Source organism: Arthrobacter sp. M2012083 (genome assembly GCF_000281065.1).
GTDB lineage: Bacteria > Actinomycetota > Actinomycetes > Actinomycetales > Micrococcaceae > Arthrobacter.
In genome coordinates this window covers 1-85743 of record NZ_AKKK01000032.1, presented here as the reverse complement: position 1 = coordinate 85743, position 85743 = coordinate 1, and the positions used below count along the sequence as shown (strand labels likewise).

Annotated in this window: 79 protein-coding genes and 3 tRNA genes; 44 read left to right on the top strand and 38 right to left on the bottom strand. The window is 61.3% G+C overall.

Annotated elements, in window-relative coordinates:
- The 4 genes from A477_RS0115235 to A477_RS0115220 all read left to right on the top strand — a co-directional run.
- Positions 1-1140 (top strand): putative toxin (locus tag A477_RS0115235; protein WP_026005661.1); only part of this gene is annotated, 1140 nt, incomplete at its 5' end.
- 29 nt (positions 1141-1169) lie between these two features.
- Positions 1170-2372: a hypothetical protein gene (locus A477_RS0115230; RefSeq protein WP_083848050.1), complete on the top strand. Its 1203-nt coding sequence runs from the start codon at positions 1170-1172 to the stop codon at positions 2370-2372.
- A gap of 61 nt (positions 2373-2433) precedes the next feature.
- Positions 2434-3630, top strand: a complete 1197-nt coding sequence (locus A477_RS0115225; RefSeq protein ID WP_017199813.1) for a hypothetical protein — start codon at positions 2434-2436, stop codon at positions 3628-3630.
- A gap of 408 nt (positions 3631-4038) precedes the next feature.
- Positions 4039-4365, top strand: a complete 327-nt coding sequence (locus tag A477_RS0115220) for a hypothetical protein (RefSeq protein ID WP_017199812.1) — start codon at positions 4039-4041, stop codon at positions 4363-4365.
- A 31-nt stretch (positions 4366-4396) separates the two neighbouring features.
- Here A477_RS0115220 and A477_RS0115215 read toward each other — a convergent pair whose 3' ends face one another.
- On the bottom strand, positions 4397-5350 hold the full coding sequence (locus tag A477_RS0115215) for an ArsR/SmtB family transcription factor (protein WP_017199811.1): 954 nt from the start codon (positions 5348-5350) through the stop codon (positions 4397-4399).
- A 50-nt stretch (positions 5351-5400) separates the two neighbouring features.
- Here A477_RS0115215 and A477_RS0115210 point away from each other — a divergent pair, with 50 nt between their 5' ends.
- Entirely contained in the window at positions 5401-6687 is a 1287-nt protein-coding gene (locus A477_RS0115210; protein ID WP_017199810.1) for an MFS transporter, read from the top strand.
- 330 nt (positions 6688-7017) lie between these two features.
- On the opposite strand, the gene A477_RS0115205 is transcribed toward A477_RS0115210, so the two are convergent.
- Positions 7018-7461, bottom strand: a complete 444-nt coding sequence (locus tag A477_RS0115205) for a YdeI/OmpD-associated family protein (RefSeq protein WP_017199809.1) — start codon at positions 7459-7461, stop codon at positions 7018-7020.
- A gap of 96 nt (positions 7462-7557) precedes the next feature.
- On the opposite strand from A477_RS0115205, the gene A477_RS0115200 reads away from it, so the two are divergent.
- Positions 7558-7800: a DUF2630 family protein gene (locus tag A477_RS0115200; protein WP_017199808.1), complete on the top strand. Its 243-nt coding sequence runs from the start codon at positions 7558-7560 to the stop codon at positions 7798-7800.
- Between the two features lie 11 nt (positions 7801-7811).
- Here the strand turns inward: A477_RS0115200 and A477_RS0115195 are convergent, their stop codons facing one another.
- Both A477_RS0115195 and A477_RS0115190 read right to left on the bottom strand, forming a co-directional pair.
- A complete protein-coding gene (locus A477_RS0115195; RefSeq protein WP_026005660.1) occupies positions 7812-8954 on the bottom strand; it encodes a glycerate kinase in 1143 nt (380 codons plus the stop codon).
- 49 nt (positions 8955-9003) lie between these two features.
- Complete coding sequence (locus tag A477_RS0115190; RefSeq protein WP_017199806.1) at positions 9004-9975, bottom strand: D-2-hydroxyacid dehydrogenase family protein; 972 nt, start codon at positions 9973-9975, stop codon at positions 9004-9006.
- 65 nt (positions 9976-10040) lie between these two features.
- Here A477_RS0115190 and A477_RS0115185 point away from each other — a divergent pair, with 65 nt between their 5' ends.
- Positions 10041-11861 carry a glycoside hydrolase family 2 protein gene (locus A477_RS0115185; protein WP_017199805.1) on the top strand — a complete coding sequence of 607 codons (1821 nt, stop codon included), beginning with the start codon at positions 10041-10043 and terminating at the stop codon, positions 11859-11861.
- Positions 11862-11922: 61 nt separating this feature from the next.
- Here the strand turns inward: A477_RS0115185 and A477_RS0115180 are convergent, their stop codons facing one another.
- Together A477_RS0115180 and A477_RS0115175 are read right to left on the bottom strand one after the other, a co-directional pair.
- Positions 11923-12720, bottom strand: a complete 798-nt coding sequence (locus tag A477_RS0115180; RefSeq protein ID WP_017199804.1) for a glycerophosphodiester phosphodiesterase family protein — start codon at positions 12718-12720, stop codon at positions 11923-11925.
- Positions 12721-12733: 13 nt separating this feature from the next.
- Positions 12734-13006: a hypothetical protein gene (locus tag A477_RS0115175; RefSeq protein WP_017199803.1), complete on the bottom strand. Its 273-nt coding sequence runs from the start codon at positions 13004-13006 to the stop codon at positions 12734-12736.
- Positions 13007-13094: 88 nt separating this feature from the next.
- On the opposite strand from A477_RS0115175, the gene A477_RS0115170 reads away from it, so the two are divergent.
- Both A477_RS0115170 and A477_RS0115165 read left to right on the top strand, forming a co-directional pair.
- Entirely contained in the window at positions 13095-14009 is a 915-nt protein-coding gene (locus tag A477_RS0115170) for an SDR family oxidoreductase (protein ID WP_017199802.1), read from the top strand.
- Positions 14006-14935 (top strand): methyltransferase family protein, encoded by a 930-nt coding sequence (locus tag A477_RS0115165; RefSeq protein WP_017199801.1) that lies wholly within the window; start codon positions 14006-14008, stop codon positions 14933-14935. The genes A477_RS0115170 and A477_RS0115165 overlap by 4 nt, the downstream gene beginning before the upstream one ends.
- On the opposite strand, the gene A477_RS0115160 is transcribed toward A477_RS0115165, so the two are convergent.
- Positions 14932-15741 carry a Cof-type HAD-IIB family hydrolase gene (locus A477_RS0115160; protein ID WP_017199800.1) on the bottom strand — a complete coding sequence of 270 codons (810 nt, stop codon included), beginning with the start codon at positions 15739-15741 and terminating at the stop codon, positions 14932-14934. The two genes, A477_RS0115165 and A477_RS0115160, sit on opposite strands and share 4 nt — an antisense overlap.
- A gap of 70 nt (positions 15742-15811) precedes the next feature.
- Here A477_RS0115160 and A477_RS0115155 point away from each other — a divergent pair, with 70 nt between their 5' ends.
- Positions 15812-16873, top strand: coding sequence for a glutathione S-transferase family protein (locus A477_RS0115155; protein ID WP_017199799.1), 1062 nt, complete (start codon positions 15812-15814; stop codon positions 16871-16873).
- Positions 16874-16882: 9 nt separating this feature from the next.
- Here A477_RS0115155 and A477_RS0115150 read toward each other — a convergent pair whose 3' ends face one another.
- Positions 16883-17818 (bottom strand): carbohydrate kinase family protein, encoded by a 936-nt coding sequence (locus A477_RS0115150; RefSeq protein ID WP_017199798.1) that lies wholly within the window; start codon positions 17816-17818, stop codon positions 16883-16885.
- Positions 17819-17857: 39 nt separating this feature from the next.
- Positions 17858-18679, bottom strand: a complete 822-nt coding sequence (locus A477_RS0115145; protein ID WP_017199797.1) for an alpha/beta hydrolase — start codon at positions 18677-18679, stop codon at positions 17858-17860.
- Between the two features lie 110 nt (positions 18680-18789).
- Between A477_RS0115145 and A477_RS0115140 the strand changes: the two genes are divergently transcribed.
- The 3 genes from A477_RS0115140 to A477_RS0115130 all read left to right on the top strand — a co-directional run bounded on the left by A477_RS0115140 (position 18790) and on the right by A477_RS0115130 (position 22517).
- Positions 18790-19896, top strand: coding sequence for a GTP pyrophosphokinase (locus A477_RS0115140; protein ID WP_011772837.1), 1107 nt, complete (start codon positions 18790-18792; stop codon positions 19894-19896).
- Positions 19897-19918: 22 nt separating this feature from the next.
- Positions 19919-21415 (top strand): SulP family inorganic anion transporter, encoded by a 1497-nt coding sequence (locus tag A477_RS0115135; protein ID WP_017199796.1) that lies wholly within the window; start codon positions 19919-19921, stop codon positions 21413-21415.
- 106 nt (positions 21416-21521) lie between these two features.
- Complete coding sequence (locus A477_RS0115130) at positions 21522-22517, top strand: bile acid:sodium symporter family protein (RefSeq protein WP_017199795.1); 996 nt, start codon at positions 21522-21524, stop codon at positions 22515-22517.
- Here A477_RS0115130 and A477_RS22375 read toward each other — a convergent pair whose 3' ends face one another.
- Complete coding sequence (locus tag A477_RS22375; RefSeq protein ID WP_017199794.1) at positions 22518-23522, bottom strand: LacI family DNA-binding transcriptional regulator; 1005 nt, start codon at positions 23520-23522, stop codon at positions 22518-22520.
- Positions 23523-23650: 128 nt separating this feature from the next.
- On the opposite strand from A477_RS22375, the gene A477_RS0115120 reads away from it, so the two are divergent.
- A complete protein-coding gene (locus A477_RS0115120; protein ID WP_017199793.1) occupies positions 23651-24898 on the top strand; it encodes a D-arabinono-1,4-lactone oxidase in 1248 nt (415 codons plus the stop codon).
- Here A477_RS0115120 and A477_RS0115115 read toward each other — a convergent pair whose 3' ends face one another.
- Genes A477_RS0115115 through A477_RS0115100 form a run of 4 tightly spaced genes read right to left on the bottom strand, consistent with a single transcriptional unit; the run spans position 24899 to position 30516 of the window.
- Positions 24899-26662 carry an acetyl/propionyl/methylcrotonyl-CoA carboxylase subunit alpha gene (locus tag A477_RS0115115; RefSeq protein WP_017199792.1) on the bottom strand — a complete coding sequence of 588 codons (1764 nt, stop codon included), beginning with the start codon at positions 26660-26662 and terminating at the stop codon, positions 24899-24901. It abuts the gene before it with no gap.
- Positions 26663-26669: 7 nt separating this feature from the next.
- Positions 26670-28355, bottom strand: a complete 1686-nt coding sequence (locus tag A477_RS0115110) for a 5-oxoprolinase subunit B/C family protein (protein ID WP_017199791.1) — start codon at positions 28353-28355, stop codon at positions 26670-26672.
- Between the two features lie 6 nt (positions 28356-28361).
- Complete coding sequence (locus A477_RS0115105; RefSeq protein ID WP_017199790.1) at positions 28362-29711, bottom strand: MFS transporter; 1350 nt, start codon at positions 29709-29711, stop codon at positions 28362-28364.
- A 46-nt stretch (positions 29712-29757) separates the two neighbouring features.
- Positions 29758-30516, bottom strand: coding sequence for a LamB/YcsF family protein (locus A477_RS0115100; protein WP_017199789.1), 759 nt, complete (start codon positions 30514-30516; stop codon positions 29758-29760).
- Positions 30517-30625: 109 nt separating this feature from the next.
- On the opposite strand from A477_RS0115100, the gene A477_RS0115095 reads away from it, so the two are divergent.
- Positions 30626-31324, top strand: coding sequence for a GntR family transcriptional regulator (locus A477_RS0115095; RefSeq protein WP_017199788.1), 699 nt, complete (start codon positions 30626-30628; stop codon positions 31322-31324).
- Here A477_RS0115095 and A477_RS0115090 read toward each other — a convergent pair whose 3' ends face one another.
- Entirely contained in the window at positions 31325-32050 is a 726-nt protein-coding gene (locus tag A477_RS0115090; RefSeq protein WP_017199787.1) for a LysR family substrate-binding domain-containing protein, read from the bottom strand.
- A 33-nt stretch (positions 32051-32083) separates the two neighbouring features.
- On the opposite strand from A477_RS0115090, the gene A477_RS0115085 reads away from it, so the two are divergent.
- Complete coding sequence (locus A477_RS0115085; protein ID WP_017199786.1) at positions 32084-32533, top strand: DUF5997 family protein; 450 nt, start codon at positions 32084-32086, stop codon at positions 32531-32533.
- A 50-nt stretch (positions 32534-32583) separates the two neighbouring features.
- Here the strand turns inward: A477_RS0115085 and A477_RS0115080 are convergent, their stop codons facing one another.
- Positions 32584-32967, bottom strand: coding sequence for a VOC family protein (locus tag A477_RS0115080; protein ID WP_026005658.1), 384 nt, complete (start codon positions 32965-32967; stop codon positions 32584-32586).
- 153 nt (positions 32968-33120) lie between these two features.
- Between A477_RS0115080 and A477_RS0115075 the strand changes: the two genes are divergently transcribed.
- Entirely contained in the window at positions 33121-33675 is a 555-nt protein-coding gene (locus tag A477_RS0115075; RefSeq protein WP_017199785.1) for a hypothetical protein, read from the top strand.
- A 2-nt stretch (positions 33676-33677) separates the two neighbouring features.
- Here A477_RS0115075 and A477_RS0115070 read toward each other — a convergent pair whose 3' ends face one another.
- From A477_RS0115070 to A477_RS0115060, 3 genes are all read right to left on the bottom strand, one after another.
- The gene (locus A477_RS0115070; protein ID WP_017199784.1) at positions 33678-35183 is read right to left on the bottom strand and encodes an APC family permease; all 1506 of its coding nucleotides are present in this window, start codon (positions 35181-35183) and stop codon (positions 33678-33680) included.
- Positions 35184-35206: 23 nt separating this feature from the next.
- The gene (locus A477_RS0115065; RefSeq protein ID WP_017199783.1) at positions 35207-36067 is read right to left on the bottom strand and encodes a universal stress protein; all 861 of its coding nucleotides are present in this window, start codon (positions 36065-36067) and stop codon (positions 35207-35209) included.
- A gap of 85 nt (positions 36068-36152) precedes the next feature.
- Positions 36153-37577: a flavin monoamine oxidase family protein gene (locus A477_RS0115060; RefSeq protein ID WP_017199782.1), complete on the bottom strand. Its 1425-nt coding sequence runs from the start codon at positions 37575-37577 to the stop codon at positions 36153-36155.
- Positions 37578-37632: 55 nt separating this feature from the next.
- On the opposite strand from A477_RS0115060, the gene A477_RS0115055 reads away from it, so the two are divergent.
- The gene (locus tag A477_RS0115055) at positions 37633-38349 is read left to right on the top strand and encodes a TetR/AcrR family transcriptional regulator (protein WP_017199781.1); all 717 of its coding nucleotides are present in this window, start codon (positions 37633-37635) and stop codon (positions 38347-38349) included.
- A gap of 24 nt (positions 38350-38373) precedes the next feature.
- On the opposite strand, the gene A477_RS22370 is transcribed toward A477_RS0115055, so the two are convergent.
- Positions 38374-39084, bottom strand: a complete 711-nt coding sequence (locus A477_RS22370) for a hypothetical protein (protein ID WP_157367101.1) — start codon at positions 39082-39084, stop codon at positions 38374-38376.
- 146 nt (positions 39085-39230) lie between these two features.
- Between A477_RS22370 and A477_RS0115045 the strand changes: the two genes are divergently transcribed.
- Both A477_RS0115045 and A477_RS0115040 read left to right on the top strand, forming a co-directional pair.
- Positions 39231-40358: an L-talarate/galactarate dehydratase gene (locus A477_RS0115045; protein ID WP_017199779.1), complete on the top strand. Its 1128-nt coding sequence runs from the start codon at positions 39231-39233 to the stop codon at positions 40356-40358.
- Between the two features lie 10 nt (positions 40359-40368).
- Positions 40369-41067: a FadR/GntR family transcriptional regulator gene (locus A477_RS0115040; protein ID WP_017199778.1), complete on the top strand. Its 699-nt coding sequence runs from the start codon at positions 40369-40371 to the stop codon at positions 41065-41067.
- 76 nt (positions 41068-41143) lie between these two features.
- Here A477_RS0115040 and A477_RS0115035 read toward each other — a convergent pair.
- A tRNA-Leu gene (locus A477_RS0115035) sits at positions 41144-41226 on the bottom strand.
- Between the two features lie 375 nt (positions 41227-41601).
- On the opposite strand from A477_RS0115035, the gene A477_RS0115030 reads away from it, so the two are divergent.
- From A477_RS0115030 to pknB, 7 genes are read left to right on the top strand one after another with little or no spacing between them, the layout of a single operon-like run.
- Complete coding sequence (locus A477_RS0115030) at positions 41602-42351, top strand: FHA domain-containing protein (RefSeq protein WP_017199777.1); 750 nt, start codon at positions 41602-41604, stop codon at positions 42349-42351.
- 5 nt (positions 42352-42356) lie between these two features.
- Positions 42357-42836: an FHA domain-containing protein FhaB/FipA gene (locus A477_RS0115025; protein WP_024818875.1), complete on the top strand. Its 480-nt coding sequence runs from the start codon at positions 42357-42359 to the stop codon at positions 42834-42836.
- Between the two features lie 3 nt (positions 42837-42839).
- The gene (locus tag A477_RS0115020) at positions 42840-44543 is read left to right on the top strand and encodes a protein phosphatase 2C domain-containing protein (RefSeq protein WP_017199776.1); all 1704 of its coding nucleotides are present in this window, start codon (positions 42840-42842) and stop codon (positions 44541-44543) included.
- Positions 44540-45970 carry an FtsW/RodA/SpoVE family cell cycle protein gene (locus A477_RS0115015; RefSeq protein WP_017199775.1) on the top strand — a complete coding sequence of 477 codons (1431 nt, stop codon included), beginning with the start codon at positions 44540-44542 and terminating at the stop codon, positions 45968-45970. The genes A477_RS0115020 and A477_RS0115015 overlap by 4 nt, the downstream gene beginning before the upstream one ends.
- Positions 45967-47424 (top strand): penicillin-binding transpeptidase domain-containing protein, encoded by a 1458-nt coding sequence (locus A477_RS0115010; RefSeq protein ID WP_017199774.1) that lies wholly within the window; start codon positions 45967-45969, stop codon positions 47422-47424. The genes A477_RS0115015 and A477_RS0115010 overlap by 4 nt, the downstream gene beginning before the upstream one ends.
- Complete coding sequence (locus A477_RS0115005) at positions 47421-49262, top strand: protein kinase domain-containing protein (protein WP_017199773.1); 1842 nt, start codon at positions 47421-47423, stop codon at positions 49260-49262. Before A477_RS0115010 ends, A477_RS0115005 begins: the two co-directional genes overlap by 4 nt.
- 10 nt (positions 49263-49272) lie before the next feature.
- Positions 49273-51180 carry a Stk1 family PASTA domain-containing Ser/Thr kinase gene (gene pknB / locus A477_RS0115000; RefSeq protein WP_017199772.1) on the top strand — a complete coding sequence of 636 codons (1908 nt, stop codon included), beginning with the start codon at positions 49273-49275 and terminating at the stop codon, positions 51178-51180.
- A gap of 106 nt (positions 51181-51286) precedes the next feature.
- Here pknB and A477_RS0114995 read toward each other — a convergent pair whose 3' ends face one another.
- Genes A477_RS0114995 through A477_RS0114985 form a run of 3 tightly spaced genes read right to left on the bottom strand, consistent with a single transcriptional unit; the run spans position 51287 to position 52926 of the window.
- Positions 51287-51928, bottom strand: coding sequence for an aminodeoxychorismate/anthranilate synthase component II (locus tag A477_RS0114995; RefSeq protein ID WP_017199771.1), 642 nt, complete (start codon positions 51926-51928; stop codon positions 51287-51289).
- A complete protein-coding gene (locus A477_RS23530; RefSeq protein ID WP_017199770.1) occupies positions 51925-52095 on the bottom strand; it encodes a hypothetical protein in 171 nt (56 codons plus the stop codon). Before A477_RS23530 ends, A477_RS0114995 begins: the two co-directional genes overlap by 4 nt.
- Positions 52096-52098: 3 nt before the next feature.
- A complete protein-coding gene (locus tag A477_RS0114985) occupies positions 52099-52926 on the bottom strand; it encodes a class E sortase (RefSeq protein WP_017199769.1) in 828 nt (275 codons plus the stop codon).
- 155 nt (positions 52927-53081) lie between these two features.
- On the opposite strand from A477_RS0114985, the gene A477_RS0114980 reads away from it, so the two are divergent.
- From A477_RS0114980 to A477_RS0114950, 7 genes are all read left to right on the top strand, one after another.
- Positions 53082-53336, top strand: a complete 255-nt coding sequence (locus tag A477_RS0114980) for a cell division protein CrgA (protein WP_017199768.1) — start codon at positions 53082-53084, stop codon at positions 53334-53336.
- A gap of 45 nt (positions 53337-53381) precedes the next feature.
- On the top strand, positions 53382-53891 hold the full coding sequence (locus A477_RS0114975; protein WP_017199767.1) for a methylated-DNA--[protein]-cysteine S-methyltransferase: 510 nt from the start codon (positions 53382-53384) through the stop codon (positions 53889-53891).
- Positions 53891-54418 (top strand): RNA polymerase sigma factor, encoded by a 528-nt coding sequence (locus A477_RS0114970; RefSeq protein WP_017199766.1) that lies wholly within the window; start codon positions 53891-53893, stop codon positions 54416-54418. Before A477_RS0114975 ends, A477_RS0114970 begins: the two co-directional genes overlap by 1 nt.
- Positions 54418-55047 carry a methylated-DNA--[protein]-cysteine S-methyltransferase gene (locus A477_RS0114965; RefSeq protein WP_017199765.1) on the top strand — a complete coding sequence of 210 codons (630 nt, stop codon included), beginning with the start codon at positions 54418-54420 and terminating at the stop codon, positions 55045-55047. The genes A477_RS0114970 and A477_RS0114965 overlap by 1 nt, the downstream gene beginning before the upstream one ends.
- Positions 55044-55760, top strand: a complete 717-nt coding sequence (locus tag A477_RS0114960) for an alpha-ketoglutarate-dependent dioxygenase AlkB family protein (RefSeq protein WP_017199764.1) — start codon at positions 55044-55046, stop codon at positions 55758-55760. Before A477_RS0114965 ends, A477_RS0114960 begins: the two co-directional genes overlap by 4 nt.
- Positions 55761-55864: 104 nt before the next feature.
- Complete coding sequence (locus tag A477_RS0114955) at positions 55865-56464, top strand: DNA-3-methyladenine glycosylase I (RefSeq protein WP_017199763.1); 600 nt, start codon at positions 55865-55867, stop codon at positions 56462-56464.
- A 731-nt stretch (positions 56465-57195) separates the two neighbouring features.
- Positions 57196-57807 (top strand): GyrI-like domain-containing protein, encoded by a 612-nt coding sequence (locus A477_RS0114950; RefSeq protein WP_044568936.1) that lies wholly within the window; start codon positions 57196-57198, stop codon positions 57805-57807.
- A 15-nt stretch (positions 57808-57822) separates the two neighbouring features.
- On the opposite strand, the gene A477_RS0114945 is transcribed toward A477_RS0114950, so the two are convergent.
- Positions 57823-58680: a rhomboid family intramembrane serine protease gene (locus A477_RS0114945; protein WP_017199761.1), complete on the bottom strand. Its 858-nt coding sequence runs from the start codon at positions 58678-58680 to the stop codon at positions 57823-57825.
- A gap of 21 nt (positions 58681-58701) precedes the next feature.
- Entirely contained in the window at positions 58702-59244 is a 543-nt protein-coding gene (locus A477_RS0114940) for a peptidylprolyl isomerase (protein ID WP_017199760.1), read from the bottom strand.
- A 154-nt stretch (positions 59245-59398) separates the two neighbouring features.
- On the opposite strand from A477_RS0114940, the gene A477_RS0114935 reads away from it, so the two are divergent.
- Positions 59399-60367 carry a hypothetical protein gene (locus tag A477_RS0114935; protein ID WP_017199759.1) on the top strand — a complete coding sequence of 323 codons (969 nt, stop codon included), beginning with the start codon at positions 59399-59401 and terminating at the stop codon, positions 60365-60367.
- Positions 60368-60508: 141 nt separating this feature from the next.
- Positions 60509-61384, top strand: a complete 876-nt coding sequence (locus A477_RS0114930; protein WP_017199758.1) for a glycosyltransferase family 2 protein — start codon at positions 60509-60511, stop codon at positions 61382-61384.
- Positions 61385-61402: 18 nt separating this feature from the next.
- On the opposite strand, the gene A477_RS0114925 is transcribed toward A477_RS0114930, so the two are convergent.
- The 12 genes from A477_RS0114925 to dnaA form a co-directional block, all read right to left on the bottom strand.
- Positions 61403-62311 carry a DMT family transporter gene (locus A477_RS0114925; protein ID WP_017199757.1) on the bottom strand — a complete coding sequence of 303 codons (909 nt, stop codon included), beginning with the start codon at positions 62309-62311 and terminating at the stop codon, positions 61403-61405.
- Between the two features lie 133 nt (positions 62312-62444).
- Positions 62445-62520 (bottom strand) — tRNA-Ala (locus tag A477_RS0114920).
- A 70-nt stretch (positions 62521-62590) separates the two neighbouring features.
- Positions 62591-62710, bottom strand: coding sequence for a DLW-39 family protein (locus A477_RS23745; protein WP_017199756.1), 120 nt, complete (start codon positions 62708-62710; stop codon positions 62591-62593).
- Positions 62711-62757: 47 nt separating this feature from the next.
- A tRNA-Ile gene (locus A477_RS0114910) sits at positions 62758-62831 on the bottom strand.
- Positions 62832-62944: 113 nt separating this feature from the next.
- Complete coding sequence (locus A477_RS0114905) at positions 62945-63649, bottom strand: DUF3566 domain-containing protein (RefSeq protein ID WP_017199755.1); 705 nt, start codon at positions 63647-63649, stop codon at positions 62945-62947.
- Positions 63646-66315 (bottom strand): DNA gyrase subunit A, encoded by a 2670-nt coding sequence (gene gyrA, locus A477_RS0114900; protein ID WP_017199754.1) that lies wholly within the window; start codon positions 66313-66315, stop codon positions 63646-63648. Before gyrA ends, A477_RS0114905 begins: the two co-directional genes overlap by 4 nt.
- A gap of 62 nt (positions 66316-66377) precedes the next feature.
- Positions 66378-68456, bottom strand: a complete 2079-nt coding sequence (gene gyrB / locus A477_RS0114895; RefSeq protein ID WP_017199753.1) for a DNA topoisomerase (ATP-hydrolyzing) subunit B — start codon at positions 68454-68456, stop codon at positions 66378-66380.
- A 336-nt stretch (positions 68457-68792) separates the two neighbouring features.
- Positions 68793-69347: a DciA family protein gene (locus A477_RS0114890; protein ID WP_017199752.1), complete on the bottom strand. Its 555-nt coding sequence runs from the start codon at positions 69345-69347 to the stop codon at positions 68793-68795.
- On the bottom strand, positions 69334-70527 hold the full coding sequence (gene recF / locus A477_RS0114885) for a DNA replication/repair protein RecF (RefSeq protein WP_017199751.1): 1194 nt from the start codon (positions 70525-70527) through the stop codon (positions 69334-69336). The genes A477_RS0114890 and recF overlap by 14 nt, the downstream gene beginning before the upstream one ends.
- Before the next feature lie 23 nt (positions 70528-70550).
- Entirely contained in the window at positions 70551-71435 is an 885-nt protein-coding gene (gene gnd / locus A477_RS0114880; RefSeq protein WP_017199750.1) for a phosphogluconate dehydrogenase (NAD(+)-dependent, decarboxylating), read from the bottom strand.
- Positions 71436-71500: 65 nt separating this feature from the next.
- A complete protein-coding gene (dnaN, locus tag A477_RS0114875; RefSeq protein WP_011772783.1) occupies positions 71501-72625 on the bottom strand; it encodes a DNA polymerase III subunit beta in 1125 nt (374 codons plus the stop codon).
- A 575-nt stretch (positions 72626-73200) separates the two neighbouring features.
- A complete protein-coding gene (gene dnaA / locus A477_RS0114870) occupies positions 73201-74619 on the bottom strand; it encodes a chromosomal replication initiator protein DnaA (protein WP_017199749.1) in 1419 nt (472 codons plus the stop codon).
- A gap of 465 nt (positions 74620-75084) precedes the next feature.
- Between dnaA and rpmH the strand changes: the two genes are divergently transcribed.
- From rpmH to A477_RS0114835, 8 genes are all read left to right on the top strand, one after another.
- Complete coding sequence (gene rpmH, locus A477_RS0114865) at positions 75085-75222, top strand: 50S ribosomal protein L34 (RefSeq protein WP_011776797.1); 138 nt, start codon at positions 75085-75087, stop codon at positions 75220-75222.
- A 41-nt stretch (positions 75223-75263) separates the two neighbouring features.
- Entirely contained in the window at positions 75264-75674 is a 411-nt protein-coding gene (gene rnpA, locus A477_RS23015) for a ribonuclease P protein component (RefSeq protein WP_043470913.1), read from the top strand.
- Positions 75604-76089: a membrane protein insertion efficiency factor YidD gene (yidD, locus tag A477_RS0114860; RefSeq protein ID WP_017199748.1), complete on the top strand. Its 486-nt coding sequence runs from the start codon at positions 75604-75606 to the stop codon at positions 76087-76089. Before rnpA ends, yidD begins: the two co-directional genes overlap by 71 nt.
- Before the next feature lie 16 nt (positions 76090-76105).
- Entirely contained in the window at positions 76106-77089 is a 984-nt protein-coding gene (gene yidC / locus A477_RS0114855; RefSeq protein ID WP_017199747.1) for a membrane protein insertase YidC, read from the top strand.
- The gene (locus A477_RS0114850) at positions 77089-77640 is read left to right on the top strand and encodes a Jag family protein (protein WP_017199746.1); all 552 of its coding nucleotides are present in this window, start codon (positions 77089-77091) and stop codon (positions 77638-77640) included. Before yidC ends, A477_RS0114850 begins: the two co-directional genes overlap by 1 nt.
- 6 nt (positions 77641-77646) lie before the next feature.
- A complete protein-coding gene (rsmG, locus tag A477_RS0114845) occupies positions 77647-78297 on the top strand; it encodes a 16S rRNA (guanine(527)-N(7))-methyltransferase RsmG (RefSeq protein WP_011776793.1) in 651 nt (216 codons plus the stop codon).
- A gap of 87 nt (positions 78298-78384) precedes the next feature.
- Entirely contained in the window at positions 78385-79440 is a 1056-nt protein-coding gene (locus A477_RS0114840; protein ID WP_157367099.1) for a ParA family protein, read from the top strand.
- A gap of 67 nt (positions 79441-79507) precedes the next feature.
- A complete protein-coding gene (locus A477_RS0114835; protein WP_017199744.1) occupies positions 79508-80719 on the top strand; it encodes a ParB/RepB/Spo0J family partition protein in 1212 nt (403 codons plus the stop codon).
- Positions 80720-85743: the final 5024 nt, after the last annotated feature.

The window sequence follows — 85743 nt, the reverse complement described above, 5'->3', positions numbered from 1 at the left end:
GCGAACAACGCAGCAGCAGCAGCCGCCACAGCAAGCCAGGCCGCAGCGAACGCGCAGCAGTCAGCCGTCAACGCAGGCAAGGACGCTGAAGCAGCCGCAGCAGCAGCCACCGAGGCCGTCACCATCGCCACCAACATGCAACGCGAAGAGGAAGCCGCCGCGAACCTGGCAAGAGCGGCCGCGAACACCAGCGGTAACGTCACTGACGAGGAACTCGCAGCAGCCGAAGCAGCCGGCGGACCGGAAAATGCCGAGAAACTACGCCAAGCACATGAAACCCTCGCCGAAGGTGACATCACCGACTTCATTATCAGAGAAGGCGGCCAGCTCCTCCTGGACTTCTTCGGAGTCACCGACATCATCAACTGCTTCACCAAGGGCGACATCGGAGCCTGCGGTATGGCACTCATCGGGGTGCTGCCCATCGGCAAACTCTTCAAAGCCGCCGAAGCCATCGCACTCGTCGGCAGGATCCTTCCCAAAGCAGCAGCGTTCTTCACCCGACACCAAGACGCCATCAAATGGATCGAAAAGAACGCCAACAACCCCGCCGTCTGCACGATCGGCGGCGCAGGCAGGGTCAGTGCCCTCTCCGGATCATCCACCCTCCTCGTCACCGCAGGTGTGTACAAGGAGAACTCAACGGGAACCGGCCAGCCCCTCATGCAAAGAGTATCCGCCAACAGCTGTAGCTTCGATAACTTCAATCCTGCCTACGCCAAACCGCCGAAGGGCATCTCACTCATCGGTAAATGGGGTGAACATGCCGTCGAACAATTGCTCGGTGTCAGCCCGACTGGAAAGACAGGCGTCAAGATCCAGGGCATGACAAGAATGCGGTTCCCAGACCTCATGGAAAAAGTAGGCGGAAACCTCACCGGCAACGTCATCGAAGTCAAAAATGTCAAGACCTTCAGGATGACCAGCCAAATTAAGGACTTCATCCAATACGCCAGACACACAGACGCTAGCAAGCCGACAGGCAAGCTAATCATCTACAAACGGGGAGACACGATCTTGCCGCTCGATCCAGGAAAGCCCGGTTACTCTAAAGATCTCAACGACGCCATCGTCGCTGGGCATGTCGAATTCAGGGACCTTCCCTACTCCTTGGATGGGACGATTGGACCTGCCACGTAGCGCTTCCGCCCAAGGGAGAAAGAATATAGATGTCTTACGACTTGACCGTTTACTGTCCTGGCTCCCCTACTGTTGACCAAGTGATGCTGCTGGTAGGCAATACTCGAGGGCTTCATGCCGATCCAGTAAACTCCGATGAGAGCGGCGTAATGGTCCTGCGGGGGGCGAAGCGGGGCTACAGCTTCACCGTCGACGGGCCGTTCTCTGTCGAAGCCGGGGACGTGCCTGAAGAGATCACTGCGGTCCTGCCTGACGCAGCTACCATGTTCCAAATCTTGGTCGAAGGAAACCAAGAGACGGACAGCTCGCACGGTATCCGCTTCGCACGGAAATTGGCCAAAACTTGCCATGGAGCGGTTCTGGACGAACAAACGGCGGAAGTATGGCCACGGCCAAGAACCGCAGCGCCTCTGGGAATGGTGGACAAAAGAGTAAGAGAGGGAGTCAACGACGTTTGGCTAAGCTGGTTGCTCTTGGAAGATGATCTCCCCGCCGACTTCCTCGGACGCTACCTCCAAATAGCCGAAGAGCTTCTTCCCGAAGCCGCTCCAGTCCGCTTCGGTAGGTACGAACCCCTTCAAATGCGTTTCGATACGGTCGGTGCCGAAGGTTTCATCAATGAGTACTACAACAGCGAATCCAACAACTGGGAGATTTTGTATGAGAACCCCTCTCCCATCACATTCGGCAAAATCGTTGGCAGCGAACTCTCTCACGGCAACCCTTTCACCCGAATCACCCTGTGTGCCGACAGCCGGTCTCTGGCTGACGAGCCTCTGAGATCCGCTCTGCGAAGCTTCTTCCTCACCGTGGCTACGGAGCTTGGAGCCGTCTACGCCTCCGCCGAAGTAGTCAAAGGCCAGGACAAGGAACGCAGACCACTTTTCTACGTGCCCCCAACGCAGTGGGTGGGTTTCCAGCCCTACCCGCTCTGGTGGGTATGGGCCGGACCCCGGCTCGCACCCGAGATTGGTCGTTTTCTTGGTCCACGCACCGAAGAGCACAACGGGGGGCTGTTCCGTGCCTTCAGCGACGAGCCACTGGACCGCGACGCCCTCACGGACGTTCTCGGTCCCGAAAACTTGCCTTGGATTCCGGCCGAATACTCCGCAACCTACACCGACCACCAAATGGCACCCCTCGCCGTCGCGTCCGTGATCCCTGAAGTACTCCGAAACCGCGAACCCCTCGACCTCCCCCCAGGCATCTACAACCCACCGAGGAACCATTGAATTCTGCGAGCTTGACCACACAACTGGGGACAGGTCCGTCTTCCCAAAGAACTAGCCGCCTATGTCCTACGATCTGACGGTCTACTGTCCGGGCTCCCCTACCGTTGATCAAGTGCGGTTGTTGGTGGGTAATGCCCGTGGACTGCACGCCGATCCGGACAGCGCCGGTGACACCGGTGTGGTCGTCCTGCGGGGCATGAAACGGGGGTATAGCTTCACCGTTGACGGGCCGTTCTCCGTCGAGGCCGAAGACCTCCCGGAGGAGATCACCGCGGTCCTACCCGATGCGGCCACGATGTTCCAGATCCTCGTAGAGGGTACTCAAGAAGCCGAGATCCCGCACGGTATCCGCTTCGCCCGGAAACTAGCCAAAGCCTGCCACGGCGTAGTCAGGGACGAACAAACCACCGACATCTGGCCCCAACCCCGGACAGTACAAGCACCACCAAGAACAGAGCCGAAGCCGGAGCGACGGGACGTCTGGATCAGTTGGCTGATCCCGGAAGAGGACCTCCCGACAGACTTTCTGCAGGGCTATCTCCGGATCGCCCGAGAGGTACTCCCCGAAGCAGTCCCGGTACGTTTCGGCAAGTACGAACCCCTTCAGTTCCGGTTCGATTCCAGCGGTGAAGAAGCTTTCATCGATGAGTTTTACAACGACGATTCCAACGGCTGGGACATCTACTACAAGAACCCGCCACCGGTCACCTACGGAAAAATCGCGGCCCCGCAGCTCTCCGCAGGTAACCCGTTCACCCGAATCACCCTGGTCGTGGACGGGCATGCCCTCGCCGATAGTCCGCTCAGAAGCGCCCTTCGCCGGTTCTTCCTTGCCGTGGCGACCGAGCTCGGCGCGGTTTACGCTTCGGCCGAAGTTGAACGCTACCAAGACCTGGGCCGCGTGCCCATCTTCAACATGCGCCCCCCACAGTGGGTGGGTTTCCAGCCCTACCCGCTCTGGTGGGTATGGGCCGGCCCCCGGCTCACACCCGAGATCGGTCGTTTTCTTGGTCCAAACGCCGAAGAGCACAACGGGGGGCTGTTCCGTGCCTTCAGCGACGAGCCACTGGACCGCGACGCCCTCACGGACGTTCTCGGTCCCGAAAACTTGCCATGGATCCCGGCCGAATACTCCGCAACCTACACCGACCACCAAATGGCGCCCCTCGCCGTCGCGACCGTCATCCCTGAAATACTCCGCAACCGCGAACCCCTCGACCTCCCCCCAGGCATCTACAACCCACCAAGGAAAGCCTAGAAACTGCTCCCGACCCCACCACCCGCCCAGCGCTGCCTACGGGTGGAGCTCATACAACTATGCACAGGTATCGCACTTCCTTAGAACTGAGACACTGACAAAATACCCTCCAGCTTCCACGTAACCTCTCTGTCCCGTATATTTTCCCAAATCATTGGCTGCAACAGCAGTCACAAAGACGACTTACGGGACAGTCACCTTTCTTGGCTCAGGAGTGCACGTCCAGATATCGGTAAGCCGTGGCTATGGCCGCGTGCGCCGCTGATCCCTATTCATTGCAGATTCGCTGTACCCAGCTACCGCACAAACGAGCGTTGAGAAGTAGCGGCCGCGGCAGCTCCGCCGTCGTAATGTTGCGCAGGTCACACTCGACGCATACGCTGGGGACGCTGCAGCGTGGCAGTAAGGATGAAAGGCAGTTCATTGGCCAGCGACAAGCTCTCCGTAGTTGTTCGCGTCGACGTTGACGGCGAACAGATCCAGATCGCAGCGACCGGTCGAGTAACCACCCTGAGCCTCCAGGGGCTCTACCCGGTGGTGCAGCGCACCAAGAGCCTGGGCGGCGGTCTCGGCGTTGAGATGGACCTATCCCAAGCGACCATTGACGAGGATGCGCTCGATCAACTGCAGGGGTACGCTGCACTCCATGAGGTGCCCGTGCGCCTCGCAGCGGAACTCACCAACGTGACGGCCCTCCCCTCCCGCGGCCTCCAAACCACCAGCCGCGCTGCCTAACATCGCTTCCCATCACGGCCAGCTTGAGCGGTCACCCTAGCAGCAACGCTGCGCCTAGTTCGCTCCTGAAGTAGAGAACGCTACGGCCGTAGCGGGTAGACGTCACAAGCCCGGCGTCCCGGAGGGCCCTGAGATGCTGGTTTACAGCGGACGTTGTGACCCCGAAGCGCAGGCCCAGCTCGGTGGACGAGGCCGGGGCAGCCAGGGCAGTGAGCAGGCTGGTCCGAACGTCCCCCAACACGGCCACAATCGCGGCCGGATTGGTGACCCGCTCTGCCTCCCACATGGCACCTTGACCCCGGGCCGGGTACATCAGTAACGGCGGATCCCCATGATTCACGGGAGCAGAGGCCCTGCGGGTGAACATGGTGGGAACAAGGGTCAACCCCAGGCCGTCAGTCCTCTCGGTCCGGGACGCCGGGTTCTTTAACCTCACATAAATCACGCGGCCGTCAAACTCCACAGCACCAGACAAGTCGTTCAGCATCGTGAACAGTCCACCTTGCGCAATCTGCCGGCCGCGGTAGACGATGTCCGCTTCCAGAATGGTGCGCATGCGGAGCCAGTGCGGTGCGAAGCAGGTGTCCCAGAACTCCCGGAGGATACGGACCATACGCCGCGTCGCTGGACCAACAGGGCCGGAAAAGACAGCCGGAACAGCTCCGTGCACTCGGATCAGGTCGCCATGAAACTGCTCGGCTGAAATCTGCTCCAATGCATCAAACTCGTCATCGATCCGCGTGAGTGGTGACTGAGGCCTGGGGTTCAGGAAGTCCGGCGTCCACAGTCGGTCATCAACCAAGGCCAGCAACCCATCGAGGTCCAAGCGTGAGCGGGCCTCTTCTGTCCGACGCAACCACGGCAGCTGAAGTGGATACTGGCTGGGATCTCGAATCGCCCTCAGGGAAAGCCCCAATTCACAGAGAGGCGAGATGCCGAAGCGCACGCCGCCCAGATCTGAGTCCGACAACTCGTACTTCAACATGAAGCACAACGCTACATCAATACCGGCGGCCTTCAAGGACTGGGAGAACTATGTGTGTGACTAAATCCCCCGCAAACACCGCCCCCGCTCCACAGCACTCCCTCCGCGTCGCACTCTCGGATCCCACCCTCAAGATCCTGGCTTCCGCCATCCTCGTCTCCACACTGGGCCGCGGCATCTTCCTCACCCTGACAGTCCTGTACTTCAGCCGCTTCGTCGGGTTGAGCGCCGTGGAAATCGCTGTGATCCTCTCTGTTTCCAGCGGCGTCGGTGTCGCGACGTCCTATATCGGCGGTCGACTTGCCGACCGCTTTTCCGCGCGTCGGCTCCTGGCAGGCATGGTCGCCATCGAAGGTCTGGCGATCGCAAGCTATACCTTCGCCGGCAACTTCAGCACCGCCGTCGTAATTGCCTGCATCACGGTAGGCGTCGACCGGGGCGCCAACGCCACCCGCTCCGCGATCATCGCCCGGGCCTTCGACGGCCCGAACCGGGTGAATGCGCGCGCAGTCCTCCGCACCATCACCAACCTCGGCATCGCCGTGGGAGGCATGATTGCCGGACTCGCACTGCTAGCCGGCACCGCCGACGCGTTTCGGGGAATGATGATCGGCGCCGGCGTGGTCTACATCCTGAGCGCGCTGCACCTTCGCCGCCTCCCCAACCGCGTTGACGCGCCGCGCCGTGATTCCGCCAGCCCTGCCCCGAAGCGGGGTATCTCCCCCTTCCGTGACCGCCAATACGTACTTCTGACCGTACTCTCAGGCATCTTCGGCATGCAGTTCGGGCTCGCCGAGATGGGCGTCCCGCTGTGGATATCACAGGACACCAGCGCGCCCGATGTGCTGATATCCGTGGTCCTTGTCATCAACACTGTGTGTGTCGTCCTGCTGCAAGTCCCGCTCGCCCGCGGCACCGACCAACCCCGGCGTGCTGGAAAGATCGTTATGACAGGTGGCTTGCTCATGGCCGTAGCCTGCGGACTGTACGCAATGGCGGGCGGAGTGCCGGTCATCGCCGCCATCACCCTCCTATGTGGCGCGGCACTCCTTCACTCACTAGCGGAAATCCTGTCACAAGCGGGGGCTTGGGGACTCAGCTTCGAACTCGCCAACCCCCTCCAAGCAGGCGCTTATCAAGGGATGTTCGGCATGGGATCAGCCCTGGGGGCCATGCTGGCACCGCTGGTGGTGACCGCCACCGTCGTCGAACATGGCACGCTGGGCTGGGCCATCCTGGGTGCGGTCTTCATTGCTTCAGCGGCGGGCGTCGCGGTGATAGCACGGAAGGCGTCCACGACTACGGCACTCGCCACAGGGGCCCGCTTATCTGCGTAGGACACGTCGCAGCCAGCTCACACGCCTGGCTTAATCGCGAAGAGCGTGTGGCCGGCCCGGGTGGTCAAGGTCCTGGCCGGCCACACTGTCCGCCTGGGCAAGCGGACAAGTGCGCGGCCGGCCAGCCGACGATGGGGGCCTTGCTCGCGCACGGTGACCAGCCGACAAGAGGGGTCTCTTGCCTCATCGACTGTGGCTGTTGTTCTGCATCCGAAATGCGCTCTGCAGCCTGTCACTACTTGGTAGTGGGGCCAGCCGGATGAATATGACGTGATTCAAGTCACCTATAATTTTGGGGGCCGTGGTGGCAAACTGCCCGGCCCGAAGGTGCTATTTCTTGCCGGCCCTCAAATCCGCAACTACTTTCGCGACCCGCCGGGCACGCGTCTCTTCGGTCTTGGCATCACCGATCGGCTCGACGTAGCGCCGCTGGCTGCTGTAGTTCAGCGCGGCGTAGAAGGCCTTTGCTTCAGGCTCCGCATCCAGCGCGGCGGCCAAGTCCTCGGGCACCTCGACGACCCGGGGTTCGGTATCTACTTCAAGACCAACGTCCACGGTGTCCCCCGCCGCAGTTCCGGTCAGTTCACGGTTCGCCGAGCTGACACCCACCATGTATCTCCCGCCCATCACGGCGATACTACTGCGGTAACTCTGGCCGTTGATGGTCACTACCACCGGGGGCCGCTTGCCCGCACCGAGCCCCTCGACAATCGCGTCCGGAACTTCGATGCCCGCCTTGTTGCCATCGCCAACGATGGTCGCAGTGAATTTCATGACCCAAGTATGCCGTCGGCCACCAGTAGACGCATCCCGTCAGCAAGACTACGTTCGAGGTAACCACGCAATCCCCGCTACCCAAGGAGAAAGAACATGGACGAGCAGGACCTTCTGGAGCGCATCCAATCGCTGGTTGAGGAGGAGCACCGCCTCCGCGACGCTGCCGGATCAGCTGACGACGGCGGCGACAGCACCGCACGACTGGCTCAGCTCGAAGCGCAGCTCGACCAGTGCTGGGACCTGCTGCGCCAACGCCGGGCGAAGAGAGACGCCGGGGAGAACCCCAACGAGGCCGAGCCGCGCCCCATCAGTGAAGTGGAGGGCTACCGACAGTAGCCCGCATTCCACTACGCCCCTTCAAGCACCTGACTCGTCGCCCACGCCAGGTATTTGGCGGCGTTGGCAACAGCATCAGCGACGTCCGGAACGCCATCCTTGCGCTGCGCGACATCCAACAATTGGGCCGCGGCAACGATGCCGTGCTTTGCCAGGTCTTCCGGCGTGACGGTGATGCGCCCGGCCACGGCGATGACGGGAATCCCGTGCACACTTGCGGCGTCGGCCAAGGCGATGGGGGCCTTGCCGGTGAGCGATTGCTCATCCATGGAACCCTCGCCGGTGATGACGAGGTCTGCCTCACCGAGGTGCTTGGCGAGGCCTGTCAGTCCGGCGACCAGCGCAAAGCCGCCTTCCAGCGTGGCATCAGTGAACGCGAGGAACGACGCCGGGAATCCGCCCGCCGCTCCAGCTCCCGGAACATTTACATCACGGCCCGTGGCCTCCCGAAGGAGTGACGCCCAGTTGCGGAGACCGGCGTCGAGCTTTTCAACGGCGTCCTCATCGGCGCCCTTTTGGGGACCAAAAACATGCGCCGCACCTTCCGGCCCATACAACGGATTTTGGACGTCGACGGCGATGCGGAACTTCACGGCGGACAGCCGCGGATCCAGCTCGGAGACATCCAAAGCAACGACGTCGGCCAGGGAACCTCCGCCGAGGGGCACCACATTGCCGGCCGTATCAAGGGGCTTGAGCCCCAACGCGCGCAAGGCGCCGCTGCCGCCGTCGGACATTGCGGAGCCACCCAAGCCAAGCACGATCTCCGTGGCACCGGCGTCGAGGGCCGCTGCCACGAGCTGGCCGCAACCGTAGCTGTGGGCACGCAGCGAATTCTCCGGCGTCGGTTCCATATGGGCCAAGCCGGAGGCCATCGCGGTCTCGATAACGGCGCTTGCCCCGCCGAAGGAGTCCTTGCGGATTGCCCACGAGGCTCCGACGGGTTTGAGGATAGGGCCAACAACGGCGTTGTTCCGTTCCTCGTAGCCAGCAGCAATAGCGGCGTCCAGGGTACCTTCGCCGCCGTCGGCGACGGGGAACTGGGTGGTCACGGCGTCCGGGTATACACGCAGGGCACCTTCGGCCATGGCTGACGCGGCTTCGGCGGCGGTCAGGGATCCCTTGAACTTGTCAGGGGCTATGAGGATACGCATGGGTCCATCTTGCCAGCTTCGCTCGGAAAGCGCTTGCCGAGCGCGTAACTTACCCACCGATAACCCTCACAGGAGCCCCGTCCAGCCACGCTTTCACGTCCTCGAAGGCTCCACCGTAGAACTGTCGGTAGCTCTCGTGCGTCACGTAGCCGATGTGCGGCGAGAGAACGGTCCTCGAAGAATGCAGCAGCGCATGCCCCGCCTGTAGGGGTTCCTCGTCGAAGACATCCAACGCCGCGCCACGGATCCACCCCTCCTCCAAGGCCCGGATCAGGGCTGCCTCATCCACCAAGGGGCCGCGCGCAGTGTTGACCAACACGCCGTCGGGGCCGAGAAGCCGCAGTTCCTCCGGGCCAACGATGCCCTCTGTCCGCTCGGATAACCGCAAATGCAGCGTCACGACGTCGGACTCCCGGAACAACTCCTCTTTGCTGACCTTGCGCGCACCGGCAGCCTCGGCAGCTTCCGCCGCGAGGTTCTGGCTCCAAGCGAGGACGTCCATCCCGAATGCCTTGGCATAGCCCGCCATGCGCTTGCCAATCTTGCCCAAGCCAACTATTCCGAGGGTTTTGCCTTCGAGTTCAAACCCGACGCCGGTCTGCCAGTCGCCAGCGCGCAGAGAGTTCTCCTCCACAGTCAGGTTTCGAGCAAAAGCCAGGAGCAAAGCCCACGTCAGCTCGGGCGCCGCGGCCGGTGATCCACCCGTTCCGCAGACCACGATGCCGCGTTCCGCTGCCGCTTCAAGGTCGATCGCCGCATTGGCCATGCCGGTGGTCACCAGCAGCTTCAGGTTCGGCAGCGAATCAAGGACATCCTGTGGAAAACGGGTTCGCTCGCGCATCGCCACAATGATGTCGAACGGCGCCAACGCGGCCACGGCTTGCTCTTCCGAATGGAAAGGTGCACTGAAGACGCTGACCTTCACGTCGTCGTCGAGCAATGAATCCCACGGGGCATAATCGCCGGAGACCTGCTGGTAATCATCAAGGATTGCTAAACGGAATCGGGTCACGGTATTCATCCTTGCGCGGCGGCTGGTGGTACTCAACCCCATGGCACGTTAGGTTTTTGATTGTGAGCCAAAATGTGACCCCCACCATACCTAAACCCGAGCATCCCCGTCCGCAATTAGTCCGCGACAAGTGGCTGAGCCTCAACGGCACCTGGGAATTTGAGATCGACGCCGGTGACTCCGGCTTGGAACGCGGACTCACCACGCGCGAACTTAACAGCGAGATCCTGGTTCCGTTCGCACCGGAATCTGCGCTTTCGAGGATCGGACACGTCGATTTCATGGAAGCCGTTTGGTACCGGCGAACGGTGACGATCCCGCAGGAGTGGGCGGGCCAGAACGTTCTGCTGCACTTTGGCGCCGTGGACCACGACGCCACCGTCTGGGTGAACGGGGTTGAAGTTGCGAGGCATCGGGGCGGCTTCACGCCCTTCACAGCTGACCTCGGAGGAGTCGCCGAGCCTGGAATGGACGCAGTGATTGTGGTGAGGGCAAGGGATTCACGGCACGAGATGCAGGCACGTGGCAAGCAAGCCACCTGGTACAACAACACCCACTGCCAGTACACCCGGACCACCGGAATCTGGCAGACGGTATGGATGGAAGCGGTCCCGGCGGTTCACATCAAACGCCTCCGCATGACCCCCAGCCTCGCGGACTCCAGCATCACGCTGGAAGTGCCCGTCAGCCAGAACCGCGGCGGGCATACGGTCACTGCAGTCCTGAGCGACAAAGGTGACGTGCGTGTGGAGGCTTCGGCCAAAGCAGACCTGGATCTCACGCCATCACTCCGCCTCACCGTTCCCGCCGAATCCCTGCGCCCTTGGTCCATGGAAGATCCCTTCCTCTATGACCTCGATGTCAGCATCCACGATGAATCCGGCAATGTTGTTGACCAAGTCAGCAGCTACGCGGCCGTCCGCTCGATTGCCTTGGACGGCAAGGTGGTTCGCATCAACGGCAAGGCTGTCTTCCAGCGACTCGTCCTGGATCAGGGCTACTGGCCTGAGTCACTGATGACCTCGCCGGATGACGCTGCCTTGATCAAAGACATCGAATTGTCCATCGCTGCAGGTTTCAACGGTGCCCGTCTACACCAGAAGGTCTTCGAAGAACGCTTCCTTTATCACGCTGACCGGCTCGGTTACTTGGTGTGGGCGGAGTTCGGCGACTGGGGCGTTTCCGGCGGAGGAACTGTGGGGCACAACCAAAAGCCCACAGCCAGCTTCGTGGCGCAATGGTTGGAAGTGCTCAAGCGCGATTTCAACCACCCCTCCATCATTGGTTGGTGCCCCCTCAACGAGACGCACCAAGTTATCCACGATCGGCTGACAGTGCTGGACGACGTCACCGAGGCCATGTTCCTGGCCACCAAGCTCGCTGACCCCACGCGTCCGGTCATCGATGCCTCCGGCTACGCGCACCGGATCCGCGACACGGACATTTACGATTCCCACTCCTACGAGCAGGACCCGGACCGCTTCCGCATCGAGCAGCAGGGGTTGGCAGAGGGAAAGCCGTACATCAATCGGAAGGCCGACGGCGAGGAATACTCCGTGCCGTACACAGGCCAGCCCTACTTTGTCTCGGAGTTCGGTGGAATCTGGTGGAACGAAGTTGAGGCGCGTCAGGCTGTGGACGGAAGCGACGTCGCCTCTTCATGGGGCTACGGCCAGCGCGTCAGCAGCGAGGAGGAGTTCTACACCCGGTTCGACGGCCTCTGCTCGGTGCTGCTGGATAACCCGGACATGTTCGGTTACTGCTACACGCAGCTGACAGACGTTTTCCAGGAAAAGAACGGCATCTTCAACTTCGACCGAAGCATTAAGTTCGATCTGGAGAGAATCCGCGCGAGCCAAGTTCGGCCTGCGGCAATCGAAACCCAAGGAAAGTGATAGAGCGTCCCCAATCCGCCGACGCTCCATCAGGACACGCGGGCAAAAAGGCAACCCTCTATCAGGCCCACTGACCCCTGCGCACCAGGACTTCCTTGAGAAGGTCCAGCCTGTCGGACACGATGCCGTCCACTCCAAGGTCCAACAGCCGTTCCATTTCCACAGGATCGTTGACCGTCCACACATGAACCTGCCTGTGCCATCGGTGCGCGCGCCGGATGAATCCGGGCGTCACCACGGGAAACCGCCCGTAGCGGACAGGAACTTGGAAGACGTCGACGCCGGAGAGCAGCTTGCGTGCCATGGGGACCGGAAAGAGGGGGCCGAGAAGGACGAAGAGAGCGGTCAGGGAGCTGCCTGCAGATGAGGCTGCGCGGCGGGAGAGCTTCGAAAGGACGGCCCGGCGGCGCCTGTCCGAGAAGCTGGTGACCAAAACCCGGTCGTGGACGCCATGCTTCTCAATGGCCGCTGCCATGGGGCCAACAGAATTCCAATCCTTGACGTCCAGGTTAAGGCGGGCATGCGGCAGGGCAGTAACCAGCTCGTCGAAGGTGGGAATTGGCTCCACTCCACCGATTCGGGCAGCAGCAACTTGGGCAGCGGTCAGCTCCGAGACCTTGCCCGCGGAGTCAGTCACACGGTCCAGGGAAGAATCGTGGAATACGAGCAGTACGCCGTCGGACGTCGTGTGGACGTCCGTTTCAAGGTGGACAGTTCCGAGCTCCACTGCCGCCCGGAATGCGGCCATGGAATTTTCCAGTCCATCCAGCGAAAATCCCCGGTGGGCGAAGGCCAAGGGGCCCACCGAGCCGTCCTTGCGAAGGAAATAGGGCAGCGTCACTCCCGTAGCGTAGCCCATCGCAAAGGCGCGGCTAGCTCTCTTGCGGGACCGTCGCCGTCGTCGATTGCGGAACGATCGCCACGCCGTCGCTGACGTGCACCAGCGTCCGGCCGCGGCCGCCGTCGAGCTCCACCCACACCGCGGTGGCATCGCCGGTAACAGCGTCCACCACGCCAGCCGACTCGAAACCTGGCGTGAGCGTGACATTGACGCGGTCGCCCTGGCGAAGCGAACGCCAGTGATGATCCGGTTCGATGCGCCGCAATGGAGCGGTATTGACGTTGTTGATCCGACGCTTAGCCATGGTTCCCCCTACAAATTCAATGAGACAGATAAACCGTGCGAACGGGTCCTGGCTGGAAGACTACGGCTGTAAGTTGAACGCCGGTTGTATGGAAGCTGGGAACCAGGTGACACTGCGGGGCTGGCAAACTAGGGGCATGACTGTGTTGATTGCCGGCTGCGGCGACCTTGGAACGGAAGTTGGACTGCGCTTCGCAGCTGCGGGCCATGAAGTGGTTGGCCTGCGCCGTTCCCCCGACAAGCTACCTGCGGAAATCAGGGGCATGTTCGCGGATCTCTCCGTTGCGGTTCCGGAACTGCCCGAGGACGTGGACCTGGTTGTTGTGGCTATCGCCGCCGACACGTCCACGGAAGAGGCCTATCGCGCGGCGTACTTGAACGGCGTGAAGAACGTCCTGGACGCGCTGGAACGGCAATCCATCGAGCCGCAGCGGATCCTGTTTGTCTCCTCAACGGCCGTGTACAAGGATTCCGGTGGGGCTGTTGTGGATGAGTCGACGCCCACGGAGCCCACGCGGTTCAGCGGCAAGGTGCTGGTGGAAGCGGAAGAGCTGTTGTTCAGCCGGACGCGCGGGACCAGCACCCAGCCCATTTCCCTGCGGCTTGGGGGAATCTACGGGCCGGGGCGCACGCGGCTGACTGACCAGGTCCGGAGCGGCAAGGCCGTCATCCCCGCCCAACCCCGGCATACCAACCGCGTCCACCGGGACGACGCCGCCGCAATGATCGTGCACCTCACCACCATGGAACCGACTCCTGATCCCGTCTACGTTGGCGTTGATGATCACGCGGCGGAAATGGGCGACGTCATGCGCTTCCTCGCCTCTGACATGGGATGCCCGGAACCACCGACGGCGGCACCTGACAACACGTCCGAGGCCAGCCCAGGCGACAAGCGCTGTTCAAATGCGCGGATTAGGGCGACCGGTTTCGAATTCACCTTTCCCACTTACAAGGAGGGCTACCGCGCTTTGCTGGCCGGTGAGGGCGTGCGGCACCCGTGAATCGCGAGGCTCCTACCGCTTCACGGGCGCAAGGGTGGGGCCGGATCTACTTCGCTGTCCAAGCCGTGGCTGGGCTGGCGTGGTGGGTGGGAGTTTTCCTGTCACCGGCCATTCGGACGGCCACTCTCGGCAGTCTGGACCCGGTTCTTGTGGCGGCCTTTGACGTTCCGCTGTTCGTCGTCGCTTCCGCTTGGGCCGCCTTCGGGGCGCGGGCCGGCGCGATGGTGGCTACCAGCTGGACCGGCCTCGTTGCGGTCGCCCTCGCCACCTACGCAACATTCAGTACCGAAGCCGGGTGGGGCGTCCTGATCATGCTGGCTGCGGCCGCTTGTTCAACCATTGCGCTGTTCCTTGTGGTGGAGGGCCGTGTCCCCACGGAGTTGATCGTGCGGGGGCCATTCGCGTTCCGTCCGGCACCCACCCTCCGCGGCGCTGCGGCTAACGTAGCGGCAACTATGGGTCAATTGGCCCTCTTTTGGGGACTCTTCCTGGTTGTGCTTCCGTCAGTCATCTGCTGGTTCGAGCAAAGGTGGGCCGTTTCGTTGGCTCTTCCCTCCACCGCAGCGCCAGCCGGCCTGGTGGTGCTGGTGCTGGCCAGTTGCCTCGGTATCGCGTCCGCGGTGACCATGTCCTCTGCCGGAGGCGGCACCCCTCTGCCCTCCGCCATGCCCAACCGCCTTGTTATCGCCGGACCTTACCGGTGGGTTCGGAACCCGATGGCGGTGGCGGGCATTTCCCAAGGTGTGGCCGTGGGCCTGCTCCTGGGTTCGTGGTTGGTTGTTACCTACGCGGCTATTGGCTCGCTGCTGTGGAATTACGCCGTCCGGCCACACGAAGAAGCCGACTTGGAACGTCGGTTTGGCACCGACTTCCAGCGATACCGCGACTCAGTGCGCTGCTGGATTCCGCGCCTCAGAGGAAATTAGACCCGCTGCTCGGTGAGCTTCGCCTCGAGAATCTGGGCCACGCCGTCGTCGTCGAAGTGAGGTGCTTGCTGGCCAGCCGCCAGAATAGCTTCCGGGTGACCGCTGGCCATCGCGTAACCGTGGCCGGCCCAGCGCAGCATTTCGATGTCGTTGGGCATGTCACCGAACGCCACCACATCGGAGGCTTCGATCCCCAAGGATTCGGCGTACTTGGCCAGCGTGACGGCCTTATTGATGCCGGGAACAGACATTTCCAACATGGCCGTGCGGGGTGCTGAGTGCGTTGTGGACACAAGGTGCGCGACGGCCGGCTGGACTTCGGCCAGGAATTCATCAGGCGTACCTTTGCGGGTGATCGCCAGGAACTTAACGACGGCGTCATCCGCCGTGAGCGTCTGCGCCAGCGGCTTTGGGGTGAACTCCGCAAGCAGCTCGCTGGTTTCGTTCTCGATAAAGCCCGGCTCCAGTTGGAAGCCCGTGAGAGTCTCAACAGCGAACAGGGCGTCGGGCCTGATGGACTTGATGATGCGGCGGGCTTCAAAGACCGATTCCGCGTCCAGGACACATGAGGACAGGGCCTGCTCGGTTTCCAGGTCCCACACCACGGCACCGTTGGAACAGATCACGATTCCGCTGTGACCCAGCTGCTCCTGGAGCGGGTACAACCAGCGCGGCGGGCGGCCAGTGACGAAGACGAGTTCCACCCCTGCGTCGCGGCACGCCTGGAATGCCTTGATGGTCCGGTCACTGATTTTGCCGTCGTGACCGAGGATGGTGCCGTCAATATCGCTTGCTACGAGCCGCATCAGGCCAGTCTACGTGGGCCCACGGCCCACAAGGTCGCGCGGTTCGGGGAGCGCGGCATAGTGTGAAGTCATGAGTGAGAAGACCAGCGAAGTCGAAGAACACAGCACCCGCGGGGCGTACGTCACTGGCGGCGAGTTCACCCGGGACACCAATTACATCGAGGACCGCATCACCCGGGACGGTGCCGCCGGACCGAACGGCGAGCCCGGCTGGCCCGTGGAGCCGGGACGCTACCGGTTGATTGCAGCCCGGGCGTGCCCTTGGGCCAACCGTGCCGTAATCGTCCGCAGGCTTCTTGGCCTGGAGGACGTCATCAGCCTCGGCCAGCCTGGCCCCACCCACGACGCCCGATCCTGGACCTTCGATTTGGATCCGGATGGTGTGGATCCCGTGCTGGGCATCGAGCGACTGCAGGAAGCATTCTTCCGCCGTTTCCCGGACTACCCTCGCGGAATCACTGTTCCGGCCATGGTGGACGTCCCCAGCGGCGCAGTGGTGACCAACAACTTCCCCCAAATCACGCTGGACTTCTCTACTGAATGGACAGAGTTTCACCGCCCGGGAGCGCCACAGCTGTACCCGGAGCACCTGCGCGAGGAAATCGACCAAGTCAACAAGCGTGTCTTCACTGAGGTCAACAACGGCGTTTACAGGTGCGGCTTCGCCGGATCCCAGGAAGCGTACGAGGCTGCCTACACCCGACTGTGGAATGCCTTGGACTGGCTGGAGGAGCGACTGAACGGTCAACGGTATCTGGTGGGTGATTCGATCACCGAGGCCGACGTCAGGCTCTTCACCACCCTTGTGCGCTTCGATGCGGTCTATCACGGGCACTTCAAGTGCAACCGCAACAAACTCAGCGAAATGCCGGCACTGTGGGCGTACGCCCGGGACCTGTTCCAGACGCCTGGGTTCGGCGACACCATCGATTTTGTGCAGATCAAGCGGCACTACTACATGGTGCACGAGGATATTAACCCCACCAGGATGGTCCCCGTCGGCCCGGACCTATCCGGATGGCTTACTACTCACGGGCGGGAATCCCTCGGCGGAAGCCCCTTCGGCGACGGCACTCCGCCAGGCCCGGTGAAAGCGGGCGAGGAAGTGGCCGCAGGGCACGGGGCCAGCTAACCAGCTTACTTATGCCGCCCCATGGTTGAGCTCCGCCCGCGTGGGCGGGTTCGCGCCAGCCCGTGACACAGTCACAGCAGCTGCGCGTGTTGCATGATCCATGATCGCTGCCAGGGTTTCTGCAGGCATCGCCCTCAAAGCGCCACGGTTCTGAGCGCCGTCCAAGCCGTGATCCACGATCGCGGACAGGAGCCCTGCCATGAACGAGTCGCCCGCGCCCACCGTGTCCACAACATTCACGGACGGAGCGGGAACCTGAGTTTCACCAGCCTTGGTGATGCCCCACGGCCCGCGTGAACCACGTGTCACCACAACCAGCGCAGGACCTTCATCACCAGCCAAGTTCAGCCACCGACGCGCGGACTCCGTCGGATCGACGCCGGGATACAGCCATTCGAGGTCCTCGTCAGAGGCCTTCACGACGTCGGACAGCACCACCAAGCGCTCGGCCTGCTCCCGGGCATAGTCAACGTCCGTGATGATGCTGGGACGGCAATTCGGGTCGAAGCTGATAGTGCTGCTCGGGTGGGCATGCTCCACGGCGGCAAGCACGTCCGCGGCGCCCGGCTCCAGGAACGCAGCAATGGAACCGGTATGCAGCAGGGTGGAGCCTTGCAGCATGAGCGGCAACCGTGCTGCGAGTCCGGGCAACTCCCACGCGAGGTCGAAAGCGTAGGTGGCGGCGCCGTCGTCGTCGATCTGCGCGGTGGCCACGCTGGTTGGCTTCTCGTCCGGCGGAAGCGGCACCATCACCGAGCTTGAGCGCAAGTGCGCGGCAACGGAATCGCCGTAGGCGTCCCGTCCGTAGCGCCCAATGAACTGCACAGGATGATCCAAGCGGGCCAGGCCGACGGCCACGTTAAGAGGACTCCCGCCTACGTGCGCCTCGATTCCCGAGGAGCGTTGAACGACGTCGACCAGGGCCTCACCAATGACAGTCAGCATGGCACCACTCTGCCAGAGGCGGGCCCCACGAACCACAGATTACGAGAGCAGCCGTTGCACCAGTTCACGGCATTTCTTGTAGGCCACTGCCTTGGGATCGATCAAGTCGAAGTGGTCGCCCGGTACGCGCAGCAACTGGGCTGCGCTCCCGGCCGCCGTTGCCGCCGCGACGTACGCCTCGGACTGGCTCACAGGAACGTCCTCGTCATCCGTGGCATGGACGGCATATACGGGGACGTCGAGTGGCAATGAACTCATGGGATCCGCATATTTATGCCGTTTGGGGTATCTATGGGAATCCCCGCCCATCAGGTTGCAAACGGCGCCATTGCTGAGGTTCAGTTTCTCAGCGGCAGCCAGGTTCAGGAGGCCGGACTGGCTGACCACGCCCGTCAGGTGCACCGCATTATCCTCAGGGCTGCGCTGGAGTTGACGGTCGGCGTCGGGCGTACCGATATTCGCAAGCCGTTGTCGCCCTGCGGCCCAGACAGCCAAGTGGCCACCGGCCGAGTGTCCGAGCGCCACCACTTTGCCGAGCTTTAGGTCATGCTCGCCGGCAATTTCGGACAGATGGTCAATGCCGGCCAGGATGTCCTCGAAAGTATGGGGCCAACCACCGCCGTTACCGGCCCGCCGGTACTCGAGGTTCCAAGCGGTGATGCCATGCGCGGCGAGGTCGCGCGCAAGGGGCTCACCGAGCTCGGCGCCGTACTGTGAGCGCCAATATCCGCCATGGATCACAACGGCGATTCCACCGGCGACGCTGGACGCGCCGCGATGGTTTCCGTTGGACGGTTCAGGTATGAAGAGTTCGCCCCATTGACTGGGGTGTTCGCCGTAGCTGTACTTGTGCCGCAACATTGCGCCCTCCTTTGTACTGAGCCTATCGTGACGGTTCGGAAGTTTGGCTAGAGGCACCCCGACGGCGGGTGGCTCAGTTGAGTGTCGGACCCGCCCCGTAAGCTGGGGGCATGGCAAGCAATTGGGACAGCCTGGACCAGGCTCAGCGCGACGCAGTGGATGCGAACGTGGCGCTCTATGAGCGTGTTCGCCCCGCCCTGAAGCGGGTCACGCGCGATGTGCTGCTCACTTTGCGCGATATGTTGAACGACGCCGAGGTCACTCCGCTGTTTGTCACGGGACGGACCAAAACGGTTGAGTCGTTCCGCGAAAAGATTTCCCGCACGGATGATCCTTTAGAGCCCGGCGGGCCGCGCGTGCTCAAGTTTCCGGATCCGTTCCGCACCTTGAACGACATGGTCGGCATCCGCGTCATCACCAAGCTACCCGCGGAAAACGCAGCGGTGGCCAACATCATCAAGCGCCAACGGCAACTTTTCGACTGCCGCGGCGACCGCGAGAAGGACATCGGCTCCATTGAGTCCGGAACCTACGGCTATTCCAGCCGCCACCTCATTCTGCGCACCATCCAGAACGAGGCCGTGAAGGAGTACCAGCACGTCTTCAACCCGGATATGCCCGCCAATGGCAGCTACTTCTTCGAGTGCCAGATCCGAACTGTGTTTGCCCACGCCTGGAGCGAGATCGAACACGACATTCGGTTCAAGGCCGAAGACCCTCGCGCTTGGACGCCTCATTTCGACCGCCAGTTCACGGCCACAGCAGCCATGCTGGAAACGGTGGAGAGCGCCTTCGCTGATCTTCACGAGCGCTATGAGGAAGTCCGCGGCTATTGGGATCTCGAGGGCGACGGCGGCATGCCCTTGACACCCAACCGGGTCCGCGACGTCTGGCGTACGCTTCTTCCGCACGTTGACCGTAAAGTTGATGACGACTGGGGATGGGCAGCCGAACTGCTCGCCGCCCACGGACTCACCAAGACCGTGGAGCTTGCGGGCCTGCTCAGCGCCAACCGGATCACAGAGGTCCGCAAGGCTCTGGACCACCGCTACTCCCCCGGCCCGGACCGCCTCTTGGATGACCTCCTGTTGTGGCAGTACGGAACCGAACACATTGATCTCACCGCTGAGGCGCCCGACGTCGTCCCGCACCCGCGGCGCGACAGCCTCCAGCGGCGCCTTAAGCAGATTGAGCGCTACCGACAGACTGCGCTCTAGGACGACTGCACTGTAAGGACCCATGACTCCCGAGCAACTCATGTCACTGCGGGCGACCTTCCGTTCGCCCCGCCGCCTGCTGACGGAATCCCTTGCGGGACTCGTTGTGGCGTTGGCTTTGATCCCCGAGGCCATCGCGTTCTCAGTGATCGCCGGGGTGGATCCGCGCATCGGTCTCTTCGCGTCCTTCACCATGGGCGTGGTCACTGCAATTGTGGGCGGGCGGCCCGCCATGATCTCCGCTGCCACTGGTGCCGTGGCCTTGGTAATCGCGCCGGTAATGAAAGAACACGGGCTGGATTATCTGATTGCCACGATCATCCTGGCGGGTGTTTTCCAGATCATCCTGGCAGTCCTGGGCGTGACAAAGCTGATGCGTTTCATCCCAAGGTCCGTCATGATCGGCTTCGTAAACGCCTTGGCCATCCTGGTGTTCATGTCCCAAATGCCAGAGCTCTTCAACGTGCCGTGGATGGTCTATCCGATCGTCATTGTGGGCTTGGTGATCGTGTTCGGGCTCCCCCGGATCACCACAGCCATTCCTGCGCCGTTGGTCGCGATCGTCGCCATCACCCTGGTCACCGTGCTTGGAAATATCGATGTTCCAACCGTCAGCGACAAAGGCGAACTCCCGGACAGCCTGCCCGGATTCTTCCTGCCGAATGTTCCCCTGAACATGGAAACATTCCAGATCATTGCGCCCTTCGCTCTCTCCATGGCACTGGTGGGCCTGCTGGAATCGCTAATGACCGCCAAGCTAGTGGACGACATCACGGACACCCGCTCGGACAAGACACGCGTGTCCTGGGGGCAGGGTGCCGCGAACATTGTCACCGGTTTCCTTGGCGGCCTGGGTGGTTGCGCGGTAATCGGCCAGACCATGATCAACGTCAAAGGCTCAGGGGCTCGAAGCCGGCTCTCAACGTTCCTGGCCGGCGTCTTCCTGCTGGTGCTGGTGGTTGTCTTGGGCGATGTCGTGGGCCAGATCCCCATGGCCGCTCTCGTGGCCGTGATGATCTTCGTTTCGCTGATCACCTTCGACTGGCACTCGATTCGTTTGTCCACGCTCAAGCGCCTGCCCAAGTCTGAAACTGCCGTCATGCTGATGACAGTCGCCGCCGTCGTCGCCACGCACAACCTGGCGGTGGGTGTCGGCGTCGGCGTCTTGACCGCCATGGTGCTGTTTGCGCGACGGGTGGCCCACTTCGCAACAGTGGAGCGGACGGAACTTGAGCTGAACGGCGAAGTTGTTGCGACGTACACAGTGGACGGTGAACTGTTCTTTGCTTCGTCGAATGACCTGTACACGCAGTTCGATTATGCAAAAGATTCTTCAGGCGGCATAGATCGAGTGATCATCGATCTGCATGGCTCGCATATCTGGGACGCCTCCACCGTCGCTGTGCTCGATTCGGTCACGGAGAAGTACCGGAATCACGGGCGCGAAGTGGAGTTCATCGGACTAAATGAGGCCAGTATTCGTATGCGTGAGCGGCTGGCAGGGAAGCTCAACGCCTAACCCAACTGCGACTCAGTTGGGTGCGAAAGAGCGGTCATCTGACATATACGCTCCCCCACAAGTAAAGAATTCGTGGCGTCCATGGTGCGGGTGTGAGCATGGATGAATGCTTGAGGCAACCAATTCACCATCGAAAATCGAAGAACCCGCTGCGCCCGTCAACGCTGCCCTTGCCGCTGAAGCCAAAATTGCGCGCATTGCCGTCACAGTGTTCCCGCTGCTGGTGGTGGTTGCCGGCATCTTCGGATTCCTGATTCCGGAACTTTTCAAGCCGATGGGCGTCGCGGTTCCTTACCTGCTGGGCGTCATTATGTTCTGCATGGGACTCACGCTGACCCCGCCGGATTTCGCCTCCGTGGCGAGGCGTCCCTGGGCTGTGGCGCTGGGCATCGTGGCGCACTATGTGATCATGCCCGGTGCGGGGTGGCTTATTGCCGTGCTCCTGCAGCTGCCGCCCGAGCTGGCCGTGGGTCTGATCCTGGTCGGCTGCGCCCCTTCCGGCACCGCCTCCAACGTCATGGCGTTCTTGGCCAAGGGGGACGTTGCTCTCTCTGTAGCTGTTGCCTCGGTCTCCACGTTGATCGCGCCGATTGTGACCCCGGCGCTGACTCTCTTCCTGGCCGGATCCTTCCTTCACATTGATGCCGGCGCCATGGTGATGGACATCGTCAAGACAGTCCTGCTGCCGGTGATCGCGGGCCTGTTGGCTCGACTCTTCCTGTCGAAGCTCGTCGCAAAGGTTCTTCCCGCACTTCCGTGGGCCTCCGCCGTCGTGATTTCCCTGATCGTGGCGATCGTTGTGGCAGGTAGTGCCAGCAAGATCGTCGCCGCGGGTGCCATCGTGTTCCTGGCGGTAGTCCTGCACAACGGTTTCGGCTTGGGCCTCGGATACTTGGCGGGCAAGCTCGGCCGCTTGGATGATAAGGCTCGTCGCGCCTTGGCGTTCGAGGTGGGAATGCAGAATTCCGGTTTGGCTGCGACCCTGGCTACCGCGCACTTCAGCCCGTTGGCAGCCCTGCCGTCCGCCGTGTTTTCGCTATGGCATAACATTTCGGGTGCGATCGTAGCGGCTTGGCTGGCACGTCGGCCTTTGAAGGACTAGCTACCCCTGCGTCGTGCCGCGGCGGTGCAACTTCCACGGTGACGCAACCCGGCTGCCCTCGGCCGGAGTGGTGCCCGCCAGCCTGTCCAGCAGCATCCGGACAACCTGTTCGAAGATCGGGTCCGGCCCAACGGTAGTAAGCGGCGGATCGCACTCCTGGCCTTCCGTGGAATTCCCAACGCCGACGATCTGGACGTCCTGGGGGACGCGGAGGCCTAGACGGTAGGCGGCGCGGATCGCCTGCAGCGCTTCCATGTCGTCGGTGCAGAGGATGGCCGTTGGTCGGTCCGAAAGCCGGAGCAGCTCGAGAGCCGACCGATACGCAGTGGCCGGGTGGTGATGTGAGGTCCTGACCAAAGATTCGTCCAGAGGAATGCCCGCCTTTGCCAGCCCGGCCGCGTAGGCGGCAAAGCGGCTCTTCGGTCTGCCCGCCGGATCAGCCCTCCGGATGCATGCGATCCTGTGGTGTGACGCCGTGAGGAACTCCATGCACTCCGCGAGGCCGGCGTCCGCTTCAGGGGCAAGGACGTCGAATCCGGCCGGTTTCATGGTTCCCGAAATAACCACTTGGGCGACGCCGCGGCGGGCCAACTCGGTGACCGTTTCATCCTGGGACTTCGCTTCGGGGAAGTAGCCAATGATGACGCCGTCGGCGCCCCCGGACATTGTGAACTTTCGCCAGTCGTCACCCAGCAGGATCACCGGTTGGTAGCCGTGCTGCGGCAGAATGTTGGCAGCGGCAGTGGCGAGGGCGCGATCCCAAGGCCACTCAAGGTTTCCGATGGCTACGGCAACCACGTCCGTTTTGCCGCGACGCATCCCTCGGGCGGCCTGATTGGGCACATAGCCCAGTTCTTTGACTGCGGCCAGAACCCGGTCCTGCGTGGGCTGGCTGATCCGCGTGGTGCCACCATGACGACCGGAAAGCACATAGGAGACGGTGGTCAGCGATACGTCCGCCGCCAGTGCCACATCCCGGATGGTCGGCTTGGATCCCTTGCTCACGTTGCGACTCCTGGTAGACAGCGGATTTCTTGAACTCTATCCGCAACCGCGGTGGACTCCCCTTGACGCAATTAGTTGTGAACGTTAACAATTGCGGGAGCCTACAAATACAAGCGGGAGATCATTCGATGAAGAACTGGGCAGGAAATCTTGAGTATTCGTCTGCGGACGTACAGCGGCCCACCACCCTGGAGCAGCTGTGCAAGCTTGTAGCTCAGTCCCCGCGGATCAAGGCCCTGGGTTCCCGGCACTCCTTCAACACGGTTGCCGACACCGACGGCACCCACCTCCTGCTCGATGCCCTCCCCCAGGAAGTTGTGTTGGACGCCGCGAAGGGCACCGTCAAAGTCAGCGGTGGCATCAGCTACGGAGCCCTCAGCCGCGCGCTTGAGGAACAGGGCTACGCCATTCACAACCTCGCTTCCCTGCCGCACATCTCCGTTGCGGGTGCCATCCAAACCGGCACGCACGGCAGCGGCGTCAACAACCCCTCCCTGGCTGCCGCCGTCGTTAGTGTTGACCTGGTGCGCGCCTCCGGCGAGCTGGTGACCCTCACGGCGGACGACGACGAATTCCTCGCCAGCGTGGTGGGAATGGGCGCACTTGGCATTGTCACAGGGCTGGAGCTCGCGGTCCGGCCAAGCTACGAGGTGCGGCAGCGAGTGCTCACCAAGATGTCGTGGGACCGCGCGCTGGCGAACTTCCAGGACATCGCTTCGAGTGCCTACAGCGTCAGCTTCTTCACCGATTACACCGGCGATACCATTCCCCAGGTCTGGCTGAAGGCACTGGACACTGAAGCTCCGTTGCCTGACCTCTTTGGAGCAACCGCTGCTACGGCAGCCATGCATCCCTTGCCGGACATGTCGGCCGAGAACTGCACCGGGCAGCTGGATGTGGCGGGCAAGTGGCTTGACCGATTGCCCCATTTCCGCCACGAATTCACGCCAAGCAACGGCGAGGAGCTGCAAAGCGAGTTCCTCCTGCCCTTGGATCAGGGGCCGGCCGCGCTGCAGGCTGTCCGGGGACTGGCCGACAAGCTCGCACCGCTCCTGTTCGTCTCCGAGATTCGCACCGTGGCCGCCGACGAGTTCTGGCTTAGCCCGTTCTACCAGCAGCAAAGCGTGGCACTCCACTTCACGTGGAAGCCGCTGCAGGCCGAGGTAGAAGCAATACTCCCCGAGCTTGAAACAGCACTAAGGCCTTTTGGCGCCCGCCCGCATTGGGGCAAGCTCTTCACACCCGGCGAGTACGACTTCGCGGCGCTCTACCCGCGCTTCGAAGACTTCCGTGCTCTAGTCCAGGCCAACGACCCCACGGGGAAGTTCTCCAACAGCCTCCTGGACAGCGTGCTGGGTGTGGCCGTTACGTCGTAACTACTCGATGTGAGCCAGCACGGCGCCGGCTGTGACCACTCCGCCAGGCTCGGACAACACCTCGGATAGAGTCCCAGCACGGTGTGCCGAGACTTGGGTTTCCATCTTCATGGCCTCCAGGACCACCAAAGGATCCCCGGCTGCTACGTCAGTGCCGGGCTCCACCAGCCACTTCACGACGGTTCCGGCCATGCTGGAGACGAGGGCTGATTCTGCGGGAGAGTCGCCGGAACCGATGATAGAACCCGGCGTATCGGTCGGCGTAGTAAAAGCAGGAATGCCCTTCCCCGAACGAGCCCAGCCGTCCAGAAGGTCTGCGGGAAGTCCTACTGCGAGTCGCTTGCCGTCGACGTCAATGGTTATGGTGCGCCGCTCCCCTTCCGGGGCGACCACGTTGTATTCGGGGTCCACAGGGATCTGGTCTGCGAAGTCGGTCTCGATCCAACGGGTGTGAACGCGCATTCCGGCAACGGACGTGAAATCCTCGGACTCGAGGACCGCGCGGTGGAACGGCAGGACTGTCGCGAGGCCCGTGATATTGATTTCGGCCAGGGCACGCCGCGCACGACGAAGGGCCTGCTGCCGGTCAGCGCCAGTGACGATCAACTTGGCCAACAAAGAATCGAATTGCGGCGCGACAAATGATCCCGAGCGTACTCCAGTGTCGACGCGGATTCCCGGGCCTGTTGGCACCTCAAAGAGCTCCACTGTCCCCGGCGAGGGCAGGAAGCCGCGACCCACGTCCTCAGCATTGATGCGGAACTCGAAGGAGTGTCCACGAGCCACGGGATCTTCCGTGATGCTCAGCGGAAGGCCCGCAGCAATTCGGAACTGCTCTTGGACCAGGTCAATCCCGGAAGTCTCCTCCGTGATGGGGTGCTCAACCTGCAAGCGGGTGTTGACCTCAAGGAAGGCCACGGCTCCATCAGCGGAGACCAGGAACTCCACGGTTCCGGCACCGTAGTAGCCGGCTTCACGCACAATGGCTTTGGCGCCGTCGTAAATTTGCTGGCGCTGGGTATCGCTGAGAAAGGGTGCGGGAGCCTCTTCCACGAGCTTCTGGTGGCGACGCTGGAGGGAGCAGTCGCGGGTGCCCACCACAACGACGTTGCCGAGCTTGTCCGCGATGACCTGAGCTTCCACATGCCGAGGGCGGTCAAGGTACTGCTCCACGAAGCACTCGCCACGACCAAAAGCAGCCACAGCTTCCCGGACTGCGGAATCGAAGGCCTCTTCCACTTCTGCGAGCTCGCGAACCACCTTCAGTCCACGGCCACCTCCACCAAACGCAGCTTTGATGGCCAGTGGAAGTCCATGTTCCTCCGCGAAGGCCCGTGCTTCCGCAGCAGAAGAGACGGGTCCGTCGCTGCCGGCAACCAACGGAGCGCCGGCGCGGACTGCGATTTCGCGGGCCGTGATCTTGTTGCCCAACTGACGTATCGACTCCGGTGAGGGACCGATCCACTCAAGTCCGGCGTCGAGCACTGCTTGGGCAAAGTCCGCGTTCTCGGAAAGGAAACCATACCCGGGGTGGACAGCGTCTGCCCCGGACTCCGCCGCGACGGCAAGCAGCTTCCCGATGTTCAAGTAGGTGTCAGCCGGCGAATTTCCGCCCAGGCTGAAGGCTTCATCAGCAGCACCGACGTGCATTGCGTCTGCATCAATGTCTGCATAAACGGCGACCGACAGGATGCCGGCGTCGTCGCAGGCTCGGGCGACGCGGACAGCGATTTCGCCACGGTTCGCGATCAGGACCTTGCGCATCAAATACTCACTTCTCTGGGGTCTTCGTAAATGTCGTGGTGAAGCCTGGCGAATCCGGAACAATCCGGAAGCGGATCTTTCCGCCGATGGGGACCTGCGCGGCAAGATCAAGGTGTTCGTCGCGCACCACACCGATCACCGGGTAACCGCCTGTGATGGGGTGATCCGCCAGGAAGAGGACGGGCAGTCCCGCGGGTGGGATCTGAAGCGCTCCGGCCATGGTGCCCTCGCTGGGAAGTTCTCCTCCCCGCGTGCGCTTCAGCGGGGTGCCGTCCAGCCGCATGCCTACACGGTTGGATTGGGGAGTGACCAGCCATTCCTGGCCGCAGAGGGAATCCAGCGCCTCTTGGTCAAACCAGTCAGCCCGCGGTCCGGGGATGACATCCAGAACCGTTACGCCGGCTCCGGGGAAGTCAGGTTGCAGTTCAGGGTTAGCCACAGCTGTGGACGCCGTCGCGTTGCCCACCGGAAGGAGCTGCCTGATGACCAAGGGGGCCGGCCCGATTCCGGACATCGTGTCCGCTGAGCGACTACCCAGCACCTCCGGGACATCCGCTCCGCCACGGATCGCCATATAGTTACGGAACCCCGACTCCGGAGCACCCAAGGTGAGTACTTCGCCGTCGAGCAATGCGAAGGGTGCGGCCATTGGGGCTGTTCGCTTAGCGCCCGGCTGGATGGCGCCGTCGTCGGACCCGGCGTCGGACTCAGACCACGACGGCGACTCGATAGTCAGCGTCGTCGGCGCCCCTGTCACAGCAATTACTTGGTCGCCAACGGCCTCCACCGTGAGCCCGCCATTGACCGATTCGATCGCCGCGGCCGAAGATTCGTTTCCGACCAGCCGGTTGGCCCGCCGCAGCGATGCCCTGTCCAGCGCACCTGCAGCGGACACCCCCAGTGGGCCGTAGCCTCGGCGGCCGAGATCCTGGATCAGGCTCTGCGTGCCCGGATTGAGAATCCGAAGACCGGCCTCAACGTGATGCTCCTTTTCGGGTTCGCGCGCCGGGGCGTCGCCGCTGGATGGTGCTTTAGCCGTCACCACCTCGCGGACCGCGCGGTACTGCACGCGATCCCCCGGACGAACCAGGGCAGGTTGGGATCGGTCCAGATCCCACATTTGGGCCCCGGTCCGGCCGATCAGCTGCCAACCGCCCGGGGAACGCCGAGGGTAGACGGCCGAGTATTGTCCACCGAGAGCCACGGAACCAGCGGGAACGGCCGTTCGTGGGGATGAGCGTCGTGGCACCGCAAGGGCCTCATTCTCACCCACCATGTAACCAAAGCCGGGCGCGAACCCGGCAAAGGCCACAGTCCAGATTTGTCCCGTGTGCGCAGCTACGACGCCCTCTACGCTCAGTCCGGTCAGCTCAGCAACATCGGCAAGGTCGTCGCCGTCGTACACGGTATCGATGACTACCAGCCCGGAGTCGCTGGCGATCAACGGAGTAAGCTCCAGCTCCAAGAGCCTCAAACCGATGGCGCGGGTTGCAGCCGCCGATTCGCCGACCACCATCACGGTTTCCGCGGCGGCGAGAACATCCACTTGGCCGGGAAGCGGGGACTTGTAGAGCATGTCCTGAAGGGCGAGGACATCCTGCAGGCTGTCCAGTTCAGCCAGGACGGCACGGGTGCCGACTGGCCGTACAGACTGAACCCTTTTCGCGGTGGTGGTTTGCATCACGGTTTCCATCTTTCGCTACGCCGCCGGCTGAGCGTGCGTCCCCTGCATCAAACGGACATCTTCTTCCGGCTTGGGGTCGCGGCCGAGGAGCATGCCCACGACCGTGACAACAGCTGCAACGAGGATGTAGACGGCGATCAGGTACCAGCCGCCGCCAGCGGCACCGTAGAGCGCTGTGAAGATGATGGGAGCAACCGCGCCACCGATGACGCCAGCCAGGGTGTATGCCAAGGAGCTGCCGGCGTAGCGAAGGCGGGCCGGGAACTGCTCGGTGATAAAGGCGGCCTGCGGGCCATACATGAAGGCGTGGAGTGCCAAGCCAATGACAGTACCGATGGTCAGCATGGCTACGGACTTGCCTTGGATCATCAGGAAGAACAGCGGGATATAGGCAGCGGTAGCAGCTGCCGCGATGCCATAGACCCAGCGACGGTTGAAGCGGTCCGTCAGTGCACCTGCCGCCGGAATCAGGAACAGCTGGAAAGCCGAGCCGATCAGGATGGCGGACAGGACGTTGCCCGTGGTCATGCCCAGTTCCTTCGTGGCATAAACAGCGACGAACACCGTGAACAGCGCGTAGAGGATATCCGGGCAGACGCGTGAGAGCGCTGCGGCCACCAATGCTTTGGGCTGAGTGGTGAAAACTTCCTTTATGGGAGCCTTGGGACGATCTCCGTGGGCCTGGATGGCCTTGAATACGGGGGTTTCCTCGAGTTTGAGCCGGATGATCAGGCCGAAGACCACCAGGAGTGCGGAGGCCAGGAAGGCTACGCGCCAGCCCCAAGAAAGGAAGGCATCTTCGCTAAGTGAAGCGGCAAGGATGGCCAGAACGCCGTTGGCCATGAGGTTGCCGGCGGGCGGGCCGATCTGGGCTGCAGAGGACCAGAAGCCGCGCTTGTTGGGGTCACCGAATTCGCTGGAAAGCAGCACTGCGCCGCCCCATTCGCCGCCCACGCCAATGCCCTGCGCCAATCGCAGCAGCACAAGGATAGTGGGGGCTGCGACGCCGATCACTGAGTAGTCAGGCAGCGCACCAATGAGGACCGTAGCAACGCCGATCAGGACGAGGGTGAAGACCAGAACGTACTTACGGCCGATCTTGTCGCCCAGACGGCCGAAGATGACTCCACCGATCGGGCGGGCCAAGTAACCAACCGCGAAGGCTGAGAAGGACAGCAGCAAAGCGACGAATTCGTCGTTGCCGGGGAAGAAGATCTTGGGGAACACGAGGGCCGAGGCCACCGAATATATGGCGAAGTCGTAGTACTCAAGCGACGTGCCGGTGAGGCTGGCGACGTACGCCTTGATGGCACCGGGCGGCGGCTTCCTTGTCGCTGCCTTAGGTGCATTGTTGGTGCTGGTCATGATGTCCTCCGGGGGGATGAGGGATGATGCGGGGAGCCCAGGCGGGCTAGAGGAACGAGCCGACTCCGACGCCGGCATCGCTCAGAGCAGACTTCACAGCGGTGGCCATCGCGACGGCCCCGGGTGAGTCACCATGCACGCAGATACTCTCTGCGCGGATTTTTAGGATGGAACCGTCAATGGTTCTGACGGCTTGTTCAGTGGCCATTCGCAGGACGTGCTCTGCTACGTCTGCTGGATCGCTCAACACGGCCCCCGCTTGGGAGCGCGGGACGAGCGTTCCGTCCGGGTTGTAAGCGCGGTCCGCGAATGCTTCGGAAACGCCGCGAAGGCCGGCTTCCTCCGCGAGGCGCAGGACTTCCGAACCGGGAAGGCCAAGAATCGGAAGGTTGGGGTCAACCGATTTCACAGCCTCCACCACGGCACGAGCCTGGGCCGTGTGCTTGACGATCGCGTTGTAGAGGCCGCCGTGGGGTTTTACGTACTGGACGCTGGCACCCGTAGTGCCTGCCAACGCCTGCAGCGCACCGATCTGATACACCACGTCATCGGCCAGTTCCATGGGGTCAATGTCCATGAAGCGGCGGCCGAATCCAGCGAGGTCGCGGTAACCAACATGGGCGCCTATAACGACGCCGGCCTTGGCCGCCTTTTCGCAGGTGCCGCGGATGACGCTGGGGTCGCCAGCATGGAATCCGCAAGCAACGTTTGCGCTGGAGACGGACTCGAACATGGCTGTGTCATCGCCGAGCGTCCAGCGCCCGAAGGACTCGCCGACGTCGCTGTTCAAATCGATGATTGCCATGATGTGATCCCTGCCTCGTGATGTGCGTTACATCCAGCATGCACCATTTCGCTGGATTGTTCAACGATCCAGCGATCCTAGTTTTCGGCAATCGTGTATTTTTGGTGTCATGGCCAGTGCAGATCAAGGAAAAAGCGAACACGTTGGCCTTGATGGCGCGCGGGCCCGGGTACGAATGAAAGTTCCGTCCGTTGCCGAGAGGGTCGCCGAAGAACTGCGCTACCAACTGGCCGAAGGTTTCCTGGTCCCGGGCGCCAAGCTGACCGAAGCCACCATTGCTGAGGACCTGGGCGTCTCCCGGAACACGGTCCGCGAAGCCTTCGCCGAGCTGGCCGGGGAACGGTTACTTCTCCGCCAGCCCAATAAGGGCGTTTTTGTAGCCACCCTCGAAGCAGGCGACATTCACGACGTCTATACGGTTCGTCGGGCAATCGAGGTCAGCTCTATCCGCGCGGGTGGTTCTCCGGAGCGTATCGCCGCCGTCAGGGCCGCCGTCGAAGAAGGCAAGCGGGCGGCTGAGGCCAACGACAATGAGGGCCTGGGCAGCGCCAACCAACATTTCCACGGTGCCATCGTCGCCCTCGCCGAGAGCAACCGGCTGAACACGATCATGGCGCAGATCCTGGCCGAGATGCGGCTCTACTTCCACAAAGCCACGCTGAACGCCCACTTCTACAGCGACTGGTTGAAGGAGAATGAGCAGATCTGCTCAGCTTTGGAAGCAGGCGAGCTGGAGCGTGCCGGGGACTTGCTCCTTGCCTACCTCAACCGTTCAGAGCAGCAGCAAACGGCCATCCACGGCGAGTAGTCAGCGTTTGCCCTTCTTGCGTGAACCCTTGCCACGGCCCTTGTCTGGATTCGGAGCGTAGCGCTGCGCGACTGCGGGCTTCTTTGGGCCACCGCCACGACGATCAGGCTTCGGTGCCTTCTTGGGCTTTTCCTGCTGGGCTGAAGGCTGGCGGGAGCTCTGAGCTGTACGTCCACGCACGATCCCAATGAATTCTTCAATCACCGGGCTGTCAGTTCCAACCAGCCAGGCCAAGCCGATCTGCGTCCCGGGAGCACCGGTCAGACGACGCATAACGGTATCTTTTACGTTCAAGTGCCGCGCAACGGACATTGGCAGGATCGCGAGTCCCGCACCGGATGCCACCACTTGGAGGGCCATATCCGGGCCGCCCATCTCGTCAATATCCAGGAAGTTCTCCTCGGCGAGGTCGTCCAGAGCTACTTCCTCAAACACCGAAATCTCGTGCCCCTTGGGAGCGACCACCACAGGCTGCTCTTCATACAAGGGGATGACGTTCAATCCTTCGCGGTCCACGGGCAACCGAACGAAGCTGAGGTCAGCGGAACCGTCACGCAACACCGAAACCTGGGCGTCGTCGTCGGACATGAACGAGTGCAACGGAAAGTTGGGCATCCGTTCTTCCCACCGCCGGATCCATTTCCCAGGAGTCACACCGGCAACATAGGCCAAGCGGAGGCCGGCTAGGGGTTCGGTTGTTTCGGCGGAATCTTCAGCGTCTGGCACACACTCACAGTACCGGCCAGATACCCTTGAAGCATGACGTCCTCGAACTCCCAGTCCATGAAGCCGGCAACAGTTGCCAAGAAACTCGGCATCTACCTGCCCGCAACACCCCAGGAGTTCCAGGATTCGTCCATCTCCCGTGAGGAATTCGCCGAACTTCAGGCCAACCCGCCGGAGTGGCTCGCCGAACTGCGCCGCAACGGCCCACACCCGCGCCCGGTAGTCGCGCATAAACTCAACATCTCCATCAGCGGCCTCGCCCGCGGCGGCGTCGAGGATGCGCTTACGACGGCGGAAATCACCGAGCTGCTGCAGGCTCCGCCACAGTGGCTCGTCACCGAGCGCGCCACGCACGCTGCTGTCCGCTCCGAGGCGCAGCGCGTCAAGGACGAGGCTGCCAGGAAGGCCGCCACGAAGGAAGCCCGCGACAACGCTGCTGCTAAGCGTGATGCTCCGAAGACCTCCAAGCGCGATCACGCGTAGTTTTCACGAACTGTGGCCGGGACCTGAGTCCCGGCCACGGTTGTTTAAGCTCAATCCTGGTGCAGCTGAATGAAGTTGCCACAGCCGTCGTCGAAGACTGCGCTGACGCCTGAGGGATCCTCCGAGGGTTCACCTTGGAACGTCACACCGGCGGCAAGCAAACGCTCATACTCGGCCTGGACATCGGGCACGCCGAAGGTGATCGCGGCCAGGCCGGACTCATGCAGGGCGTTCATGTAGTTCGAGGCGATGGGGTTGTCGCTGGGCTCCAGCAGCAGGCCGGGTGAACTGCTGTTGTCCGCGCCGGGATCCTTGATGATGAAAAGGTTGTACTCGGGCATGGCCATCAAGGTCTCGAAGCCAAGCGTCTCCGTGTAGAAGACATGGGCTGCTGCGGGGTCCTTGACATGGATGCTGCACATTTTCAGTCTCATGCTGCCAAGGCTACGCCCCGGGTACGACAGAGTCCCGGGCAGCAATCACCCTCATCCGGACATTTCACCGGCGCGTGCGGTGGTGAATTGTCCCGTGGAAGGTGTCGGGCGCATACTGAAGTCAAAGCAGCGAAGTCGCCCGGAGGTGGTCCGATGCCCGCCATGATGCTCCTGTGGGGTGTAGCTCTGGTTCTCGCAACCGCAGCAACTACCTATGTCCTGCACAAGAAACTCACCCACGGCCGCGGCCCGGAGCCGGACGGCGTCTTCTGGGACGTTTTCGGGGGGCTCGTGGTCATTGCACCGGCCATCCTCGTCCCTGCCGTGCAATGGTCTCCGGCCGGGCTCATCATGGTTTTCGTTGGCGTGGCCACGGCAGCAGGCACCTTGGTGAGCATCCGCAAGGTGGAGCGCATCCATGCAGCTGAGCCGCGGCGTCGTAACGGTTTTCCGGACGACGCGGCCCGCCACGAGCACCTTCTGGAACAGTGGCGGCGTTACGAACTCGACCCTGCGCGGACCATCGTCTTCCCGGCAATGACGGACGTCAGGACTGCCGAAACAGCGGCGCTAACGCGGGCCATGCGGGAGGCCGAGTACTGCAAAGTGACAGCCGGGACCGACTACCGTGCCGCCGTCCAGCGTCTTGCCGAAGCCCTCACAGCAGCCGAACGCGCAGCAGGAGTCCCCGCCCCCGCGCCGAGATAAAACTACAGAACCTTGCCCTTGAAGAACTCGGGACGCAACCGGTACATCACCAGCATCACCACCACACCGAGCAAGATCACGCCCATTCCCAGCACGAACACCAGGCCCACACCGCCAACTGACGAGCCCGAGCCATACTCCGGATCCATCGAGTCCATGGCGGTCTTCACGAACATGACCAGCAGGATCACGCCTCCCAGCAACGGCGCCAGGAACTTGAAGAAGAACGCCCGCGCACTGCTGAACGCCGATGCCCGGAAGAACCAGACGCAAGCCAAGGCAGTGATGCCGTAGTAGAAGCAGATCATCATGCCCAAGGCGGTGATGGTGTCCCACAGCGCGTTCTCGGACACCGTCCGGGTGATCACGTAGAAGCCGGCGGCAGCGATAGCCGCCGCGATGGTCGCGAAGCTGGGCGACTTATAGGTGGGGCTGATCTTCCCGAACTTCGGCGAGATGGCGCGGTAGTGACCCATGGCCAGCATGGTGCGTGCCGGGGAAACGAACGTCGACTGCAGGGATGCCGCCGAGCTGCTCAGGATGGCCAGCGACATGAGGATTGCGAACGGACCCATCACAGGACCGGCAAGCACGGCGAAGATGCTGGACTGGTTTTCGGGGTTACCGGCGCCCAAACCGGTCTCGCCCACTCCCGCGAAGGACAACGTAGCCAGCGCAACGGTCATGTAGATGATCACGATGACCAGCACGGTGATGGTCGCTGCACGGCCCGGGGTCTTCTCCGGATTCTTGGTTTCCTCGTTCATGGTGAGGGTGACGTCCCAACCCCAGTAAATGAAGATCGACAGCGACACACCTGCGGCAAACGAGGAGAAGGAGTCCACGGCAAACGGGTTAAACCAGTCGGGCGAAATGGCTGTGGCGTCGAAAGCCGTACCGTTTGATACGTGGACGAACGCTGATACTGCGAACCAGCCCAGCACCAGCAGCTGGAAGGCCACCAGCACGTACTGGACGCCTTTGGTGGTCTCCATGCCGCGGTACGAAATCCAGCAAGCCAAGGCAATAAACACCAGCGTTGTAGCAATGTTCAAGGGCAGGATCTTGCTGAGCTCACCCAACTCCGGGTTGCTGAAAATCTGCGCGAGCATCAGGTAGAAGAAGTCCACGGCGACGGCGGCAAGGTTGGACAACACGATGATCGTTGCCGCAATCAGCCCCCAGCCACCCATCCAGCCGATCCACGGGCCGAAGGCACGAGTCGCCCACGTGAAGGAGGTTCCGGCGTCGGGCATTGCATTGTTCAGTTCGCGGTAGCCGAGCGCCACCAGCAGCATGGGGATGAAGCCCACCAGGAAGATGGCGGGAAGGTGCACGCCAACTTCGGACACGGTGGGACCAAGGGCTGCGGTAAGCGTGTACGCGGGTGCGATGCAGGAAACACCAATCACGACGGCGCCGATCAGGCCCACCGACCCGGCTTTCAGTCCCTTTTCACTCAGGGATGATGTTTCTTTCGACTGGACCGTCTTTGGTGCAGTTGACATGGGTTTTGCCTCTCAGGCGATTGCTAGGAGCTTTGTCGCGTGTAGTCGCGGGGAACCACGATCATGGGGACGGGGAGGGCACGCAGGATCCGGTTGGCGGTGCTGCCCAGGAAGGTGGCCCGGTGCTGGGCCAGGCGGCTGGAGCCGATCAGCAGGATTTCGCCGTCTTCCCAGTCGAGTCGGTCAACGGCTTCTTCGATGGTGCGGCCCTGAGCGACGACGATCTCGGGTTCCGGCGTCTCCGCAGCAGAACCTCCGACGGCGGCAAGGCGGTCGGCGGCATGCACCCAGGCGGCGTCGGCCAACCCGGGCGAGTTACCGCCGTCGAGCGCCAAAAGGGAAACGAGCCTCAGCGGAAGGCCGCGATCGCGCGCGGACTCAACTGCAACGTCGAGCAGTTCATCGGCGCCCGGGCGCGTCCCAAAACCGCAGCTCAAGCGCGTGATCGGTTCCGTGCGCTGGTAACCGTGGGGTGCCAGAGCCACAGGAACCGGCGACGAGTGGAGCAGCGAGCTCGCCACGGAGCCGATGGTGAACCGCTTGAACAGTCCACCGTTGGTGGCGCCAATCACCAAGGCCGCCGCATCCATCTCCACGGCAACATCGATCAGCGTCTGAGCTTCTGAGTCGCCGCGCCGGATGTGGGCGCGGGCGGTGATGTCCGCCGGAACCAGCGCGAGGCCTTCGTCCAGCCAACGCTGCGCCTGCTCGTTAAGGATGTCGTTGTAGCCGGTCTCAGGCGGGTAGACGGCGTTGAAGGGGGAATCTTCCGGGATCACCAGGACCAGGTCCAGGCTGACATCGTGGTTCCGGGCCATCGCGACCGCAAGGTGAACGGCGTCGTGCCCCCTCGCGTTGGCGGTGTAGCCCACAACGTAGCGCATGATGGTCCCTTTCTCGTCTTAAACAGTGGAGCCGGCAGGCCGGGGAGTGGTGTCCCCCCAGCCTGCCGGTGCGGTTTCAGAGCGGTTAGACAGCTACCGAAGCCAGCTTGTTGGCCTCTACGATGCGAGCGGCAGTTGCCTGGCCCATGCGGACGGCGCCATCCACGTGCTGGTAGCCCTCGGCCGCGAGGTCCGACGAGGACCAGTAGATCGGTCCGACGTTCGCGTGCTGGTCTTTGCCGTAGCGGTGCAAGCCACCGAGGTCGTAGCTGGATGCGTACGCACCGCGGGTCCATTCTTCGGAGCCCCAGTCGGACTCGTAGTAGACCTCCGGGGTGAGTGCCTTGTCGCCAAGGAAGCCGGCAATGGACTCGAGGATCGCTTTCTTGCGGTCTTCGGCGCTGAGCTCGAATACGGCGTCGGCCTTTTCGTCTGAGACAAAGCCCACCAGGGTGCCGCGGGTGTCGCCGTGGTTGGTGTTGTCATAGACCTCCTGGACCAGCGCGCCTGCGCTGAAGCCCGTGCCGGACAGTCCTTCTTCGCGCCAGAACGGCGTGTGGTACACGGCGTGGACTTTGATGACCAGGCCCAGGGACTGGTGCTGGTGCATCTGGTGCTGGCGGCGCGGCAGCGGGGGTTCGAACGATACGCGGGAGTAGAGGTTCGGCGGTACTGCCATGATCACGTAGCGCGCATTGACGGTTGCCTTCTCCGACACCACGGTTACGTTGTTGTCGTCCCACTTGATGGTGCGCACCGGGCTGTTGAGCACGACGTCGTCACCCAGCTCTGCTGCCTGCAGCAGTGACACCTGCTGCATACCGCCAATGACGCGCTTGTCCAGGATGAAGTCTTCGTCCGTCAGGTGGGTGAAGGAGCCGGCCGATGCGGCCATGAGGACCGCCTGCAGTGCTGAGAAAGCGTGGGCGGGCTTGGTCAGCATGCCACCTGCGATGAAGAGGCCGATGTTGTTGCAGGCTTCCTCATCGTTGGAGTTCTGGCGGAGCCAGTGATGGAAGGAAATGGTGTCCAGCTCGCGTGCCTTGGGGTGTGCCCAAGGCTCGGTGGGGCCGATCTCGGCGGCGAGACCATCCAAAATGGCAACAAGCTTATCCATTTCGGCCTTGGTGGTTTCGTTCACCGGGAACGTGTCACCGGTGTACTGGGTGCGCTTGCCGTCGGCGCCGATGTAGACGGACTCGCCCTCGCGGTAGCGCGAGTACATTTTCAGTCCGAGCTCGTCCAGCAACTCCATGAGCACTGTCTGGTCCGGGGATACCCACTGGCCGCCGATCTCCAGCATGGCGCCGTCGATGGTGTCGGTCCAGGTGCGGCCGCCTACGCGGTCGCGTGCTTCGAGCACTGCGACGCTGAGTCCGGCCTTCTTCAGTTCGCGTGCCGCCGTCAGCCCTGACGGTCCGGCGCCGACGATCACAACGTCGCGATCAAGATTTTGCATGATGTCCTCTCCGTGGCCGTCCGTGGTGGCTGACCAATAAATGAATGGCATTCATTTATCACCATAGTAGCGTTGGAGACGCCCACTGTGAAGGCCCGGTGGAATAATGCTGGGGACACAGGCAGCAGAAAGGCCTCCGATGCCCGCACCAACGCCCGCACCTTCCGCCCTCCCGGCCGGCTCCGTACGCCGCCGCGCCGGCCGACCGACGGCAGCGATCCTGGACCAGGACGGCATCACGACGGCGGCGCTTGAGTTGATCAGCAACAAGGGTTACAACGGACTCACCATGGCGGCCCTGGCTCGCTCCCTTGGCGTCGCGCCATCTGCGCTGTACAACCACGTAGCCTCCAAGGATGACGTGTTGCTGCTGGTGGAAGACCACTTGGCGGCGATGGTGGACGTCTCGGCTTTCGGCTCGGAGCCATGGGATGTTGCAGTGCGTCGTTGGGCGTGGTCCTACCGCGACGTATTCTCGGAGCATACGCCGCTGATACCCGTGATTGCAGTGCTTCCCGTAGCAAATGCCCCCAAAACCTTGGCGATGTACGAGGCCGTGACTGCAGGCTTCCGCGATGCCGGGTTCCCCGAAGAGAAGATCATCTCGGCGATCGTGGCTTTGGAAGCGTTCGTTTTTGGTGCCGCTTATGACGTCACCGCGCCGGAGGACATCTTCGACGCCGGCAGCCTCGCCGAGCAGGTCCCCAACTTCACCGCCGCCGTGGACCGGCTAGCTGCTGAGGAGCACGCGCGCCCGACCGACGTCGCATTCAACCTGGGGCTCGAGGCGCTGATTACGGGGTTCGGGGCACTCCGGAAGTAGGCGTCCCCCACTGACGCGCCGTGCTCAGCCTTCCAAGGGGCTCACGCGAACGCTGATGACGGACGGATCCGGGAAGTCATAGACAATGTCGTAGGTCACCGCCAAGCCAGTAGATGTACCCGGACCCAGCGTGTGCTTGAACAGATCGGCCGGGCTGCTGGTCTTGGTGACATTTTGGAGCCAATATTCTGCGTCATCGGCGTCCAACCCGTAACGGGAAACCGCGTCACGAACGTCCTTTTCCAGGTCCTCCCATTTGTCGAATCGATGGTAGAGCGTAACTTCTTTGAAGTCGGAACGCGCGGAGTCCGTTGCAAATTTGAGGGTGTCGGAACTTCCAGACACGGTTCCTTTGGGACCAGCGATGCTGACCTGAATCTCGCGGCCGTCCCGGGCAAAGATCAAGGGGCCTTTTGCAGCGTCCGCGGGTAGGCCCACGGCCTCCTTGTCGAGTCTCCCCGTAGTCATATCCAGCTTCGCGGCCCCCTGTGACGTTATGCGTTCGGCGCCCTCGGACGTCAGGGTGTCGAACTCGCCGGCATCCGGTCCGGTCGCTTGATTGCCGGAGACAGCCCCCGAGCAGGCGGCCAGGACAAGGGATAGCGTGACGGCACCAATGGCTGCCTTCAGGCTCTTCCGGGCCTTGCCCGGGACAGCTTTCCTGCCCAAGGGAGGCCTGCCCCGCAAGTCCTCGTGATAGCCGGCCATTCTTTGTCCTGTTTTTCGTTCTGACACACAGGGAGTCTACGAGTACACGGGCAATGGACGCTCAACGTGAACCGCCCACCTGCAAGTTTTTTTGCGGGCCATCTTCTTGTAGTACAAGTTATAAACTTGTATCCTAAGCAGCAGGCAAGGATGCCCCATCCACTAGGAGAACCATGAGCCCCGTAGATCTCATTCGAAACATCAAGCTGTCCACGGCACGGTTACCCCTCGCCGTCCCCATCAGTGATGCCAAAGTCTTCACCGGCCGCCAGAAGCCCATGACCGAAGTGGTGTTCCTGTTCGCTGAGATCACCACGGAGCAGGGTCACAGCGGCATCGGATTCAGTTACTCCAAGCGCGCAGGCGGGCCCGCCCAATATGCCCACGCCAAGGAGGTCGCAGAGGGCGTCATCGGCGAGGACCCCAACGACATCGGCAAGATCTATACCAAGCTTCTGTGGGCCGGCGCCTCTGTGGGGCGTTCCGGTGTAGCAACGCAAGCCCTGGCCGCAATAGACATTGCCCTCTACGACCTCAAGGCCAAACGCGCCGGGCTCCCCCTTGCCAAGCTCCTGGGCTCTTACCGAGACTCGGTCCAGACCTACAACACGTCCGGTGGCTTCCTCAACGCCACTTTGGATGAGGTCAAGGAACGCGCCACCCGGTCCATTGAGGAAGGGATTGGCGGCATCAAGATCAAGGTCGGCCTGCCGGACTCCAAGGAAGATCTTCGCCGCGTCGCCGGAGTTCGCGAGCACATCGGCTGGGACGTACCCCTCATGGTGGACGCAAATCAGCAGTGGGACCGTCCCACTGCACTGCGCATGGGCCGCCAACTTGAAGAATTCAACCTCATCTGGATCGAAGAACCGCTGGACGCCTATGACTTCGAGGGCCATGCGCATCTTGCCCAGGCATTGGACACGCCCATCGCCACCGGTGAAATGCTGGCGTCCGTCGCGGAACACAAGGGCCTCATCGATGCCAACAGCTGCGACATTATCCAGCCCGACGCTCCCCGCGTTGGCGGTATCACCCAGTTCCTGCGGCTCGCGGCGTTGGCTGATGAAAGAGGGCTGGGCCTCGCCCCGCACTTTGCCATGGAAATCCACCTGCACTTGGCCGCCGCCTACCCGCGCGAGCCTTGGGTTGAGCACTTCGACTGGCTGGACCCGCTGTTCGAGGAGCGCCTGGAAACCAAGAATGGCCGCATGATCGTGCCGGACCGCCCTGGATTAGGTGTCACCTTAAGCGATCAGGCCCGGGCATGGACCACCGAATCCGTGGAGTTCGGCGCGTAATCTTGAACCCATGAGCCGAAACCTGACCGCGGATCTCGCCGCCGACCTTCGCAACCGCATCGTCGACGGCATCATCCAGCCAGGTGAGAAGCTCCCCAGCGAAAACACCCTCATTAGCGAGTTCGGTGTGAGCCGGACCGTTGTGCGTTCGGCCCTCACCCGCTTGCAGGCCGAGGGACTTGTGGAAACCGAACGCGGACGGGGCAGCTTCGCGCTGACCCCGCCCGCGGACGGACCCACGCCCGCACCAGGAACACGGGTCGTTGGCAGTGTGGAAGAGCGGCTGCAGATGCTCGACTTCCGGATCGGCGTCGAGACCGAAGCCGCAGCACTTGCCGCCCGGAACCACACAGAACACCAGCTGAAGGCCACGCACGGCGCCTTGGAACAGTTCGTTGCGAGCTCAGGCCACCCGGCCCATTCAATGAAAGCCGATTTCGAGTTCCACCGGGCAGTCGCAGCGGCCACCGGCAACCCCTTCTATACGGACTGCATCTCCGCCCTGGGCCAAACCATGATCACCATGCCCCGCCCACGCCTCGTTTCAGGCGATGAGCAAGATTCCCGAGGACGCTTCGAGCAAGTGGTCCACGAACACTCCTCTATATACGCAGCAATCGCGGAGGGCGACCCAGTGGCTGCCGCGGCCGCCATGCGCCTGCACCTGAGCAATTCACGACGCCGCTTCACAGGTTCCACGGGGAACTGACCTCCCGCCCCGCCCAAGCAGGGTTCAGGGACAACGAAAGAGCCCCGGTCCTAAGACCGGGGCTCTTTCGATTGCGTGCGCGAGGGGGGATTTGAACCCCCACACCCTTTCGGATACTGGCACCTGAAGCCAGCGCGTCTGCCGTTCCGCCACTCGCGCGCAACTTCTTTTTCCGGACTCCGCCTGGTCTCCCAGCTTCGTTTCCTTCAAAAGCAGCGAGATCAAGCATAACGGACATCCGGAGCAAAACACCAATCGGCCGGGAGGAGGAGGGCCCATCGAGCCCGGAAGAACCCCAACAACAGCTGAACCGAACGAAAATTTCAATCCCCGCCTCCCGCGCCAACAAGGGCCGGGAACGAACTTTTCCGGGTCGCAAGGCGTTGTGGATTAAGGCCATTCCCAGTCAGTCCCAGTAGTATCGGGAAGTGGAAGGGCCGTCAGGCGCGTACTTCGCCGTGTGCGCAGACGGAGCAATGAACGGACTATCGGACCAGGCACAATGGGTGCCGCGGCAAGGAAAGGAGAAGGACCATGGGTTTGCTGGACAAAGTCGAGCGCGGCATTGAAAAGGCCGTCCGCAACGTCTTCTCCACGGGGTCGCGGGCACGTGTTGAGCCAGTGGAGATCGCAAGCAAGCTGAGGCGCGAGTTGGACAACAAGTCCATTACCATCGCAGCCGGGCGGACACTCGCTCCCAACGTTTTTGATGTCCTCCTCAGCGATGAAGACTTTGCCCGGGCCCAGGAATGGGGAACACCCCTCGCCGAGGAACTGTGCGACGTCGTTATCCAGCACGTCCGCAGCCAGGGTTACACGCTCCAAGGCGCCGTCCGCATTTCGTTCCGGCGCAATGACGAAGAACGCGCGGGACATTTCGAAATCAATTCCCGGACCGAGAAATCGTCCGGTGACGCGGCTCCTGCTCCACAAGCTCCACGTGCCCATGTTCCTGCTGCCCCGGCACGGCAACCCACCCGCCTCCAGCCCGTACTGGACATTGGTGGCCAGCGGTATTCCCTCAACGCCCACTCCGTGGTGCTGGGCCGCTCATCCGAAGCCGACATCCTTGTGGATGACACAGGCGTTTCACGGAAACACCTTGAGGTCCGCACTGAGAATGGCGGCACCTGGGCCGTTGACCTCGGCTCCACTAATGGCAGTTACGTCAACGGGCACAAAGTGAACGGCAGCGTGGAGCTGACAGACGGCTCAACCATCACGATGGGACGTACCAAGATCATTTTCCGCCTCCTCCCCCAAACCCCGGGTGGCCACGCGTGAACGACATCAGCGAACTGACCATTACAGCGCTTCGCTTCGGGTTCCTCCTTTTGCTGTGGGTCCTGATCTTCAGCATTGTGACCACCATGCGCCGCGACTTCCAGATCGGCCGCAAGGCCGTGACTGGCGTTCCCACCGCACGCGAAGTCCGCAAGCACCCTGAGCTCGCAGCTTCTCCGCCGCCGGCAATCCAGCATGCACGCACACTGGTAGTCACTGAGGGTCCCCTCAAGGGCACCACGGTTCCCTTGGCCGCCAGCCCTATCCTGCTCGGCCGAGCACAGGAGGCCACCCTCGTCCTGGAAGATGACTACGCTTCCGGGCGGCATGCACGTCTGTTCCCGCAGGGCAGCCGCTGGTTTATCGAAGACCTCGGCTCCACTAACGGCACCTACCTGGCCGATCAACAGCTCACCCGCGCTTTGCCGGTTGAGCTTGGCGTCCCCGTGAGAATCGGCAAGACGGTCATTGAATTGAGGCCGTAGTCCATGGCCGCTCCCGAGACCCCCAAAGGCCAGGAAAAGCCTGCGGAGCGCCCGCTCATCATGCGCTACGCCGCGCGTTCCGACGTCGGACGGATCCGCTCCAAGAATGACGACTCCGCATATGTGGGCCGCCATCTTGCAGTGGTGGCCGATGGCATGGGCGGTCACGCCGGCGGTGATGTCGCCTCCGCTTCAACGGTCCTGGACATGATCCACCTTGATCATGACGATTACCCTGAAGGCGCGGACACCGTACTGGCCGACGAGATCCAGACCGCGAATTCCCTGCTCTCCGAGCTTGTCCACCAGAATCCCAAGCTTTCCGGCATGGGCACTACGGTCACGGCACTGCTCTTGGAGGGCCGCAAGCTTCACTTCGCCCACATTGGCGATTCCCGTGCCTACCGGTTGCGTAACAAGAAGTTCGAGCAGGTCAGCATTGACCACACGTTCGTGCAGCGCCTCATTGATGAAGGCCGCCTCCGCCCGGAGGAAGCGGAAACGCATCCGCACAAGAACGTCCTCATGCGGGTCCTCGGGGACGTCGATGCCAGCCCTGAGCTGGACTTGGATGTCCTGGACGTCGAACCGGGCGAACGCTGGCTGCTTTGCTCCGATGGATTGAACTATGTGGCCGGCCATGTGGTGGAGCGCATGGTCCGCGAAACCAAGGACCTGCGCGAATGTGCTGAGATCCTGGTGGATCTGACGCTGGAAGCCGGCGCCCCGGACAACGTCACCGTCGTGATGCTGGAGATTGCTGAGGAGACCGACGACGACGTCAACACGGCCGCCGTCGACGTCGTTCCGGCAGCAGCGCTTGCCGCGGTTGACGAGCCCGAGACGGTCACGGCTACCAAATCGGCTGATGAATTGGCTGCGGACAAAGCGGCAGAGGGCGCCAAAGCCGAGTCCCATGCCAAAGCCTCGCGGGATGCCGATGCTGGATCATCATTTAGCGCGGGGGATCCGGGCGACAAAGAGGACGAGGCTGCATCGTCAGACGAGTCCACAGAGCCTCCCACCACCACCGACCCCCATCTTGGCGAGCATCTGTCGGCTGAAGTGCTGCGCGAGGAATTGGCCAGCCGCCCCCATGAACTAGTTGGCGCTGCAGCCACGGCAGCTGAAACGGGCTCCATTCCCACCGTGGCCGGCCGCACCGTCGCACGCAGGGCAGCAACGGTCCTCACGCATAAAGCAGAACAAGACCGTATGGAGATGGAAGAGCCCACGCGTCGCCGTGTGCGTTGGCTCATGCCTGCTGTCGCGGCCGTTGTGGTCCTGGGCGTCGTGGTTGGACTGTGGCTTGGCTATGCCTGGACACAGACCCGCTATTACGTAGGTGAGTACGATCAGCGGGTCGCCATCTTCAACGGGATCTCTCAGAGGCTCGGACCCATTCAGCTCTCACGGCTAGAAGCCGTTACCGATATCAGGGTGGATTCATTGCCGGAATACGGCCAGCAGAGCGTACGCCAGACAGTTCCGGCGGGTGACCTCGACAGTGCACAGGGCATTGTAGAGAACCTGAGGAACACGGGCAGCGCTTCAGCCAACTGCCCGAACACCACCCCAACGGCCACAGCTTCGGGATCAGCAGCCCCGACGCCCTCGCCGTCAGCCGCTGTGCCCATACCCAGCACGGCTGCCGTTGCCAGCCCCACTCCTTCACCCGTCCCGACTCCCTGCGAGGCGGCCAAATGATGCAGACCGACATTGCCCCCAAACCCCGCCGGAATGTTGAGCTGGCCCTCATCGTCCTGGCCCTGGCCGTAGGCATCGGCGCAAGTGCGTTGGTAAGCATCAACTCCGAAGTCGGGCTGGATAGCGATTTTTGGTTCCAGTCGAGCCTCCTGGCGGTTGCAGCTTTCGCGTTCCACGTGGTGCTCAGACTCCGGGCAAAATATGCCGATCCAGTAATACTTCCTATCGTTGTAGCTCTCAACGGACTCGGGCTTGCCTTGATTCACCGCATGGACGGTCCCGCGGACGATACGGGCAACAATCAGCTTCGGTGGACTCTCATCGCCATGGCAGTCTCCATCGCCGTCATTTGGTTCCTTAAGGATCACCGCATCCTTCGCCGCTTTACGTACATCTCCTTGGCAGCCAGTGCTTTCCTCCTGGTCCTTCCATTGATTCCGGGAATCTCCGCAGGCGAAATCCTGGGTGCGCGCGTGTGGATCCGAGTGGGTCCCATGACGTTCCAGCCCGGTGAAATCGCCAAGATTACCCTCGCCATATTCTTTGCCGGGTATCTATCCTCCAACCGGGACTTGATTCTGTTGGCCGGCCGGAAGATCGGCCCCATGCAGTTCCCGCGGTTCAAGGACCTTGGTCCCATGATCACAGCCTGGCTGGTGAGCATTGGTGTTCTCGTGTTCCAGCGTGACCTTGGATCTTCCATCCTGTTCTTCGGCCTGTTCATCGTGATGATCTATGTGGCCACCAGCAGGATCTCGTGGGTGGTCATCGGACTGCTTCTGATTTTGGGCGGCGGCTTCATTGCCTCCCAGATCTTCTCGCACGTGGCCTTCCGCATCGACAGCTGGATCAATGCGTTCACGCCTGAGGTCTTCGGCAGGTCTCCCGGTGGTAGCGGGCAGATCGTAGAGGGCTTGTTCGGGATGGCCGACGGCGGACTGGTTGGCACGGGCCTTGGCCAGGGCAGGCCGGATCTGGTGCCCTTCGCCAACAGCGACATGATCGTTGCCCTCATCGGCGAGGAGCTGGGCCTGATTGGCCTCTTCGCCGTGGTGATGCTTTATCTGTTGCTCTTCACTCGCGGCTTCCGTGCAGCATTGGGCACCCGGGACGCGTTCGGAAAGCTCCTGGCGTGCGGTTTGTCCTTTGCGATTGCCCTGCAGTGCTTCGTCGTCATCGGTGGAGTTACCCGGCTCATTCCCTTGACCGGCCTCACTACTCCGTTCCTTGCCGCTGGTGGTTCCTCGCTTCTGGCCAACTGGATAATCGTTGGCCTGCTGCTCATGATTTCCAACACGGCCCGCGGACCAGTGGACACCACTCCCATGGTCAACAAGCCTCCGGCGAGCAGTAGCACTCCGGGAACACGTAAACCGGCCACAGGCCAGACACCTAGCGCACCAACAGAGGCGGTGAAGCAACAATGAACCAGGCTATTCGCAGCAGCTGGATGGCTGCCGTCGCCATGTTTGCGTTGATCTTCGGCGCCATCAGCTACGTTCAGGTCATTGGCGCTGACGACCTCAACGCCAATCCTTGGAACCAGCGCGCCGTTTTGGCATCGTTCTGCAACGAACGTGGCTCCATCATTGTGGGTGGAAAACCTGTGGCTGAGTCCGTAACCGGAACAGAATCCTGTGCATTCCAGCGTCAGTACAACCAGCCGGAGCTTTACGCCGGCATCACTGGATACTTCTCCAAGTTCTTTGGTTCCACCGGCCTGGAACAATCCATGGGGGAAACCCTGGCCGGAAACTCAGATCAACTGTTCCTGGATCGTATGAGCCAGATGTTCCTGGGCAAGGAGCCCAAAGGCGCATCAGTGGAACTGACCTTGGACCCTGCCCTCCAGCAATTGGCGTTCGACCTCATTCCTGAGGGGCAGCGCGGTTCCATTGTGGTCACCAACCCCAAGACCGGCGCTATCCTCGCGATGGTTTCCAAGCCGTCGTATAACCCCAACTTGATTGCCTCGCATGACCGCACCACGGCTGAGGCCAACTACGCTCAGCTGAACCAGATTCCGGGCATCAACCTGAACCAAAACGTCAGCGGCCCTACGGGTAACCTGCTCTCACCCGGGTCGGTCTTCAAGCTCATTGATACCGCGGCTGCGCTGAACTCGGGCAAGTACAACAAAGACAGCGAGCTCCCGAACCCCAGCAGCCTGCCGCTACCCGGCAGCAGTGCCAGCCTCCCCAACTACGCCGGTGGTAACTGCAACGTTCGCGAAACAGCGTCCTTCGCCTTTGCCTTGGAGCAGTCCTGTAATACTCCGTTTGCCAGCATCGCACTGGACCTTGGCCAGGATGCCATCCGGGAGCAGGCCCAGAAGTTTGGCTTTGGCGAAACCTTCGGCGACCAGCTCAAGCTCCAACAGGCGGTCAGTGTCTTCCCTGAGGACTTGGATCAGGCCCAGTTGGCCCAGTCGTCGGTGGGTCAACGCGACGTGAAAGCCACGCCGCTGCAGATCAACCTGATGACGGCGGCCATCGCCAACGGCGGTGTGCAGATGAAGCCCAACCTGGTTGAGGCCATCCGTGCACCCGATCTGCGCGTTATCAACGAACCCAAGCCTGAGGCGCTCCGCACCAGCACCACGCAGCCCATCGCGAGCCAGATCACCGAGTGGATGACCAGCGCAGTGGATAACGGTATCGCCAGGGGCGCAGCCGTTCCCGGCGTCAAGGTGGCCGGCAAGACCGGCACGGCCGAGCTCGGTGACTCAGGTTTGAACAACTCATGGTTTACCGGGTTCGCCCCGGCAAACGACCCGCAAGTAGCCGTCACCATTGTCATGGAGAGTGTGGACGTGCAAACCGGGGCCCAGCTAACCAGTCCGAACGCAAAGAAGATTTTTGAGGCGGTGTTGAATAAGTGAGGCCTACTTCGGGAATCACACTCGGCGGCAGGTTCCAGCTGACCAGTCGCATTGCGATTGGCGGCATGGGCGAGGTCTGGAAGGCCAAGGACCAGATCCTCGGCCGGATCGTTGCCATCAAGGTGCTCAAGGAGGAATACACGGGTGACCCCGGGTTCCTTCAGCGCTTCCGTGCCGAGGCGCGTCACACCGCACTCCTCAACCACGTGGGCATCGCCAACGTCTTCGATTACGGCGAGGAAGCCGGTTCGGCCTACCTGGTCATGGAACTCGTTCCCGGACACCCCCTGAGCGGCATCCTCGAACGGGAGCAGGTGCTCTCGCCGGACATGACGCTCTCCATCATCTCGCAGACAGCGCGCGCCCTTGCCGTTGCGCACGCACAGGGCCTAGTCCACCGCGACATCAAGCCTGGCAACCTGCTGATCACGCCCGACAACCGCGTCAAGGTCACCGACTTCGGCATTGCCAGGTTGGCTGACCAGGTGCCGCTCACACAGACCGGCCAGGTCATGGGCACCGCCCAGTATCTGGCGCCTGAGCAGGCAACCGGCCAGACCGCCACGGGTTCTTCGGACATTTATTCGCTCGGCGTCATCGGCTACGAGTGCCTCACCGGGCACCGTCCGTTCTCCGGCGAGTCCCAGATTGCCATTGCCCTGGCCCAGGTGAATGACGCACCGCCGCCCCTTCCGGAAACGCTGCCCACCCCCGTGCGGGCACTGCTGATGTCCATGCTGGCCAAGGATCCCAAGAACCGTCCTGCCAACGCCATCAAGCTGGCCGAAGCCGCGGAAGCCATCCGCAACGGTGACATCGCCACGGCCCACGCCGCCGTCCCCGGCATGCTGTTGTTCGAATCCAATACCGGACCCATCACTGCGCCGGTGGACACCGCAACGGCACCCACCGGCGTCGTTACCTCGCCTTATGGCAAGGAACAGTCGACGACGGCGACGTCCGCCCTGCCGGTGCTCGGTGCCGGGGCAGCAGGGGCTGCTCTTGGAGCCGCCGCCGCGTCATCCGACAACCCCCTGACGCGTGCAAACGCGCTTGAGGCGGAACGTCAGCTCAACGACGACGAAGTGGTCTACACCGAAGAAGAGAACTTCGACGATGCCGAGCCGGAACGCAAGAAGCGCAGCCCGTGGACCTGGCCCCTTGTGGCCCTGATCCTGCTGGTCCTGTTTGCCTTGGTTGGTTTCCTGATCTCCCAGTCGGGATTCTTCTCGCCGAGCCCCGCGCCCACTGAGTCCACCACCACGAGCCCCAGCCGGAGCGCGAGTCCTACCTCCACGTCGGCTACGCCCACGCCACGGCCCACGGAGACCTCTGAGGCACCGCAGCCCACGCAGTCGGTTCCACAGAAAATCAACATCATCCCCGAGCAGTATGTTGGTCAGCCTTTCGAAACTGTCAGCGCGCAACTTCGTGCCTTGGGCTTTGGAGTCAACGGCCAGGAGGTCTTCGACGACACAGCTGCCGTAGGAATCGTGACGACTCTCAACCCCACCGGGCCTCGTGAGCCTGGCGAAACCATCACCGTCACCTACTCCAAGGGCCCCGAATTGGTCGCTGTCCCCGCAATCGGTGTTGGGGTTGACGAATCGCGGATTCGGCAGGCCATTGAAGGAGCGGGGCTCCTGTGGGTTGCCGGAGAACCTGTGAACGGTGCCATCGGCCAACAGCCGGGAACGTTCGTCCGTTCCTCACCGGCGGCTGGAACCCAGGTCCCCGCAGGCTCCACAGTCACTTATTACCTGTCCAAGGCACTGGTTCCGGTTGACCCCGGCTCGTCGAGTGCCACCCCCAGCGGCTCCGGCAGCCCGAGCGATTAAGTAAGCCGCTATGTCAACGCCACGTCCAGGTCCTGCGCATCGAGAGGAGAGCACACCTGTGTCCTCCCAGCGCATCCTCAATTCCCGCTATGAACTTGGCGAGCTGATCGGTCGTGGCGGCATGGCGGACGTCTACCGCGGCACCGACACACTGCTGGGACGGACCATTGCCGTCAAGGTGCTGCGTGCAGACCTCGCAAGGGATCCCCAGTTTCAGGCCCGTTTCAAGCGTGAAGCCCAAGCTGTAGCGGCATTGAACCATCCCTCCATCGTGGCTATCTTCGACACCGGAGAATACTCGGTTCCGGGGGGCCCGGGCGAAGACGTGCGTGTCCCTTACATCGTCATGGAGTACGTGGCCGGACGCACCCTGCGCGACATGATCAAGGCCAACGAGCTTGGAGTGGAGGACTCCATCGGCTTCACCTTGGGAGTCCTTGGAGCGCTCGAATACAGCCACCGCGCAGGCATCGTTCACCGCGACATCAAGCCAGCAAATGTGATGGTCTGTGCAGACACCGGCGACGTGAAGGTCATGGACTTCGGCATCGCGCGTGCCATGGCCGATTCCGCTGCCACCATGACGCAAACACAAGCCGTGGTGGGCACTGCCCAATACCTTTCGCCGGAGCAGGCCCGTGGTGAAACGGTGGATGCGCGCAGTGACCTTTACTCGGCCGGTTGCCTTCTTTTCGAACTGCTGACCAGCCGGCCACCCTTCATAGGCGACAGCCCCGTATCCGTCGCCTACCAGCACGTCCGCGAGACCCCGGACCTGCCCAGTGCCCACAACCCGGAAGTCACCGAAGCCCTGGACTCAGTCCTGGTCAAGGCACTCCAGAAGAGCCGGACAGATCGCTTCCAAGACGCTGCCGCCTTCCGCCGTGCCCTGCGCGCGGCCAGTAACGGCATCCCCGTGCCTGCTGTGGCGGCCAGTGAGGCTCCAACCGATCCCAACGACCTCGTGGAACCCGAAGATCCGGCAACAGAGCTTTTGAGCACCACAGCCGTGGGCTTCCTCGATGCCGGGCAGTTCAAGGACGAGCCAGTTGATCAGCCCCAGGAAGAGCCTCTTCCCTTGGGCCTCCCACCCGAACGTGAGTTGCCGGCGCGCCAGAAGTCCCGCCGTCGTGCCTGGGTCGCCACCTTGGTGATTTTCACGGTTCTGGTGCTGGCCGGCGGTGGCTTCTGGCTCTACAGCCTGATGAACATGCAACCACCGCCCCCGGCAAAAATCGCCGTACCGGTAGTGACCAACATGTCCGAAAGCCAGGCGATCCAGGAACTCTTCACAGCCAAACTGAAACCCAAGTCCGTGCGTGAGCCCAGCGACACCGTGGCCAAGGACATGACCATCGGAACGACGCCGATTGCCGGCGCAATGTTGGAACAGGATGCTGAAGTCATCCTCAAAATTTCCAGCGGTCCCAGCTCAGTAACCATCCCGGCGGACATCGTGGGGCGCACTGACTCGGACGCGCGCGACGCTTTGCGCAGGCTCGGCATCACAGGTGACATCGTGACCACCCTGACCCACAGTCCCACCGTCCCCGCAGGCGTTGTGATCAGCACGGCTCCCGCCCCTGGTGGCGCCATAGCCGTGGATTCCAAGGTGGAGCTGCAGGTTTCAACGGGCAAGGTCCTCATGCCCCAGTTGATCGCGTTGCCCTTGGCTGAAGCCGAAGCGGCGCTGAAGGCCAACGGACTGACCATGGCAGTGGTGGAGCAAGAGAACTCTCAAGTTGCGGCGGGAACGGTCACAGCTCAGAGCGACGCGTTCAACACTGAAGTGGCCCAGGGCAAGGTGGTAACTGTCACGGTGGCCAAGGCCCCGGCCCCACCGCCCACACCCACCCCGACGCCAACAGAGACCGAAAAACCGACCCCGACGCCGAAGCCCACGACTACCAAGAAGTAAGGGGGCTTCTGCGTCGGTCGCGTCCGCCGACCTCTGCGTGCTGCTCCTTCGTCGCTTTGACGCACGCTTCCGGTCACCGGCCCGCGACAGACGGTCTGTGGGTTATTTACTGCTTGATCAGCGGGCTCAGCTTCGACGCGCGTTCGGCTGCCCCGGTCATGCCCAGGGACTCCAACCAGTTACCCAGCATCTGATATCCGCCTTCAGTGAGCACCGATTCCGGGTGGAACTGGACGCCGCACAGGGGAGCGGTCTTGTGCTGCAGCCCCATCACCACTCCATTGGTTGTCTCGGCGGTGATCTCCAGGACGTCCGGGATGGAGTCCCGTACTGCTGCGAGTGAGTGGTAGCGCGTCGCTGTCACTGGTGAGGGGAGGCCTGCGAAAACGCTCTTCCCTTCGTGGCTGACGGGGGAAGTCTTGCCGTGCATAAGTTCCGGCGCGTGAGTCACCACGCCACCGTACGCCTCTGCGAGGGCCTGGTGTCCCAAGCAGACACCGAACATAGGCTTGGCGGCCTCGCCACACCACTTGATGAGCTCGATGCAGACGCCCGCTTCGGCAGGGGTGCCAGGACCCGGGGAGACGAGGACGCCGTCGCGGCTTGCTGCGAGCTCGGTTGCCTCGGCAAGCGTCACGTCGTCGTTACGGACCACTGTTGTCTCTGCACCGAGTTCCTGGAGGTATCCCACCAGCGTGTAAACGAAACTGTCGTAGTTATCCACTACAAGGATTTTTGTTGTGCTCATGGCTGCTGCACTAAACCAATCGTTGAGTCGGTCAAAGTGGTGAATTGGGAGAACCACGGGAAGAGGAACTCGACCATCAGTACCAGGGCTACGCCCACCAGCACCAAGGATGTCAGGATCCGCACCCACAGGGGGCCTGGTAAATTACGGAAGATCCACGCGTACATCCGTTACCCCTTTCCGTGCGCCCGGGCTACTTGGGCGGCAATGTCCGACGGCGGTCCCGCTGAGGCAGGTTGCCAACTATCCAGTATTGAATAGGCAATGATGCGTTCCTGTGCCCCGAACCGCGGGTTGCAACTCGTCATGGTGAGGATACTTTCCGTGGGCTGCACTCCGGCCTCGGTGGGGACGGGCATCAAGACGTCCGTGCGATCGGGGAGGACAATCTGGTTATTGCGGAAGACGTAGGTGTAGTAGCCGTCAGCCGTCTGGATATAGATCTTGTCACCGGGAACCAAGGTGTGGATGTTATCCAGTACCGCGCCATGGGTTTGGCGATGGCCCGCCACTGCGAAGTTTCCCGGCGCGCCGGGCATGGAGGTGCTGCCGTAATGTCCAAGTCCCAAGGTGTCCAAGACGTCCGAACCGGTGCCCTCGATGATAGGGCGCGTGTAGTCGGGGCCGAAGCGGGGGATGTACATAATTCCGATCATCCCGGCATATGCCGGTGCCGGAGCTACCACGGGCGGCCCATAATCCACAGGTGCGGCGGGTGCTGCGGGAGTTACGGGACCGGAGAATTCCTGTGCGAAACTCTTGACCGCCTCAGTCTGCTTTGCGTCCGCTTGAACGTTGGTCCACCACAGTTCCCAGCCCACAAAGAGGAGCAGGACGATGCCAGCAGTGATAAGCAGTTCGCCCAGGATCTGACTGATTTTTCGGATGACCTCCGACGCCCTGAGGCGCTTTCGCGGGCGCAGTTCCTGCCCTTGGCGGGCGGACGGCATGGCTGAAGCCGCCGTCTGCTGCTGATGCGCCACAGGGTCTCCTTGCATAGGGCGCGGGCGGCACGGGCGGACCCAGGTTGCGGCTAGACTTGACAGCTAGAACCAACCCGGAACGCCGTGTGGCCGTTAACCGCTGGAAATTTCCTTCCTGCAGGATATCAAGGCTGGCGGAACGGGTATTAACCGAACAGCCAGGAGGATCCGTGCCCGAGTCCAAGCCCCGCAAGCGGCCTGCCCGTCAGGCCCAGCAGACTTCCGCAGCGCAGCAGTACAAGCCGAACCCGGTTTGGTACAAGGCTGTCATGTTCGGCCTGATGATTCTCGGCCTGATCTGGATCATCACGTTCTACATCACTGAAGGCCAACTCCCCATCCGCGAGTGGGCCTCGTGGAACATCGTTGCAGGCTTTGGGATCGCGATCATCGGCTTCCTGATGACCACTCGCTGGCGCTCCTAGGAATTCCGCACCTCACATTTCCGTGCCCGTGAACGTCTACAAGATATGAGCAGCCGGCACACCACCTTGGATTCCCCGTTGGGGCAGTTGACACTGACTGCCCGCGGGGAGTTTTTGACGGGCATCTTTTACGAGGGTCATTGGCATATGCCCCCTTCGGACTACTTCGGCAATGCCGTTGACGTCCAGGACCCGGTTTTCGCTCGGACCCAAGCCGAGCTTGAAGAGTATTTGGGTGGCCATCGGACGGTTTTCGATGTGCCCTTCGAAGCCTTGGGCAATCCCTTCCAGGAGAAAGTCTGGAATCGGCTTCAACATATTCCCTTCGGTGAAACCGTCAGTTATGGGGAGTTGGCATCAGAGCTGGGGGATCCTCATCTTGCTCAAGCTGTTGGCTCCGCCGTTGGACGCAATCCCCTAAGCATCATCATTCCTTGCCATCGCGTGGTGGGACGCAACGGACAACTCACCGGATACGCGGGGGGCCTTCGGAACAAGCGCTTCCTCTTGGAGTTGGAAGAGCCGGCAGAAGTGCGGGAGGGCAAGCTTTTCTAATGAAGCCAGGGCAAATGGTCAACAAGAGGCCGTTCGAAGCAGTGGTCCGGGAAGAGGGTGCCACCGTGCTTCGGGTGTGCCGTGCAGTTCTCGGTGTGCACGACGCCGATGATGCGTGGTCAGATACGTTCCTGGCCGCCCTGCAGGCTTACCCCGCCCTCCCTGCAGGGGCGAACGTTGAAGCCTGGCTCGTCACCATCGCCCACCGCAAATGCATCGACCATGTGCGTGCCGGTACCCGCCGCGCCCTGCCGGTGGACCACCCACCCGAACAACACTCCAGCCTCGGCATTCCCGGTGACGGGCATGAGGAATTGCTCGACGCCGTCACGAGGCTTCCGCTGAAACAGCGCCAGGCCGTGGCTTACCACTATCTCGCCGGTCTTCCTTACAACGATGTTGCTGCCCTGTTGGGTGGCACCGCCGAGGCTGCCCGCCGTGCCGGTGCTGACGGCGTGAAAACACTGCGCTCCGCTCTTTCGGCACATCAGTCGCTGGCTCACACATCCTCGAAAGGTGATATCTGATGACCCTGGAACTCAGCCCCGATCACGCCGAGGTCGTTTCCCTCCTTCACCCCCTGGATGCAGGACTCGAACCAGCCATTGCCAGCCTCCACGCCCGGTTGGCCCGCGACGCTCAACTCACTCACACCTTGGACATCGCTTACAGGGTTGTGGACTCCCCAGTCGGGAAGCTACTCCTGGCCGCGACAGATCGGGGAATTGTCCGCGTGGCGTTCGAGCTGGAAGACCACGACTCCGTCCTGCAGCTCCTGGCAAACGCTGTGAGTCCGCGGATCCTTCAGGCACCAGCACGATTGGACGATGCCGCCCGGGAACTTGACGAGTACTTCGAAGGCACGAGGACGGAGTTCGATCTCACGTTGGACTTCCGTTTGTGCCGCGGTTTCCGCCTCAACGTCCTACGCCACCTGCCTCGGATCCCGTACGGCAGCACAGCCAGCTATGCCCAGGTGGCCCAAGCTGCCGGCAGCCCCAATGCGGTCCGGGCAGTCGGAACCGCCTGCGCCACCAACCCTTTGCCCCTCATCGTGCCGTGTCACCGGGTAGTGAAATCTGATGGCAGTTTTGGCGGCTACCTTGGCGGAAGCGAGGCCAAACGCGCGCTGCTCCGCCTTGAGGCAGCGGCATGAGTGACGACGCCCTGTTTCCGCTTGAACTTCTGCAGGCGGAAGGGCACGACGCCGGTCCCCGACTGGTTGCGCCCGGCGCAGTCCATGTACCTGGCTGGCTCACGCTTGAGCAGCAACGTTGGATCGTGGCGCGGTTTGGTGAATGGACACACGGACCGGTTCCCCTGCGTGCCGCGACCCTCCCTGGCGGACACCAGATGTCGGTAAGGACTGTATGCCTTGGTTGGCACTGGCAGCCATACCGGTACACAAGGGAAGCCACCGACGTCAACGGCCGTCCCGTGCTCGACTTTCCGGACTGGATGGTGCGCTTGGGGAGGCAAGCGGTGGAAGCGGCCTACACCTCAGGTGTGGAAGGCGATGAAGCACTGAGAACGCTGGCGATGGATTACACACCGGATGCCGCGCTGGTGAACTTCTACGACGACGGTGCCGCCATGGGCATGCACCAGGACAAGGATGAACGCTCCAACGCACCGGTTGTTTCGCTCAGCATCGGGGAGACCTGCCACTTTCGCTTTGGCAATACTCAGACGCGGACCAAGCCATATACGGATGTTGAACTTCGCTCCGGAGATCTCTTCGTCTTTGGCGGACCGTCACGGTTCGCTTATCACGGCATTCCGAAGGTCCTCCCGGGAACGGCACCTGATGGTTGTGGCCTCTCGCGAGGGCGGATCAACATCACCATGAGAGTTACGGGATTGTCCTAGTGCCGCGGTGCCATTACAAGAATGTCTGAGGTGCCGGGCACACTAGCCCTTGAAGCTGAATTATCGTCCCACCGCTTTGGCGGTGCGGCTGCAGAGGAGCATGCATGAGCCCGGATAACGGCACCATCGTAGGCAAGGATGGGCTGGCGCGCCCGCTGTGGGCCGCCTCGGATCCCCTCATGCAGGCGTATTACGATCAGGAGTGGGGAATGCCCGTCCGCGATGAGCAGGGCATGTATGAGCGCATCAGCCTCGAAGCGTTCCAGGCCGGCCTCTCCTGGGCCACCATTCTGCGGAAACGGGACGCCTTCAGGAAAGCCTTCCTGGACTTCCATCCGGAGAGTGTCGCAGCCTTCACCGAGACTGACGTGGAGCGGCTCATGCTTGACGCCGGGATTGTGCGCAACAGGTCAAAGATCAATGCCGCGATCACCAACGCCAAGGCCACGATTTCTTTGCGCGAAGAGGGGGGCCTGGTGGAATTCGTGTGGTCGTTCCAGCCCGGGAGTACGCCGACTCCCAGCTCATTGGCGGACATCCCCACGACTTCCCCTGAATCGATCGCGTTGTCCAAGGCACTCAGGAAGAAGGGTTTCGCTTTCGTGGGCCCAACCACCATGTATGCCCTTATGGAAGCGGTGGGCATCGTTGATACACATCTGGTGAACAGCCACCGTCGGGGTAGCTCAGGAGTTTGGGCCTGAACCTTCGGCCTGCCGCAGTGAACGCCTGGAGCAGTCCACAGCCCTTGTCCACAGAAGTGCGTAACTTTATCCACAGGGGTGGATAACTTCTGTGGACATCCACATACTTATCCCGAAAATTAGCAGGAACCCGGCGATCGTGGCCCCGACGCCTGAGCCGTCCACTTGTACCCACTGTGTACCGCGCTGTGGATAGTGCCACAAACTTCACCCAGAGTTCAGCGTTCAAGGATTGCCTGGTTTGCCGAAGGCCCCCTCGGAGCGGACTTCGGGGCTGGCCTTCCCTAATTCCAAGGTCTCCGTCATCACCCTCGACAGGGGATGACTTACCCACTTAACAACAACTCCCTACCCACAAGTTATCCACAGATGGGGATAAGGTGTGGGTTTCCTGTCCTGGATCTTTGGTTTCCCGGGCTATGTGGCACTTTCCGGAAGCTGAACTACACGCATGTAAGTTATTAACACTGTTGATAAGCCTGTTGATACGCGGCGCCCTAGGAGGCCATTAAAAGGGTTATCCACAGAGGCCGGCAATTTGTGGTGTTTTTCCACATATCTTCACTCCCCGGGGACAAGGTTATCCACAGGTGTGGAGAAATGCATGCCAGTCGGGGGATATCTACCGTTCTGACAAGCATGCGGACGGTTAATGCGAAGAACTACACAGTTGTAAGTTACTCACAGTGTGGATAACACCTGTGGATAAGCTCTGCGAGTACGGTGTTTCCATGAAGAGCGACTTCAAGAAGCAAATCTCCAGCTACGCCGCGAAGCACCGCTTGTTCTCAGTGATTACAGTGCCCACGCTGCAGTTCCTGATGATCGATGGTCACGGGGACCCCAACACGGCACAGTCTTATAGGGACAGCCTGGCTTCGTTGTATCCCGTTGCCTACAAGCTGAAGTTCTTCAGCAAGAGTCAGCTAGACCAGGACTACACGGTGATGCCACTCGAGGCTCTGTGGTGGTCGGATGACATGGAGTCATTCACGAGTGCCAGGGATAAGTCACGCTGGGATTGGACGCTGATGAACATGGTCCCCGACTGGATCACCCAAGAGCACGTCGACATCGCGGTGGAGACGGTCGCCAGGAAGGGGGAGGCCCCGCTTCTGGAGGCACTTCGCTTGGAGCCGCTCCATGAAGGCTTGAGCGTGCAAACGCTTCACATAGGTCCTTACGACGATGAAGGTCCAGTGCTGGAGGAGATGCACAACAAGTTCATACCGGAAAATTCGCTGACGATGACCGGCAAGCATCATGAAATCTACCTCGGCGATCCTCGCCGTACCGCACCGGAAAAGCTTAGGACCATCCTGCGACAGCCGGTCAAAGAATGACGGAAAAGGGGCTCGCTAGCCAGCGGTGACGCGGAACCAAGTGACTACGGCCAGGAGAGCTGCCACCAGGACCAACCCGCCGGTTTGCAGCAGCGCCTGGTTCTTGCCGCGAGGGGCGTAGGCGATGGCAGCGGCAGCCAGGCCACCTGTGATCAAGCCGCCCAGGTGCGCTTGCCACGCAATGCTGGGCACAAAGAAGCCGATGGCGCCATTGATAGCTATCAAAACCCAAAGTTGCTTGGTCTCTCCGCCCCGATGACGCTGCACCACAAGCATGGCACCGAACAGGCCGAAGATGGCCCCGGAAGCACCCACCACGCCCACAGCGGGCACGGTGGTGGGTGTGAGGGCAAGGAAGCCCACCGAGCCACCAATTGCGGAAATCAAGTACACAGCCAGGAACCGGATCCGCCCGAGCAAAGGCTCAAGGGCCTGTCCGAAGATCCACAGCGTGTACATATTCAGGACTATATGAAGCAGGAAGCCTTGGGAATGCAGGAAAGCTGCCGTGACCATCCGCCAGGGTTCACTGACAGCAAAGATGTTGGCGAACGCGAAATTTTCGAAGACCGCGTCGCCGGGCACGATCCACTGAAGGACGTAAACCAAGGCGCACAGGCCAATGATTACGTACGTCACCAAAGGCCGGCCCACTGCCAAGGATCCGCCATACGGGGAGCGGTACGTCGGCGTCGTACGTTTTTGTTCGTTGACGCAGTCAACGCATTGGAATCCGACGGCGGCCGCCCGCTGGCACTCGGGGCACGCAGGGCGTCCACAACGCTGGCACCGCACATAGGAGGGCCTGTCCGGGTGCCTGGGGCACACCGGAATATCAGCGGACGGCTCAGCCGACGGAATTCCGTAACTCATGGGCTCTGGTTCAGCCTGCGACTAGAGCTGTTCGATGTCGATGCTGTTGATGACGACGTCCTCAACCGGTCGGTCACCCATGCCGGTGCGGACGGACTCGATGGCATCCACAACCTTGCGGGATTCCTCATCCGAGACCTCGCCGAAGATGCTGTGCTTACCGAACAGCCAGTCGGTGTTCACGGTGGTGATGAAGAACTGTGACCCGTTGGTGCCCTTGCCCATCTGGATGCCGGCGTTAGCCATAGCAAGCTTGTACGGAGCGTTGAAGGTCAGTTCCGGGTGGATTTCGTCGTCGAACTGGTAGCCCGGGCCACCCACGCCGCGTCCGAGGGGATCGCCGGCCTGGATCATGAAGTCCTTGATGATCCGGTGGAAGATGGTGCCGTTGTAAAGGGGCGTGCCGGTCTTGTCTTCGCCGGTTTCCGGGTGATTCCAGGACTTTTCGCCCGTGGCCAGGCCAACGAAGTTGGCGACCGTCTTAGGGGCGTGGTTGCCGAAGAGGTCAACCTTGATGTCGCCGAGGCTCGTGTGGATCGTTGCTTTTGCGGTTGCGATGGTCATGGGAACATTCTTCCATGCAGGGTCAACGCCCGTCGGGCTGTAAAGCCGGTTCCGCGCTCGGTGAAATCCGGGACTAACTCGAACAGATGAATAGCCGGTGTTCCACAAGCGACGTAGGCTAGCAACAAACGAGCATGTGTATCGGGAGGTAGTTGTGAAGAAATCAGACCGTATTGCCCGCGAACTCGAACAATCAGTCACGGCCGGTGTGGATAACGCCCGCGACTGGGCTGCACCGCGTGTGGAAGCAGCCGTCAATTGGGCTGTTCCGCGTATCCAGCACGGCATTGACACCGCTTCCCCCAAGATCCAAGAGGGGCTGAAGTCCGCTGCGCACAACCTCGCCGATGGCGTTGCAGTTGTTACGCCGCGGATCCAGGACGGGCTGGCGCATCTCGCGCCGAAGATCCATGACGTAGTTGAAGATGCGACACCCAGGATCCAGGAGACGCTCAACAAGGCCACCCCTGCCCTTGGCCACGCACGGGACAAGGTGGTGGTGGAGTACTTGCCTAAGCTCTCGGAGCAGTTGGGCCAAGCTTCCGTAGCTGTTCACCACGTTCTCGAGAACGCTCCTGCACAGGTGGACGCAGTCGCGCAGAAACTAGTTGATTCCGGCGTTGTCCACAGCGTGCAAGAGCAGGCTCAGGCCACCGGTAAGCAGATCAAGGCAGTTACTGACCAGGCCAGCAAGGCGGTTTCCGCCGCGTTAGTGAAGGAACAGCCCAAGCCCAAGAAGCGCGGATGGTTGATCGTCACGGTCATTGCTGCCGCTGCTGCTGCCGGCGTTGCTGCTTGGAAGGCCTCCAAACCGGTTGAAGATCCGTGGAAGACGCCTTCTCCGGTCACGCCAACGCCCACTCCCGTTCCGGCAACGACTTCAACTCCGGCTCCGGCCGATGCCTCGGTCACAGCCACGGTTGCTGAGCCGAAGGCATCGGACCTCACGCCGGAGGAAGCCGAAGCTGAAGTCGAGCAGGCAACCAAGGACGCTTTCAAAAACGTTGAGGATTCCACCGACAAGGTGGCAACCGATGCCAAGACTGCCGTCAAAAATATTGCGGCAAGCCTGCACAAGGACACTGATGGCAAGGACTCCGACGCCAAAAGTGCACAAAACTAAGAGCTGACCTACGGCCTCGGACGTTGGCCGTCAAGTCAAATACTGAAGGGACCCCGGCTACTGCCGGGGTCCCTTCAGTGTTTGCCGGCTTGTCATCAAAGCCTCCCTCGGAGACGCCGCCCGAGTGTTAGATTTGAGGGGATGTCAGCCGATAGACCCCTCGCGGGTGCCCTCCAGGATGCTCCGGAACCTCCGGGTGTGTCCATCGTCATCCCGGCGTATAACGAGGAAAGCGTCATTCGCCAGTGCCTCATCGCTGCCATCTACCAGTCTGTTCCTGCCCAAGAGATCATCGTGGTGGATAACCTGTCCACGGATCGCACGGCCAGGATCGTGCGACAGATGCAGCAGGAGTACCCGGAGAGCCCCATCATTCTCCTGCAGCAGGACGCCGCTCAGGGCCTGATCCCCACACGTAACCATGGCCTTAACAACGCTACAGGGGAGGTGGTGGGCCGCATTGATGCTGACTCAGTCCTTGAACCGGATTGGGTGGAACAGGTTCAAAAGGCTTTTAGGGACCCGTCCATCGCCGCAGCCACGGGTCCGGTGGTCTACTACGACATGCCCATGCGCCGGTTCGGGCTGAAAGCGGACGACAAGATGCGGCAGCTCATGCTCCGCTTGGCCAAGCACCAGTACCACTTCCTCTTTGGCTCCAACATGGCACTTCGCCGCTCTGCGTGGGAAACCATTCGTGATGAGGCGTGCCTGGACCCTAAGGACGAGATGCACGAGGACATAGATCTTTCGCTGCACCTCTTCGAGCACGACCTCAAGGTGCAGTACCTCCCGCAGATGGTGTCCGGCATGTCTGCACGGCGGCTTGAGGACTCGCCGCGGGACTACCGCTACTACGTGCAGCGTTTTGACCGGACGTATAAGGCCCACAACGTCAAGAAGATGGCCCTGAAGGCGCCTATGGTGGTGTTCTTTTCCGTGTACTTCCCGGCAAAGTTGCTGCGTGCCATCCACACGGCCAACTCTGCACAAGGGGCCCGCCGCGGCGCTGTATAAACGCCCGACGCCGGTACCTCAGTCTGTGCCAAGCTCGGCTAGGCGCTGGTCTGGTTCCGGCCGCCCACGCCGCTGACCGGCAACCACTACAGCCAGTCCCACAAGGATCAGCGCCAACCCCGCATACGTGCCGGCCGGCAAGGTCTCGTTCAGGAAGACGGCTGCCAGGAGGGCAGCGCCCGGAATTTCCAACAGGATGATCATGGACACCAGCAACGGGCTCATGGTGGCCAGCAGGTGGTTGAACGCCGTGTGCCCCACCAGCTGTGCACATACGGTGATGGCAATAATGCCAAGCCAACCGCCGGCGTCGAACCCTGTGAGCGGCTGAGCGCTGAACAAAGCCAGCACTGCCACTATCGCCGCGCACATTCCGTAGCACAGGGTGGTGTATGTTCCCGTGCCCATGGACTGGCGTGCTTTGCCGCCCGCCAGCGTGTAGAGACCGGCCAGGGCGCCGCCAGCAAGTGCCAGGAGGTCGCCCAGCAACGCTTCCGGGGATGAACCCATGTCGAAGCCGGTAATGGCCAGAACACCGCCGAAAGCGATGCCCAAGCCCACGAGGACCGGCCATCTGTGTCGTGTACCCCTAAACAACTGGAAAACGGCGATCCACCCCGACTGCAGGCACACCAACGCGGTGGCGGCGGCAACGGACGTCAGCTGCAGCGCGGTAATGAAGCATGCAAAGTGGAACGCCAGTGCCACGGCGGCCACAGTCGACCAGCCAAATTCCCTGCGCGTGATCTTCCCGAAGGCTTTCGGCTCCCGGATGATTACAGGGCCTGCCATCACTACGGCACCAATAGCGTTGCGCCAGAACGCGATGGCCAACGCTGTCACCGAGGTGGCACCAAGTGTGCCGGCGATGAGCGGTCCGGAGGACGCCACGCCAAGGACACCGAGCGCTGCAATGAGAAGGGTCACGGATCTACCCTAGTGCCGCGGGGAAGCTCGGCAGTTCGGGGCAGCAGTGCATTTCCTGTTGGTCCATGCCCGGCATATGGGTACGGCTCTTAAACGAAAAAGTCCCGGTCATTTCTGACCGGGACTTTTCTTATGGTGGAGGCACGGGGACTCGAACCCCGAACCCCCTGCTTGCAAAGCAGGTGCGCTACCAATTGCGCCATGCCCCCATAAGAAGCAACCCGTCAATCATACCCCATGCCAGGACTGGTAATTACCAATCCGCGCCGGGCTCCTCGGCTAGTCCACCGTGTCGGTCGACTTGCTCCAGACATCCTTTCGGGCTTCGGATTCCTGCGTCTTTTTATAGACCAGGACACCTGCGATTGCCGCTGCCACTACTACCAGCAACTTCTTCACAAGCACCTCATTCCGGTTCAGTTTTACCTGAACCTCTTTCGGTTCCGTGGGCGTACCAGGACTTGAACCTGGGACCTCTTCGTTATCAGCGAAGCGCTCTAACCGCCTGAGCTATACGCCCCGATGCCTCATCGGGCCGAGATATGACTGTACAGCACATCCCGGCCCGATCTCAAATCGAGGCATTTCCCCGGATGATTTCCGCCAATTTCAGCCTATTTCCGGGGATTTTTGCTAGTCGTCGGTCAGGGTGACGCCAACGCCACCAACCAACGTTGCGGAAATGTTATACAGCACGGCCGAAAGCATGGACAGAGCAGTCAGCAGGACCACGTTCACTACGGCGATGATGGTGGCAAACGATGCCACCTGGCCAAGCGAAGCAATCTTCTTCAGTTCGAACCCGCTGCCTTCGGAGCCCGCCAGGGTGCCGAGAAGGCTATCCACCTGATTAAAGATGCCTGTGAGATCCAACACGGTCCACAGAACAATTGCTGCCACGACGGTGACGATGCCCAATGCAACAGACAGCAGAAATGCCATCTTCAGCACCGACCAAGGGTCGACCTTGCTGATAAGGAGGCGCGCACGCCGAACCTTTGCCTTTGGGGCCGGCTTCACAAGTCCGGGACCACCTTGGGCAGGGCGCTGGGTAGCCGTGCCTGCGGGACGCTGGCCTGGCTGCGCGGGACGTTGGCCCGGGGCACCGGCGGGACGCTGCGCCCCGGTGGCCGGACGCTGGCCGGGAGCACCGGTAGGCCGCTGGGCGGAGTTGGTGCCACCTGCGGGACGTGCTCCACCCGCGCCGGCGCCGGAAGAACCGGTTCCGGGACGCTGCTGGGGCCGTGCAGGTGTTCCTGCCTGTGCGCTGCCCGAGGGCTGCCGGAGTCCGCCGGGGACACCTGTGCTCGGCTTGGGATATGAGTCGGAATTACTCACTCGTTACCTCCGGTATTGTCTTCGTTCAGCTCCGCGCCCGTTTCGATTTCCGGGTCTGCGTCGTTTTCCGTTTCGTCCGTCACGGTCACCTCGGAGGCGCCGTCGTTTGCAGCCAACGTTACGTCATCGTCGAGTCCGTCCTCTGACTCTTCTACTTCCAGGCCGCGTTCGCTGTTGCGCGCAACCTCGATAATGCGGTCGTTCTTGTCCGGCTTGGCGAAGATGACACCCATGGTGTCGCGGCCCTTGGCGGGGACGCCGGTCACGGCCGAGCGGACCACCTTGCCGCCCTCCATGACCACCAGGACTTCGTCCTCTTCCTGCACGATCAGTGCGCCAACAAGGTCACCGCGGTCTTCAGCCAGCTTGGCCACCTTGATGCCCAGGCCGCCACGGCCCTGGAGCCGATACTCGTCCACGGCGGTCCGCTTGGCGTAGCCACCTTCGGTCACGATGAACACGAAAGAGCCGTCCTGGACAACGTCCGCGGCAAGAAGTTCGTCGTCTTCACGGAACTTCATACCGGTCACACCGGAGGTGGCGCGGCCCATGGGACGCAACGCATCATCGGTTGCCGTGAAGCGGATGGACTGGCCCTTGCGTGACACCAGGAGGAGGTCATCGGTTTCGCTGACCAACTGGGCCGAGACAAGCTCGTCTTCATCGCGCAGGTTGATAGCGATGACGCCGGCCGTACGGTTGGTGTCATAGTCCTCCAACCGTGTCTTCTTGACCAAGCCATTCTTGGTGGCCAGGACCAGGTACGGAGCCTGCTGGTAGTCCCTCAGGTCAAGGACCTGGGCGATGTGCTCATCGGGCTGGAAGGCCAGCAAGTTGGCGACGTGCTGGCCCTTGGCATCGCGGCCGGCTTCTGCCAGTTCGTAAGCCTTTGCCCGGTACACGCGTCCAAGGTTGGTGAAGAACAGCAACCAGTGGTGCGTGGTGGTGACGAAGAAGTGCTCCACCACGTCGTCGCCACGCAGCTGCGCACCCTTGATGCCCTTGCCGCCACGCTGCTGCGAACGGTAGTTGTCGCTGCGGGTGCGCTTGACGTAGCCGCCACGGGTGATGGTGACAACCATTTCCTCTTCGGGGATCAGGTCCTCCATGGACATGTCGCCATCGAAGCCCATCAGGATGTGCGTACGGCGGTCGTCGCCGTGCTTGGCAACGATCTCCGCTAGTTCCTCGCTGATGATCTGGCGCTGGCGTTCCTCGGAAGCCAGGATCGCGTTGTATTCCTGAATCATCGCTTCGAGCTCGGAGTGCCGGTCCTGGATCTTCTGGCGTTCCAGGGCAGCCAAACGGCGCAGCTGCATGTCCAGGATGGCGCGGGCCTGAAGTTCGTCGATCTCCAGGAGCTCCATGAGTCCCTCACGGGCCGCTTCCGTGGTGTTGGAGGCGCGGATAAGCGCAATGACCTCGTCCAGCATGTCCAGTGCCTTGAGGAGTGCCCGCAGAATGTGCGCTTCTTCCTCGGCCTTGCGCAAGCGGTAGCGGGTCCGTCGGGCAATGACGTCCATTTGGTGCGCAACCCAGTGCCGGATGAAGGCATCCAGGCTCAGCGTGCGCGGGACGCCGTCGACGATTGCCAGCATGTTCGCCGAGAAGTTGTCCTGCAGCTGGGTGTGCTTGTACAGGTTGTTGAGGACCACCTTGGCCACGGCATCGCGCTTGAGCACGATCACCAGGCGCTGGCCGGTGCGACCGGAGGTTTCATCGCGGAGGTCCGCGATGCCCTGGATCTTACCGTCCTTGACCAGTTCGGCGATCTTGATGGCCAGGTTGTCCGGGTTGGCCTGGTACGGAAGCTCGGTCACCACCAGGCACGTGCGGCCTTGGAGTTCCTCCACGTTGACCACGGCCCGCATGGTGATGGAACCGCGGCCGGTTCGGTAGGCGTCTTCGATCCCCTTGTGGCCCAGAATGGTGGCTCCCGTGGGGAAGTCGGGGCCCTTGATACGCAGCAGCAGTGCTTCGAGGAGCTCTTCGCGCGTGGCGGTGGGGTTATCAAGCGCCCACTGGACGCCTTCGGCAACCTCGCGAAGGTTGTGCGGCGGAATGTTGGTGGCCATGCCGACGGCGATACCTGAGGAGCCGTTGACCAGCAGGTTGGGGAAACGCGCCGGCAGGATGGTGGGTTCCTGGTTCTTGCCGTCGTAGTTGTCCTGGAAGTCGACGGTTTCTTCGTCGATGTCGCGGACCATTTCCATGGCCAGCTGGGCCATCTTGGTTTCGGTGTAACGCGGTGCAGCAGCGCCGTCGTTACCGGGCGAACCGAAGTTACCTTGACCGAGTGCCAGCGGGTAGCGCATGGTCCAGTCCTGGATGAGGCGGACCAGGGCATCGTAGATCGCCATGTCGCCGTGAGGGTGGTACGTACCCATGACGTCGCCCACGACGCGGGCACACTTGTTGAAAGAGCGGTCGGGGCGGTATCCGCCGTCGAACATCGCGTACAAAACACGGCGGTGCACCGGTTTGAGGCCATCGCGGACATCCGGGAGGGCTCGGCCCACGATAACGGCCATTGCGTAGTCCAGGTAGGAACGCTGCATTTCCGTTTGCAGGTCCACCTGTTCGACGCGGTCGGTCAGCACATCGCCCTCAAGGATGACGTCATCAGCGTTGGATTCCGCCGGGACTTCGGGAGTTTCGTCACTCATAATCTAAGGTTTCCGTTTCAGGTATATGTCAGTTCTGGAATATCAATTGCCCGAATGGGCCCTTAGATATCGAGGAACCTGACGTCCTTGGCGTTCTGCTGGATGAAGTTACGGCGCGATTCGACGTCCTCGCCCATCAAGACCGAGAAGGTTTGATCGGCGGCCAGTGCGTCATCCATGGTGACCTGCAGCAGGGTGCGACGATCCGGGTCCATGGTGGTATCCCAAAGTTCCGTGTAGTCCATCTCGCCAAGGCCCTTGTAGCGCTGGATGCCGTTGTCCTTGGGCAGTCGCTTGTTCATGGCGGCACCCTTTCGGATGGTTTCATCGCGTTCGCGGTCGCTGTAAACGTAGTCGTGGGCTGCGTTGGACCACTTGATCCTGTACAGCGGCGGCTGGGCAAGGTACACGTAACCGTTCTCGATGAGCGGACGCATGTAGCGGAACAGCAGCGTCATCAACAGGGTGGTGATGTGCTGGCCATCGACGTCAGCATCGGCCATCAGGACGATCTTGTGGTAGCGGAGCTTGGCGATATCGAAATCCTCGCCAATGCCCGTTCCGAACGCGGTGATCATGGACTGGACTTCGGCGTTACCCAACGCTTTGTCCAGGCGGGCGCGCTCCACGTTCAGGATCTTCCCTCGCAGCGGCAGGATGGCCTGGGTCTCAGGGTTACGGCCACGCTTGGCAGAACCACCGGCCGAGTCACCCTCCACAAGGTAAACCTCGCAACGTGAGGGATCCTTGGAAGAGCAGTCAGAGAGCTTGCCGGGCATGCCGAAGGACTCCAGCGGGCTCTTACGGCGGGCGTTATCGCGGGCCTTGCGAGCTGCCATACGGGCCTGGGCAGCGGAAATGGCCTTGCGGATTACATCGCGGGCCGGGCCGGGATTCCGTTCCAACCAGTCACCCAACTGGTCCGTGACAACGCGCTGGACGAAGCCCTTGACCTCGGAGTTGCCCAGTTTGGTCTTGGTCTGGCCTTCGAACTGCGGCTCGGAAAGCTTCACCGAGATAACGGCCGTCAAACCTTCACGGATGTCATCGCCGGTAAGGTTGTCTTCCTTTTCCTTGATGATGCTCTTCTCCCGCGCATAGCGGTTGATGAGCGAGGTCATCGCGGCGCGGAAACCTTCTTCGTGCGTTCCACCCTCATGGGTGTTGATCGTGTTTGCATACGTGTGGACACTTTCCGAGTAAGCGGTGGTCCACTGCATGGCAACCTCGACGGCGATGTGCCGCTCAGTATCTTCGGTTTCGAAAGCGATGACGTCCTCGTGGACGATTTCAACCTTCTTGCTCGAGTTCAGGTGCTTAACGTAGTCCAGCAGGCCGTCCGGGTATTCGTAGACGACGGTGCGGTGCTCAGCGGCGACTTCGCCTTCGGTTGCGACGGCATCGAGATCAAGATCGTCATCCCCGTCACGGTTGACCGGACGCTCATCAGTCAGCGTGATCCGCAGTCCCTTATTGAGGAAGGCCATCTGCTGAAAACGTGCACGCAGCGTCTCGAAGTCGAACTCGGTGGACTCGAAGATGGTTCCGTCCGGGTAGAACGTCTGGGACGTCCCCGTCACGTCGGTAGCCTCGCCCTTGACGAGTTCGCCCTGAGGCTTGCCGCCGTCGGCGAAGGTCATGCGCCAAACGTGACCCTGGCGGCGGACTTCAGTGTCAACCCGGCGCGACAGGGCGTTGACCACCGAAATACCAACACCGTGAAGACCACCGGAAACGGCATAGCCGCCGCCCCCGAACTTGCCGCCGGCGTGCAGGATGGTCATGACCACTTCGACGGTGGGCTTGCCCTCGGTCGGGTGAATGTCCACGGGAATGCCGCGGCCGTCGTCCACAACGCGGACTCCACCATCAGCACGGAGCGTGATTTCGATGTGGCTGCAGTAACCAGCCAAGGCCTCGTCAACAGAGTTGTCCACCACTTCATAGACCAAGTGGTGCAGGCCGCGTGGACCGGTTGAGCCGATGTACATGCCGGGGCGTTTGCGCACGGCTTCGAGACCCTCCAGCACGGTAATATCGCTGGCACCGTACTCCCTGGGCGCCTCCGCGGGCGTGTCAGGCTTGGGAACAGTCTCCTCTTCGGGCTCTACTGCCAAGGTCTCTGCATTGTCGTTAGCCACAGGCGCTTTCGACTCCTCTGTACTCGATGTCGGCCGTTCCCGGAGCTGCCCACGGCGAACCGCGGCCGCCAACGGGCACGTGACTGATTGCGCCGTTTACTCCGACGAAGGGGTCCCCGATGCCACAGGAGTGGATTCAAGACCCGACGACGTTTCACCGGCGCTCAGTGATCTACGCCAATTCTATCGTGGAAACGCGTGAATCCTTGCAAATACGGGGGCAGCCGAGAGCTGAATATGGCCGTGGGAGACCACTGGCCCTATCTTCAGTGGCCCTACGGTGGTCCCGACGGGGGCCTATACGACTCGGGGGCGTTGAAACGCCCTGCACGCCGTTTAGCCGTAAGTGTCCCTCGGTCCGCGACCGTTGACGCTGCGCCCGCCTTTTCGCCAACTTGGAGCTGACGGCCCCAGCACCTGAATGCTCGTGACCACTCCTTCGCCCAGTTCATTTCGGAACATCTCCAAGAGGCTGGTGCTCAAAAGCCGCAGCTGCGTGGCCCAAGCCGTGGAGTCGCAACGAACATGAAGCGTGGTGTCGGTGAAGCTCTCCGGCGTGCAGTGGGCGGAGATGTCCGGCCCCACCAGAGTCTCCCACTCCGCCATGACCGAGCCGACGGCCACAGGCGAGGTCCAACCGCGTTCGGCCACCAAACGACCTACTACTTTTCCAAGTCCCAAGGGATCACGGCCGCTGCCATGGAATTGGGTGAAGCCCCTGGTATCCCGCAGCCCTTTGCGTTGTGGAGCGGATCCGGGCCTTGGCGCACGTTGCCGTACTTCGCCCCGGGCAGCTGCGGCTTCGCGCATCCGGTTCAGCGCCGCTTGGGCAGCATCAATTTCATCCGGCTCACGGCCGGGTTGAAGTCCTTCGTGGCTATCCTTCGCCATCGATGCCTCCCGGAACAACGGTTACGCGCCGTCCGGCCAGCTCCTCGGGGATATCGGCATCGACGGCGGCAGTCACCAGTACTTGCTCGGCACCGGCGACTATTGCTGCCAGTTTACGCCGCCGCTGGACATCGAGTTCCGCGAAAACATCGTCCAGGATGAGGATTGGCGCAGTGCCACCGGTCCGGGCGTCATCCAGCATCACATAGTAGGAAGCCAGACGCAGTGACAGGCACATGGACCACGTTTCACCATGCGACGCGTAACCCTTGGCCGGGGCCTGTCCCAGAACGAGTTCCAGTTCGTCGCGGTGCGGACCCACCAAGGAGATGCCCCGTTCCAGTTCCTTTTTCCTGGAGGCTGCGAAGGCCTGGATGTAGCGCTCCGTAAGTTCGTCAACGGACAGCAGCCGGAGGTCATCAACCGACGCCGAAGGCTCCGTTGCCTGGTCGGCCGGCCCGCCGTCGTCGTCAAGTACGCCCTGAATGGTTGAGCGGTAGACGGCTCCAGCGTCCTTGGATCCATCAGTGAGTTGGGCATAAGCGCTGTTCAGGTGGGGACGCAAGCGCTCCACAAGTTCCAGGCGTGCGTGAAGGAGATCCGCGCCGGCACGGGCCATGTGCTGATCCCAGACATCCAGGGTTGCCTCGTGCCCGGCGGTGAACTTGCCGGTACGAGCCGATTTCAGCAGGGCATTGCGTTGCTTCAATACTCGGTCATAGTCGCTGCGGGTTGCAGCGTGCCGCGGAACGAGGCTCACCAGCAGCTCGTCCAGAAAGCGCCTCCGGTTCGAAGGATCGCCCTTGACCAGCGCTAAATCCTCGGGTGCGAACAACACCGTTTGGCAGATTCCCAAAATGTCTCTGGCCCGGACCGGGTTGCTGCGGTTGATGCGCCCACGGTTCGCGCGCCCGGAGTTGATCTCAAGCTCAATAACCGTTGCCTGCTCGCCACGGACGAGCCTCGCCCGGATCATGGCGCGCTCCGTGCCGAAACGAAGAAGTGGAGCGTCCGTGCTGACCCGGTGGGAACTCAACGTGGCCAGGTACCCGATGGCTTCCATGAGGTTGGTCTTGCCGATTCCGTTGGAACCCACCAAGACCGTCACGCCGGGGCCGAGTTTCAGGTCGACTTGTGCATAGCTTCGGAAATCCGTCAGCGAAAGATGTTCGAGGTACACGCCGTTCGTAGGACTCCTGCGGCCTAGTTGGCCGGACGGGTGGCGTGTCCGCCGAACTGGTGGCGCAGTGCGGAAACCATCTTCATGGCAGGTGAATTGTCTTCGCGGGAGGCAAAGCGGGCAAAGAGTGCAGCCGTGATTGCAGGCGCGGGCACAGCATTGGCGATCGCTTCTTCCACGGTCCAACGGCCTTCGCCGGAGTCCTCGACGTAGTCATCGATCGAGGCCAAGCCTGGATCTTCGTCCAATGCCTTGACCATAAGGTCCAAAAGCCACGAACGGACAACCGTGCCCTTTTGCCACGCACGGAAAGTCCCCGGAAGGTCCTTCACGATGTCCTTTGCAGCCAGCAATTCGTAGCCCTCGGCGTACGCCTGCATGAGGCCGTACTCAATGCCGTTGTGAACCATCTTGGCGTAGTGGCCCGCACCAACTCCGCCAACGTGGACGAAGCTGTCTGCCCGTTCACCCTCGGGACGGAGGGCATCGAAAACGGGCATGGCAAGTTCAATGTCCTCGTCGGCACCGCCTGCCATGAGGCCATAACCGTTCTGGAGGCCCCAAACACCGCCGGACACACCACAATCCGCGAAGCGGATGCTCTTTTCGGCAAGTGCAGCAGCGTGCTTCTGGTCTTCCGTGAATCGTGAGTTGCCGCCGTCGATGACCAAGTCGCCGGGGCTGAGTTTCTCGCCAAGTTCGGTTACGACGGCATCCGTGGTGGCACCGGATGGAACCATGACCCATACCAACCGAGGAGTGGGCAATGCCGCGATGAGTTCATCAACCGACGCGACGTCCGTGACATCGGGATTGCGATCAAAACCTGTGACTTCAATGCCACCGTTCCTCATGCGTTCCCGCATGTTGAAACCCATTTTTCCGAGGCCGATCAGTCCGATGTGCACAGTGTGAACTCTTTTCTGTGGAAGTGGCGGGAAACGGTACCGGGCTGGGCCCAATCGGCTCGCAGCTAGTTGGGGAGGCGGACCGGCATCACGAGGTAACGGTAGTCGTCCTGGTCTTCGCCATCTGCTTCTGCCTGGGCCGTAATCATGGCCGGCTTGGGGGCAGTGGTAAAGGAGAAACGAACGTATTTGGTTTCGATGACGCTCAAGCCTTCAACCAAATAATGCGGGTTGAACGCAACGGTGATGTCTTCACCGGAAAGCTGGGCTTCCAGCTCCTCGGAGGCCTGCGCATCTTCGCCAGTACCGGCATCAAGGTTCAGCAGGCCTTGGGTGAAAGCAAGACGGACCGGAGTGTTTCGCTCGGCCACAAGCGAGACACGGCGAACGGCCTCCACAAGTTCCTGGGTCTGGACTGTTGCGTGGATCGGCGTGGAGTCCGGGAAGAGTGAACGGATCTTGGGGTAGTCGCCGTCAACCAGAAGTGACGTGGTGGTCCGTCCACCACTTTCGAAACCAATGAGACGGCTGTCGTCGTCGGCAAGGGCGAGGTTGATGTCGCCGCTGCCGCCGAGGGTTTTGGCCACTTCGTTCAGGGTCTTGGATTTGACCAGGGCGCTGGTGGAAATGCCCGGAGTTACAGGCTTCCACGGGACCTCGCGCATGGCGAGGCGGTAGCGGTCCGTGGCAAGGAGGGTGATGAGGTCATCCTCGATCTCCATACGAACGCCGGTGAGTATCGGAAGGGTGTCATCCTTGCTTGCCGCGATGATCACCTGGGACACAGCCTGCGCGAAAGCATCGCCGGGCAAGGTGCCGCTGATCGCGGGAAGGGCCGGTAGTGCCGGGTACTCCGACTCGGGCATGGTGGCCAGGTGAAAGCTGCTTCGGCGGCAGGTAAGAGTGACTTTGCTGCCATCTGTCTCGACTTCGACAGGAGCCGATGGAAGGCTGCGGCAGATGTCCGCCAACAAGCGCCCCGAAACCAAGATGGTGCCTTCAACGGCGATATCCGCGGGGATTTCCAAACGAGCTGAGGTCTCGTAGTCAAAGCTGGACAGGCTAACGGTTCCTGCCTCGGCTTTGAGGAGGAGGCCGGAAAGCACGGGAACGGGCGGCCGCGGAGACAACGACCGCGCGGTCCACGTAACGGCTTCTGCCAGGACGTCGCGGTCGACTCTGAACTTCACGGAAGGGTGCCGCCTTTCATTGCTGCTGCCATGTAGTAGCTGCGGCTTCCTGCTTGGAAGCCGCTAAATCTTCGCAGTCCGGTACCGGAACCTGCATGGTCCGCACTTAGCGAACTACAAGCAGACCCAAGGATGGGAGCGCTGCTGACAGCTTAGCCGGAAGATCCGCGATTAACCCATCCCCGTCGGGCCGGACCGCTCGTATGTGGACGGCGCAGGCCGGCTACGGCCTGGCTCGTCGTCTGTCGTTTTGTGGGACGGGGCGGGTGGCAGAACGAGATTGTTATTTGAGGGATTTCAATTTTTTGGGATTCGTAGTGTTAATAACTGCTGTGGAAACTGTGGATAACCCGATCTCGCCGCGTCGTTTCGCGGTTAAGCCCTGTTCACGGATTGTGCGTTAACTGGGTTTTAAACAGGGTGTGGATGGGGACAACTCCCAGGCCGGTTTTTAACGATCCACAGACGGCTTAAGGGTTTTAAGCCCATTAACCGCGCTTGTCCCCTTAAGTATCCACAGGCTTATCCACATGCACCTGTTAATAAGGTATGTAGTGCCGGGCGCGATGTGGATTTCAGGAGTCCCGCTGCTGCTGTTTGATCCGGTTGGTCAGCTCCGTGACCTGGTTGTAAATCACACGGCGCTCTGCCATCAGCTCGCGGATCTTGCGGTCTGCGTGGATAACGGTGGTGTGGTCACGACCACCGAGCTCCTGTCCGATCTTCGGCAAGGACATGTCCGTCAGCTCGCGGCACAGGTACATGGCGATCTGCCGGGCCGTCACCAGGGTGCGTGTACGGGACTTGCTGCAGAGCTCTTCCATGCTGAGCTTGAAGTAGTCAGCTGTCTGGTCCAGGATCTGCTTCGCGGTGATTTCCTGGGCACCGTCGTCGGTGATGAGGTCCTTCAGGACCATCTCAGCGAGGGCCACGTCCACAGGTTGACGGTTGAGGCTCGCGAACGCCGTGACGCGGATCAGCGCGCCTTCAAGTTCGCGGATGTTGCTGGAGATCTTGGAAGCGATGTACTCCAAGGCATCGTCCGGCGCGGAGAGACCCTCGCTGAGGCCCTTCTTGCGAAGGATGGCGATACGGGTCTCCAGTTCAGGGGGCTGGATATCCGTCAGGAGGCCCCACTCGAAACGGGACGTCATGCGGTCTTCGAAGCCGGCGAGCATCTTGGGCGGCTGGTCGGAGGTGATGACAACCTGCTTGTTGGCGTTGTGCAGGGCATTGAACGTGTGGAAGAACTCTTCCTGGGTCCGGTCCTTGCCCGCCAGGAACTGGATGTCATCGATCAGGAGCACGTCCACGTTGCGGTACGTGGTCTTGAAGCTGGTGCCTTCGTCATCGCGGATGGAGTTGATGAAGTCGTTGGTGAACTCTTCCGAGTTCACGTAGCGGACCCGGATGCCGCTGTAGAGCCGGCGGGCATAGTGTCCGATTGCGTGAAGCAGGTGGGTCTTGCCCAAACCTGAATCGCCGTAGATGAACAAAGGGTTGTAAGCCTTCGCCGGAGCTTCAGCCACGGCCACTGCAGCCGCATGGGCAAAGCGGTTCGATGAACCGATCACAAATGTATCGAAGATGTACTTCGGGTTCAGTCGGCCGAACTCATGCGAGGTACTCGGTGGCGTGGGCTGCGGCTTCGGTTCGGCGAAGTCGGATACTGCGGAAAGCTCGACGGCGGGTTCGGGCTCAGCGTGGACGGGCACCAGATCGGTGTCCACGTCGATTGCACAGCGTATGTCGTCCGAGAAGACATTGCGGAGGGCATCGTCCAAGGCGTCCTTGACCTGCGTCTGAAGGACCTCGCGGGTGAGTTCATTCGGCACGGCCACCAGCAGGGTTGAACCGATGAGGCCCTGTGCCTGGGCGAGTATGACGAAACCGCGCTGACGGGGTGATACCCGGTCGTCTTGTTCCATGAGGCTCAGCACCCTGCGCCAGGAACTTCCGACAGTGTTGGCGTGGTTGGCTTCGTCTACTGTCATCAATCAGTTCCTAAATACTTGCTTGCCGGCGTTGCTGGCAGCCGAAGTGCCTCCGGCGGCGCTGTTCTGGGCGATAATCCACAGAGTTATACACAGCGGGTGGACATTGGGCTACTGAGCCACTCTAGGGGATGAAATCGCTAGAAGATAGCTGGGAAGTTGCCTGTGGATAATTACACCGCTGTGGTTCCCAAAAGCGGCCTGTGAGCCACTTCATCCACAGGCAGGGAACTGCGGTTGAACACAGCTGTGGATACCTCCGCGGCAGGCTCCCGGTTTGACTGTGGGTGCCTTTTTGCCCTAACGTTGTGAAGTCCTTTGTGTCCGCTTTTGAGATCAGTTGTAACTCCGTACGTTCACCGTGCGGGAGGCAACGGCGGCAGGCACATACAAAACTTAGCGTCGGCCAGTTCTTCCCCTTTTTTGATCGGGTGGGCGCACCTTTGATCCACTGGAGTAACTAACGTGAGCAAGCGGACTTTTCAGCCGAATAACCGCCGTCGGGCCAAGAAGCACGGCTTCCGCCTTCGTATGCGCACCCGTGCCGGCCGCGCCATCCTGGCTGCCCGTCGCGGCAAGGGCCGCGTCGAACTGTCGGCGTAAATAACTGACTTGTCGGTCAGGGTCTTTTTGCGGGTTCGACGGTGCTAGCCACCCCTAACCGTCTGCGGACGTCTACCGACTTTTCAACAACTGTACGTTCCGGCGTCCGCAATGGACGCCGGAACTTAGTGTTATATACGGCCTCTATCGGGGCCGGGGAGCCGAGTCGAATCGGCTTCATTGTCTCCAAAGCCGTCGGGAACGCCGTGACCAGGAACCTCGTTAAGAGGAGACTGAGAGAAGCAGGCGCACTGTCCTTGCACACGCATGGAACGGGTCTGGCGGTAGTAGTCCGGGCGCTGCCCGCAGCTGCAACAGCCAGCTGGGAGCAGTTGCTCTCGGACTACAACGCCGCACTGGCAGTGACGACGAAGCGATTGGGTGGATCAGCTCCACGCAATGCTTCGACCGAACACAACGGCACCACAACGGAAGGGACACCGCGTGCATGACATAAGCACCGCCGTCGTTCCTTCCTCAAGCGACCCCTCCGGGAAGGTTCCGCACCGGAGCCTTCCGGCAGCGGTAGGCACGTTCCTCTGGGAGCTGCCCCGCAACATCCTCATTCTCTTGCTGAAGGCGTACCGTAAGGTCGTCTCACCCCTGTACGGCCAGGTTTGCCGTTTCTTCCCCTCCTGCTCGGCCTACGCCTTGGAAGCAGTGACGGTGCATGGCGCCGTGAAGGGCAGCTGGCTCGCAGCGAAAAGGCTCGCCAAATGCCACCCTTGGAACGCCGGTGGAGTGGACCATGTCCCCGCTGGTCACCGTCATTGGCCTGAAGGCCGGACGCCCACAATTGTTGTACTGAACAATCCGGACCAGTTCCTGGCTGCTCAGGCTGATGAAGAAGGCCGCTCGGCGGCCTAACGAATAGGGATATCGTATGGACTTCTTTGAAACAATCATGTTTCCGTTCAAGTGGCTGGTGTCAATCATCATGGTTGGCTTCCACGAGGGACTGAGCTTCATTGGGCTGCCCGCCGCGAACGGCTGGACGTGGACTTTGTCCATCATTGGCCTCGTGTTGGTGATCCGTGCCGCCCTGATTCCTGTCTTCGTCAAGCAGATCAAAGCGCAGCGCGGCATGCAGCTGCTGCAGCCGGACCTGAAGAAACTTCAGACCAAGTACAAGGGCAAGACCGATCAGCTGTCCCGCCAAGCAATGGCGCAGGAACAGATGGCGCTGTACAAGAAGCACGGCACCAACCCGTTCTCGGCCTGTTTGCCGATGCTGATCCAGATGCCGTTCTTCTTCGCGCTGTTCCAGGTGTTGTCGGGTATCACCGCCGCCCGAAACAGCGGCAAGGGCATAGGTGCCATGAGCGCCGACCAAGTTGTCCAGTTTGATGAGTCCAGCATCTTTGGTGCGCCGCTGTCCGCTTCACTGCTTCATGGCGGTGCCGGCGGCAACGAAGTTGCAGTATGGATCCTGAGCATCGTCATGATCATCGCCATGACGGCCTCGCAGTTCATCACGCAGAAGCAGATCATGGCCAAGAACATGTCCGAAGAGGCCATGGCCAGCCCGTTCATGCGCCAGCAGAAGATGATGCTTTATATCCTGCCGCTCGTCTTCGGTATCGGTGGCATCAACTTCCCGATCGGTGTCCTTATCTACTGGACCACCACCAACCTCTGGACCATGGGCCAGCAGTTCTTCGTCATCCGCCGTATGCCTACGCCGGGATCCCCCGCAGCCAAGGCGCTGGAAGAGCGCCGTGCCGCAAAGGGTCTGCCCCCGCTGCTGGGTGGAAAGAAGAACGCCGCCGCGGATGCTGCCGCTGAAGCCGAAGCTGCCGCCGCGGCAGCCGCCGAAATCAGGGCCCAGCGCGTCCAGCCACAACGTAAGAACAGGAAGAAGAAGTAATGTCTGCCGAGAGCACCGAAGAAGCAATGACCGCTGTGACCGAAGACCAAGAGGACTCGCAGGAAGAGACGCAGTCCAAGACAGCCAGCCGCTTGGAAGAGGAAGGCGACATCGCCGCCGACTACCTCGAGGAACTCCTGGACATCGCCGACATCGACGGTGACATCGACATCGAGGTCCGCAACGGACGCACATACATCTCCATCGGTGCTGATGAAGAGTCTGCAGCGCTGGACAGTCTCGTCGGGCGGGATGGAGAAGTCCTGGAAGCCCTGCAGGAACTGGCCCGTCTTTCGGTCCTTTCGGCCACCGAAAGCCGTTCACGTCTTGTCCTGGACATCAATGGATACCGCAAGGAGCGCGCCGGCGTACTTCAGCAGATCGCCGAGGATGCTGTGGCGAAGGTCAAGGCTGATGGCGGCACGGTTGCCCTTGAGCCGATGAGTGCTTATGAGCGCAAGATCGTCCACGACGCCGTTGCTGATCTCGGATTCGTCTCCGAGTCCGAGGGCGAAGGCGCTGGCCGCCACATCGTCGTTTCGGCTGACTAGCAGCTCATGGTTGAAATCACGGCAGCTGAACTGGAAGCGGCAGAGAAAATCTTTGGGGAGCGCTTGGATCTTGCCAAGCGCTACGTGGAACATCTGGCTACGTCAGGTACTGAACGCGGGCTGATAGGTCCCCGTGAGATACCGCGCCTTTGGAGTCGTCACGTCCTAAACTGTGCAGTAATTGAGTCCGCCATTGCCATGGACAGCCATGTTGCCGACGTCGGGTCCGGCGCGGGCCTTCCGGGCCTTTGCCTGGCAATTGCCCGCCCTGATCTCGAGCTGACCTTGATTGAGCCGCTGGAGCGTCGTGTCATCTGGCTCCAAGAGGTTGTTGATGACCTCGGCCTGGACAACGTCACCATTATGAGGACCCGGGCTGAGCTCGCAGTCGGAATGGTGGATGCTGACGTCGTTACAGCACGGGCTGTTTCCGCCCTCTCCAATCTGGCTGGTCTCACCATCCCTCTCTTGAATGGTCATGGCGAAGTGGTGGCCATCAAGGGGCGCAGCGCCGCGGAAGAGATTGAGAAGGCAAAGAAGGTCATCCGCAAACTTGGCGGCGTGGAAACGTCAGTTGTGGTTTGTGGACAGGAGCTTTTGGAGGAACCCACCACCGTGGTGAGGATTATCGTCAACAAGCCCGGAAAGACGGCGTAGGTCCCGCTCGGTTTCCCGCGTGTCGGCGGTCGAGCGGTTAGGCTAGAGAACGGCAGCAAGCGCCGAAAGAGAGTGAGAGTGTGACCAGTGGGTAGTAGTGAAACCTCCACGCAGCGAATTCCCCCGTTTATGTCTTTGGGGTCCGCGCGGGCCATGGCTACACCTTCTGCATCTCTTCAGTCCGCAATAGTGCGTACGGATTCGGTTGATAATGCCGCCGTTTCACGTGAAACCGTCTCAGATGGAGTGCGTAACGTCATGGATTCCATCGATGATTCCAGTCCCATCGCCCGCCAGCTGGCTAACGAAACCCGACGCCGCGAACGGCTGATTGGCCGGGAATTGCCTAAGCCTGATAAAACTCGCATTTTCACGGTTTCCAATCAAAAGGGCGGTGTAGGTAAGACCACCACTACCGTGAACATCGCTGCGGCTTTGGCGTCTGCCGGTCTCAACGTGTTGGTGATCGACATCGACCCCCAGGGCAATGCCTCCACGGCTTTGGGTATTGAGCACCACGCTGACGTAGACAGCATCTACGATGTGCTCATCAACGATCTTCCCCTGAAGGACGTCGTAGCTCCGTGCCCTGACATCCCCAACCTGATTTGCGCGCCCGCCACCATTCACCTGGCTGGCGCCGAGATTGAGCTCGTTTCACTCGTTGCCCGCGAGCAGCGACTCCGCCGCGCCATTGACGTCTACGCCAAGGAGCGCGAGAGCAATGGCGAGGGCCGGCTGGACTTCATCTTCATCGACTGCCCGCCCAGCCTTGGGCTTCTGACAGTCAACGCGTTCTGCGCCGCCAGTGAGGTGCTGATTCCCATCCAGTGCGAGTACTACGCTCTGGAAGGCTTGAGCCAATTGCTCAAGAACATCGAGATGATTCAGAAGCACTTGAATGCTGACCTCGTTGTGTCCACCATTCTCCTTACCATGTACGACGGCCGGACGAACCTTGCTGCCCAAGTTGCTTCCGAGGTCCGCCAGCACTTCCCCGAGCAGGTTCTGGGGGCCGTAGTTCCGCGGTCGGTACGAATCTCGGAAGCTCCGAGCTACCAGCAGACAGTCATGACGTACGATCCTTCTTCGAGCGGGGCGCTTTCCTACATGGAAGCCGCCGCCGAAATAGCTGAACGCTAGAATTCTTGAAACACTGCAACAGCTTGGGCCGGTTCGTGCTCGGCTATTCCATCGAAGGGATGAATCAATGAGCGAAAAGCGAAGGGGCCTCGGCAGGGGTCTTGGGGCTCTCATTCCTAGCTCGGCCGCGGCCCAAGGGAACGGCGCTTCCCCGTCACGTCCCGTGGATCTATTTTTTCCTGAGGCCCGGAAAGCCGAGGAGCCTGCGCCGGTAGAGCCCGTAGTTGAGGAATCGCGTACTGGCGATGCCAAACCAGCTCCTGCCAAATCAGCTGCCAAGGCCCCGGCGACGAAATCCTCCAGCACCAAGACGTCGACGTCTGCAAGGGCGGGTTCGAAGTCCGCCGCTTCGACAGCTGCCGCCGCTGGTAAGCCAGCTTCAGACGTAACAGGTTCGACGGCGGCCGTCGCGCCTTCCGCTGCATCCGCGAGCTCCGCACCCAACGTGGAGCTGGTGGAGGTCCCTGGTGCACGGTTTGCTGAAATCCCCGTCGGCGACATCCACCCTAACCGCAAACAGCCTCGTTCGGTCTTCGATGAAGACGACATGGCCGAGCTGGTTCACTCTGTGCGGGAAATCGGAGTCCTCCAGCCAATTGTTGTGCGTACTTCAACCGAAAAGGGTGGAGAGCCGTATGAACTGGTCATGGGTGAACGTCGTTGGCGTGCAGTGCAGGCCGCAGGACTCGAAACGATCCCTGCGATTGTCCGTGATACCACCGACGATGACCTACTCCGTGATGCCCTTCTGGAAAACCTGCACCGCAGCCAGCTGAATCCTTTGGAAGAAGCAGCCGCGTACCAGCAGCTCTTGGAAGACTTCGGTACCACGCACGAGCAGCTGGCAGACAGGATCGGCCGCTCCCGTCCGCAGGTGTCCAACACACTGCGACTGCTCAAGCTTCCGCCGCTGGTTCAGAGACGTGTCGCTGCGGGTGTCTTGTCCGCCGGGCATGCACGTGCCTTGCTCGCACTCCCTGATGCTGCGGCTATGGAACGAATGGCGCAGAAGATCGTGGCCGAGGGCATGTCAGTACGCGCCACTGAGGAATCGGTTGCTCTGTACCAAGATCCCACCACGCCGGCCAAGACCAGCATCCCCAAGCCCAATGCCCGGCACGAACGCCTGGACTACCTTGCATCATCGCTTTCGGATCGTTTGGACACAAACGTCAAGATTACTTTGGGTGCACGCAAGGGACGCGTCAGTATTGAGTTCGCTAGCGTTGAGGATCTCAACCGTATTATGGACGTTCTCGGCCCTGGCGCAGAGGACTAACCACAACTATCGACTGAATGGGGCTCACATAGGTGTGGGCCCCATTTTTTTGTAGAAACACGACTGTCTGTCACTGCGGCACTGCTTCTGCCGATAGCTTTCGGTGTTTCACGTGAAACAAGGTGCCTCCGGCTGGCTGAAAGCGTTAGGCGAACTGAAGGCGGGGCGTGGATTACGACAGGGCACGGCGGCGCTTGAGCCCATTGCTAGCCAATGCGGGCTGAGACGTAGGCATCTAACTACTGCAGCGTTTAGGTTCCGTTAGGCCACTCGTGCCCAGGAGGGCGGTTCGACCCCGTGCGTCACTCGGCGTTCCTTGGCACTTTAGCAGTCCCTGTCGAGGCCCCAGTGCTTTGGAATGTTGATCTTGGTGCCTCATTTCGGCCGCGGAAGCTCCGTCAACGACAAACCGGGGGTAGCGCTCACTACAGCGCCCTTTGCTTGGGGACGGAACGTCCTCCTGGTGCGCAATCTATCGAACAGTTACTGCCGGTTCTGGTGCGCCTGACGTACGACCCAGCCACTGGTGCTCATGGACGGTACAAGCACTAGTTGGGTACGGATAGTCTGGTACCGCTCTGCGCCGCGCTTCTATCGGTGAGTTTCACGTGAAACATGGTTTGCGCGTGCTTTGGCTGAGTGCGCTCTCCTTCATTGGAATATGCATGGCACTGCGCTTCCGACTGTTTGCGCAGCATCGGACCGAGCCTGGTCCTCATGAACCAGACCAGCGTCCCGTTGTGTGGCCGGAATAATAGTACGAAGCCTAAGCTCAGGGTTGGTCGTGTTTCACGTGAAACGCCAGCTGATTCAAGGAGAGCGGAGCGCAGCTCGTAGAACTCTGCTAATCCGATGGAAGTTGCTGGTCGGGCATCTGCACATGATGGACGACCAGGACTAGACCGCCGATTCGGCGGGTTAGTACCTAACAAAACGGCATGCGGCATCTGAAAGACCATCCGTTTCACGTGAAACACCCGCACTCTTCGGGCTGTGGTTGGAGTTCCTTTACGCTTTACTGGTCGCACCTTGCATCCGTATAGCCTCCGCCATAGGTCGCAAACAGTCGTACGCCAACATGCTGGTGCCTGCATCCAAGTTTCAGGTTCTGCTGCCCTAATCCCGCTTTGAGCGTGTGTATTGATTCTTGGAGTGAACAGGCCGTTTGGCAGTGCACTTTTGCTGGTCCTGTGGAGCGACAATGTCTAGTAGCCGGTGTCCACTTGCCAGGTCTGGTTGATTGCGGGGCGGCGCGCGTGACGGACCTGAGAGCGTCGCACGAGGGAAACCTGCAAGGGTCCTGGGGCTCGTGAGGTTCTGAATGGCTTGTGTCTTTGTGAGACCCTTGGTCGTGGGTACGACTTGAGCATCAAGCCGTGCGCTCCGCCCAACCATCGAGTCGCAGATGGATTGTGAGTTCGTGCAGCCAAGAATGCCCACGGGATGGTTTCTGGAGGATGCAGAAACGTCGGCTTAGGCGGGCCATCACGCCACAGAGCCCCCTTCCCCCGATCTGTTCCCAGGCTCTCCTTGGGCCGCGTCTAGGCCTGAAGCCTCATCGTCCAACGCTTCATCCGCACATCGGCCGTATACCGAGGGCTACCTCCCTAGCGGACGTAGCTTGACTCATGCACAGCCTGCCCTCATTGTTGCTATTGACGGGGTCTTCTCATTTATGGGGCGGCGCTCCCCCGATCCCGTTGTGAGGTCTCTGTGCGTAGCTGAACCGCACTTGGAAACTGCAGTTGAGGATCTGGATAACAGCTTGGAGACGATAGGCACCTTCATCTGACGTGGCCCGGGTTGGCCCGCCATTGGAAACTGAGGTTCGCATTGCATCGTCCGAAATGTTTCCCACACGGACACAGGACGCCATGTCGTAGCACGGCGCTCGGCAGCAACCATATCAGCGGTGAAGGATGGCATCTCGTGATCGATAGGAAGCAGCTGTGATCGCTAAGCAGCTCGAAGCAGCACAGCTAGTCACAGTGACACGTGCCACGATTGGTCTGATGTCGCCGAATTGATTACTGACCTCGGTAGGCTTTGTCGTCGTCCCCTCTCACTGACTGGTCACTGCCGGTGGAAGACAGATGCCCTATCGGAGCCCGACGGTGACGTCGGAAGCCTAGCCAGCCACCCAAGGCGGGGGTTTTCGTTTCACGTGAAACAGGGTGCTGGCGGGCTTTACACTGCGGTGAAAGTCTTACGATCCAAGAGAAGTGCGGTGGATAAGCCGGTGGATATCCCTGTGGAAAAGGTTGGGGATAACTATGTGCGTATGTGGTGGGTTATCGTCAAGCAAGGCTGGCTTGGTGGACCTCTGCCCTGTGGTTCGACTGGACAGCTATTTCGGCGGAGCTCGATATGGCCCAGCCTGGAATGTCTTGTGAGAGTCTAGGCTGCCAGATGTCAGAGATAGCCCAATTTTCGTTGAATTACGGTGCTATGGGGCGATTCAGCGGTTCCGGTGCGGCCAAATGCAGGTTCTGCTTGCCTTGTCACCTTGGCATGAAGCCAACCCTCGAATTCACCATCAGGGTGGGCTCTCTCGGGTCAGGTGTGGGGAACATCATGAGCGGTGGATAACCCTGTGGATAACGATGTGTATAAGCCAGTGGATAAGGTCAACGAAATTTGGCGATCCATGTGTCAAACCGAACCGGATCCGAACCACCAGGGCGTCTCGGATGAGCTGCCATTACCTTGCGTTGTGTTGGCCCACGTCTCTCATGAGCAATGCATTCGCCTCGGGGCTTGTTCGCTACACCAGGGGAGACACCGTTTCGGAGACCGTCCCCTTTGACGTTCCGCAGGTGGCCAGGGCCGGCTCTAGCGATTGATCCGATGTCTCCAGTCCTGGCGAGTCCTACTCTTCAAATAGTCTGGTGAATCCGACGTGCTGGTGGCAGTCAGTCGGTCACTTATATGCGCATTGACCTCCATGCGCCTGTGGCTAATCGGAGGGCTCACAGTTTCGACTGCGATGTTTCACGTGAAACTCCGTGCGGCCGTTCGCGCGGCGTTTCACGTGAAACAATTTGTCCGTCGGCAGCTACAGGCCCACCAGTTCTGGACGGCTCCGCATGTCGGTGCCCGCGGCTGCTTGGGCGCCGAACCGCGTTGTCCATGACAGTGGATACGTGAGACAGTCGTTCTCCGCGCTTTCCACAAGGGCCCTACCAGCATCTCGTTCCCGCGTTGACTCGCGTGGTCATGGTGCCAACCAAGCTGTGGTGGAGACATCGTTGGTACCGGAGAGAAGTTGGTGGCGGCTCTGACGATCCATACCGCGCGATGCTTCGATTGACGGTCGTCCAGTCGTTAGAACCTGTGAACGCTCAGTGCGCGTCGGGTTGTCATCGCCTGGGGCACATGTTGCTGGAACTCCCCCTATTGCGTCAGGGCTTGCCACCGACGCATCACTCGCCAGTCGGGAAACGGTTCCCTCATCCACGTTCAATGTGACTGAATCGCAGTGCGGCTCTTTGGACGCCGATCCTTATGGAATCCAGGAAGTGGGGAGGGCGCTATCCGACTGGAAGTCGTTGGCACCTGATTTGGTTCGAGGTGTAGGTAAGCGGCGATGAAGTGAAGTGGGGACCGTGGCGGATGGCGAGATCTCGTTTCACGTGAAACACTGCCCGCCTTTGCCCGTGGAGATAGTCTCCCCACGCGTAGGTTACGTGATGTGCACTCGCCATGACCCGATCCGTATGGAGCATCATAGATTGTGCCGGTAGGGGGTGCCTGTTCTTGAAAATCCTGAGGTTCGAGCGTAATACTGATGTACTGCTTCCTCGGATGCCGTCATGAGGGCCGGGAAAGCGACGTTCTCAACTGTCCTGTTGCCAGGTGCGTGCTTCGTGACCAGTGGACATAGGAACTTTCTGGAAAACGAGCACGTGCGACAGGCAGCGGAATGCGTACGGAGAGCGGCGGTTCTGCGCCTTGGCCTGGCATGGCAGACGGGCGATCTCGTCAGGGCGGTTCCGAGGTTGGGTTCTCCACCCAGATCAGCGCTTGGATGGCTAAGGAGGCCGTGCGCTTCTTGTCCAGGACCAGATGCCTTCCTTCGTTCCCTCAACCCCGGACGAGGCTCCTCACAGCTTCCGCGGCACCTGGAACTTCTTTCGACGCACGTCCAAAGTCAGAGTCTGCTAGTACCGACCGCTGCTCTGACGTACAAGGGGCCATGGGAAGTGTGTGGTCGCGGTGCGGCCTCCAAAGGCCCATTGCGGCTTTCCAGCTTCCTGAGGCACCCTTTCGACCTTGAGGGAGCCAACTGCGTCAGAAGGACCAGCGGAAGCTGCATCACGATACTCCGACGACTTCTGGATCTTGTCTATGAAACCGCTAAATGGCGATCCCGTTGTGGAGCGATTCAGAATCCGACAGTTCTCACAGCACTTCTAATGAAGGTTTAGCCCATGCCGTCCGCATTTGACTCCGTTACGCTGACTCCAAGTTTCTCAGCGGCCTATCCATCGGCTGGGTTTAATGCGGGCCCGGCTGTTGCCTGCAGTGCAGCCGCCTTGGGTTGGGAGTGCTCGGGGGAATCCCGGGAGAGTCATTGCTGTGTGGTTGTGGTTGCTGATCTGGTTGCTTTCCGTGGCCTCGAACTCCCGTGCTGTTGTCGCCCCTGATGTTTCACGTGAAACAAGCTCGGGCGGACGCTACTTGACGCAAACCTAGTTGCTAGCTGGCCCTCCGTTTCACGTGAAACAAATCAGTCGGCGTGAGACTCCGGAGAAAGAAGCTCAGACAAGCTGACACAGACCCTGGTTGTAGTGCTTTCGGTTGACCCGAGTTGATCTGAAGCCGGGAAGAGTAAGAGTCATTCGGATGCTAGTCCTACTAATCCCATAAGACCATTTACGTATTTGCCGATGAACCATCCTGGTAGGTCCCTATCGCCCAGCTAACGCGAATCATGTACCCGATTTGCAGACCAAGCTAACCCGTGTCGAAGGGTGGGGTCCAAGGCGGCGGGGGGTGAGAGAGGGGGGGTCCAAGGCGGTGGG

Coding starts and splice junctions, on each gene's coding strand:
- A477_RS0115230 (WP_083848050.1), top strand. CDS start 1,170: ATGTCTTACGACTTGACCGTTTACTGTCCTGGCTCCCCTACTGTTGAC.
- A477_RS0115225 (WP_017199813.1), top strand. CDS start 2,434: ATGTCCTACGATCTGACGGTCTACTGTCCGGGCTCCCCTACCGTTGAT.
- A477_RS0115220 (WP_017199812.1), top strand. CDS start 4,039: ATGAAAGGCAGTTCATTGGCCAGCGACAAGCTCTCCGTAGTTGTTCGC.
- A477_RS0115215 (WP_017199811.1), bottom strand. CDS start 5,350: ATGTTGAAGTACGAGTTGTCGGACTCAGATCTGGGCGGCGTGCGCTTC.
- A477_RS0115210 (WP_017199810.1), top strand. CDS start 5,401: ATGTGTGTGACTAAATCCCCCGCAAACACCGCCCCCGCTCCACAGCAC.
- A477_RS0115205 (WP_017199809.1), bottom strand. CDS start 7,461: ATGAAATTCACTGCGACCATCGTTGGCGATGGCAACAAGGCGGGCATC.
- A477_RS0115200 (WP_017199808.1), top strand. CDS start 7,558: ATGGACGAGCAGGACCTTCTGGAGCGCATCCAATCGCTGGTTGAGGAG.
- A477_RS0115195 (WP_026005660.1), bottom strand. CDS start 8,954: ATGCGTATCCTCATAGCCCCTGACAAGTTCAAGGGATCCCTGACCGCC.
- A477_RS0115190 (WP_017199806.1), bottom strand. CDS start 9,975: ATGAATACCGTGACCCGATTCCGTTTAGCAATCCTTGATGATTACCAG.
- A477_RS0115180 (WP_017199804.1), bottom strand. CDS start 12,720: ATGGGCTACGCTACGGGAGTGACGCTGCCCTATTTCCTTCGCAAGGAC.
- A477_RS0115175 (WP_017199803.1), bottom strand. CDS start 13,006: ATGGCTAAGCGTCGGATCAACAACGTCAATACCGCTCCATTGCGGCGC.
- A477_RS0115170 (WP_017199802.1), top strand. CDS start 13,095: ATGGAAGCTGGGAACCAGGTGACACTGCGGGGCTGGCAAACTAGGGGC.
- A477_RS0115160 (WP_017199800.1), bottom strand. CDS start 15,741: ATGCGGCTCGTAGCAAGCGATATTGACGGCACCATCCTCGGTCACGAC.
- A477_RS0115155 (WP_017199799.1), top strand. CDS start 15,812: ATGAGTGAGAAGACCAGCGAAGTCGAAGAACACAGCACCCGCGGGGCG.
- A477_RS0115150 (WP_017199798.1), bottom strand. CDS start 17,818: ATGCTGACTGTCATTGGTGAGGCCCTGGTCGACGTCGTTCAACGCTCC.
- A477_RS0115145 (WP_017199797.1), bottom strand. CDS start 18,679: ATGTTGCGGCACAAGTACAGCTACGGCGAACACCCCAGTCAATGGGGC.
- A477_RS0115140 (WP_011772837.1), top strand. CDS start 18,790: ATGGCAAGCAATTGGGACAGCCTGGACCAGGCTCAGCGCGACGCAGTG.
- A477_RS0115135 (WP_017199796.1), top strand. CDS start 19,919: ATGACTCCCGAGCAACTCATGTCACTGCGGGCGACCTTCCGTTCGCCC.
- A477_RS0115130 (WP_017199795.1), top strand. CDS start 21,522: ATGCTTGAGGCAACCAATTCACCATCGAAAATCGAAGAACCCGCTGCG.
- A477_RS0115120 (WP_017199793.1), top strand. CDS start 23,651: ATGAAGAACTGGGCAGGAAATCTTGAGTATTCGTCTGCGGACGTACAG.
- A477_RS0115115 (WP_017199792.1), bottom strand. CDS start 26,662: ATGCGCAAGGTCCTGATCGCGAACCGTGGCGAAATCGCTGTCCGCGTC.
- A477_RS0115110 (WP_017199791.1), bottom strand. CDS start 28,355: ATGGAAACCGTGATGCAAACCACCACCGCGAAAAGGGTTCAGTCTGTA.
- A477_RS0115105 (WP_017199790.1), bottom strand. CDS start 29,711: ATGACCAGCACCAACAATGCACCTAAGGCAGCGACAAGGAAGCCGCCG.
- A477_RS0115100 (WP_017199789.1), bottom strand. CDS start 30,516: ATGGCAATCATCGATTTGAACAGCGACGTCGGCGAGTCCTTCGGGCGC.
- A477_RS0115095 (WP_017199788.1), top strand. CDS start 30,626: ATGGCCAGTGCAGATCAAGGAAAAAGCGAACACGTTGGCCTTGATGGC.
- A477_RS0115085 (WP_017199786.1), top strand. CDS start 32,084: ATGACGTCCTCGAACTCCCAGTCCATGAAGCCGGCAACAGTTGCCAAG.
- A477_RS0115080 (WP_026005658.1), bottom strand. CDS start 32,967: ATGAGACTGAAAATGTGCAGCATCCATGTCAAGGACCCCGCAGCAGCC.
- A477_RS0115075 (WP_017199785.1), top strand. CDS start 33,121: ATGCCCGCCATGATGCTCCTGTGGGGTGTAGCTCTGGTTCTCGCAACC.
- A477_RS0115070 (WP_017199784.1), bottom strand. CDS start 35,183: ATGTCAACTGCACCAAAGACGGTCCAGTCGAAAGAAACATCATCCCTG.
- A477_RS0115065 (WP_017199783.1), bottom strand. CDS start 36,067: ATGCGCTACGTTGTGGGCTACACCGCCAACGCGAGGGGGCACGACGCC.
- A477_RS0115060 (WP_017199782.1), bottom strand. CDS start 37,577: ATGCCATTCATTTATTGGTCAGCCACCACGGACGGCCACGGAGAGGAC.
- A477_RS0115055 (WP_017199781.1), top strand. CDS start 37,633: ATGCTGGGGACACAGGCAGCAGAAAGGCCTCCGATGCCCGCACCAACG.
- A477_RS0115045 (WP_017199779.1), top strand. CDS start 39,231: ATGAGCCCCGTAGATCTCATTCGAAACATCAAGCTGTCCACGGCACGG.
- A477_RS0115040 (WP_017199778.1), top strand. CDS start 40,369: ATGAGCCGAAACCTGACCGCGGATCTCGCCGCCGACCTTCGCAACCGC.
- A477_RS0115030 (WP_017199777.1), top strand. CDS start 41,602: ATGGGTTTGCTGGACAAAGTCGAGCGCGGCATTGAAAAGGCCGTCCGC.
- A477_RS0115020 (WP_017199776.1), top strand. CDS start 42,840: ATGGCCGCTCCCGAGACCCCCAAAGGCCAGGAAAAGCCTGCGGAGCGC.
- A477_RS0115015 (WP_017199775.1), top strand. CDS start 44,540: ATGATGCAGACCGACATTGCCCCCAAACCCCGCCGGAATGTTGAGCTG.
- A477_RS0115010 (WP_017199774.1), top strand. CDS start 45,967: ATGAACCAGGCTATTCGCAGCAGCTGGATGGCTGCCGTCGCCATGTTT.
- pknB (WP_017199772.1), top strand. CDS start 49,273: ATGTCAACGCCACGTCCAGGTCCTGCGCATCGAGAGGAGAGCACACCT.
- A477_RS0114995 (WP_017199771.1), bottom strand. CDS start 51,928: ATGAGCACAACAAAAATCCTTGTAGTGGATAACTACGACAGTTTCGTT.
- A477_RS23530 (WP_017199770.1), bottom strand. CDS start 52,095: ATGTACGCGTGGATCTTCCGTAATTTACCAGGCCCCCTGTGGGTGCGG.
- A477_RS0114985 (WP_017199769.1), bottom strand. CDS start 52,926: ATGCAAGGAGACCCTGTGGCGCATCAGCAGCAGACGGCGGCTTCAGCC.
- A477_RS0114975 (WP_017199767.1), top strand. CDS start 53,382: ATGAGCAGCCGGCACACCACCTTGGATTCCCCGTTGGGGCAGTTGACA.
- A477_RS0114970 (WP_017199766.1), top strand. CDS start 53,891: ATGAAGCCAGGGCAAATGGTCAACAAGAGGCCGTTCGAAGCAGTGGTC.
- A477_RS0114965 (WP_017199765.1), top strand. CDS start 54,418: ATGACCCTGGAACTCAGCCCCGATCACGCCGAGGTCGTTTCCCTCCTT.
- A477_RS0114960 (WP_017199764.1), top strand. CDS start 55,044: ATGAGTGACGACGCCCTGTTTCCGCTTGAACTTCTGCAGGCGGAAGGG.
- A477_RS0114955 (WP_017199763.1), top strand. CDS start 55,865: ATGAGCCCGGATAACGGCACCATCGTAGGCAAGGATGGGCTGGCGCGC.
- A477_RS0114950 (WP_044568936.1), top strand. CDS start 57,196: ATGAAGAGCGACTTCAAGAAGCAAATCTCCAGCTACGCCGCGAAGCAC.
- A477_RS0114945 (WP_017199761.1), bottom strand. CDS start 58,680: ATGAGTTACGGAATTCCGTCGGCTGAGCCGTCCGCTGATATTCCGGTG.
- A477_RS0114940 (WP_017199760.1), bottom strand. CDS start 59,244: ATGACCATCGCAACCGCAAAAGCAACGATCCACACGAGCCTCGGCGAC.
- A477_RS0114930 (WP_017199758.1), top strand. CDS start 60,509: ATGTCAGCCGATAGACCCCTCGCGGGTGCCCTCCAGGATGCTCCGGAA.
- gyrA (WP_017199754.1), bottom strand. CDS start 66,315: ATGAGTGACGAAACTCCCGAAGTCCCGGCGGAATCCAACGCTGATGAC.
- A477_RS0114890 (WP_017199752.1), bottom strand. CDS start 69,347: ATGGCGAAGGATAGCCACGAAGGACTTCAACCCGGCCGTGAGCCGGAT.
- dnaA (WP_017199749.1), bottom strand. CDS start 74,619: ATGACAGTAGACGAAGCCAACCACGCCAACACTGTCGGAAGTTCCTGG.
- yidC (WP_017199747.1), top strand. CDS start 76,106: ATGGACTTCTTTGAAACAATCATGTTTCCGTTCAAGTGGCTGGTGTCA.
- A477_RS0114850 (WP_017199746.1), top strand. CDS start 77,089: ATGTCTGCCGAGAGCACCGAAGAAGCAATGACCGCTGTGACCGAAGAC.
- rsmG (WP_011776793.1), top strand. CDS start 77,647: ATGGTTGAAATCACGGCAGCTGAACTGGAAGCGGCAGAGAAAATCTTT.
- A477_RS0114835 (WP_017199744.1), top strand. CDS start 79,508: ATGAGCGAAAAGCGAAGGGGCCTCGGCAGGGGTCTTGGGGCTCTCATT.